Source organism: Acinetobacter sp. CIP 64.2 (assembly GCF_000369645.1).
Taxonomy (GTDB): domain Bacteria; phylum Pseudomonadota; class Gammaproteobacteria; order Pseudomonadales; family Moraxellaceae; genus Acinetobacter.
Genome location: NZ_KB850121.1, coordinates 368201 through 460090 on the forward strand (window position 1 = coordinate 368201; position 91890 = coordinate 460090).

The following is a 91890-nucleotide window of genomic DNA, read 5'->3' on the forward strand; positions in this document are numbered from 1 at the left end:
CATGGTTTGCATGCTTAGTGTCCAAATTGACGCTCACAAGGTATACCGTCACCATCTCCATCCATCTTGGTATTCGGACAATGTCTTAAGAAGAAGACAGCCTCTTCATAAGATCGCATTTGCGAACAATATTCACGCCCATCACAGCTAAACTGAGTAGCTACAGCAGTTGTTGCTGGTGCTACTTGGGTCGGCTGTCTCTGATCATGTTGCAAAGCTCTCTCTGTTTTTGCTGACAGCTTTACTTCAGGTAGGTCACCAACTGCTTTGCGTTGTTCTGCAATAATCTGCTTTTGTTCCTCGATCAGTTGTGCTGCTCTTAATTTTTTTGATTGCTGATAAGACTGATATTTCTGAAATACCAAAGCCGCTAAAATCACAATGACAATTAAGCCAACAACCGTAAATAGCTTTCCAGCTTTGGTCGCTGACTGAGTACGATCTAACTTAACGGTTTTCATCAAAATACTGCTAGATGGAGAAGCATACTTGACTGGTGCTGGTTTTAAATCCAAACGAACAATATTGGCTGCTTTAAATTTTCCCCTGTCCTCCACCATAATAAATTTAAGTTTTTCTCCCAGTCGAGGCTCACCCGCTGCTTGTGGAAAATCACCAATATGGAAGAATAGATCCTTTTGATCCCCGTCTAATTCAATAAAACCAAAACCTCTCTCTGCATTATATTTTTTAATTTTTCCCTCAAGAAACATCATCAACACTCTATTTTTATATTGCACCCTATTCTAATCAAAAAGAGGCTAGAAAGCCCCTTTTATCATGTACCTAAACCAAATTCTAAGATTGAAAAATATCAATCATCACAATTAGCGTCGAAAATTTGACAGCAACTCTGTGGTAATCGACTTATTGTGATTGGCAATTTTGGTCTTCTTGGTTTTCGCTGGATTAGGATCAATACGCTCAATTTGTGTTGCTTTAAACTTTCCATCATTTTCCAGCGCGACAAATTTCACTTTTTCATTTCTTTTCGGCTCGCCTTCTTCTGCAGGAAAATCTGAGATATGAAAAAAGATATCTCCTTCAGAAGTTGCAATAAAACCAAATCCTTTATCAGGATTATATTGTTTGACTTTTCCTTGATAGAACTCTTGTGCCATGACCTTTATCCTACGTTCTCAATGCAATCATTACAGTATATAGAAATAAAAAAGAGACTTTCAATCCATCCTGAAATGCTCTACGGTTGGACTCAGTCTCTTTTTCTCAATATGACAAAAATTAGTCTTTTTGCACGCTACCAAAAATTTTGTCACCAGCATCGCCCAAACCAGGAACAATATAACCTTCTTCATTCAGACCTTGGTCAACCGAAGCGGTATAAATACGGACATCTGGATGCGCAGCTTCAACTTTGGCAATGCCCTCTGGTGCAGCGACCAAAATCATGACACGGATATCTTTACAGCCACTTGCTTTCAAGACATCAATTGCTGCAATTAAAGAATTTCCTGTTGCCAGCATTGGATCAATGATCATGGCTAAACGATTAGCAACATCAGGCACTAACTTTTTGTAGTAGGTGCGCACTTCTAAAGTCGCTTCATCACGTTCCAACCCCAAGACACTGACCTTAGCACTTGGAATCAAGCTTAGTACACCTTCGAGCATACCAATACCTGCACGTAGAATCGGTACAATGGTGATTTTTTTCCCTGCGATACGTTGAGTTGAGACTTTCCCTGCCCACCCATCAATTTCATGATCAACAACAGGAAGATCCTTTGTTGCTTCATAAGTCAGTAACATCGTGACTTCTTGCGCTAATTCACGAAAATTCTTGGTACTGATGTCAGAGCGACGTAGTAAACCAAGTTTATGGCGAATAAGCGGATGACGAATTTCTTGAATCGACACGAGTGAGTACCTAGGTAATGTTAATCTCGTTCTATTATAAAGTGTTTTTTTACTCATCAATAAAAAAGCCCCCAACTTTGGAGGCTTTTTTGTACAAATCCGACGATTACTGTTGTTGAGACATCATAAAGTGCAATGGAGAAAGAATCTCTGACTTCAATGCCAAGTTAATCATTGGGTCTGGATAGACACCGAGTACGAATACCAATAACGCAGCAGCAAGTACCATCAGACCACCGACTTTGGTTCCCCAATGCGCATCAGCATCAATACGAGGTACGTCTGGTGGGGTCATATACATCACCACCATCACACGCAAGTAATAGTACAAACCGATACCACTACCCACCACGATCATCGCAGCCAAGAACCAGTGTTGTGTTGTTACTGCAGCCATCACCACAAGGAACTTACCAATAAAGCCCGCTGTTAATGGGATACCCGCTAAAGACAACATCATCACGGTTAAAGTTGCAGTCAAGATCGGACGGCGCCAGAACAAACCACGATAGTCTGCAAGACTTTGTGCTTCATCTACGTTGTTATATGGGCTCGACATTAATGCCACAGCACCAAACGCACCGATTGTGGTGAGCACATAAGTAATCACATAAACTGTTACACTGCCTAAGCTTGCATAAGTCATGCTGATTAAAGCAATCAACAAGTAACCAAAGTGCGCAATTGATGAATAACCCAAGATACGCTTCAAATTCACTTGACGTACTGCAAGTAAGTTACCTACCACAATCGACAATACCGCGATAATGGTTAACACAGTTACTAATGATTCAACCAGAATTGCACCAGAAGTCAGTAGGTAGCGTACAAATAGACCAATCGTTGCCACTTTCGCAGCTGTTGCCAAAAAGGTTGCCATTGGTGCTGGTGCACCCGCATACACATCTGGCGTCCATTTATGGAATGGCGCAAGTGAAAGTTTGAATGCAACTGCAAAGATGATTAAACCTAAGCCCAACAACACCATGGGTTGCTGGATTGCCGTAAACAAGGCTTGTACCGAATCATAGAATGACAAGGAACCTGTGTAAGCATAGATGTATGCCATACCCATCAACAACATTGCAGATGCAGTTGCTGAAAGCACTAGGTATTTAATCCCTGCTTCCAAAGACTGACCACGTTGATAGGTATAGGCCAACATGCCGTATACAGGAATCGACATCAACTCCAAGCTGATGAAGAAAGCTGCATAATGCGAACTTGCCACCAATAACATTGCACCTGTCACTGAACACAGTAACAAGATATACAGTTCTTCGCGGTTTTCCTTATAAGTCTCAATATAAGCATGAGACAAGGTGCAGCACGCCAAAGCAGCAATCAAAATCAGGAATTGATAGAGCATGGTAAATGGATCAACCATAAACATGCCCATCACGTTAACTGGCACAAAGTGTCCGCTAAATACGGTATAGCCGATATAAATCGCAGCAAGGTTTAAACCGACAACCGAAGTTGTCGCAATAAGGTTGTGATTGCGTTTAATCGCAGTCAACAACATCACTACGATTGCAGTCAAAGCCACAATCATCACTGGCGCTAGCGGCATAAGCTCAGAAAAAGAAATTGTGAAGTTCATGATTTATTGCATCTCCACATGTTCTAGTTGGGTTGTAGCCTGTTGAACAGTTTCAACAACTTCTTGTACTGGCAAATAACTATTGACCAACCACTGCATGCTTGAATGAGACATATCCAAGAAGGTTTGTGGATAAAGACCTAACCAAAGCAAACCGATCGCACAGACCATCAAAATGCTGACTTCACGTGCAGATAAATCTTTCAATGGTGTCGTGTAGTGCTGCTTTTGTTCTGAATTTGGTTCACCAAATAACGCTTTGTGAATCAGAATCAGACCATAAAGACCTGCAAACACTAAGCTTACTGCTGCAATAATGGTAAAGGCCGGATAAGTTTTGAATGAACCCATCAGGATCAGGAATTCACCAATAAAGTTACCTAAACCTGGTACACCCACGAGTGCTGCAACAAAGAACATCAAGAAGAATGGCAGGTATTGCAGTTGACCACGAAGACCGCCCATCAAGCGCAAGTCACGGGTATGTACACGCTCATACACTTGACCAGACATAATGAACAATGCCGCAGATGACAAGCCATGTGCCAACATCATGATCATTAAGCCTTGGAAGGTCAGGATATTACCTGCATAAATTGCAAGTAAGATGAAACCCATGTGTGAAATCGACGTGTACGCAAGTAAACGTTTCATGTCTGTTTGCTGGTACGCAAGGAATGCACCGTAGAAAATACCAATCAAGCCCAAAATAATGGCAATGTCAGCGAACTGCGCTGAAGCTGCCGGGAAGAATGGAATCACGAAACGAAGCAAACCGTATGCTGCTGTCTTAATCAAAATACCCGCTAAATCCACAGAACCCGCTGTTGGTGCTTGCGCATGCGCATCAGGCAACCAACCGTGTAATGGGAAGACAGGTAATTTCACAGCAAAACCAATGAAGAAACACAACATGAATGCGTAAGCAACTTCAGGTGGTAAGTGGTTCGCAACGGCCAAGAGGTAGTTGTAATCGAAGCCGATCATACCTGTCATCATGTATCCATAGACCACTAAGCCCAAGATACCGATCAACATGATCAAACCCGCGATTTGTGTATACAAGAAGAACTTGGTTGCAGCGTAAACACGTGAACGACCATTCGAACCTTTATGACCCCATAACGCAATCAGGAAATAGATTGGTACCAGCATCATCTCCCAGAAGAAGAAGAATAGGAATAAGTCAATCGCCAAGAATACACCGATGACCCCACCTAAACTCCACAGGAGGTTTAAATGGAAGAAACCTACGTTCTTTTGGATCTCGCCCCATGAACAGCCTACTGCAAGTACACCCAGTAATGCAGTCAGCAACACCATAAGCAGAGATAAACCATCCACTGCTAAGTGAATGCTGATGCCTAAAGTCTGAATCCAAGGAAGATGGAATTCAGCCGCCCAAGTCGGAACTTTACTGCCCAACTCGTAGCTAAATGTACCACTTTGCCAAAGTGCAATGCCCAAACCAAAGGTAATGAGCATACCAATCAAGGCAATCCAACGCGGTAAATGTTGGTCGTATTTATCAACCAACCAACAAATAAAACCAGCAATGAAAGGAACTAAAATCAGTGCGGGTAAAATTAAATTGTTTTCCATTTTATTTCCCCACAACCTGAATCACGATCAAGATCATCAATAACACCACTACACCGAGTGACATGCTTGATGCGTATTCACGTAATGAACCAGTTTGACGCGAACTGGTAAAGCTATTCCCACCCTTCACAATGGCAGGGAGTAACAACCATAACCCGTCAACAGGATCACGACCTAAAATTTTCGCAATCAATAAATAAGGTTTTACAAATACGATGTTATACAAAGCATCGAAACCAAATGCAGTACGGCAAATATGTGCTAAACCTGAACCCAGAGAGGTCTGAGCAAATGATTTAACTGCACCATACGCAAAGGCAAATAAGAAGATACCGACAGCTAAACCAACAAGGGCAACACCACTTGCTAAATGTTCAGCATGTGCAACAGCCGCTTCTAAGCTTTCAGGAATCACAAAACTTGGAATGCTTGCAGCAGTCAACAATTTTGCAACTGGCGCTTGCAGGAAGTAACCAATACCTGTTGACAACGCAGCAAGGATTGCAAGCGGCGCCCAGTAAGTCACACCATGAATCGCATGTGCATGGGTTTTCTCTTCACCAAAGAACACCACCCAGATTAAACGGAAGGTATAAATAGAGGTTAAGAATGCACCTGCAACACCCACCCAGTACAAGGTATGGTAAAGCGGAAGGTTGGCAATAGCCGATTGAGCATATACCGCGCCCAAGATCGCATCTTTAGAGAAGAAGCCAACCGTCACGATTGGAAGTGCTGCCAATGCGCCACCACCGATCACGAAACACCAGAATACAAATGGAATCTTATGACGTAATCCACCCATTTTGAAAATGTTTTGTTCATGATGACATGCAAGAATTACGGCACCTGAAGAAAGGAACAATAACGCTTTGAAGAATGCGTGAGCCAACATGTGGAATAAGCCCGCTTGGTATGCTTCCGCACCCACCGCCATAAACATATAACCGAGCTGACTCATGGTTGAGTAAGCCAAGATACGTTTGATATCGGTTTGAACCAAGGCCGCAAAGCCAGCAACCAGCAAAGTCACAGCACCAGTAATCGAAATGAACTGCATCACTGCTGGCGCCATTTCCATCACAGAGAACATACGGCAGCATAAGTACACACCTGCTGTGACCATGGTCGCAGCGTGGATCAATGCAGATACTGGTGTAGGACCAGCCATCGCATCGGCTAACCAAGTTTGTAATGGAATTTGCGCTGATTTACCTGCCGCACCCAAGAACAACATCAATGCTGTCCAGATCGACAATGATGAACTTTGTGTCATCACAGTCGCTGCATTTTCAACAATGTACTGGGTATTCAACGTACCAAACTGTTGATAGAGCAAGAACAGTGCGATGAGTAAGAAAACGTCACCCACACGTGTTACGGTAAATGCCTTGATTGCTGCCCAACCATTTGCAGGGTTTGAGTAGTAGAAACCAATCAACAGGTATGAACACAGACCTACGCCTTCCCAACCTAGGAACAATAACGCCAAGTTATCGCCGAGTACCAACAACAACATGCTGGCAACGAACAGGTTGAAATAAGAGAAGAAACGTGCGTAATCTTCTTCACCACGCATATACCAAGATGCGAAGATGTGAATCAGGAAACCAACACCCGTGATCATGCCTGTCATCAGTAATGACAAACCATCAAGGTGCAAGCTGATACCTGGCTCAAAACCGCCAACACTGAACCATGTCCATAGGTGTTGAACAAAAACAGTTTGGCCGCTGCTGGTAAATGCAAGACCCGCAATTAAAGCGAATAACGCAGACAAACCGACTGAACCAACACCAATAATAGCTGCCAGGTTTTCAGACAGTTTATTACGCCCTGCCGCCAAGAGGATAAAACCAATGAGCGGAAATAAAATGGTTAAATATAATGTACTCATCCGCGCATCTCACTAGCAGCATCCACATCCAGATGATGGAAGCGATGATAAAACTGAAGGACGATCGCAAGACCGATACATGCCTCTGCTGCAGCAAGCGTCAAAATCAGAATGAACATGATCTGTCCATCTGGCTGCGCCCAAACGCTACCCGCTAAAACGAATGCCAGCGCAGCGGCATTCATCATCACTTCAAGGCTCATTAGCATAAATAAAAGGTTACGTCGCACCATTACACCGTAAAAACCCAGTGCAAAAAGGATGGTTGCAACGATCAAACCATGTTCTAAAGGGATGTGTCCCATTATTCTTTATCCTCTTCTGCACCTGGTTCACGTTTGCCTAAGTGGAATGCTGCAACCAGTGCTGCAAGCAATAACATCGCGGCAACTTCTACCAATAATAGATAGTGAGTAAATAGCGCTTGACCGACAGCTTTCGGACCTACAATTTCTGTCCCCATAGGTGCAGAAATTGTGGTGTATTCACCACCCAGCATCCACACCAAGATCAAAGCCAATAAAAAGCTCATCAGTGCAGGAAAAGCCCAAGCGTCTGAACTCAACCATTTACGCTCTTGTTCAATGGTTTCTTGTCCAAGATTCAGCATCATTACAACAAAAACGAACAAGACCATGATGGCACCAGCATAAACGATGATCTCAAGGGCAGCCGCGAACGGCGCACCCACGATCATGAAAATACCAGCAACCGCTAGAAGAGAAACGATCAAACTTAACAGTGCATGCACTGGATTCGTATTGGTTACAACACGAATCGTCGAAACGATGGCCACAAGTGCCATCAAATAAAATGGCCACATCATGGTAATAAGCTCCGTACATCTACTGGTGCACTTTCTTTCTGTGCTTGACCTTTTTCTTTGCCACTTACCGCCATACCGGTAACACGGTAGAAGTTGTAGTCAGGATATTTACCCGGTCCAGAAATGAGTAAGTTTTCTTTTTCATAAACCAAGTCTTGACGTACATATTCACCCAGTTCGAAATCCGGGGTCAACTGAATGGCAGTCGTTGGACATGCTTCTTCACACATCCCGCAGAAAATACAGCGTGAGAAGTTGATACGGAAAAATTCTGGATACCAACGTCCATCTTCTTTTTCCGCTTTCTGTAATGAAATACAGCCAACAGGACAAGCAACCGCACACAGGTTACATGCCACACAACGCTCTTCACCATCCGGGTCACGTGTTAATACGATACGACCACGATAGCGTGGAGGTGCAATTTGTTCACCTGGTACTTCTGGATATAAGATCGTGTCACGTTTACGTGTGACATGGCTGAACACCATCCATAACGAACGTACAATCGATCCAAAGCCAGCTAGAATTTTATACATTTTGTACTCCCTGCTGTCCTAGGCCTGATTCATCAGAATCACAGCACCAGTCACTAACAAGTTGACCAACGCCAATGGCAAACAAACTTTCCAACCAAAGTTCATCACTTGGTCATAACGAGGACGCATTAACGAACCACGTGCCAAGACAAACATCATTACAAAGAATGCTGTTTTAATCACGAACCAGAATAATGGTGGAACAAATGGAATTTCCAAGTTGAATGGTGCAAGCCATCCGCCGAAGAATAAGGTGACGATCAAGGCAGAGATCAATACCACGTTGACATATTCCGCAACGAAGAACATCCCCCACTTCATACCACCATATTCGACATGGTAACCTTCGGCCAATTCTTGCTCAGCTTCTGGTTGGTCAAATGGATGACGATGCGTAACGGCAACACCCGCAACCACAAAGATCAAGAAACCTAAGAATTGAGGAATGATGAACCACATATCACGTTGTGCTTCAACGATTTCACGAAGGTTGAATGAGCCTGCAATTGCAACCACACCCATCAACGAGATACCCAAGAACACTTCATAAGAAATAGTTTGCGCAGCAGAACGAAGACCACCGAGTAATGAGTATTTGTTGTTCGATGCCCAACCACCAAATAACACTGCATAAACCGCAATACCTGCCATTGCCATAAAGAACAATAGACCGATACTCATATCCGCAACGCCCAATGTAGGACTTACTGGAATGACCATAAACGAAAGTACCGCAGTTGCCATCGCAACGGCTGGTGCTAAACGGAACGTGAGCTTATCAGCAAACTTTGGTGTCCAGTCTTCTTTGAACATGATCTTGAGCATGTCGGCAACAATCTGGAACATACCGCCAGGACCAACACGGTTTGGACCGTAACGATCTTGCCATAATGCCAAGAGACGACGCTCAATAAATGACATTAACGCAGCAACCAAAACCACCACCAGCAAGATCACCACGGCTTGAATCACCGAATAAGCGATTGGCCAGTTCTCAGCCCAAAGTGGCGTTTGACGTATAATTTCTTGATTCATGAATTACACTCCTACCGCCACAGACACAGGCTCTGCCAATGAAACTGTTGGTGCTAAACCAATTGGATAACCGATATAGCCTGTTGGTAAATATTCGATCACTTGTACAGGTAAGCTGATGCTGGTTTCACCCGCTTGCACGGTAATACGCTGACCATCCTGAACATTCAAGCGAGTCGCATCTTGCTCACCCACCGCAAACATCGCTTCAGGAATACGAGATTCCATTGCAGGTGTTTTAATGGTGAATTCACCAGAACCAAAGATATGGTGCATTGGCACAAGACGGAAACTTTCAGGGTTCACCACCACAGCGGTTGGTGCAACATAGCTACGTGCAGGACGTTTAGCTAAACGATCGAATAGACGGATACCTGAATCACCACCTTTTAAGTGACCACCCACTTCATCTTGGTATTTGTTCCAAGCTTGTGGTGAGTTCCAGCCCGCAGACCATGCGAAAGGTACCAATGAAGATGCAGTCTGAGTTCCGACATAACCTTCCATCGAGAACGTTAATGCTGAATCTGGATCAGTCGGCTGTTTAGGTTCGTGAATCGATAACGGCGCACGAATTGCAGTACGACCTGAATAACGACGTGGTTCACGTGCAATCTTCAAGCCATGGATACGGTAACCCGCATCTGGTGCAACATCTTCGATTGCTGCAAGTACTGGTACATTCTTCACGATGTCTTCAATCACATCATCCAGCAATGTCCAGTCTACTGCTTTGCCTTTGAGACCTGTCTCAATGGCATGTAACCAGCGCCAAGATTCTTTGATCGCATATTCTGGCGTGTAGTAGCTTGGGTCATACACTTGGTAGAAACGTTGTGCACGGCCTTCTTGACTCACGACAGTACCATCACCTTCGGCAAAACTCGCTGCTGAAAGTACGATATCTGCAAGTTTCAAGGTTTCAGTTTCGCTATGATCCAATACAATCACAGTTTCAGCTTTATCCAGTGCAGCTTTGACTTGTGCCACTGGTAAACGACGGGTTAAGTCATTTTCAACCACAACCACAGTATCAAAGTCTTGTGCAAATGCTTGTTCTAGACTTAAGCCACCGAACAATGCCAAGCCCATTGAGTTCACTTCTGGAACAGTCAATGACAAGCCTGCATTTGCACCGAGGTTCTGCGCAACTTGTGCCGCAGCTTCCATGATGGCAGGATCTTGTAAGCTGGTGCCCGAAATAATCAATGGCTTTTTCGCAGCTTTCAAGGTGTCCGCAATGGTTTGCGCAAATGCTTTGGCATCATCCGCTAAACCAGAGAGTGCTTCACCTTTCACCGCAGCAGCAACTGCAAAACCTAAACGTGCGATATCATTTGGCGATGCAACCACTTCACCTGTTGCCACATCCGCTAAACGCGTTTGCGTTGCAGCAAGGATATAGATTGGTGATTTTGCATCTTGACCGATACGTTGTACCGGTTCAGCCAACCAGTCTGGCGTACGTGTTGCAGCAGCCATTTCTTTGGCTTTATTTTTCGCAGCTTGGCGCACAGACAAGGCCATACGTGGTGCAGTTTGAGTTAAGTCTTCACCCAAGATCAATACTGCATCATAGCTTTCAATTTCACGCATGTTCGGGTTATAGATACCCTGTGTTTGCATGATTGATGCGGCTAACTCAACCAAGTTCTGCTCTTTTTGAGACATCCCTGTTGAGTAGTTGTCTTGTCCAACCAATTCACGCAGTGCGTAGTTTGATTCCAAGCTTGCGCGTGGAGAACCAATTCCTAACACTTTTTTGCCTTTCAGCTGTGCAATCACTTGATCAAGCGCCTGATCAACGCTTACGGTTGCAACAGTTTCACCATTGCGGAACTGTGGTTGACGTGGACGATCTTCACGATTGACATAGCCTGTACCGAAACGACCTTTATCACACAGGAAGTATTGGTTCACAGAACCATTGAAACGGTTTTCAACACGACGGATTTCGCCATAACGCTCACCCGGAGAGATGTTACAACCTGAAGAACAGCCGAAACATACGCTTGGCGCATATTGCATGTCCCATTTACGGTTATAGCGTGCTGAATGGGTCTTGTCGGTAAATACACCTGTTGGACACACTTCAGTCAAGTTACCCGAAAATTCAGATTCTAAAGTACCTGATTCTGGACGACCGAAATAAACACGTGACGCATTGGCATAGACACCAAAGTCGGTACCACCAGCATAGTCTTTGTAATAACGCACACAACGATAGCACGCGATACAACGGTTCATCTCATGCGCAATAAACGAACCCAACTCTTGGTTATAGTGAGTCCGTTTAGTAAAGCGATAACGACGACGATCGTGTTGCGTCATCACCGTCATATCTTGTAAATGACAGTGACCACCTTCTTCACAGACTGGACAGTCGTGTGGGTGGTTGGTCATCAAGAATTCAACGATCGACGCACGGAAATCCGTTGCTTCTTTGTCTTCAATCGAAATATAGGTATTGTCGGCAGCAGGTGTCATACATGACATCACCAAGCGTCCACGTGTGTCCTCAGGATTTGCATACTGGGTCACCGCACATTGACGACAAGAACCAACAGAACCTAAGGATGGGTGCCAACAAAAATACGGGATGTCGATGCCAAGGCTGAGACATGCTTGAAGCAAGTTTTCTGAGCCGTTAACTTCATACGATTTTCCATCGACATGAATTGTAGCCATAGTCGAATTCCTTAAGCTTGTTCTACGTCTAGAGCTGGAGCATGGGTTTTAACCTTAGCTTCGAACTCGTTACGGAAATATTTAAGTGCGCCCATAAGCGGCTCCATCGCACCTGGTGCGTGAGCACAGAAAGTTTTACCGATCCATAATTTACGCGTCAGTTCTTGTAAATGATCGATATCTTCTTTCTTACCTTCGCCTGCTTCCAGTGCTTTAAGCGCTTTCACTGCCCAAGGTAAACCATCACGGCATGGTGTACAGAAACCACATGATTCACGCGCAAAGAATTCTTCTAAATTACGTGTTGCAGAAACCATACATTGGGTTTCATCCACCACCATGAGTAAACACGTTCCCAAACGAGAACCTGCTTTCATGATCGTTTCTGAATCCATTGGCAAATCAATGTGTTCGGCAGCCAAGAAGTCGGTTGATGCACCACCTGGTAACCATGCTTTCAGGGTTAGACCGTCGCGCATACCACCCGCATGCTCTTCAATCACTTCACGCGCAGTTGTACCAAATGGTAGTTCCCAAAGGCCTGGGAATTTAACTTTGCCTGATGCACCATAAATTTTGGTGCCTGGATCTTTTGATTTACCCGCAGACAGGTTGATATACCACTCTGGGCCACGCAACATGATCGCTGGCAAGTTATTGTAGGTTTCAACGTTGTTGACAATCGTTGGACGACCCCATGCCCCTGCTACCTGCGGGAATGGCGGTTTGGTACGCGGATTGGCGCGGCGACCTTCAAGCGAGTTGATCAATGCAGTTTCTTCACCACAGATATAACGACCTGCGCCTGTGTGAACGTGCATATCAAAGTTCCAGCCTGTTCCAAGGATGTTGTCACCCAAGTAACCTTTGGCACGGATTTGCTCTAATGCTTCATTTAAGTATTGAGCCGCTTCAACATATTCACCACGGATGAAGATATAACCTTGAGTTGCTTCTAAGGTGTAACCTGCAATCAACATGCCTTCGATCAATTGATGAGGAAGTTTTTCCATCAACAAACGGTCTTTAAAGGTACCTGGTTCCATTTCATCGGCATTACAGATCAAATAGCGTGGCCCGCCATCATTTGGGGCCATCAATGACCATTTAATCCCTGCTGGGAAACCTGCACCACCACGACCTTTAACAGTCGCAGCTTTAATGACTTCAAGTACATCTTTTGGTGGCATGCTCAAGGCTTTTTTAAAGCCAGCATAGCCTTCTAGTGCTTCGTACTCATCTGCCGCACGAACAAATTCTTGTTTGCTCAAACGCCAAGTCAATGGATGCGTTTCTGGGTTACCGTCGCCATAGATTGGTTTTGGTTCAGTATTCATACATACTTCTCCAATAACTGTTTAACCGATGAAACGTCCACGAGACCGTGAGTATCTTCATCAATCATTAAAGTTGGACCTTTATCGCAGTTGCCTAAACAGCAAATTGGGAGCAAGGTAAAACGACCATCTGCGGTGGTTTGTCCATACTGGATACCCAACTCGCGCTGGAACGCTTCTGCCAAAGTTTCTGCACCCATCAAGAAGCATGCAATTGAGTCACACAATAGAATCACATGACGGCCAACAGGTTGACGGTAGATACGGTTATAGAAAGTTGCAACACCTTCCAGATCCGCTACGCTCATGGTCAACAGCTGTGCAATCGCATTCATCTGTGCATCATCTACCCAGCCATTACGGCGTTGTACACACTTCAAGGCATCCAAAGATGCTGCACGTGGGTACGGGTAATGACCAATGTGATGTTCGATGTCATGGATTTCGTCCGCAGTCAAAATCCCTTCAACATTCACACGTGGTTTTTTATCAGTCAAAATCATCATAATCGTTTACCCCTAGCGATCCACGTCAGCCATAACCACGTCAATGGTTGCCAAATAAATGATCAGGTCAGAAACCAAACTGCCATTAATCACTGAAGGCATTTGCTGTAAATGCGTGAACGTTGGTGTACGAATACGGGTACGGTAACTCATGGTTGACTTGTCAGAAGTGAGGTAATAGGTACTCGCACCCTTCACGACTTCAGTCATAAATGAAGACTCGCCCGCTGGCATTACAGGACCCCAAGATACGCTTAAGAAGTGCGTAATCAAGGTTTCAATATCTTGTAATGTCTTATCTTTCGGTGGTGGAACAGCCAATGGATGATCCGCTTTATATGGACCAGATGGCATGTTGTCCAAGCACTGCTGAATGATTTTCAATGATTCAGTGATTTCACGGAAGTGAACCAGTACACGTGCATAGGCATCGCCTTCGTATTCCACTGGAATATCAAAGTCGAAGTTTTCATAACCACTGTATGGACGATATTTACGCACGTCGAAATCAATACCCGTCGCACGTAAACCTGTCCCTGTCACACCCCAAGCCAATGCAGATTTAGCATCGTATTGCGCAACGTTGCGGGTACGACCAATAAAGACTGAGTTTTTAAGCGCAGCAGTGTAGTACTCGTTCAAACGCTTCGGCATCCACTCTAGCAATTCTTTAACAAGTTTTTGCCAGTTGTTTGGAAGGTCGTGTGCTGTTCCGCCGATACGGAACCATGCCGGATGCATACGGTAACCGGTAATCGCTTCAACGATGTCATAGACTTTCTGACGGTCTGCGAACATATAGAATACAGGGGTCATACCGCCCGCATCCTGAATCGCGGTACCACAGAATAATAAGTGGTTATTGATACGGAATAACTCGTTCAACATCACACGAATCACTTGTGCACGCTCAGGGACTTGAATCCCTGCCATTTGCTCAACAGCCATCACATATGGCATGTTTTGCGCACAACCACCCAAGTAATCGACACGATCGGTATACGGAATGAATGAATGCCAAGTTTGACGTTCAGCCATCTTTTCCACACCACGGTGGTGATAACCGATATCAGGCACACAGTCTTTGACTTCTTCACCGTCCAACTGTAAAACCACACGGAACGCACCGTGTGCAGATGGATGGTTCGGACCCAAGTTCAGGAACATGAAGTCTTCGTCATCATTACCGCGTTTTAGACCCCAGTCTTCTGGCACAAAGCGTAAGTGTTCTTGTTCGAAATCTTGCTTCGCTTGATCTTGCATGTACGGGGTATATTCTGTCGCACGGGCAGAATATTCTTTACGCAATGGATGACCTTCCCAATACGTCGGCAACAAGATACGACGGAGCATTGGGTGCCCTGCGAAATCGATACCAAACATATCGTAAGCTTCACGCTCGTACCAGTTGGCATTTGGCCAGATATTGGTTGCGGTTGGGATGCTTAAATCATTTTCATTCAATGCAACTTTAATACGAATATCACTATTACGCTCAAGCGATAACAAGTGATAGAACACAGTAAAGTCAGATGCTGGCAAACCGTCACGGTGAACACGTAAACGCTCATCGACCGCAGACAAGTCAAACAACATTACATAAGGACGTTCCACTTTACGGAGGAACATAAGGACTTCTTGCACGCGTGCGCGCTCAACCCAGACTGTTGGAAACTCTTCAAAAGTCGCCTGCACATAGAAGTTCTCACCAAATTTGGTTTTGAGCTCTTCTACGATTGCAAATGCTGGGCGTGAATCAACTGGAGTTGATTCTGGCATAGCAATGTCAGTTTCAGCCATTGGCTTGGCTTCCTATTTAATACAAATTTTGTCAATTTTCCCGACGACCATATTCATCATGGAATATGTCAAAAACTCATCGTTAAAATTATTTAATGTCATCCATAGAGCGTAGGTTTTTCACCGCAATACGTTCCGCATTTTTACGGTCACGTTCTGGCATCATCTTTGGCTTATACACAGGCTGAAGATCATCACCAATAACCGCTGAAAGTGGACGGCGCTCAAGCTGAATTTGGTCTTGCAATAACATCAATGCTTGGATCAATGCTTCTGGACGTGGCGGACAACCTGGGATGTACACATCAACAGGAATAATTTTGTCTACACCTTGAACCACTGAATAGATGTCGTACATACCACCTGAGTTAGCACAAGCACCCATCGAGATGACCCATTTAGGCTCAAGCATTTGTTCATACAAACGTTGGATTACAGGCGCCATTTTGACAAAGCAAGTCCCTGCAACAATCATCAAATCCGCTTGACGTGGTGAAGCTCGAATCACCTCGGCACCAAAACGTGACAAGTCATGCACACCTGTTAATGTGGTTGCATATTCAACGTAGCAGCATGACGTACCAAAGTTAAATGGCCACAAAGAGTTTTTACGCCCCCAGTTCACGGCTGTATGCAACACATCCTCAAGACGTGTCATCATCACACTTTTATTCACTTCTTCCTCAAGTGGATCAGTGACGATTTGACGATCTTGTAATGGATATTGATCGGCATCCGGATTCGCACGGGTTAAAGTATATTTCATCCCGACTTACTCCTGTTCAAATGATGATGTAGTCGGTGTTTTTGATTTAACACGACCAGAAGACTGTGCTGGAATATGACCAGTAGGATCGACAACTAACTCTTCAATGTTATTGAATCGCGTAATGTCAGCAATATTCATATTTGGCGAACCAATTTTGGTTTTAACACCCGCTGCTTTACGACGATCCGAAGGAGCCCAGTTAAGTGCGCCAGTCGAAAGCTCATAAATCAAACCGATCAATAAAACTAAAATAAACACGGCAGCCGTTGCAAAACCCACCCAGCCGACTTCACGAACCGAAGTTGCCCAAGCGTAGAGATAGAGGGCTTCCAGATCGAAAACCACAAAGAAAATTGCAACTAAATAGAATTTGGCTGACAGGCGGATACGAGCACCGCCCGCACCTACGACACCTGACTCAAACTGCTCTTGCTTTGCACGTCCCCATGCTTTACCCCCGAGGAGTAAGGGAACTGTCAGCATAAAAACGCAAAGAAATGTAACGCCGATCACGAAGGCAATTATTGCCCAATCGTATGGAGTAATGGCACTCATGCGGGGATAACTCCTGGCAGGCCTATTTTTAACAAAGAATGTATGTATTGGCCTTCAAATACACCAAACACAAAATTAATCCCGCCAATTGTACCTGATTTCTAATTTCTCATGCTAGTTGAAGCGCTTTAGTCTTTCGGATGATTTTGTCCTCAAATTTACGGATATATCCAAGATCACGGTTAATTCACCCCTAAAAATCGAATTATCTAATCAAGAAGAGCATATTGATCATTTTTTTCTTTATGGATGAATCAAAAACATTCGTATTTTAATCAACATGCCCCAATATATTGCTGCACAAACTAAACCATTGCATTGGCGTAGTTTTATGATGAAAATTTAAACAGAATTTATATAATAGCGCGACCTCATCTCGCCATAGAAACACGTCTCTATGCCTCAAGCCCATGCAGTACTCAAACCACGCTCGCTTTTACAATTATTCGCATTCTTTACTGGGGTAATTCTGCTGTGCTGCCTCATTGGCATCGCCACCAGACACCTGACTTTTCTCGCCTCTTTCTGGCCTGCCAATTCGGTTCTGCTCGGGCTGCTGATTCGCTTTCCGCACACCCGCCACCCGATCAGTTTTATTGGTGCAATCGTAGGATATTTGCTGGCGGACACCTTACAGGGCACCCCGTTCTTACTCAATATCTGCCTGAACTCTGCCAATCTATTCTATGTTTTAACCACATTGACTTTATATATCAGATTTAATGCCTTTATCCGTTCCATGCATCAGGGCTATTTCTATCTATTTCTGTTTAGCTTTTGCTGTATTGGTGCTTTGGCCAGCTCTTTATTTGCGGCACTGACCCTCCCCTTATTCAATACCAAATTTGCTCTGGGCTCTTTCTGGACAGATTTTGGCTACTGGTTTACCGCAGAGATTCAAAATGCGCTGTTACTGCTCCCTGCGATCATCAGCGCGCCGCATTTCTCTGAGTTTAAACAACAACTCAAAGAATTTAAAACCCAGACCGTGCAACAAAGCCTGCCCTTGTTTGCAGTTATTTTTTCAATTGCGATTGGCTATTACGATGCAGGCCCTGGTTCACTGCTGTATCCGATTGCAGCACTCATCTGGTGCGCCCTGAGCTATCGCCATTTCTCAGTCGCCATCATCACCTCAATCAGTTGCGCCTTTGTGATCTATCATGTTTCACAAAACTACCTACTACTTTATCCAGAACACTTTTTAAACAACGCCATTTCGATCCGCCTTGGATTGATTATGATGACCATTGCACCGCTCACTGTTTCCAGCATCAATATCTTGAGATCCAAACTGATTCAAGAACTACAGCACACCATTGCCCACGACGAACTCACCTCAAGCCTGACCCGACGTCAATTTCTGCAGTCCGTACAATTATTACAGCAGCAAGCCACCAGTTCAGGACAAACCACGGCTTTCCTGATGCTTGATATTGATCATTTCAAACAGGTGAATGACAGCTATGGACACCAAATGGGTGATCGTGCCTTGCAAAGCTGTGTACATACCATTCAAAGCCTGCTCAGACCCCAAGACCTGCTCGGGCGTTTAGGCGGTGAAGAGTTTGCTATTTTTATGTCCAATACCGATGCCGATGCAGCTTATCTCTGTGCAGAAAAAATTCGCTTACAAATCAGTAAAACTCCGATTGAATATGCAACACAACAGAGCTTTTCGATCCAAATCAGTATCGGTATTTGTATTTGTGAGCCTGAAAATCAGCACTCCATCGAGCAATTATTCAAACAGGCCGATGATGTACTGTATCAAGCCAAACGTCAGGGCCGCAATCAAGTTGTCATTTCGACATAATATGTTGCAATTCAGCTAAATACTTTAATTATCTTTATACACAGTTCGCGTAATAGATGAGTATTCTAGAATGAGCACAAAAGGAGAAAAACATGCATCTAGAATATACACACGACTCAGATTACTTCTTTTTTTCACAACTTCTGATGCGTCATATCGAAAGTTATGTTCGAAAACATCCAGATGCTGATAATGCAATTTTTGATTTAAGAGACATCTACGAAGTATTTAGAGAAGATTTTGCCGCAACCACGACCAACCTAGAAAGTATTCTGAATATTGCGGACAGCTATAAAGTTGAAACCTTAAATGGCGATCAAGCACTCATCAAAGGCTATAAAATCGATATTAAAAATAATGCCCTGCTGATTGACTTCAATGCTGATGCATTGCAAGGTCTGCGCTCAGGTAAACCCCTGATTGAACCTGATCCCTCTCTGCATGAGTAAAAATCATTCAGCTCATACCAAGCGGTGCCCAACACTTTAGATTACGATTCTTTTTCACTCTATTTATAAAAAGCAGCAACCTTGCTGCTTTTTTCTTGTCAGCAACGATATGCAGAACAACAGACAATCTAACAATAACACTCTCATTCAGAGGATAAATAATGCAAATCAAACAGCAAACCCAAAGTATCATCATCACGATGTCACTCACATTGACGACGGCAGCCTCAGCCAACACCGTAGAGCAAGCCTTTACAACTGGACACTAAGGCCACACTCCCCAACCGGCAGACACGATGAACTAGAACTGATTAAAATCCATGTTAAAACTCTACCATTTAAGTAACTCTCGCTCACAGCGCATCGTGTGGCTGCTTGAAGTCTTACAACTCGATTATGCGCTTATTTTTTGTGAGCGTACCCCCAATGGCGAGGCACCTGAGTGGCTCAAAGACATTCATCCTTTGGGTAAAGTTCCAATTTTGGTGGATGATATGTATAGCCCGCCCCAAGTGTTAGCAGAGACTTCCGCCATATTAGATAGCCTGCTGGCGAATGGATTGCCTCATCAGCTCCAACCAACAAACTCAGTAAATAAACAGCAATATTTTTATTGGAAAAATTTTGCAGATGCAACGCTGATGCCGAATTTAACACTCAAGCAGATTTTTTCTCGAATGGTAGATCGGTCACCTTTTTTTGCACGACCTTTAATCAGAATAATAAAGCGATCCTTTGACCGACAGTTTCTCAATCCAACCCTTTATCAGCAGATGACATTGATAGAACAGCATCTTGCAACACACACATGGTTTGCAGGAGAAGCTTTCTCAGCTGCCGACATCATGATGGTCTTTTTAGTAGAAGCCCTGTTAAATTTAATTACAGACAAGCAAAGATTTCCTGCCACTTTAAATTACATGCAGCGTGTTCAGGCATTAGACTCTTTTCAGGCTGCCCAAATTAAAGGTCAGTGGAACAGTACAGAACATCAGGCTTATTGGTCAAAAACATGGGCATAATTGCCCCATGCACCCCCTCCGTTCCTGCCAATGCATCTCGCTATGCAAAAGCAAGTGAATGGGCTTAAAATTTTGCTATAAAAAAAGCCAAGGCAATATCCCTTGGCTTTTTATTACATCAAAAAGAGCAACCGTCTTTTCATTCTATTTTTTAATCACTTGTTTATAACGCTTGGCAGGCCAAGTCATGATAAAGCGCGCACCGCCCAAGTTTGGACTTTGATCGACTTGAATGGTGCCACCGAACCAGTACGCAATCCGGCTGACAATTGACAAGCCCAGACCATAACCACCCGAAGCACGGGTACGACTGTCATCTAAACGCGCAAAGGCTTCAAAAATACGACTGCGCTCTTGCTCTGGAATCCCCGGTCCGTCATCTTCTACACAAACATAGGCATTGCCATCAGCATGAATCCCACCGCTGATACGCACCTTATGATCACAGTAACGTACCGCATTGCCGACCAGATTTTGTACCACACGATGCAGGTAACGACGCTCTGCATCTACCTTTAAAGACAACGCTGGTGCAATCAGTTCAATTTCTTTTTGCGTCTTCAGTGCCTCGGTTTCCATCGCCACCTGATCCAGCACCTCGACCAGAACAATGTCTTCAAAATCTAAAGACGGCGTGCCCTGTTCCAGTTTGGCATAGGTCATGATCTCGTCAATCAAGGTATTCAATGCCTCAATATCCTTATCAATCATATCGACCTGTTGAATACGATAATTATAATCATCTTCTTCTGCCAGCATTTCCATACCAAAGCGGATTCGCGCTACAGGTGTTCTCAACTCATGTGACACCGCACGCATCAACTCACGCTGCGCTTCAATCAAACGCTGAATATGATCCGACATGTTGTTATAGCTGGAAGCCAAGTTGGCCATTTCATCGCTCCCTTCAATCGGGACACGTAAGGACAAATCACCTGATTTCATCTTGTTCAGAGCATAACGAACCTGGCGGATTTTTCGCTCCAATGGTAAAATCAGACCGTATACCCCCAAGCTCAACAGGAACAAGCTAAATAAAGTAATGCCTGCAGACAGTTGGAACGGCATCCAGTTAAACATCGGCACAGGCCCTAAAATCAGCACTTGCGCAGGATGGTTCGGCATAGGAGAAACAATCGAAATGGTGGTTCCACGCACCGTTGCACTGTCTTTATACAACAATACACTCTGATCTTGGCGCAAACGACCAATTTGCTCTGAATCCAGATTGATATCTTTAATATCTGCAATTTCAATCGGATAATAAAAATGCTTTTTGATTTTATCTAAGTACTCACGCTCCTGCCCTGGATAGAAAATCAAATAATCCAGTACAAAAATCGGTAGCGCTTTCATCTGGCGTTCGCCAATTTTATCGACTTTGATATACAGGTAATGCTTAGAATCGTCTTTTAAACCGATAATGATATAACCTATACCATTATTGGCATCATAACGAACCACTGATTTTTGTTCTGCGATGCGCTTTTTTTCGGTGCGAGACAGTTCTACCCGTTCTGCATCGACATAGTAGATCGGCAATTCCAGCAAATCAGAAGCATCGGAAATCCAATCTAACTTCTGCTGTTTTTCTGGCTGACGAGATACACCTTCACTAATGACATAGGAAATACCATCAGTAAGAGATTCACGATATTCTTGCGCACGTTGATAGTTAATGATCTGCACCAGCAAATAACAAAATGCGGCAACCACAACGACCAAAACGACCAAACCAGCATAAATACGCAAAAATATGCTGTTTTTCAGTACTCGACTTACCATAGGGTAAATAATTCCAAGCTAGTGAACATCTCCCCTGAACAGCTACGCTGCACAAGGCCCCTTCTATCAAGGGAAAAGCCCCCTGAGATCAGGAGGCTTTAGAGTATTTAGATTCCGTTGGTTTCTTTAACGAATAAATAACCTTTACTACGTACAGTTTTAATACGTTTTGGATTTTCCGGATCATCACCAATTTTTGGACGAATACGAGAAATCCGTACATCGATTGAACGATCTTGACCATCATATTCAATACCGCGTAGGCGCTCGAAAATATCTTCACGAGACAGGATACGACCTGCATTCGAAGCCAATAACCACAACAAATCATATTCAGCGCTAGTGAAGTCAACCAACTCACCATTTAAAGTCACTGAACGACCGCCATTATCAATCACCAGATCATCAAACTCGATACGTTGTGCCACTTCGTCTTCTACGGTTTTGTCAGTGCGACGTAATAAAGCACGAATACGTGCTAGTAACACACGTGGCTGAACAGGTTTAGCCACATAGTCATCGGCACCCATTTCCAAACCAAGCACCTGATCCATATCTTCTGTACGCGCAGTCAGCATCAAGATTGGTTGGTGATAATGTGGACGTACTTCACGACAAACGGTTAAACCATCTGCGCCTGGTAACATGACATCGAGGACAACCAGATCTGGCTGCTCGCTGATAATACGACGAATTGCACGATTACCGTCTGTTTCAACCCCAACTTCCAAACCGTTACGGATCAAATACTCTTGTGTTAAACGTGCTAAGCGCTCATCATCTTCTACGATCAAAATCTTCGGTAACTTTTCTTCTTGGCTCATTTGTTTGCCCCTAAAATCTGAGTGAATCCGCCTATCAAAAACCTGACAGATACATTGGTTTATGTTTTGCAATATACACACGTTTACATTGTAAACAAGTAGGCGTTCACCAAACTGATACACGCCTAGCCCCTTTTGTTATCTTTTTATTAAAATTATGAATTTTAATATATTTTTCAGTTTTGCATGCTTTTTCCGACAGGATGAACATTTAGTATAGATTTTGTGCCAATGTTAAACAATTTGTTTCTTTATTCACCCAAAGCCGTTTAAGTGTCTGTTTTTTGAGTTATCCACAGAGTTATCTATAAGCCTTTTTTCATGGCTTTGTTATGCTATGTCCCTGTGAATTCAGCAGTTAAGACATGAAAAAAAAATTAGTAAAATGTCAAGGATTGATCTGCTGGAAAAAATCCCGTATCTTGTGTTGAAAATAAACTTTAACCACTAAGTATTGTGTTTATCCCTCAAACATCGTGGCATACTTTTTGCTCGATTCAAACGGTCCATGAACATAAAAATAGATGATAATGGAGCTATGCTGACATGAGCATCATCACTTCTACTCCTGGCCAACTTCAGGTCATTAAGCGCACTGGTGAGATTGCGACATTTAATGCCGAGAAAATTTCTGTTGCGATTGGGAAAGCATTTTTAGCTGTTGAAGGTCAACAAGGTACTGACTCTAGTCGTATCCATGACCGTATTACACAACTCACAGAAATGGTAATGAACACGTTTAACCGTCGTTTACCATCTGGTGGTACGATTCATATCGAAGAAATCCAAGACCAAGTTGAATTGGCACTGATGCGTACGGGCGAACAGAAAGTTGCCCGTGCCTATGTGATTTATCGCGACCAACGCGCAAGCGCTCGTCAGCAAACTGGTGCGAACCATCATCCTACCCTGCAAATTACAGATACCAATGGTCAGCTCCAGCCATTGGATTTGGACGCATTAACAGCCACGATTGCAACTGCAAGTGAAGGCTTAGAAGGGATTGATGTTCAAGCGATCGTGGATGAAACCGTTAAGAACCTCTACAACGGCGTAAAAGAAAGCGATATTGCAACCACCATGATGATGGCAACGCGTACCCGTATTGAACAAGAGCCAAACTACACCTATGTGACTGCTCGTTTACTTCGTAACGAATTGGTTAGCACAGGTTTAGAGTTCTTGGGTCTGCCAACAGACACTTTAGAAGGCGATGCTTTAGAAACCTTCTTGAAGAAAGGTATTGAGCTTGATCTGCTTTCTAAAGACCTGCTTGACTTCGACCTTGCGAAATTGGCTGCGGCGATCAAACCAGAACGCTCAAACCAGTTTACTTACTTAGGTCTACAAACTTTATTTGACCGTTACTTCATCCATTCAAATGGCGTGCGTTTTGAATTACCACAATTATTCTTTATGCGTGTATCAATGGGTCTTTCGCTCAATGAAGAAAACAGAGAAGATCGTGCGATCGAGTTCTATGACTTATTGTCTAGCTTCGACTACATGGCATCTACACCTACCCTGTTTAACTCAGGTACTTTGCGTCCGCAATTATCAAGCTGTTACTTGACCACCATTGGTGATGACCTGTACGACATTTATGGCGCAATGCGTGATAACGCAATGTTGTCTAAATGGGCAGGCGGTCTCGGTAATGACTGGACACCAGTACGTGCCTTGAACTCTTATATCAAAGGCACCAACGGTAAATCACAAGGTGTGGTTCCATTCCTTAAAGTTGCCAACGATACTGCCGTTGCGGTGAACCAAGGTGGTAAGCGTAAAGGTGCAGTTTGTGCATACCTGGAAACTTGGCACTTGGATGTTGAAGAATTCCTAGAGCTACGTAAGAACACCGGTGATGACCGTCGTCGTACCCATGACATGAACACAGCGAACTGGGTGCCTGACCTGTTCATGCAACGTGTATTTGAAGATGCTGAGTGGACATTGTTCACGCCTTCTGAAACACCAGACCTGCATGATTTAACGGGTGCTGAATTTGCTGAGCGTTATGCACACTACGAAGCGGTCGCAAAACAAGAAAACATGTTGCACAAGAAAGTCCGTGCGAAAGATTTATGGCGCAAAATGCTTTCGATGTTGTTCGAAACAGGCCATCCGTGGATCACATTCAAAGACGTATGTAACTTACGTTCACCACAACAACACGTGGGTGTGGTTCACTCATCTAACTTGTGTACAGAAATTACCTTAAATACCAACCAAGACGAAATCGCGGTCTGTAACTTAGGTTCGATCAACCTTGTACAACACGTTCAAGGTGGTGTGTTAGATCGTGAGAAGCTTGCCCGTACTGTAAAAACAGCAGTTCGCATGCTCGATAACGTGATCGACATTAACTACTATGCCGTGCCACAAGCGAAGAACTCAAACTTGAAACACCGCCCTGTGGGTATGGGGATCATGGGCTTCCAAGATGCATTGTATGAAATGAATCTTGCTTATGGTTCAGATGCAGCGGTTGATTTCGCTGATGAATCAATGGAAGTGATCAGCTACTACGCAATCGAAACGTCAAGCAACCTTGCAATCGAACGTGGTGCTTACTCAACATTCAAAGGTTCATTGTGGGATCAAGGGATCTTGCCAATCGACTCTTTAGAAATCGTTGCGAAATCACGTCCAGAGCGTATGTTCGAAGTTGATCGTACACAACGTTTAGACTGGGATTCATTACGTACCAAAGTTCAAAAAGACGGTATGCGTAACTCAAATGTGATGGCGATTGCACCGACTGCAACCATCTCTAACATTTGTGGCGTATCTCAATCGATTGAGCCGACGTTCCAGAACTTGTATGTGAAATCAAACCTTTCTGGTGAATTCACCGTGATCAACCCTTACCTCGTTCGTGCATTAAAACAACGTGGTCTATGGGATACCGTGATGGTCAATGACCTGAAACACTTCGAAGGCTCAGTACAAAAGATTGCGCGTATTCCTGATGAATTAAAAGCAATCTTCGCAACTGCGTTTGAAGTGGATACTCGCTGGATCGTGGATGCTGCATCACGTCGTCAAAAGTGGATCGACCAAGCACAGTCATTGAACCTTTACATCGCTGGCGCGAACGGTAAGAAACTGGACATCACCTATAAGATGGCATGGTTACGTGGTCTTAAAACCACCTATTACCTCCGAGCTTTAGGTGCAACTTCAGCAGAGAAATCAACGATCAATACTGGCGCACTCAATGCAGTTAAACCAGCATCGGTTGAAGCACCTGTAGTTGCAGCACCAGCAGCAGTGGTTGCAGAGAAGAAACCTGAAACTGCGGTTGAAGAAGATGGTTTTACCACTGCGGCTCCAGTGCCAATGGCGTGTTCAATTGACAACCCAGACTGCGAAGCTTGTCAGTAATTTTATTCCTCTCTTAACAAACTCCCTCTCCGTTTAGGAGAGGTGAGGAGCAACTAAAGCTCCGCAAGAGAGGTTCCTATAGAGGCATCGATCATGTTCCATCTCAGTCATAATTATCAATTTGGTGTGATTGTTCTGATTTGTGCCTTTCTAGTGTTTTATATCCCCCTCGTTTACGCGTTTTTTAAAATACGTAGACAACAGCGTAATCAAAATAAGTCTTAGGGATTGTCGGTGCCATTGGTCACTTTTTAAAACTCAATCAATAAAACTTAATTTTGCTTACACAAATTGAGCGTATAGTAGGACATCTCCTTGCTTGAGATGTCTAAATAAAAGATATAAAGCAACGAAGAGAGAATTGATATGTCTATCCTTAGTTGGGACGATTTTGAAGATGATTCGCAAAAACCGACTACACCTGAACACAAGTCTGCGACCATCGACTCGCAAAAAACGACTAATACGCAAGTGGTATCTGATTCAGAGCAATCATCGCCGCGCATGGCAACTGCACAACCCGCTGGAACCAATACCGTGCGATCAACAGATCCCACCGATTCGTTGGCACGAGCATCTGCTGCCTTAGAACACCTCGATGTTGCACCGGGCTTGGAAGAGCTTGAAATGGGTGCACAGCGTGTTCAGGTGGATGATAAAGCAATGATCAACTGCCGCGCAGACTTGAACCAGCTTGTTCCATTTAAATACGAGTGGGCTTGGCAGAAGTATCTTGACGGGTGTGCAAACCACTGGATGCCGCAAGAAGTCAACATGAACCATGATATCGCGCTTTGGAAGTCTGAAAATGGCTTAACTGAAGATGAGCGTACCATCATCATGCGTTCTTTGGGTTTCTTCTCGACTGCAGACTCATTGGTTGCAAACAACTTGGTGTTGGCGATCTACCGTCACATTACCAACCCAGAATGCCGTCAGTACATCTTGCGTCAAGCATTTGAAGAAGCAATTCACACCCATGCTTATCAATACTGTATCGAATCTTTGGGTATGGACGAAGGCGAAGTCTTCAACATGTACCGCGAGATTCCAAGTGTTGCGCGTAAAGCATCATGGGGCTTGAAGTACACTCAATCGTTAAGTGACCCTACTTTCCATACAGGCACACCTGAAAACGACCAACGTTTATTGCGTAACTTGATTGCATTCTATTGTGTTCTTGAAGGGATCTTCTTCTACTGTGGCTTTACTCAAATCTTGAGTATGGGTCGTCGTAACAAGATGAATGGTGTTGCTGAGCAGTTCCAGTATATCTTGCGTGATGAGTCGATGCACTTGAACTTCGGTATCGACATGATCAACCAAATCAAGATCGAGAACCCGCACTTGTGGACGGCTGAGTTCCAAGAAGAAGTGATTCAAATGATTCTTGAAGGTACCATGCTTGAGATCGAATATGCGCGTGACACCATGCCACGTGGTGTATTGGGTATGAATGCAAGCATGATGGAAGAATACTTGAAGTTCATCTGTAACCGTCGTTTAGCGCAACTTGGTTTACCTGAGCAGTTTGCTGGTGTAACTAACCCGTTTGCGTGGATGTCTGAGATGATGGACTTGCGTAAAGAGAAGAACTTCTTTGAAACGCGTGTAACAGATTACCAAACTGGTGGTGCGTTAAGCTGGTAGAATTTAACGTTATCCATTGAAATAAAATAAGTAGACATTTGATTGAACTACTTAATCATGGATACCAATATTTCCATTATTGGTATCCATGATCTCTCAGCTAGTTTTCTAACAAAACTGTTTTTAAAGCAGTGCTTTACCTAGATCAAGCAAGAAAAACTTTTTTCAGTTCTAGCATTGTTTTAGATATGACCTATGCATGAACATCCAAAATAACTACCACAAAATGCAAGATAACAATCTTATCATCGGCAGTGTTACATCTACTGCACAGACTACAAGCCCGAGAAAACTCATCAATTTACCCTTCTCCAAACGATCTATTGCTGGCTGAATAAACTAATCAGCATTACAGGTTTACCCATAAGCATTGCTCAAAAATATATATTGAGAAAACAATGGGTTCTCCAAAGAATCTAGTTTTAATTCAACTACAGGACACCTAGGAAACAGTTAAGACGGTTAAGGCCTGATATCAAATCAGGGCTGACTAATACCGTCCCGATTTAAAATGCTTCTCCGTATCACGCTTGAAACTATCAAACAAAAATAGCTTGTTCGGAAGCTCAACCAGATCAAACAGCATTTTTAAACCTTTGCGCGGCTCAAATGCAAAGCGCCAGATGAACTCACAACCTTCTTCAGTTGGTGTGACCCGATAATCTTCGGCAAACATCGCCAAAAATGGAGTGTTCATTTGTTCCACGTAAAACGCATGACGACGATTGACCTCATCCCAAATAAAAAAACGCTCCCGTAATTTCACGGCGTTGAACACCACACCAACTGCCCTCGTAGTGCCGACTGCAAAGGGACGTTCTGACGTATATTGACCATTCAGCATTTTGCACCACGCCAGAGGACGGTCGGCCGTCAGCCCAGCCCAGACCTGATCAGCATCTACAGGAAGCCTCATCACGTAGCTATAGTGATACGTCGCTGTTTCAAATATTGAATCGTCTTGCGGTTTGTTTAAATTAAACCAAAAAGCCATGTCTGCTCCAAAAGGATAAGGGTGATACATTGATAGTGGAGATTCTGCTGCTTCCTCTCTAGCGAGAAAAGCCCATGTATGCCGTTTGTCTTTAGCATGCAGTGCAACTTATAAATCTGGTGCAACTAAATTTGGCAAGTCATGTGACTCTAATGCTTGCCATGGAAAACAGCCCAGTCTGTGACGCAGTTGGTACGCCAAGGTGCCATGAAGATTAGCCGCGTGCCAGCCTAAATGAGTCATCGGCGTGACATCAAAAATCCAGTATTGATCTGGGATTGGATCGATCGGTTTGGGTGTATTCAGCGTGACGTCTGCAGCTACATGCCCCTCACCATCCTCAAAACTGAGTCGTGCGAGAATATGTCCCTCACGATCGCAGATTTGCGATTCACCAATCATTTCGGTTTCCCAGCGGATACCAGGCAGCATCGGAGTGTTACATCGTATCTTGCCAACATGCGCAGCATGAGCAATCGGCACTCCTGTCAATCTTGCAACCTGCCCAGGCAATTCATATTGCTGCCTTTGATAAAGGGCATGTTCACGTCGCATGAGCCAACCTACAGGACCGTGCCAATTAAGAGGCAATGACCACCAGCACATTCCTCCCAGTATCAACTGTACATTTTCGGCACGCACACGTGCCGCAGTGCCGGTACGAGCCCACTCCCAGCCAGACATAAGGCCGACTTTACACCCAAGACTTTGACATGTAACAACGCCATGATCATTGCCACCCACATAAAAATTCTGCTCCCACGCCGTGGGAATATCCTTGTCATGCAAATGCACCAGACCTGTAGGCTCTGCCAGCAGATAAGTCCCGTAGCTATGCTTACCTCGTATAGATAGAAAGCCACCAGCCAAGACAATGCCAAGTTCTCTGGCTAGACGTCGCATGAGTTGAAATGGTCTGCCATCAATAGGCTCAGGCGTTGTACGTAAAATCGGTGAATAGACATTCGGTGAAGTAAATGCTTCAGGTAAGACAATGATTTCAGGGGCGTGCTCACGATAAGCATCACGAATCAGCGCTTCGACACGGAGCAGATTGGCATCCACGTCACCGAGCGTTAAGGTAGGCTGTACAACGGCGATCTTGGTCATGACATGCTCTTCACATTAGATGGGATTTGGGGTGGCAGGCGGAACTCTGAAGGCGTTTTTCCAGTAAGACGTTTGAACGTACGTGCAAAGTTTGCCGAACTACTGAATCCGAGATGCTGCGCAATCTCCGCGATCGGTTTTTGTGAGTGCTCAAGCAATTCTTTTGCATAGGCTATGCACACCTCATCCAACAGTTGCCGGAATGTTGTACCTTCCTGTGACAATCTACGCACCAATGTCCGATATGACATCTTCAGGCTTTGAGCCACAGATTCAGTATTGATGATTCGCTGTTCATCCAGATTAAGGTGCAGCAATCGCCTGACTTGCAAACTCACAGATTTATTATGATTTCTTTGGAACCGTATACGGAGTTCCTCCACCATCTGACGTTGCAAAGTTTGGTTTTGCGTCAAAAGTGGAGTTTCTAGCAGCGCCCGCGGGATCACAATACTATTTTTATCGGCCTCATGCTGTACGTATAGATGGAAGAACTCTTCATATAAAGCATCTGGATAGACTGAGACATGCGCAAACTTGACATACACGCCATCCAAGGGTGTGAGTATGAATGGTAAGAAGCTATGCAGAGCACCCATTACCATTTCTGTGAAAAATGCATTCTGCTCGCCAAAATCAGTCACCCGCTCAAAGTTCACATGAACCTGATTGCCAAAATTCTGACGACTGACTTCAAACGCTGGCATCACTAGCGGGAAGAACTCAATTGCAGCATTCAGCGCATCTTCAAGCGTACGTGATGCAAGTGCCAACAAGCCCAGCTTACCATGTGCCGTGACAGGGAAAGCATCAAGGATCTGGAATAAAGCCGGACGATCAGACATGCAGTATTGCTGAGTCAGGGTATAAGCTCGCATAAATTGCTCCCCATCAATCATTCCGCCGTGATTGCGTCGCTCTTCATACCGAACACCGCATTGCCGATGAAAATCCTTTAGATCCTCTTCGTGCGGACAAATGAGTGCCTCGCATACATCCAGATACTGTATAGGAAACTGTAAGGACTTTAACGGTACCATCATGGCATCAACCTATGGATACAGATCATCTAAAATTTAACTTAACCCATGCTAGATAGGCTAATCAATGCCCGTATTACTGGCTTTCCAGCGCCAAACTATCTTTCTTGCCAAACTTGGCAAAAATTCGTGCACGAGCCTTGGGGTAAATATTGGCTTTGCTCAGATCACCCTGATAATGATCAACTACACGCTGATCCATGAGTTTAAACCACCAAACCGGAATAATCGTAGGTAAAAGCAGCCCGGCATAGCCACCAGGAAGCTCTGGGATATTGTTATAATGACGTAAGGTCTGAAAAGGACGTGTGGGATACGCATGGTGATCGGAGTGACGCTGGATCTGATACAGCAATAGGTTCGTTATCAAGCTATTATTGTTCCAGCTATGCTGTGGCATAGTGCGCTCATACTGGCCGTTTGGCAGTTTCTGCCGCAACAAGCCATAGTGCTCTACATAGTTGATGGCCTCAAATAAAGTCACACTATATGCCGCCTGAGTAATCTGGAATGGAATGACACGACGACCAAACAAGGCAATTAAGCTGGCGTGGAAGGCTGTGGACATGGCCCAACCCTGTAATAGTTCATTCTCCATAGACCACCAGCCTTTGCCTTTTCTTGCCAACCTTGCACTCTCAATCTGGATAGCCGACTTAACACTACCAATCACTGAGCGCGGCAGAAAGCGCCAGAAAGACTCACCAAGCTGGGCCGAGGCCGCATCTTCTGGGGTCGCAACATGCTTATGGTGTCCAAATGGATGCTCTACCCGAAAATGGGTATAGCACGAAGGGGCTAATGCCATGTGAGATAGATGGTGGTATTTTTTCTGCGGCTTATGACATAGCTCATGTGCCGTACCCACTGCAGTACCGTTCACAGCACCTAACGTAGCACCCATCATGATTTGGTCAATCAGCGGAGTACCTTTACGACTGACGGCATAAGCCGCGACCAGTGTAGTCAAATATTGTAATGGAATAAACGCCGCAACAAGCTGCATATAATAAGGGTCTTGCTCCAACGCTTTAATTGCCTCATCGGGAACATTACCGCCATCCTCTCCGATGATTTTTTCCAAAACAGGAATCAGTCCATGAATAATTGCTGGCCCAGCCGCGGCCAGAAATCTTAATTTCTTGGGTGCGAGCACATATCCTGTTACAGCAGTAAGACCAATGACAGGCAAACCAGGACTAAATAGCCATAGATAGCGTTTAGGGTCTTGATAGGGATCTTTTGCCGATTTCTGCTCAATGGGTAGTGGAACCTTGCCATTCATATCCTGACTCCTGTCATACTTTGTGCATGTAATGAAGTGAACTTTGGCTAGTCTGATACGCGCTTCTGGAGCATGGAAATCACGACTATGCAAAAGAGTTTTCTTCATTAAATCAGGCTTTGAAATTCCGTTGCTGCCACATACATTCAATTCATGCCATTTATGGTGATAGCAAGTCGATATCCATCAGTAAACTCTTTGACAGATACATCTACTGGATAAACGAGATACTTAAAGAGTTCAAGAACAGGACAACAAACAAAACAGGAGCCATTTAAGCAAACGCAATCTGATGCACTTGATAATGTCTGATCAAAATCAATCAAGGTGATCACAAGAGTTTGTCTTGCAGGGCTGTATTGCTTTGGGTTTTCCATTCCCAAGTAAAAACAGATGTTCTCCTAAAGCTGGTCATTGATACCTCCGTTTCACAGGAACAGTAGGATGCCATTTTATAATCATGCCAATATGATTGGGCAACATTCAAATTTTGGAAAATTAAAAATGACCGCTGTTCTATCATTCAACACCATCAATGTGTTTCTATAAGGCTTCAACTAAGCAACCCTTATCCTATCCCCACCATCCACCCTTCCAGCAACTTGTCTTTATCCTCTGTATGACCACTCAACAACCGCACCATTGCCCCATCCACCATAAACAAGAACATCTGCGCATCTACTTTTGCAGCATTAATATCCACTCTTACCAACAACATATAAATTTCACGAATCAGCCAGTTTCGGTACTCCACCACGATCTCATATGCCTTTGGATAACGTGTTTTAATTTCAAAAACCGCCCGAAACAATAAATGGTACAGCCCTTCCAGATCGGTATGTAGACAGAAAATCTGTTTTAGTTTTTCGCGTTCTGATAAGTTTTTATCGGCATAAATAATTGAACGCACTTCTTTTTTGAGTGCCGTTCTCTGTACATTCAGCACCATTTCGATCAACTGTTCTTTGGAGTGAAAATATTTATAAAATGTGCCTTTGGCAACTTGTGACGCCTCAATAATCAGGTCGACCCCAACATAATGGAAACCATCTTGGCTAAACAATGCTCGGGAGGTATCGAGCACCCTTGATGTACGATTAGACAAAGCAAAAGGTGGCATAGTATTTCCCTTTTAAAATCATTTTTATTCCATCGAAATTGAGATAAAACGCTCTGCAATGCTGTAATTTGCCAAAAAAAGACATGCAAAAAGCCGAATAAGACAGCCTGAGCACATCTCATGTTTTAAAGTTGATCTGATGTTTTAGTCGTGACGAATGAGCGTTTGGAAACCTACAGCTCATCAAACGGTATCTAAGACTAATGAAGAAGAATATAAAGATGATACATGGCCAACTCCTAAATCATTCGGAATTCTGCCAAGACATAAAGATTATGGTGGCAGGGAGAAAGAGGGTTGACAGACTGAACCTAAGAATCAGCACGCCCGAAGGCGTCCCCCTTTCGCCCTACCGCTACAAAAGGGGGACGAACGAGTCTACATCAAAAAAACAAGGTTTTTCAATGCACTTAGGAAACGGTCTGTCAAAACCGGCTGGCGATGTAGGCCAGCGCTTAAAGAATAATCGGTGGGTTTAAGGGTGTCAATGTTACACTTCAGGCCAAAGAAATTTTATTGTTATTTTTCAAATATCTATATTATTTATTAATTTTAAATTATGATATAAGTGTATTTTTACAATCAAATAATAGACTTTAAAACTCAAATTTAAACCATTTAGGCCAATCCAACATATTCATGAATATGAGTAAAATAAGCCTATCGTAGCCATCTTATCGGGTATATGCATTGGATCGCGGTAGCTAGGAATAAATCAGGCAGTGTTGTGAAAATTTTTACACCATTATGCATAGCTGAGCCAATTTTTTATTGTGCACATCATCGTATCTGGTCAAAATGTGACTCATCTCTCTAAACTATAAACCTCAGATTTACTAGAACTTTACACAATAAAAATACAATATTTAATCTAAAGCGACTTGATTTGTACATTTTGAAACACTAGTTCAACCAAAACACCATCTAAATTAAAGTAAAATTCATGAACTAACCTCTCTGACATCAGTGTAAAGGCCAACCCTTTGCTGATGTACCTTTATTGCGTCTGTATCATCATTTAAATTCTTTCTCTCTATATCGCTTGTCATATAGAGCGTCATTTAATTTTTAAGGTAAATTGAATGAAAAAATTTTGGAAATATTTATTAGTACTGATCGTGGTACTGATTATTATTGCAATTGCCTTTCTTTTTAGACCAGTTGCGTCTAAGGCAATTAAAACCACCAACAACGAACCTACTGTCGATGTTGTACTGATCGGTGGCGGGATCATGAGTGCCACTTTAGGTACTTACCTCAACGAATTACAACCAGACTGGAACATCCGCATGTATGAACGTCTTGATGCTGTTGCACAAGAAAGTTCAAACGGTTTTAACAATGCGGGTACAGGCCACTCTGGCTTTATGGAAATGAACTATACCGAAGAAAAAGACGGTAAAATGGACATTTCTAAAGCCATCAACGTGGCTGGCCAGTTTGAAATTGCCAAGCAATTCTGGGCTTACCAAGTGAAACAAGGTGTGTTAGAAACACCAAATACGTTCATTAACCCAGTACCACATATTGCATTTGTGTGGGGCGATAACGTGAACTTCATGGAAAAGCGTTATGCTGCCATGGTTCAAAACCCGTTATTCGCGGGCATGAAAATGAGCGAAGATAAAGCTGAAATTCAGAAATGGGCACCTTTGGTGATGGATGGTCGTGATCCTCAACAAAAAGTGGCAGCAACCCGTATGGACGTTGGTTCTGACGTGAACTACGGTGCAATCACCACTCAGTTGATCAACCACCTCGAAAAGAGTCCAAACTTCAAACTCAGCACTTCAACTGAAGTAACTGGTATCAGCAAGAATGACGACAACACGTGGTCTGTTGCATTCAAAGATTTGAAATCTGGCAAAGTTGATCATGTTAAAACACGTTTCGTATTTATTGGTGCGGGCGGTGCTGCAATTAAATTATTGCAAATGACTGGCTTACCAGAAGCACAACAATATGCAGGCTTCCCTGTAGGTGGTGAGTTCCTTGTGACTGACAACCCTGCGGTCACTGCAAAGCACACAGCCAAAGTCTATGGCCGTGCTGATCTTGGTGCGCCTCCAATGTCTGTTCCACATATTGATACCCGTTATATCGACGGTAAAAAATATGTGTTGTTTGGCCCATTCGCAACCTATTCAAACAAGTTCCTGAAAAATGGTTCACAACTTGATTTGCTTGCATCAACCAACAAAAACAACGTCTTGCCGATGGCTGCAATTGGTCTACAAAATGCTGACCTTGTTCAGTACCTCGTCAGCCAAGTGTTGATGTCTGATGCTGATCGTTTCAACGAGTTGAAAAAATACTACCCTGAAGCTGATCCAAAAGACTGGCATTTACAACGAGGTGGTCAACGCGTTCAGATCATCAAAAAAGAGCCGGGTAAACCTGCGAAATTGCAATTCGGTACAGAAATCTTTGCATCTAAAGACAAGTCTGTAACGGCGTTATTAGGTGCTTCTCCGGGTGCATCAACCTCTCCTTACATCATGCTCAACTTGCTTGAAAAAGCATTCCCAGAGCAAACCAAAGGTGTTTGGAATGAGAAATTGCATGAGATCGTTCGTTCTTATGGCAAAGACCTTTCAACTGATCCTGCGTTGTTAGATCAAATCCGTCATTATTCAAGTTCAACGTTGGGCTTGAACTATACGACACCTGCAAACTTGGTTCCTGCCAAGAAAGTCGAAAAAGCGGAAGCTGTTGCACAATAAGCAAGGCCAAGCCTAAATCAAAAGGGAGGAGTTTCGGCTCTTCCCTTTTCTCATTCTGCCGTTTATATTTTTCACCCTATGCCTTCTGCTGTACCCGATTCTGCTTTTGCTGCATTTGCCAGTCGTGACTTTAGGTTATTGACCCTCAATCAATGCTGTCTGACCTTTGCGGTACTGATTCAAGAAGTGCTGGTGGCGTTTCATCTGTATCAAATCACCAAAAACCCGCTGATTCTCGGCTTGGTCGGAATCATGGATTTTTTGCCTTTTCTCGCCCTGTCTTTATGGGGAGGGTATATTGCTGACCGCTTTAACCGTCAGCGTATTTTGCAAATCAGTTTTAGTTTAGCCATTCCCCTGTCGCTTGGCTTATGGATCTGCTTTGATCTGTTTCAGGCGGATAAAATCAGTTCCAACCTCTTACTGATTGCAACCTTCAGTATCCTGTTTTTATTTGGCTGTATTCGCGGTATTTATAGCCCCTGCTTTAACTCCTTACGCCCCTTTGTGATTCCCGAACATCTGTATGCCAATGCGGCAACATGGACCAGTATGTGCTGGCAGGCCTGCGGCATTCTTGCCCCTGTAATCGGCGGCTTTTTGCTGGCTCATCTCGATTTAGAGATTACCTTTGCCGTGATCGTGGCACTTTTTCTGATCGGTTGTATCGCGCTGTGGTGTTTACAAAAACGAGCGTTTCCGCAACTGCAAACCGAGTCGATCACACAAAGCCTGAAAGAAGCACTACAATTTATTTTTAAAACCAAAATTATTTTCTGGGCCATATTTCTCGATCTTGGTTCCGTTTTCTTTGGTGGAATTATCGCGCTGCTCCCCATTTTTGCCCAAGATATTTTGCATGTCGGTGCCGATGGTTTTGGTTTATTACGCGCTGCACCTGCGTTTGGCGGCTTGCTGATGATGGTGGTTTTAGTCCGCTATCCACCCAAGTCCAGACCATGGCAAATCATGTTGATTGCCGTGGCAGGCTTTGCACTATGCACTCTGTTATTTGCTGTTACCAGACAGCTCTATTTTTCTGTCGCAGTTCTCATTATTATGGGTGCCTGTGACAGCATCAACATTGTTATTCGTCAAACCCTACTGCAACTGATTCCCCCCAAGGACATGCTTGGACGCATTGCTGCCATTAATGGCATCTTTGTCACCTCAAGTAATGAACTGGGCGCCTTGCAGTCTAGTGTGATGACACGCTTTTTCAGCGTGGTGCCTGCAATGTTGATTGGTGGATCACTTTCTTTGCTCTGTGTTGTATTAACAAAGATCAAAACCAAAGATTTATTGAATTTTCGCTTTTAGTTTCCCAAACAAACTGCTATTTAAAAAACCAATGTAATATGAAACATACTTTGCCGCCCACTTCTGGCCTATCTAAATTTATCATTTTTTCCGTTTTTGTATGGCTCGTACTCTTGTGGCTACAGTCCACCTATATTGTGGTGATTGGTGGGCAAGCCTATCTGTTCTGGACCTCTTTGGGTCTGTTGATCCTGAATGTACTCAGCTTGCGCCCCAATATTTTAAAAAATCGAATTGCCTTGGCCATCACCGCCGTATTACTGGTCTATCTGCTGTTTAACTCGCTGTTTTGTACTTATCTGATGATTGCCTTCTATTGTATTTTCTACCTGTATTCTGGCGAATATAAACATAAACGCGCGATCAAACTGATCAGTTTATTTTTAATCATGATTATCTTCGCCATCTATCAAAGCCAGTCCTTGCATGAACTAAAAAGCCATTACGCACCTTATGAAACCGGTGAAACATGGCAAAAATACGGCGCCTTATAATTCAGCCCATAAAAAAAACCTCACAAGCAGTGAGGTTTTTTTATGGAAGGTTTAGTCTTGTGAATCTGGATACAAAGGACGGTTACCAGGACTAATCCGATTGATATGCAAGAAGGTCATATGACGTTCATACTTATCCAGAATGTCATTAATCACCTGTTCTTTGGTGTATCCCACCAAGTCATTGTCCTGAGAACCTTCATACAAGAAAGTCTCTAAACGGTAGTAGAACTGCTTACCACGTTTACCACGCTCACTAAAGGTCGGTGCGATATAACGTACCGGCCAGATCTGGTACACGAAGTTATGCTCTTCTTCGATGTAGATGGTGAGATCCAGATGGTACAGGCTGTCGCTTTCATCGACCTCGCCCTGCGTCACTTCCACATTCATGCCACGCTTGATCAACTCATCCGCCACGGTCTGTACCGCTGGCTTACATACACTGTCGAGCATACGTTGAGTTTCACTACTGCCCGGATGATGCATGACACGGGATAAGCGCTGCTTCCAGTTCAGAATGTCCACGTTTCCGACCACAGGTGCCGCATTTAAGCTGCGACTGGCTTTACGATAATCCTCTAAACGCAAGGATTTATATAAGCCCGCCATCACCAATAACATCACAAAACTAAACGGCAAGCCCATGATCACCGTGGCGCTTTGCAGGGCTGTAATCCCGTTCGCCATCAACATCGCGATCGTGAGTAAACCAATTGCCGTTGCCCAGAAAATTCTCAGCCAACGCGGTGCGTCATTGTCAACATTGGAGAACTTGGTGGTAAAGTTACCGAGTACCAAAGCACCTGAATCCGCAGATGTCACATAGAACAGCAAGCCGGTAATCGTGGCCACACCTGCAATAAAGGCAAAGCCCGGATATTGCGCCAACAGGTCATAAAAACCATGTGCAGGATCAGTCAAAACCGTTTGTGCCAGTGCTGTATTGCCTTCAAAAATTACGTTATATAAGGCGCTATTTCCGAAAATAGACAACCACGTAATCGTGAACAATAAAGGAATGATCAAGGTGCCGCAGACAAATTCACGAATGGTACGGCCACGCGAAATACGTGCCAAGAATAGCCCTACAAAGGGCGACCATGCGACCCACCATGCCCAGAAGAACAAGGTCCAACTATTCATCCAGTCTTTTGGTCGGTCAAAGGCAAAGCTTTCCAAGGCCAAACTCGGGAAACGACTGATATAGTCACCAAAGTTTTGCACCAAGGCATTGAGCAAGAATTCGGTATTGCCGAGGAACAGGACGAACAACATCAAGCCAATCGCGGCATAAATATTGATTTCGGATAAAACCTTAATGCCTTTATTGACCCCTGCCGTCACCGAAATAATAGTCACAATCACAGCAAGACCAATCAGTGCGATCTGAATCCATAGGTTTTCAGGTACATCAAACAGCACATGCAAACCATAATTGATCTGCACCACCGCAATACCACAGGTGGTCGCGATACCAAAGATCGTACCAATAACCGCAGCGGTATCCACAGTATGCCCAATCGGCCCATCAATTTTATTACCAAAGATTGGATATAAAGCAGAACGAATGGTCAGAGGTAGGTTATAGCGATAACTAAAATAACCCAAGGCCATCCCGACCAGTGCATACATGCCCCAACCAGTTAAACCATAGTGGAACAGGGTCCAAACCATGCCCTGACGGGCCGCTTCATAGGTCTGGCCTTCGCCCACAGGAGGATTCATATAATGAGACAGCGGCTCTGCCACCGAGAAGAACATTAAGTCTGTGCCGATCCCTGCTGCGAACAGCATGGCCGACCAACTGAGTAGGCTAAACTCAGGTTTGGAGTGCTTTGGACCCAGTTTGATATCACCATAACGCGAGCAGGCAATAAAGATCACGAAGATCAAATACAGCGTTGCTGCCAGCAAGTAATACCAGCTAAATTTATCACTGACCCAAGCCAGCACCACATTGAGTAAGTGGTTGGCAAAGTCATTAAAAAAAATCGTAACCAGTGCAAATGTTAAAATAAGTAGAGCTGAAACATAAAAGACCACACGATTTAAATGGTCTTTATTCGCTAATGTAGAATCATCAACCGCTCTTGGATTATCTGTTGCCATACAATCCTCAGGGAGTTAGAGAACAAAAAGAAAATATTCATCGACGTCTTTCCACCTTTGATTCAATGAAAAGACATGTCTGAATAAAAAATGAAAAATAAAAGTCATTTACCCGAATTACAATGTTTCTGATTTTTCAGTTATAGCTTGTGATGACTGAGTGTCCTGCGTTATCACTTGCGGCGGTGTAGGACGAAACTGATCCTGTTTTAGTGCTTTGGCGAGGCCAAACATATACAGCAAAATAATAACGGAGAATGGTAAACCACACAGCACTACGGCACTTTGCATGGAGTGGAAACTCCCTGCCAACAGCAGACCAATACTGACGATGGTAATCACCACAGACCAGAAAATTCTTAACCAAATCGGCGAATCACTTTCATTGCTACCCCCTTTCGAGGACAGATTTGCGATCATGAGTGTACCAGAACCCACAGGGGTCAAAAACAATACGAAACAAATCACAACAACAATCCCAGCAATATAGGGATTGAACGGTAAAAATTCGAGAAGCTTAAATAAGGACAAAGCAGGGTCAGTCAGCACCAAGTCACCGAGGATTTTTTGCTTCTGTTCCAGAATAAAATAGATTGCGGTGTTGCCAAAAATCGAGATCCAAGCCAGCGTAAAACCAAGTGGAATCAGGCAGACACCCAACACCACCTCGCGAATGGTACGGCCTTTGGAAATCCGCGCAATGAACATGCCCACGAATGGCGCCCATGCAATCCACCATGCCCAATAAAACACCGTCCACGAACCTAACCACTCACCTGCCTTGCTGTTGTAGAGATACATGTCAAAGCTTTTTGCCAGAAAATGATCCAGATAATCACCCATATTCTGCACTAAACCATTGAGTAGATGATTGGTTGGACCTGTCAGGAACACGAATAGCAATAAGGCATAAAGTAAACGTAGATTGATCCGCGATAACCACGCCAAGCCCTTTTCAATCCCGACCACGGTGGTCATGGTCGCCACGGACATCATCAACAACACCACCGTAATCAGTGTGGCTTGGTTATTCGGAATCTCAGGGAGAAGATAATGTAGACCCGAAACCAGTACCAAGGCCCCGATGCCCAAGTTAGTGACCAGAGAAATGACCGTGGCTAAAATCCCGAAGCCATCGACAAAATCTCCAATCAAACCATGAATCCGTTCACCAAAGATCGGATACAGTGCGGACCGCAAGGCCAACGGTAAATCTCGACGGAAGGCAAAATAACCGAGTGTCACACCCAGCAAGGCATACAGCACCCAACCATGAATGCCCCAGTGCAGAAAGCTATACATCATCGCATCACGTGCAGCTTGTATGGTGCCACCCTGACCTTCTGGTGGTCGAATAAAATGGTCAACGGGTTCAGCTACACCGTAATACAGCAGCGCAATCCCGATTCCTGCCGAGAACAACATCGAGACCCAAGCCAGATAACCAAATTCTGGTTTATCGTCATCTTTACCTAAAGGAATCTGCCCAACCCGTGAAAAAGCCAGCCAAGCAACAAAAGCTAAACAAACCACGATCACCAGCATGTAGTACCAACCAAACAATTGATTGGCCTGCCCTTGGATATAGGTTAACCAGAATTGGCTGCGCTGTGGAAACAACACAAACAATAGGCCAAAAATGCCAATACTGATTGCAGAGCTCCAAAAAACAAACAAATTTAAACGTACGGGTTGGGATGAGGATCCTTCATGACTGTTTGACACCATGTTCTTGCTCCTTGCAATTGGTGCATTTTTCTTAAAAAATAATGTGATAAGTGCAGTTTAGCCCTTACCTTCTTATCCTTAAGAAGCTTTGACTTATTAATTAGATCTGATCTTTCCAATCAAAAATTCATTGATTTTTACAGATTATACTTTTTATTGATTGAACGTTCAATCAATAAAAAGTATGATAAAAAAATGTTATGATGCTCTACATTGAGAAATGTTGAATAAAAAGCACCTTGGCAGGGCTTTAAATGGATAAGCATGACAAAGCGTAGAGTTAAACCAGAGCATGTGCGACGTGAAGAGATTATTAACGCCGCATTTTATGTAATTTCTGAAGTGGGGTTATCCAATACCACCATTGCACAAATTGCAAAAAAGGCCGAACTATCGACCGGTATCGTGAGTCACTATTTTGGTGACAAACAGGGCTTAATCAATACCTGTATGCAGGAAATGCTCAACGTTTTGCGTCAAAAAACCGACCAATACAAAGCTGAAGCAGATGCGCATCCTGAAAGCCAGATCAAGGCCATTATTGATTCCAACTTCGATATCAGTCAGGTCAACAAACAAGCCATGCGGGTCTGGTTAGACTTCTGGTCAGCCAGTATGCACTTGCCCGAACTTGGACGTTTACAACGAATTAATGATCAACGCCTGTACTCCAACCTGAAACATTATTTTCTGATGTTGGTTGAGGATAAACAACAGGCCAGCATTGCCGCTCGCGGATTGGCGGCTTTGATTGACGGATTATGGTTACGTGGCAGTTTGAGCAGTCATGATGAGTTTGACAGCCAGTTGGCACGTTCCATTGCTTACGATTATGTAAAAACGCAATTGCAATTTGCGAACAAACCTTTGCAGGAGAAACAGAATGAGTGATGCACAAGTTCACCAGTTATATATCCACGGACGTTATGTCGCAGCAACCAGTGGTCAAACATTTAACAGCATTAACCCTGCCAACGGTGAAGTGATCGCAACACTTCAACAAGCCTCACAACAAGACATTGAAGCGGCTGTTCAAAGCGCACAACAAGGCCAGAAAGTCTGGGCAGCCATGACCGCAATGGAGCGTTCTCGCATCCTGCGCCGTGCAGTGGATATCTTACGTGAACGTAATGATGAACTTGCCCGACTCGAAACCCTCGATACCGGGAAGGCCTACAGCGAAACCTCAACCGTGGATATCGTGACAGGTGCCGATGTCATCGAATACTACGCAGGTCTTGCCACGGCCATTCAAGGCGAGCAAGTGCCACTTCGTGAATCAAGCTTCTTCTATACCCGTCGTGAACCGCTTGGTGTCGTTGCTGGGATCGGTGCGTGGAACTACCCAATTCAAATCGCAATGTGGAAATCTGCCCCTGCCCTTGCTGCGGGTAATGCCATGATTTTCAAACCAAGCGAAACCACGCCGCTGACCGCATTCAAACTGGCTGAAATCTATACTGAAGCGGGCGTTCCAGACGGCGTCTTCAACGTCGTTCAAGGTGCTGGTCGTGACATCGGTCAATGGCTGACTGAACATCCTGTGATTGAAAAAATCTCGTTCACCGGTGGTGTTGAAACTGGCAAGAAAGTCATGGCCAGTGCTGCGGGTTCGACCTTGAAAGAAGTCACCATGGAGCTGGGTGGTAAATCGCCATTGATTATCTGTGATGATGCCAACCTTGACCGCGCTGCGGATATTGCCGTCATGGCCAACTTCTTTAGCTCAGGCCAAGTTTGTACCAACGGTACTCGCGTGTTTGTACCGAAAGCCCTACTTGCGGATTTTGAAGCAGCGGTAGTAGAACGAGTCAAACGGATTCGTATTGGCGATCCGATGGCGGAGCAAACCAATTTCGGTCCACTCACCAGCTTCCCGCATATGGAAAAAGTATTGTCTTTCATTGAGTCAGGCAAACAGCAAGGCGCAAAACTGTTGATTGGTGGTGGACGTGCCACAGAAGGTGATCTTACCAAAGGAGCTTATGTGCTCCCGACGGTATTCAGTAACTGCCAAGATAATATGGCGATTGTGCAAGAAGAAATCTTCGGTCCTGTGATGAGTATTCTCAGCTATGAAACTGAGGAAGAAGTGATTCGTCGTGCCAATGACACCACCTTTGGCTTGGCGGCAGGTGTGGTGACTCAAGACATCAGCAAAGCGCATCGCATGATTCACCAACTTGAAGCCGGTATCTGCTGGATCAATACCTGGGGTGAATCACCTGCGGAAATGCCAGTCGGTGGCTACAAGCAATCTGGTGTTGGCCGTGAAAATGGCTTAACCACTTTGGGTCATTACACCCGTATCAAATCCGTTCAAGTTGAGTTAGGTGAGTATCACAGCATTTTCTAATGCGCTCAGCTGTCACCCTCAAAATTAATCCTCTATGCCGAGCAATCCCATGATTGCCTCGGCATCCTCAAGAATAGAAAAGGGATAACGATGAATACTCAAGCATATGACTACATTATCATTGGCGCAGGATCTGCCGGAAATGTGCTCGCAACACGTCTGACTGAAGACAAAGACGTGACTGTTTTACTCTTGGAAGCCGGTGGCCCAGACTACCGTTTAGATTTCCGTACTCAAATGCCAGCCGCTTTGGCTTTTCCTTTACAAGGTCGTCGCTATAACTGGGCCTATGAAACCGATCCTGAACCACACATGAACAATCGCCGTATGGAATGTGGTCGTGGTAAGGGCCTCGGTGGTTCTTCACTGATTAACGGCATGTGCTATATCCGTGGGAATGCCATGGATCTGGATCAGTGGGCAAGCATGAAAGGTCTGGAAGACTGGAGCTACGCCGACTGCTTACCTTATTACAAAAAAGCGGAAACCCGTGATATTGGCGGCAATGACTATCATGGTGACCAAGGCCCTGTATCGGTGGCAACCCCTAAAAATGGCAATAACGTGCTGTTCCATGCCATGGTTGAGGCAGGTGTACAGGCAGGTTACCCACGTACCGATGACTTAAATGGTTATCAACAGGAAGGTTTCGGTCCAATGGACCGTACCGTGACCCCAAAAGGTCGCCGTTCAAGTACCGCGCGTGGTTATTTGGATATGGCCAAAGGTCGTCCGAATTTAACCATCGTCACGCATGCCACCACCAATAAAATCCTGTTTAATCAAAAACAGGCGGTGGGTGTGGAATATATTATTGGCGCAGACCAAGCCAATATGAAACAGGCGCAAGCCAAGCGTGAAGTGTTGCTCTGCGCAGGTGCAATTGCCTCACCACAAATTTTACAACGTTCAGGCGTGGGTGAAAGTACCTTCCTGAAATCGATGGATATTGATGTGGTGCATGATTTGCCGGGTGTGGGTGAGAACCTGCAAGATCACTTGGAAATGTACTTGCAATATCAATGCAAGCAGCCTGTGTCACTTTACCCTGCGTTGCAATGGTATAACCAGCCTGCGATTGGTGCTGAATGGTTATTCAATGGCACAGGTGTGGGTGCAAGCAACCAGTTCGAAGCGGGTGGCTTTATCCGTAGTTCGGAAGAATTTGACTGGCCAAATATCCAGTACCACTTCTTGCCTGTAGCGATTAACTACAACGGCAGTAATGCAGTAAAAGAGCATGGCTTCCAAGCCCATGTTGGTTCAATGCGCTCGCCTTCACGTGGTCGCATCAAGCTCAAATCAAAAGATCCGTTTGAACATCCAAGTATCTTGTTTAACTACATGTCTACAGAACAAGACTGGCGTGAATTCCGTGATGCGATCCGTATCACCCGTGAAATCATGGCGCAGCCTGCGCTTGATCCGTATCGTGGTGAAGAAATCAGTCCGGGTAAACACATCCAGACCGATGCAGAACTGGATGAGTTCGTACGTAGCCATGCGGAAACAGCATTCCATCCTTCATGTAGCTGCAAGATGGGCGAAGATGATATGGCGGTGGTCGATGGACAAGGTCGCGTGCATGGCGTACAAGGCTTACGTGTGGTCGATGCTTCCATCATGCCATTGATCATTACGGGTAACTTGAATGCCACCACCATTATGATCGCAGAAAAAATTGCCGATCAAATCCGTGGTCAAAAACTCCCTCGTTCTGAGGCGGGCTATTACAAAGCAGGTACAGCACCTGTACGTCAAGCGCCGTTACGTCCAATACTATAAGGAAGAAATTCCTCAGGGGATACCCGAAGCTCAGCTTCGGGTTTCACTTCATTCAGGGAGAAATGATGAAAAAAACCTTATTTTTAATTGCCCCCTTCGCTTTTTCTTTTCAAAGCACCCATGCCACTGAACCTACCTCACCTTACTCTGCTAATATCACTGCAGCCAGCCAATACGTTTCACGTGGTTTTCAACAAACTTGGGGTAAACCTGCCTTGCAAGGGGGATTGGACTACAACCATAGTAGCGGCCTCTATGCAGGCACTTGGGCATCGACCGTAAGCGATCATTTTATTCGGGATGCCTCGGTCGAGTGGGATGTGTATACCGGCTATAGCCGCAGTTTTGGCGATGTCACCGTCGGTACCAAAGTTGCCTATTACTATTATCCCGGCGCGAAAACCACGGCCGAAACAGGCAATAGCCGCTTTGATTATGGTGAAATTATTCCTGAAATCAGCTATGGGCCGCTCAGCGTAAAATATGCCATCACTTATACCCAAGATTATTTTGGCAATAATTCGGATACTTTAGGCATCGGCAACAATAAACATTCACGTGGCTCAGGTTATCTCGATGTCAATTGGCATCAACCAATCACACAAGGTTGGTCAGTCAATGCGCATTATGGCAACCAGCGCATTAAAAACTTTTCTGCCGCCAACTTCCAAGATGCCAGCTTTGCCGTCAACAAAGAGCTACCTTATAACCTTTCCAGCAGTTTGACCTATAGCAAGGCATGGGACAAAGACGGTTTTTATCAGCAATACAGCAATGGCAATCCCAATGCCAAAGTCTCCAATCCGATTGATTCAACCGTGACTTTGTCACTGACCAAAAGCTTCTAATCCAAACTCGATCGCATGATCTGATATAAAAAAGCCGCTTCATTAAAAGCGGCTTTTTAAAATCTTGGATCTTAAGGCTTGATCAGTTCAATCGTTGCGCCTGCACGTTTTGGATCAATCAGAATCTTGGCATGTTGTTCTGGATCACGCAGCGCCTCGAAAGCATTACTCACCCCTTCCAAGCCGACTACACCCGTAATCAACGGCGAACAATCGACTTTACCTTCCGCAATCATATGTAGCGTGTCACGGAACTCAAGCGGTGTATAACCCAACACATATTGGATTTCCAACTCTTTATTAATCGCCAAGGCAGGTTCGATCTTGTCACTTTGCATACACACGCCCACTCCGACGATACGTGAGAACAGCGGTGCACCCTCCAAGATTTGCTGCATAATCCCAGCCACGCCCACGCACTCAAAAATTACTGGGCGCTTTGGCAATATGCTAAGCTTATCGCCCACGCGCATGGCATTGACCCACGGTAATGAGTAGGTTTGAACCTTATCAAAAAGTCCCATTCCCATATTAATTGCCTCAGAGACATTGCCCAATAAACCCAGTTCTTTCCAGCTGCTAAATGGCGATTGCTGTTTAGGGTCAATCAAGATATCTGCACCACATTGCTCAGCCAAGCGACGGCGGTTCGGTGAAAAATCACTGGCAACCACCGTTTTAACGCCTGCGGCCTTGAGCATAACAATCACGCCCAAACCAACTGGACCACAACCAATCACGATGGCTGGCTCATTTTTCTTGATTCGACTACGACGTACTGCATGCAGCGCAACAGCCATTGGCTCAGTCAGCGCTGCACTGTCCGCATCTAGACCATTCGGCACTTCAAACATCAGACTGGATTGCACCAAAACCTGCTCTGCATAACCACCTGAAGCACTCGGTGACAAGCCCGTAGGAACATAGCCTTGTGGATCAACATTTAACAAGGGCATGGCACAAACCAAGGTATCCGCTTTCAATTTTCGACGTGTTTTAGGACCATAATCCAAGACCTTGCCACAGAACTCATGCCCAAAAACCAGTTTATCTGAGGACTTTGCCACCCCATTAAAGCCGACGCGTGCTGCCAGATCATGCATATGGTCACAGTGATGTTGCATATGTAAATCAGAACCACAGATACCGCAACGCACCACTTCAAGCAGGACTTGCCCCTTTGCAGGAACCAATTGAACACTGTCTTCCAGTTTCAGCTCAGCGTTATGACAAATCAGAGATTTCATAGGATGCTTTCCTTTTTTGTTTTATTTCCATTGTTCACCTTCAGTACTTTGACCTGTTGCAGTATCAAGCAAACAACACATGACTTAATCCTGACAAGGATAATTGTCAAAAACTATGACCTAAACCTCAATATATCGCAGCAATAAAGTCAGCACATGAGGTCGTTTAGGATAATCCGATTGATTGAAAAAAAGATTAAAAATTATTCTGTTTTAACTTCAAATAGATGAGTCTATTTTTCTGAATTTTTGCCCTATTTTTATTAAAACGCTCAAATTTAACACTTGCATTTAATAGTGTCATTATGCCAATATATATTTACTGGCTTTAAGCCACTATAAAAGAGAAACTAAAAATGACGATTCAACTTATGACAGCTCAAGCGAATGTTCCCATCGAGTTTTTGCAGTTTTCAGGTGGTGAACGTCATATTCAACTACAACCTGAATTATTAAACCAATTAACAGCTGACACTCAGATCAAAGCTTCACTGCATAACAGTTCAGATGTGATGGATTATCTATTACTGGAAAATGTGTTACTGCAACAAGGCACTCGCCTTTCGGTGGAAATCCCTTATTTTCCCTATGCACGTCAAGACCGTATCTGTGCACAAGGTCAGGCCTTCTCACTGGATTTAATGACCAAGTTATTAAATAGTAATAGTGAAAAATTTGCAGGACAACGTCAGAAAATTGTGGTGTGGGATTGCCATAGTCCAGTGACGCTGGAGCTGTTGCGCAAAAATACCCGCTTTCAACAGGTGATCAATATCGAACCGATTGAGATTATCCAGCAAAGCCCAGCATTGATGCAGATTTTAAGTGCCGACAATACGATATTGATCTGCCCCGATGCCGGCGCAATACAACGCACTCAAGCGATTGCAAACGGTATCAATCCGCAACGCCAACAGGCCATAGAAGTGGTTCACTGTGAAAAGAAACGCGATCCAAGCACTGGCAAAATTAGAACAACCGCGGTGGATAGTCCTGATTTGACAGGAAAAACCGCCGTAATCACCGATGATATTTGCGATGGTGGTGCAACCTTTATTGGCATTGCCAAACAACTGCGCAGCCTAAACTGCCAAAACATTATTTTATATGTCACGCATGGCATTTTTAGCAAAGGTCTCGCGGTATTTGATGGCTTGGTCGATCAGGTCTTTAGCAGCAATAGCCTGCCTCAAACAGAAGCAAGCAAACTCAATATTATCAATTTTCAAAATTAAGATTTAAAGCACGAGGCCAATAAAAATGAGTATTAAAATTAACCCACTCAATGCAATTGATTTCTATAAAGCCGACCACCGTCGCCAGTATCCAGTGGGAACTGAATACGTCTATGCCAACTTTACCCCGCGTTCATCACGTTTAGCCAAAATGCTGCCGGATTTTGATGACAAGATTGTGTTCTTTGGCCTACAAGGCTTTATCAAACACTTTTTGATTGAAACCTGGAATGAAGGCTTCTTCAATCAACCTAAAGCCAAAGTGGTCGCAGCCTATAAACGCCGTATGGACAATTCTTTAGGTGAAGGTGCAGTACCTGTCGAGCACATCGAGGCCTTACACGATCTTGGCTATTTACCATTAAAAATTAAAGCCTTGCCAGAAGGTAGCCGCGTCAATATCAAAGTGCCGGTATTGACCATTATCAATACTGACCCGAATTTCTTTTGGCTAACCAACTATATTGAAACCGTGCTCAGTGCCGAGCTATGGAAAAGCTGTACCACTGCCAGCATTGCCTATGAATACAAACGCTTGTTGACCCAATATGCAGAAAAAACAGGTGCAGCTTTAGAGTTTGTTGCTGTTCAAGGCCATGATTTTAGTAGCCGAGGGATGAGCGGGATCTATGATGCTGCTCAATCGGGTGTGGGTCACTTAACCAGTTTTATTGGGACAGATTCAGTTGCTTCCATTGATTATGCCGAAGAATATTACAATGCAACTGGCGTGGTGGGCGTTTCAGTACCTGCAACAGAACACAGTGTAATGTGTATGGGCAGTGAAGAAAGTGAAATCGAGACCTTTAGACGTTTGATCTGTGAACTCTATCCTGCGGGCGTGGTCAGTATCGTTTCAGATACTTGGGATTTCTGGCGTGTGATTACCGAGTTTAGTGTGGAATTAAAAGCGGAGATTTTAAAACGCCAACCCAATGCCCTCGGACTCGCCAAAGTGGTGTTTCGTCCAGATTCAGGTGATCCCGTGAAAATTATCTGCGGTGATCCTGATGCTGAAATAGATAGCCCTGCTTATAAAGGTGCTGTGCAATGTTTATGGGAAATTTTTGGCGGTACCGAAACAGCGCAAGGCTATAAGGTCCTAAATGAACGGGTTGGCTTGATTTATGGTGACTCGATTACCCTAGAACGTGCCCAAAATATCTTAAAAGGTTTGGAGGCCAAAGGCTTTGCTTCCAATAATCTGGTCTTTGGAATCGGCAGCTATACTTATAACTATTTGACTCGTGATAGCTTTGGTTTTGCAGTCAAAGCCACTTGGGGTCAGGTTAACGGTGTCGGTCGTGAACTATTTAAAGACCCTGTAACAGATTCAGGTGTTAAAAAGTCAGCCAAAGGTTTGTTACGGGTTGAACAAACTGAAAATGGTTTTGAGCTCTTTGATCAACAAAGCTTTGAACAGGAGAAGATGGGGGCACTGCAAACAGTATTTGAAAATGGTCAATTGTTAAGAGAATGCTCACTTGATCAAATTCGGGAGAGATTGATCTAAGCAAAACTCTTTAAGATTAAACACATCCATTAATTAGATACTCGGAAAAGTCATCCGCAACCAGAACAAGCCAAAGCGACTAAAGCTTTGCATAGTGCAAGATCAATGAAATGAATAGTTAAGCACTTAAGCATAACTTTCGCCTTATGGTACGGCAAAGATTATCAATCTTTGCCGTACCTCAGGTTTTGCCTACTTTTGCCAAAACACTTGCGAAGCTTTAAACGCCTCTCAGGTCGAGCCTGAACAAACTCAAGCGATTAAAGTTTTAGTACAGTGCAAGACGTAGTGGCTTATCCTAAAATATGATGAGAACCCAATAAGACTCCGCTATGATATTACTTTATTCCGATTTCTTAATATTTCTATGAGTAAGGAAACTATCCATACCTCCGAACAGGAATACCTTGCCCACTATCAAAAAACAGACTATGACACGCCTCTGTTTACAGTCGATATGGCCATTTTTTCTGTAGCAAAAGGTCAATTACAAGTCTTAATGATTCAACGCTCCAACTTTCCCGAAAAAGGCAAATGGGCGCTACCGGGTGGCTTTGTCGATTTAAAAACCGATCCCGATTTAATCGCAACGGCGCACCGAAAACTGCTTGAAAAAACAGGGATTCACTCCCCTTACCTAGAACAAGTCGAAACCATTGGCAATCAACATCGTGATCCACGCGGTTGGTCCATCACCGCTTTATATTTTGCCCTGATTGATTTTGACCAATTTGAAACTCAAACAAGTCACACCACTGAGCATAGTCAATGGCTTCCGATCGAACAGGCATTACAGCTGGATCTAGCCTTTGATCACAAACAGCTACTCCAACTCGCTTATGATCGCCTTGCCAATAAAACCCGTTACACCGCTCTTCCAGCTAGCTTGATGCCAGAGCTTTTTACTCTGACCGAATTACAGACCATTTATGAAATTATTTTAGGTCATACATTAGAAAAAAAATCATTTAGACGGCGTATGCAGGAAGCAGGTGCCGTTGAGGAAACAGGGCAGCAAAAAATTGTCGGCAAGCGCCCTGCTCAATTATTCCGCTATGCACTGCAAGATTATAATTTTACTTTTCCACGTATGCTGGAAACGCCACGTAACAACACTGAAAATGAAAAGAGCTAAGGCGAATACCTTAGCTCCACAATAACTTAGAACTTACTTCCAAGCTTGACGAATCAAATCTACCGCTTTTTCAGCAATCATAATGGTCGGTGCATTAGTATTGCCATTGACCACGGTTGGCATAATTGAGGCATCAATCACGCGCAGTCCTGCAATGCCATACACTTTTAGCTCAGGATCGACCACCGCCATCTCATCCACACCCATTTTACAACTGCCAACGGGGTGATAGACCGTGTCGACACGTTGGCGCAAAATCTCACGAATTTCATCATCAGTCTGCACATTGGCTGTAAACATATCTTCTTTAATTTTTTCACTTAAAGCGGGTGCGTTCATTAACTTTTGGGTGACTTTAAAACCATCAACCATATCTTGCAGATCTTGTTCATCCTCAAGGAATTTAAAGTCGATTAATAGTGGATCATCGACATTTTTGCCACTGAGTTTGACTGAACCCCGCGCACGCGGATTCAGCAAGCAGACATGACATGAAATCCCATGCCCCATATGCATGGTTCGCGCATGGTTATCCACCACTGCAATCACAAAATGCAGTTGTAAGTTAGGTTTATCCAACTCAGGGCGACTTTTTAGGAATCCACCACATTCAGCAAAATTGGTCGTAATCAAACCACGACGTTCTTTACGATAACGCCCGATCTGTTTGACCAAATCAATACTGCCCCCAACTGACACCCCAAAGGTTCCTTCCATTTGCTTAGTCTTATAAGCAAAAATAAAGTCAGGATGATCGTGCAGATTTTCACCAACACCTGCTAAATCTTTAATTACAGGAATACCGTGTTTTTCCAGTTCTTGACGTGGACCAATCCCCGACAACATCAAGACTTGGGGCGACTGGAATGCCCCAGCAGACAACAGAACTTCTTTATTGGCACGAACAACCGTGCTTTGTCCGTTGTGTTTATATTCCACCCCGACTGCACGACCATTTTCAATCACGATACGGGCCACTTTAGCTTGAGTAATGACCTGTAAATTCGGGCGTTTACCTAAATAAGGAAACAGGTAACCGCGCGCTGCGCTCCAACGTTCGCCATTTTTTTGTGTGACCTGATAAACCCCTAGCCCTTCTTGTTCTGCGCCATTAAAGTCATCATTGAGTGGATAATTGACCTGCTTCGCAGCTTCAACAAAGGTCTTTTGATATGGATTGTCAGAATGTAATTCACTGACATTCAATGGCCCGTGTTGACCATGATATTCATTACGAATGCGCTCGTTATGCTCTGATTTTATAAAGTATGGCAATACATCCTGATAAGACCATCCTGTATTGCCTAAAGCAGCCCAATGGTCGTAGTCGCTATGATGACCACGGATGTAGACCATCGCATTGATCGCAGAACTACCCCCCAAGCATTTTCCACGAGGTTGATAACCTTTACGCCCATTTAAACCTTTTTGTGGAATGGTTTCTAAAGCCCAGTTATTAATTTTAGTTGGAATACTGATCACAGCTGCTGAAGGTGTATTTACCAACCAGCTATTTCCATCACCACCAGCTTCTAATAAACATACCGAAATATTTGGGTTCTCAGATAATCGCCCAGCCAATACCGAGCCTGCCGAACCACCACCTATAATTACAAAAGGCTTTGTTGCACAAACCTATCTGTAAAGGCTTTTTCAGCGATATAATTTTCAAATGAAGAAGCCTACACACAAAATCTACCGCACAACCAATTGGCCCGCATATAACCGAGCACTCATTAATCGCGGAAATATTGCCCTTTGGTTTGATCCTGCTACGCAATGGTATGCTCCATCAAAAGGCAAACAAGGGCGAAATCAAACCTACTCCGACGCAGCCATCCAATGCTGCTTAATGATTAAATCCTTATTCCGTCTATCTTTACGTATGGTCACTGGCTTTGTGCAAAGTCTGATTAAACTTTGCGGATTAAATTGGACCGCACCAGATTACAGTACGCTTTGTAGAAGACAAAAGCATATTGATATTGCAATCAGCTACCAAAAAAGTAGCGATGGGCTGCATCTACTCGTAGACTCTACAGGGATGAAGTTTCTAGGTGAGGGCGAATGGAAACGCAAGAAACATGGAGCTGAATATCGTCGCCAATGGCGTAAACTACATATTGGTATAGATGCCAAAACCCTACAAATACGCGCTATTCAGCTCACAACCAATAATGTCTGTGATTCACAGGTGCTTGGTGATTTACTTAATCAGATTCCACAAGATGAGCAGATTGACTCTGTTTATACCGATGGAGCTTATGACACCAAGCAATGCCGTCAGGTCATTGCAGATCGGCAAGCACATGCGGTGATTCCACCTAGAAAAAATGCGAAACCATGGAAAGATACAAAGAGTAGCTCGCTAGAGCGAAATGAATTACTTCGAACAATTAAACGTTTAGGTAGGACACTATGGAAAAAATGGTCAGGCTATCATCGCCGAAGTTTGGTTGAGACTAAAATGCACTGCATCAAATTATTAAGAGATAAACTCAGTGCAAGGAGCTTTGATAGCCAAGTCAATGAGGTTCATGCACGTGTAGCAGTCCTCAACAGATTTACGGAATTAGGTCGACCACTTACCCAAGTTACGCCTTAAATTTGGCTCAATTAGGGGCGCTTTGCCTTTCAAATCTTTGTGCAACAAAGCCGTTGCAATAATCATTTTTATTGTACCTCAGTTTTTTAGTTTAATTTATACAGGTCAATCGAGATGCCGAGAAGGATGTAGTACTGATTTTCTAATAATTGCAAGAACATTTACTTGGACAAGCCTCTTTTCAGGAGGAATCATCGGATACTTATTCTCATTAAGAAAAGTTGGTTATAAAACAATTTCTTCCTTTATTATTTTAATTATTTTTTTATTAGTTTTTCTTTCTTGGTATTCAACTGGTTATGGTTACGGACTGAATTTAAGCTATTAATTAATTGAGATCAAATGATAAAAAAGATTCTATACCCTATCTTAGGTCTAATTATTACCATTGTTTTGATGCAATTTTCACATGAAGCTTTTGTTAACTTAGTAAAGCATAAAAGGCCATGTATAGAAGGTTGTAGCGGTTCATTTAAGAACTTTTTAATGATCTATACTTGGTTTTGGTTCATCTTAAGCATGTTGGCTGGTTACCTTATAGCGGCAAGAAAAGCTAGCTATAAATTCATCATGATCTTAGTTCTTATATTTTTAATCTCTACATTTATCGTGAATTGGTACGCCTCGACCTATGGCTACGGACTCAATTTAAGCTATTAAATTCAAAAATCCAGACGTAAAAAAACCGCTAACTTAGCGGTATTTTATCTCATCTTTTAAGATGATGGTCGGAGCAGTAGGATTCGAACCTACGACCCCCTGGTCCCAAACCAGGTGCACTACCAGGCTGTGCTATGCTCCGAAATTGGGGTGAATGACGGGATTCGAACCCGCGACAACTGGAATCACAATCCAGGGCTCTACCAACTGAGCTACATCCACCATCAAACTTTGATTCTATATACCAAGCTGCCAAAATGGCGCGCCTGACAGGATTCGAACCTGTGACCATCCGCTTAGAAGGCGGATGCTCTATCCAACTGAGCTACAGGCGCATAACGATGATAATACTATCACTATACTTCGCCGATATTTAAAACTATGTTTTTCAACATATTTTAAATGGTCGGAGCAGTAGGATTCGAACCTACGACCCCCTGGTCCCAAACCAGGTGCACTACCAGGCTGTGCTATGCTCCGATTTCTTTTCAGCTTTTACTGTATCGCACATCGTGCGGTACGGTGTGCATTCTAGGCGTGACGCCTTAGAACGTCAACACCTATTTTTCAAAAAACTAATAAATCCTTATCAAATGTATATTTAACAAGCATTTTCAGACATTTTAGCGTTTCAAAGAAGCACTAAAGTTCAACATTCGATCTAAGGGTAATTTCGCGCGTTCAGCTAAGGCTGGATCGACGTGTATTTCTTGATCAGCATGTTGTAATACATGCAAAATACCATCCAGTTCATTCATTGCCATCCACGGGCAATGTGCACATGAACGACAAGTTGCCCCCTCACCTGCAGTTGGTGCTTCAAATAATTCCTTATCTGGCGCTGCTTGCTGCATTTTATAGAAAATGCCCCGATCTGTTGCCACAATCATTTGTTTATGCGGCAAGGTCTGTGCAGCTTTGATCAGTTGTGAAGTACTCCCCACTGCATCTGCAATATCCACCACCGATTCAGGTGACTCAGGATGAACCAATACCGCCGCATCAGGGTAAAGCGCTTTCATTTGCGCAATACCACGCGCACGGAATTCTTCATGCACGATACATGCGCCATCCCACAACAACATTTCAGCACCTGTTTTCTTTTGAATATAACGACCTAAATGCTGATCTGGTGCCCAAATAATTTTTTCACCCAAACTATCTAAATGCTCAATAATCTCAACCGCACAACTTGAAGTCACCACCCAATCGGCACGCGCTTTGACAGCCGCTGAGGTATTGGCATACACCACCACAGTATGATCAGGATGTTGATCGCAGAATGCTGTGAACTCATCCACAGGGCAACCCAAATCGAGTGAACAGGTTGCTTCTAAAGTTGGCATCAATACGGTTTTTTCTGGTGATAAAATTTTAGAGGTTTCCCCCATAAACTTCACCCCAGCAACCACCAAGGTAGTCGCAGGATGATCACGACCAAAACGCGCCATTTCCAATGAATCAGAAACACAACCACCTGTCAGTTCGGCAAGCTCTTGCACTTCAGGATCACAGTAATAGTGAGCCACAAGCACTGCATTACGTTTTTTCAACTCGGCTGCAATTTGGGCAAACTTTTCTTGTTTCACTTCTGGGCTAAGGCGATTGTCCTTTGGCTCGCCCAAACGATCTAAATGCGCCTGCACAATATTTTTGGCTTCGTTCGCAATTAAATTCGCATCATTCATAAAACGTCTTCTCTATCCTGCGTGCTTGCATCACTGCAAACTTTTAACGTGGGTAATGGCGTGATCATTTGGGAAAAATCACCTCATCCACAAACTAGCTTATAAAAAAAGCCCCACTGTGGAGGCTTTATTATAACGCAAATTTATGAGCGATAATCGGCATTAATTTTGACATAGTCATAAGAAAAGTCACAGGTATAAACCGTGTCTTTTGCTGTACCACGACCGAGGTCGATACGAATGCTAATTTCTTTCTCAGCCATGACTGCTGCGCCCGCTGCTTCTGTATAGTCCGGGTTTGCACCACCATCTAGGCAAATCTGTACATCACCCAGCCAGACTTGAACCTTGCTGGTATCTAAGTTCGGTACACCCGCTTTACCAATCGCCATCACAATACGACCCCAGTTTGGATCTGAAGCAAATAAAGCTGTTTTAATAAGTGGCGACTCGGCAACACTATAGGCAACATCACAACATTCTTGGGTATTGGCTCCGCCTTCCACCTGAACGGTAATGAACTTGGTTGCACCCTCACCATCACGCACGATCAATTGCGCCAAACGATTCATGATACGTGCAAGCACATCGAGCACTTGTTGATAACGTGCATCGTCTTGGCTCTGGATTTCAGCACCACCAGCCAGACCCGTTGCCACAAAGATACAAGAGTCATTGGTCGAAGTATCACCATCAATGGTAATGCGGTTAAAGGAATGCTCAACCGTAGTTTGCAATAAACGCTGTACCAGTTCAGCACGAATCGGGGCATCGGTTGCCACAAAACTCAGCATGGTCGCCATGTTTGGACGAATCATGCCTGCACCTTTACTAATACCCGTCATGGTATAGGTTACACCATCCAGTTCAAACTGTTCAGATGCACCTTTAGGTGTGGTATCTGTGGTCATGATGCCTGATGCAGCGTCCGCCCAACGATCGGCATTTAAATCATTTAATGCAGGTTGAATGCCTTGCAATAAGCGTTCAATTGGGAGTTGCTCACCAATCACACCAGTTGAAAAGGGTAAAATCTGATTGGCTTGAACACCAGCTAATTCAGCCAACTTGGCACAAGTGGCTTGTGCATTTTGATAACCGACGGTTCCTGTTGCGGCATTAGCATTACCCGTGTTGATGATCAGGTAACGTGGTGTGTTCTCGGCCAAATGCTTTTTACTCAATTGAACAGGTGCAGCAGCAAAGGCGCTTTGGGTAAATACCCCTGCAACGTTTGAGCCTTCGGCAAATTCAAAAATGACTAAATCTCGTCGATTTGGATAACGTACATACGCCTCAGTTGAGCCAATTTTTACACCCTGCACCACATGCATAAGTGGCATTGTTACGTCACCAACAGCCATTTTTAAACTTCCATTCAACTTGTTATGAAAGGCTTAAGCTTATTCCAAAAGGCGATTAAAATCGAGTATTAACGACATGGATAATTTATAAATTAAAAGTACTTTCATTGTCTGATTCTAACAAGATATTCATGCAGCAATCGCTATCGTGAGGCGGCATGGATGCCGCCCGTTGGACAGGGGCTACATGGATGTACCCTCTGTCCAACAAAAGATTTTTGTTACTTTTCATCTTTGAAAAGTAAAAGAATGCCTACACAAAATACATCTGATCCATTACAGATTTATGAGGCTATGCAGACTTTGGAATTAAAATTATTTAAGCTTTGTTTTGCTCTAAACTCAGTAAAATCTGCTTCTTATCTAGACCACCTGCAAAACCAACTAATGCGCCACTCGACCCAATCACCCGATGACAGGGCGCAATAATCGAAATCGGATTCTTACCATTGGCTGCCCCGACTGCACGCACGGCTTTTTCATTACCTAACTGCACGGCAATCTCTTTATAACTGCGTGTTTCCCCATAAGGAATGGTCAATAACGCCTGCCAAACCTGTTGCTGAAATGCGGTACCTTGAAAGTCCAAAGGCAAATCAAATTGCTGGCGTTGCCCTGCAAAATACTGTTCTAATTGTTGTTTAACCTTATGCAGCATTGGATGCTGACGATCTTCTATCAGTTCAGAAAGCCGTACCCGTTTATGGTCTTCATTGTCCCACATCACGGCGACCAACGCCTGATCATGTGCAACCAGTTTTAATGCACCTACAGGAGAATCCATGTACATATACACCAGTTGCATCACACGCTTCTTAGCTCATTAATTTGATGACAGTTTCATTAACATTAGACCCGATACGATCAATACCGCCGCGACCATCCGCATTGCGGTCATTGGTTCATTCAAGACCATGATTCCCACAATAAACGAACCAATCGCACCAATCCCTGTCCAAATGGTATATGCCGTACCAAGTGGAAGTGTCCGCATCGACATCGAAAGTAATACCACACTTAAAATCATGAAAACAATGGTCACAATACTTGGCGTTAACTTGGTAAACCCTTCAGACATCTTCATGGAATATGCCCAAATGACTTCAAAAATACCTGCCAAAATTAAAATTGCCCATGCCATTTTATTACGCTCAACTTTATCGAGTGTCGGGTCGTCCCAACGTGATTTTTTCGAGGGAGGTCGTCCTCCTAGGTGCAGCAGTGTACTGTAAAACATGAAAACTATGTGATTTGTTATGTATCTAAAACGACTAAGATATTGAAACAAAAAACTTTCTATGGAGATGAATCACTGCCAGACAATCTGATCGACCCGCATCAATTCACATGCGCCATTACCCGTATCCTCTCGAGATAAGGAGCTCTTCCAACGCCAGCCATCTTGGGTCTGAATCTCAATCAGAGCCCCTTTTAAATAGACCAAATCATCTTGTTTAATTTTTTTCATTTTTGAGGCAATCGCGGCATTGGCAGGCACCAAATGCATATTGGCACTATGGGTTGCGATCTGCCGAAGTGGGATTGGAGGTTCGTGATCAATGGACCAACGATACCAACGGTTACTTTGAGAAATATTAATCTGTTTGTAGACCTGAGGATTGGCCATATCACCCCAACCTACGGCAATATCCATCGGCGAAAACTCAGCTTCACGCCCCAAGTTATAGTCTTCTCTTGAAAGTACCCGAAATGAACCTTCATAATTTTCTAATGCCACAACTTGCACACCTTGCTGGGTACTAACCTGACTGATATCAGGTGTAGGCTTAATCCATTTTGTCCACAGCATCCAACCGAGTGCAATCACCAGCAAGCCATACATCCATCTTGGCATGTTATTGATCCTGTTTATTGCGTAAAGCTCTTATCCATTGCTTAAATCGCTCGATAGCAGCTGAAAAAAACTGCTGCATCAGACTGAAGACATTTTCATCTTGCTGCTCATATTTATTCTGAACTACATGTTGTTTAGAGGTCGCCAGTATCATCGGTTCATAATGCGGCATGGTTTGCTGTAATTCTGCCCCCAGATTCAAACCTTGCAGTGCTACTGTTACCTCAGGAATGGCATCTTGATGATAAAGCGCTAAATGACGCGCTTCTAAATCAATACTGTGTTCAATCAATTGATCTGAAAAAGGCAGTAATGCTTTTCTAACACGCAGTACTTCTACAGCACTGCTCATATGGGGAATATAGTAAAAACTGACATGCATACTGCCATCAGCAGGAATCAATTCAAGCTGAGAGGCCGACACACCTGTAACTTTTTCGCGTAAATTGGTCGACGGGTTTGCTTTATCTATTATTGGATTGTGTTGTTGTTCTAAAGCCATTTATGCACCATGAATGACTCAAAAAAGATACTGTCAGTATAAACCAACAGTATCTCGAAAAAATGACATTTTAAACAAAATATCAGAACTTTAGCGACAGACCGGCGCCATAGATCCAACCCGTTTTAGAGTCACTGGCCGTTTGCCAATTGGTCTGCTTACGCCCGTTACTATAAGCATAGCCAACATCAATAAAAGGCATGACGCGGTTCTTGACGATTTCATAGCGGGTTTTGACCCCCACTTCTGCATCGGCAAGACCGGTTTTAGCCGCATACTTGGATTCATCACGCAGTACCCATTCCATTTCCAGATAAGGCTGCATAATCAATTTTTGCGTCAACAACAGATCTCGTTCTGTTTCCAACACAAAGCGCCATTGTTGATTTTGTCCGATATACAGATGCGCATCGGTTTCAAAGAAATACTGGGCCATGCCATGTAAACCGACCACACCCTCAAATTGCTCCTTATCTACTTCACGGTCAGGGTTATATCGGTAATTCACCCCTGCTTGTACATCCCAGAAATCTGCAATGTTTCGACTATATAACGCCGCCAGACTTTGCTCCGATTTTTCTGACTCGGCTTTGGCATAATCGGCAAGGATGAATAATTTATTTTCATCGGTTCCCACCCAAGTTTTTAACTTGGATTTGAGTGTGCCCTGTCCATCTTCATCAAGTAGCCATTGCGTATCTAACTGTGTCGCCTGATAGATTTGCCCACCATGCTCCTTATAATGACCCGCATGCTCATCTTTATTTGGCATCTGTGGAGGAATAGTTGAGCTTTGATGTTGCAAATGATCCATCGCAGAGGAAGCGCTCATAGGCATATTCTGCTGCGCCGACATATCCATTTGCATCATTTGATCATGTCCTTCATGTGCAAAAGTGAATGCACTTAAAGAAGAGACCAATCCGCCCATCGCCAATAATTGTGTATATCGTTTCATCTTGGAAGATTGCTTAGTGATGTGCATGGCTCGCTCCTTGAGAAGATTGAACTGGGGTTGCTGGTGCAGCTGTGCTTCCATCTACATTGGCGACAATCAACTTACTCATCATGCCCGCACTCATGTGATACAACAAGTGGCAATGGATCGCCCACTCTCCAATTTCATCCGCTGTCAGTAAAGCCGTAACGGTCTTGCCTGGCGGCACAATCAAGGTATGTTTATTCGGCATATCCTGTGGTGCCTGACCATTTTCCAACTGCATAAACATGCCGTGTAAATGCATCGGATGCGCCATCATACTGTCATTGACAAATTTAAGACGGATACGTTCACCATAACGCACGGTTAAAGGCTTAAAGTCAGGATCACTAAACTTCTTACCATCAATGGTCCAGATATAACGCTCCATGGTTCCACCCAAACGAATCACCACTTCACGTTCTGCTGGACGACTATAGCTTTCAGGCTGCGGATTTAAGGATTGTAAATCTGCATAACTTAAGGCTTTATGACCCACAGGCGTTGCCGCATTGGCCCAGCCCTGTACGGTATCCGTATTTGATGTGTCCTTAGTTGTAGCTGCTTGATGCTGGCTATGATCCATATTGCTCATATCCATTTGAGCATGTGCGCTATGATCCATCGTTGGCTGCGAAGTTGTTGCGGTTTTCGCTTGGTCTTGTGGCGTCTGGTGCTGGCTATGATCCATCTTAGCCATATTCATTGGCTGATCTGAACCATGATTCATTTTGCTCATATCCATCTGACCATGTGCACCGTGATCCATGCCCATATCTTCCATGGTCAACAAGGCACGTGGTCGCGCTTTAGGGATTTGAACTGCTTGGGTGTTGGGTGTCATGTCATTGTGCAATGACGCAATAGCGAAGCCAGTACGGTCAATCGACTCCGCTTCGATTTGATAATGGGCTTGTTTTGGTTCCACCAGTACGTCATAGGTTTCAGCTGTACCGATACGGAATTCATCCACAGGAACAGGTTTCACGGGCTGGCCATCGGCACTGACCACAGTCATTTTTAAGTTGGGAATACGTACATCAAAGAAAGACATTGCAGAAGCATTGATAAAACGTAGGCGTACTTTTTCTCCTGCTTTAAAAGCACCGGTCCAGTTTTGCTGTGGGGTCTGACCATTGACCAAGAAGGTATAGCCGTCTACATCTCCTATGTCAGTTTTGGCCATACGCATCTGATTCCATGCGGAACGGTCTTGCCATGTAGCTTTTAAACCTTGCGTTTTAACCTGTTTCCAGACATCACCCAGTGTTTCTCGATGGTTTTGATAGTATTCAGCAGACTTTTTCAAATTCGCCATGATCTTGTCACTTTCCGTTTCATGGAAATCCGACAACATCACCACGTAGTCACGCTCTGCTTTTTCATGTGCAGCAACAGGTTGCTTGCCTTTTGGATAAATCACCAACGCGCCATACAAACCGTCTTGTTCCTGTCCTTTGCTATGTGCGTGATACCAATAGGTGCCGTTTTGACGTACTTTGAAACGGTATTCAAAACTGCCATTTGGCTTGATCCCTTGGAAACCATTAAAACCAGGCACACCATCCATCAAACCTGGGAGTAGCAGTCCATGCCAATGCAAAGAAGTATCTTGATTTTTAAGCTGGTTATGCACATGAATTACCGCTTCATCACCCTCTTCAAACTCTAATAGCGGGGCGATAAATTTACCGTTTACGGTAATGCGTTTGACGGGCTTACCCGTGACATTCACCATCCCTTGATTAATGTTCAGATGATATTCTTTAATTGCAGCCAGACTATAAGGCGCAAACAATAGACTTAAGCTAGCAACAACGCCAGCGTATAGTTTTGAAGACATGATAATTTCCTAATCTGTTAACTTTTCAAATTGCTCTTTTCATGGACAGAAAGAGCCTGTAAAGACAGATTAGGCTTTAGGAGGGCGTAGAATCTCTTGCCAGTAGCCAGCAAGATGTCGAGCTTGATAATCCGTATTGGTACGGGTATTCAGCTCTAAAAAGGGTATAGCCCTTAAACTTGGGCCATGCGGATCCAAAGCCAGATTAATGCTTTGACAATGCGAGATACTATTGCAGTCCTGACAATGTTGATCGCTATGCAGTTTCCCATCATGACACTGTGCTGAACGCAATGAATCTGTTTTCGATTGCATATGATGATGTTGATCCATCATTTGCTGATCATGACAAGCCATGCTTGGAATTGAAACTGAGCTGTTTTGATCGGATTGAATCGCTTGAACAGCAGCCACAGCCACGCCACTTCCCCCGATGAAAAATATCATCAGGAATACAAACCACAGACGTTTGTATCGCTTAAGAAGTTGCACTTCATGTTCCTTGTTTCAATGATCAAAAAAGAATTTAGCCTAGCTAGGATAAGTTTTTTTACAGTGATGCACAATCATCTTTGTATTTGAATTTCGATAATTGCAGCGACATCCCACCCTAAACTGCTGCTTTATCAAACGAACTGATCTACGAATAAGCACGAGTAAAAATAAAGCAAAATGAATAAGTTAATGCACAAAAAAAGGACAGAAAACTGTCCTTTTTTGATTGTTTTGCTGTGAATATAAACAACTGAAATCATTTTGTTTATTTTAACAACATCTTATCCACCTGCTTATCAACACGGTTATCCACCGAGTTATAAACAAAGTTATCCACAAGCTTATGTGAATAATAGAATGAAAATACTAAACTTCTGTTGCACCAACTTGAGCCAGTTCTGCACGCATTTTATCAATTACAGTCTTATAGTCAGGTTGACCAAAAATCGCTGAGCCTGCGACAAACATATCTGCACCCGCCTCTGCAATTTCACGAATATTGGCTGGCCCGACACCACCATCGACTTCTAAACGGATATCGCGACCACTGGCATCAATAATCTGACGTGCTTGGCGTAATTTTTCCAACGTCATTGGAATGAATTTTTGCCCGCCAAAACCAGGGTTAACACTCATCAATAAAATTTGATCGACTTTATCCAGCACATAATCAAGATAGTGCAACGGCGTTGCTGGATTGAAAACCAAACCGGCCTTGGCACCACCAGCCTTAATCAACTGCAAAGAACGGTCAATATGATCGGTTGCTTCAGGATGGAAGGTAATAATGTCTGCACCAGCATCCAAGAAATCGCCAATCATACGATCAACAGGAGATACCATCAGATGCACATCAATCGGCGCTTTGATACCATAGTTTTTCAGGGCCTTACATACCCCTGCACCAAAAGTCAGGTTAGGTACATAGTGGTTATCCATCACATCAAAATGTACAACGTCTGCACCTGCAGCTAGCACTTTTTCTACATCTTCACCTAAACGTGCAAAATCAGCAGATAAAATCGAAGGTGCAATTAAATAAGGCTTGGACATGGATGACCTGGCAAACTCTGAGAAAAATGATGCATGCATTATAGCAAACTTAGTCCGCTTAGGTCTGTTACAAAGTCATTATTGCAACCTTGCAACACCACGTTGCATCTAGACAGTTTTTATCTCCTGTTAGCTTTGCTATGTTATTCAATGAAATTTTAGGATAGAAGAGCAATATGAATAGCAGTACCAATATCACTACGACTGAAGGAAAACGGATCAGTAAACGTCTAGTCAATCATTGGAAACATAAGTTTGAAGTCTTGGAAACTGAAACAGATTCAAAAATTTTTATGCCAACCGCGACAGTTACGCTCACGCCACAGGAACAACACTTAACAGTACTGATTGAAAATCAACAAGAAGATGTAGCGCGTCTGGAACAGGTCGTGATTGACCATTTAAATCGTATGGCGCAACAGGAATTTGTAGCGGAATGGCAGCATAGTTAAACGCCGAAAAAGTGTTAAATCAGCTGGCAGATCATTTTCTAATTCGATCTGTCAGCTTAAATTATGTTAATTAAAAATCGTATTTTGTTTTGGATATCATGTATGCCTTAACTAGGGAAAACATATGAACAATAAAATTTCATCCGTGATTTTAATAACGACAATCATCAGCCTAACCATCATCGGTTGTAGTAAAAAACAAGAAAAAACTGAGGCAGCCGAGACAAGTGCCGCGACAACAGAACATCCATCAGCAAAAGCACAGACCAAAGCAGATAGCTTCAACATCAATCAAATTCCGATTTCAAATATTGAACTTGGAGATTTTCCATTTATTCAATTGCCTAAAGGCTATCATTTTGCTCATCAATCCACTGAAAACTTTGCTCAAATGGAGTTCTGGGTCGGGGATCGACTAGAGAAAGTTGAAGGTAAGCTTTTTAATGGACGAATCGATGCTGAAGAGAATAACAAACAGGCCTCCTTGTTAGAGTTACAGCGTAATTTAGAGGCCGTTATTACCCGCTTAGGTGGGAAGAAAATCACTGACCGTAAAATCCCGGCAGAACTCGCCACCCAACTTTCAGAGAAATATGGGGTATCGTATGTAGAGGGCTTAGGTGATATTTATAATAATCCAACACAAAGCTATGTGATTCATCAGAATGATCGAGATATCTGGTTTCAAATCACTCAAAGCGGAAATTCATCGGGTCTATTGGTCTTAGAAACTCGCCCCATAGACATAACGGCACGCCCCCTATCCGCAAGTCAGTTAAAAACAGCCTTGGATCAATATAATAAAGTGGATATACACATCAACTTCGAAACAGACAAAGCTACACTGTTAGCAAACTCAGATGAACAAATCACGCAAATACTGAACTTGTTGAAAAGTGATGACGCCCTCAAGCTTGCAATTAATGGCTATACCGATAACTCAGGTGAATCCGCACATAACTTAAAACTCTCTCAGGCAAGAGCACAAACGGTCGTCAAAGCATTGACGGATGCGGGGATTGATCCATCTCGTTTAAAGGCGCAAGGCTTTGGCGATAGCAAGCCCGTTTCCAAGAATGACTCAGAGGAAGGTAAAGCAAAAAATAGACGCGTCGAGTTAGTAAAATTATAATCTCTAAAAAATTAAGAACCTTTTGGTTCTTAATTTTTCTCTAACTGAATCGCATGAAACTGTAAATGATCGTCGATAAAACTTTGAATGAAATAATAGCCGTGATCATAGCCTTTGTGTTGGCGTAAAGTCAGATGTTGGCCTGCATCCAGACAGGCTTGCTTAAATTTTTCAGGGTTTAATTGCGCATAAAACTGATCATCCAAACCTTGATCAATTAAGATTTCATCGAACACACTGCCTTTTTGCTGCACCAAAGCCGTCGCATCATGGGCAAGCCATTGTTGTTGATCCACACCTAAATATTGTGTAAATGCCTTTTCCCCCCAAGGGCAAATGCTGGGCGCACAGATTGGGGCAAAGGCCGAAACCGATTTAAATTGCTCTGGATATTTAAAGGCCAAGGTCAGAGCGCCATGTCCACCCATCGAATGCCCGAAAATACCGATTTGGTTTTCGATCACAGGCAACTCTTGCAAGGCCTGTGCATAGAGTTCATCAACCAGATAGGACTCCATTTGATAATGCGCTGCCCAAGGCTGTTGCGTTGCATTGAGATAAAAGCCAGCACCCTGACCAATATCCCAGTGATCACCTTGAGCCACATCATCTCCACGCGGAGAAGTATCAGGCGTAATCAAAATCAGGCTGAGTCGAGCAGCCATCCGTTGTGCATGTGCCTTGATGGCAAAGGTTTCTTCGGTACAGGTCAGTCCCGCAAGATAAAACAAAGCGGAACAAGGCTTGCCTGCTAAAGCAGCGGGTGGTAAATATACCCCGACTTTAGTTGTTCCCTTAAGGTGCCGAGACTCAAGTTGATAAATGCGTTGCTCGCCCTCAAAACAACGGTTTTTTTGCAGTAGCTGCATGTTCATCACCCTGTGTTCTCGTTATATCTGTTGATGCGATATTCTGGGCTGGAAATAAATAGGGTTCAAGCTGTGGCAGCATCAACTCCATATTTTTCCCAATTGCCCACTGCGGCTCAGAAGGTTCCACCCCCTGCGCAACTTCCCATTTGGTCACTGTTTGTTTGGCCTGCTCAAATGCGGTTTTCATTGAATATTGTTCGCGCATTGCCAAGTCAAAAAATGCTCGACCGAAATAAGTATAATCCGCTTCGTTGTTACAGCCAAAAGAGGTTTTATCCGCCGCAGAGGCCGTAATAATTAAAGTATCAGGTGACTGTAATGCAGGAATAAAACTCCCTGAATAACAGGCTGAAATCACAATCACACGCCAGCGAATACCCGACTTATCCAGTGTTTCCCTCAACCATTTAGGATCAACTTGATCTAAATCCAAAGGCGCATTTTCAATTTCAAAATGATTCCGCTCACCATGTGAAGTCATGTAAAGAAACAAGACATCACTGTCGCGATTCATTTGTTGACCAATACGGCGTAAAGCCAATTCCATACTGGTTTTAGATGCAATCGGTACGTCCAAACGTGTTGCTGGATTATTAATCAGCATAATAGAACGTCCAAAGGTGCCAAAACGCGTATCGAACTGTTCTCTTATACGTTCGATTTCAGACTTAAATACATCCACATAACTATCGCCCGCGACTCCCATAAAGTACCAGTGACTTTTGGCAATATCGCCATATTGAATCTGATTCAATGCTTTATCAAGCAAATGACTTTGCGCATAAAATGCATTTTCGGCAAAGCTTGGTGGCGTTTCTTCAACTTTCCAGATTGGCTGATCTTTCACTGAAAGTTGCCAAACCACCATGGTGGCAATGGTGGCGACAAAGACCAAAGCACGTTCCCACCATGGCCAGTTTAAAGCGCGAGAAAACACCCAAATGACTGCCAGACTTTGCCAAACAAACAGCCCAACAAATAAAGGCGGTAAAAAACCGTTATAAATACTGTCAGGAATAAAATTGAGATAGCCGTTTGAGCCAAGATATTGAATGATGCATTGCAACAGCAGAATATTGGTATCCAGTACCAGCCATAACAAGGCTGGCACTAGCATTAAGCGTGGCTGATTCATGCGTTGCGACAGGAAAATCCCCACAATCAAGGCAATAAATGGCCAAAGGGCATAACCAATCAGGCCTTGTGTATTAAACTCCCCCATCTGTCCAGCAACCAGCCAGCTATAAAGCGAGTTAGTACAGCCACCTAAAATACCCCAGATAATGAGTTGGGTAATCGAGGGATGGACGACCTGCAAGGAACGACGTGACCCCAGAAACAACCACATGCCAGCAATTTGGTTACTTTTAAAATCATGCCAGATATTAATGGAGGGTTTGAGGTCTATCATAAAATTCTTCGGGAGTTTCTCTTTTCAAGCCTAAACTGAAAATATGCCATTCTAATGATTGAATGCGCAGTACTTTTCCTAAAAGACGCAATGCGTGACTGTAGTGTAAGCTCGACAAGAATTTTTTAGCAATCATGCTTTTGCACTATATCACAAATTTTTACCGAGCATTGACGCAAGCCAAACAATCATTCAATTCCGATTTAAATTTAATCTTTTGGAAAGTAAGCATCGAAACGACAGGCATCACCTAACCATTGATGATCTGGAATTTGATCTGCCAAATAGACTGCGTGACGTGGACGTTTCACTATGACACGCTTCGCAATCTGTGTTGCTAAATGTAGCAATTGATCACCTAAATCCATTTCCCCATCTTCAGGCAACAACATATGCAATAATTGCATTTGTTTTTTGACTTGTGCCTGTTTCTTGGCAGCCTGCTGATTCTGATCACGCTGTGGGAACATTGGATCTAGATATATCACATCCACTTGCTCACCATGCTGAACCAGTTGCTGTAAATACGTGTTGGAGTCCGCATAAATCAACGTTATCCGCTGCATAAAGCTTTGCAAAAAAGGATCTTGTTCAGCACTTGCTTTGCTATATTCCAATAGCACAAACAAGATTGGATGACGTTCAACCAAACGAACATCAGCACCTAAATAAGCCATGAGTAAACTGTCATGGCCTAAACCGGCAGTCGCATCAATCAACGTTGGTTTTTCCCCCAACTGGCATGCGCGTGCAATCATTTCAGATTTTAGGCTGGCTCTTTTCAGACGAGCAATTTCTGCACGCCAATCCGGCTGCATTTTCATCCCATTGGCGGCAAGGCTGAGACCATCCTCGTCAAGAACCAGTGCCATGTCAGGATTCAAGCGTAAAAAACGGGCATTGATTTTTTCAACCACTTGTCCATTGAGCTGCACATTCAGTGCAGCTAAACGGTTCTGTAGTTGTTGAAACGGCTCTTCATATTCCGCTGCATACCAACACCCCATCTGCATTACCAATGCACCCAACCTGTCCACCATGTCACGAGAATAAATAAACCAAAGATAATGCGATAATAAGCAAATGCAGTGAAGTCGTGTTTAGACACATAACGGATCAACGCACGGATCACTATCAATGCTGAAATAAAAGCAACGATAATTCCAACGCCTAATACCAGCATGTCATTGCTATGCAACTCATGACGCATCTTGTACATATCCAGTAAGCCTGCACCCATCAGTACTGGAATTCCTAAAAAGAAGGAAAACTCTGCAGCTGCTTTACGTGATACGCCTAAGAATAATGAGCCAATAATGGTCGAACCAGAACGAGACGTTCCTGGAAATAAAGCCAAGCACTGGATCAAACCAATTAAAGTAGCTTGTTTAAAACTCAGATCATCCACTTCTTGCGTAACAATCTGATGTGGACGGCGTTCCGCCCATAAAATAATAAAGCCACCCACAATCAAGGCAATCGCAACTGTAATCGCATTAAATAAATAAGCCTTGACCACATCACCGAAGGTCAGCCCAATAATCACAATCGGGATTGAAGCAATAATCAAGTTAAGACTTAAACGGCGTCCTTGTTCCTGCCCCGTCAGCGCACCAATGAGTGCACCCCACAATTTACCCCAATATTCATAAATTACGGCAGCAATCGCACCAATCTGTACTGCGACCGCGAACATATCTCGTTTTTCAACCGTCCAGAAATCTAGTAACTGGCCTGTTAAAATCAGGTGCCCTGTACTCGAAATGGGGAGGAATTCGGTAATCCCTTCCACCAATCCCATAATTGCTGCTTTAAATAGCAATAAAAGATCCATAATTAACCTTAATTCGATTTACCTTGTTCGGGAATTTTTTTCCAAGCATCATCACGTAAATACACTGGCAATGCCTGTTCAGCATCCACCCATTTTTGTTGTGCAGCATAAACTCGAGCAATTGCAGCAATATCTTGTGCCGTTGCCTTGATACTCACATTTGTGGATTGATGATCAGAAATCTCTTCTAAGTTTATTTCGGTGGGCTGAATTAATTCTGAACCCGAGCCAATGGCTATAAATTTACAATAGGCACTAGCCTGTTCATAATTCAACAATTTCTCATCATCAATAGCCTGCATGATGCCCTGTGCATCCAGACTAAAATTCGCAATATAAACTTCTTGCATACGTGCATCGAGTACCGCCGTTACTTGCGCTAAGCCCTTAAGACGATAAGCCGCCTGCGCCAATGCCTGTAAACTAGAAACAGGAATCACAGGTAAATCCTGAGACCATGCGAGGGCCTGTGCCACCGCTGCATTAATGCGTACTCCGCTAAATGAACCAGGACCCCGGCTAAATGCAATCGCAGTTAAATCGGCCAGCTCAGTTCCAGTTTGCAATAAGGCTTGTTCAGTTAAAGGCAAAATGGTTTGGGTTTGTGCTTTGGTTCGCTCATCCAATTGAAAATAGAGTTCTTCATTATCATGGATGAATGAAACAGAACACTGCTCATTTGCAGTTTCCAATGCCAGCAACTTCATGCAAAAACCTTAGAGAAAAAGAGATAAAAAACATCGCGTATCATACTCCACTCAAACGCGATAGGCGAGTTATTGTCTTTTTATCGCCATAAAAAAGCCAAGTATAAACTTGGCTTCTTCAACTGCAATGATTAGAACTGGAACGGCTCTAAATCTAAGAATTTTTTATAATGTTCTGCATAATGTAAGGCACTGAAACGTAATCGTGCAGCGCCCTGCTCATCTAAGGTTTTCACTACTTTACCAGGTGAACCCATGACCACCGAATTATCTGGAATAATTTTTCCTTCAGGAATTAATGCATTAGCGCCAATAATACAGTTTTTCCCAATCACGGCATGATTCAGAATTACTGCATTCATACCAATCAGTGAATTATCACCAATGCTACACCCATGCAGCATTACTTTATGGCCAATCGTGACATATTCACCCACATTCAATTCAATGCCCGCATCAGTATGTAACACTGCATTTTCCTGAATATTGGAAAAGTTACCAATACGAATCACACAATTATCAGCACGAACCACAGCACCAAACCAGATGCTGACCTGACGCCCTAATTCCGCTTGGCCAATCACAGTAGCCGTTGGTGCAACCCAACCATCCCAAGGTTCATGTAACGCTTTTGGACTCAGTCCCTGATAGGTATACAGCATGATAAATACTCTTAAAGATTAAAACTTAGATAAACCAAAATGTGGTGGATTCACCAAAAACGGCCAGTGTTTTTGATAGCCCAACCCGTATTGGAATAAAGAAATCAGCATGCGGGCCGTCAATCCCCAGACAATTTCACTTTCGACCTGCATACTCGGAAAATAAAGCGACTGTCGAGCTAAACGCACTTCATAAGGCAAAGGTGGAGCATCAATCAGCTCTTGCAAAGGTGCAAAGAAAATTCGGTCAATTTCGGTCGGCTGAGCAATTAAATCCACTTGAGCAGGTATTAATCCCACGATCGGTTTAACAGACAAACCACTGCGGGCACGCTGGATTGGCAAATCGCCCAATAGTTTGACATCAAACGGATTCAGTGCGGTTTCCTCTTGTGCCTCACGTAAGGCGACCACAATATTACTGGTGTCACTCGGGTCTCTTTTCCCACCAGGAAAAGAGACCTCACCCGCATGTTGAGATAATTGCATCGAACGGCGTGTCAGTAAAACCTTCGGCTGGGGCTCGTGGGTAATCGCAATCAAAACAGCGGCATCTGCCTGCTGGATTCGTTTGGAAAAACGCAACCGTTGTTGTAAAAGCTGTATTAACGATGGTTCTTCCATATGACTCATCTCTTTTTCTCTTATTCCTTAATTAGCATCATAGCCGAATTTTTAACTGCAATCATAGATCATGATGCGAAGTCATCAAAATTCAGTTATGCTGAGTCATCTCTACGGCTGATGATAATTATGAGCTTTTGCGTTGTATGTGGACATCAAACTGAAGCAAAAATTCCACTAGGTGATCATAAATCACGACTTGTCTGCACTCATTGTGGCAACATTCACTACGAAAACCCAAAAGTGATTTGCGGCGCATTGGCTCTTTGGGATGACAAAGTTTTACTTTGTCGCCGTGCAATTGAACCTCGCTATGGCCTTTGGACCTTGCCCGCAGGTTATATGGAATTATTTGAAACCATGGAACAAGGTGCCGCCCGTGAAACCCGTGAGGAGGCAGAAGCCGAAGTAGAGATCGAACAATTGTACTGTATGTACAATATCCCGCGTATTGGACAGATCTATGTATTATTTAAGGCTCATTTAAAACAAGGTTTATTTGGTGCAGGTGAAGAAAGCATTGAATGCCGTCTATTCGAAGAGCATGAAATCCCATGGACAGAACTGGCTTTCCCAAGTGTGGAGCAGACGCTTCGACATTATTTTGCTGACCGCAAGACCGGACTCTTTCCACCCCATTTAGAAACACTCGGAACCCGACTTGATCATACGGGTTAAAATAAAAAAGACCGCAGATGCGGTCTTTTTTATTGCCTCAATTAAGACTTAATCTTAATGGCATTACATGCTGGAATTTTTTGATCTGCAATACGGATACTGGCGGTTCCTTGATAACCTTTTGCAAATGCACGTTCTTGAGCTGTTGGTTCAACAAATTTGCTCTTATCTGTTCCCTCTTTATCATAAGCATTGATATAAGATGTCATATATAAAGCAGAATTATTCAACCAAGACACTGTATTGTTGGAGAAGTTGGTCAAGTTAATTCCTGTGGCCTGACCATTCAATAAATTATGCACATTGATTTTTGCACCACTAATATTATTTTGGCCATTTAAAGAGGTAAAATTCAAACCAAGTAATACCCCATCAATCGCACCAAATCTTGAATTTGCAAAAATCATCCGTACCGTAATCGATTTATCATTGGCTGAATAAAGTGCTCCACCTGTCGTACCTATCCGATACTGTGTTACACCATATTCATCAAGCAAGCTACCATCTGGTTGTGGCTCTGCTTTGGCGCAGTTTCCAGACATATCCGTTGCTGTTGCATCTTTTTTAATGTCAGTACGAATATCACCATGCTCATCAATCACAATACCTAAATCCACTGGTGCAATAGTCGTATCCTGAAATTTAAAGGTCAGCGTTGCATAGAGAGGGAAAGCATAACGTTGCCCAGACCGAACATTAGCTTCTGTGGTAAAGACATCTTTTGGTAAATAGCTGGCTGGGTTGACCTTAAATACATCCGTTACCCCTTTATAATTCACACCTGCAACATTTTGCTGCCACGCGCCTAGATCTTTTGCATTATTAAATGGATCTGTAGATTTAAATTTCATCAACTGTCGGTAGACCGCTTCGGTACTCGCAATATTGGTACCGTTAATCAATTTCCCTTGCGTCATTAACACATCTTCAGCTGCATTACTATTTAATGTGAAGCGTAACGGCTGATTTGGGTTAATTTCCTGATTAATCAAGTTAAACCATTGATTTTGCGCTTTGATTTGCAGCTTGTCAGGTTTAGTCGTACCAAGCAACACTATCGGTGGAGATACAATATTATTGTTAATCACTGGGCTACCACGCCACTGTTGGCCAGAACCAATGATATATCCCTGACGATCAGTCAATAGCTCAAACCGCCCCATCGAGTGTAATAAATTTGCACCTTTACCATCTTTAGTATTAAGACAGTCTGTATACAGGTCTCTATTACATCCAAACAGCCCATCAGGAAATACACCACTTCCCTCATTAGGAACCTCAACAACCGCTCCATTACTTCCTGCTTTAAAAATAGGTAATTCGGCATACCAAACTCCCATATTACTTAAATTCAGTAATTGAGTAACCACTGCAAATGCTTGTTCATCACTGATTTTACTGACATCCAGCCATGGTTTGAGAATCCCCGCATAAGCACCGTTCTTTAATTCTGTAGCACCAATATCGCCACTTATACTAGAAAGCGTATTTTTCTTTTCAGGCGTGAATTCAATCGGTTGTACGTCACCAATCGTATTCGTATCATCAGCAATACTTTGACTCTGGAAAATTTTCACCAAAGCCATCGCTACTCTTATGGTATCGTCGCTCATACTTAAACTAGCAGGTGTTTGGCCTGTCAGTCCCATCGCAAGATCAACAATCCGAATTCGTGCAGGTACTCCAGCCACTTTTGTTTTAGTGATTTTATCTAATTGAATGGTGCCCAAACTGATTTTTCTTGAACTCTCTGCACCCTGTAAATAAAAACTAACAGTATCACCTAATTTACAAGCCCCAGTAACGATGTTGCTATCCAGTTTCGTCGCAAAATGATTGACTTTATCACTGCTACAATCAAAATTTAGACCTGCTACTGGGTAATCCAATACAAATTGCAAGCAGTCTGTTGCACTAATACTGCAACTGGTATTTGAGGTAACGCCTATCGTGCCTTTTGTTGGATCTTCGTTGATCTTCGCGCTTTCACTACCACATCCATGTAAAAAAATAGCCAATGCTGAAAAAGCAAATGGTAATAATATCTTTTTGTTCATCATTGATTAATCCTATCCATGCTTACTGTAAAACAGAAATTTTTAACTGTCCTTGATTTGAGAGTTCAGGCTCAGAGACATCAACTGCAGATGCTAACGGTGTCATCATTATGTAATGAGCACCCTGAGGTACTTTTATCACACCTTGAATCGCAGAATGTTGTAATACCGTCGCAACCGTTTTCGTACTCTTAAATCCACTTACGCCTTCTTCAATACAGCCTTTTTCGTCCAAAAATACAACGAGTGGCCAATAATAGACTGGTTTTTCACTGTTTGAAGAATATGAGTCTATCTGCATATATTGAATAGCGGGGTCGATTTTGACCAACTCATATTCAAATTTTTCTTTCAGTGGTTTACGTGGCCAAAGCCCTACATCTTTATTCGGCTTAAGTGTTTTAATCGATTTTTTATAGCCATCAATAAAACAGCGGTCATTCTCAAATGCAGATTTTAAATCTTCACTGGATAAACGCACATAAGTTTCTGCCAATGCAATCGGTGCTGTTGACTGTTGTGAATGATTGAGCAATTTATCCAAAACCGAACGGCTCACGCCCTTTTTCCGTTCAATGGTTTCCAAACGCCCCGTACCATCAGGCATGGTATAGAAACGCTTTTTACCATCTAAATTAAACTCTTGGTTTTCTAAATATTCACTATTGACATACTTAACACCATCTACCTGACTAAACCCAGTAGATGAAATGACGTCATTGGAAGCGCCCTGAGTCAAAGCAGCTTTTTCTATAATCGCTGATTTCTTGTCGACTATTGGCTTTTCTACCGTCAACACATTTGAAGGTGTCCGATTAGCTTTTGATTTTTCGTCAGTCTTCGAAACAACTTTTTCTGAATCCTTGTTGATCACTTTAGCAGGAAGACTTGATTCTATTTTAGGCTCAGCTATTGTGATCACTGGCTCCGTAACGTCAATATTTTTAGTTATCTTGGATGGATTCTGTCCTAGATCAGATGAATGAGAAGATTCGGTTTTCTTCTGTTGAACTGGTTCGACAACAGGCTTGGTTTTATTTGAATGATCGATAACTGACGCTGGGGCTTTTTCAGTACGAAGTTCCTGCTTCTGCTTATTTGGCTCTAATTCTTTTTTCCCAATTTTCATCGGCACTACCATTGGACGACCATCGGGTCCAATAATCGTATAGAAGCCATCTGCATAAACGCCTGAGACACTTGCCATCATTAAGCAAAATAATGAAATTGCAAGTGTCTGATGTTGAGTACTTTTCTTTTTCATTACCATCTTGTTCTGTAATTAATCCCAAGTAAAGTGACTTTGGTATTTGTTTTCACATTTAAGCCCGCATACGGGTTTAGCAAGAGATTATCTACCCCTGTTTTATTGGATAAACTACTGGTATTTGCCGGAATATCATCACGACTACGCAAGAAACCAATTGATAAATCCAAGTCAGTATCTTGATCGAAACGATAACCGACACCTAAACCAAACAATTGCGCATTGTTAATTGGCACCATCGTATTTCGCTTATCATCTGGAATAGAGCTCGTACGTGGCTCATAGCCCATCCGTAATTTCAGACGGTCTGTTGCCGAGTACTCAAACCCAATTCCCCAACGCCAAGAAGATTGGAATTTTAATGGCAAGGACAATGAACGATCTGTCACATCGGCAGAAAGTAATTTGGCAACTTTTAATAAGGAAATCTGCCGATCAAATTCAAATTTGAATTTATCCCAAGCCGAGAAGTCAGTCCAACCCAAATCAAAGTTCATTTGTAAGTCAGGTAATATTTTATATTTGATCCCTGCTTTGAAATGCTGTGGATACTTAAAATCCATTGCTAATAAGCCAGACTCAACAGCAGGTGCATAACCAGGAAAACCTAAAATTGCAGCGAGAATTTGTCCTGTTGCAGATGAGTTGAGACCTGCAATTAACTCTCGTGGCGCATTCGCGACATTGATGAGATATTTGCCATGCAGACGCATTTTAGCTTCACTTTGATAAACCATACCAAAACTAAAATCATCCGTTGGTTCCCACAGTAAACCCAAGTTATAACTTGGACTTAGAGACTGCTCTAAAGAGACATCTAAAGCACCAACTTTATTGAATGGGTTCATTCCCTCCTTCGCATTACACATACCGAACAGTAAAAGATCGGTAATAATGTCCCCGTTTTGTTTAAATGGCCCACAAACGACTTCATCAACCATACGAAGAACGCCAATTAATTCATTAGGGAAACGTAAATCTGTTTTCAGCGCAATAGCTTGGTAAGACATCCCGAAAGATGCGCCTAGATATAGATTATCATTCACCTGATAACCAAAAGATGGTGATAAATAAGTAATCCGTTCTAATGCAACCTGTTGTCCCATATAGTTACTCGGGTTACCATCTTCTGCTCCGAATCCAGCGACAAGCGGGGCATATACAGCTGTCGCATACGTCACTTTTGAGCCTGGCGGCTTATAAGAAATACCAGCGGTTGGAGCAACCAAAGGAGAGTTAGGACCTAAATCAACAATTTTCTTTAGAATAGGCACATAAATACTGGCATATTCGACATCACCACTTACAGTACCTTTAAAATTGGTACAAATATTTGAATCAACTTCAGGTCCGTCATTACAAACAAGTGGATCATCAGAATAACCAAAAACGTTATAACCTGCTGGCGCTGAATAATCCCGCTTAATTGCAAAATTAGCGAGAATCCCTTGTACATCTGTTTGTAGTCCATCCAGCTTGGCAAGTGCTGCTGGGTTAAAGTGAACAGCACTAATACCAGGTGGGTCAGCAGTTACGGCATTCCCCAATGCCAAAGAACGTAAATCTACGGATAAATCTTGTCCAAGTTGTGCATGTGTCGCACTTGATAGTCCCGCAAAAAAAATTGCTATCGTTAATGGACATAATCTAAGGCTTTTCACCATTATTATATCTCCTTAACGGACTTTTTTACCAAAACCGATAATATCAACCGGGAAAGACAAGCCCAGTGATACATCTGGTGCATCTTCAGTTAAACCAATACCAACCGTACCATTGACAATAGTTTCAGGTGAAACACGTACCCCCAAAGCAAATGACAACATGGCACTACTTTGGTCTGCTGATTTATAGCTTTCTCCCTCACTGAAATAGAACTTTGCACCAGTATTAAAGCTTTGTTGATATGACATAGTTAAAGACACGTCATAGTTAAAGGAGTATGCAAATCCGAAAGAAAATCCACCACTAAGCCCAGGATCAAAACTTTCGAGAATACGAGGGCTACCAGTATTTATGTTAGCACCGCGCTGTTGATTTAAACCAGACTCTTTAAAACCATAACTTGTTGAAACTGAAGCAAATAATACAACTGGGTCAATATATTTACGTGTACTTGCCCCAGCACCAACTGAGTAATATCCCTTACCTGTAGATAGTTCATCCATTCCAACATCGTAAGGACTATCCCCCGTTTTGGTCGAAAGGCTACCAAATAAGACCAATGGCAAGCGGCCTTGCTTTAATGGAAATGGTTCCCAACGCGCACCAAAATTAATATCCCCAAGACCTGCGGTTGTCTGATCTTTTAATAAGTCTTTTTTTGCAACAAAAGGCAATGATGCAGATAAAGTAACATTGTCTAATAAACCATATTGAACCGTAAAGGTATTGGTCAAGGTATGGTTGGCATCTTCTTCTACCCGTAATCTTGATAATGAACTATTACTATCATTCATTGCCAGATCAAGGCGGCTATCGCGATAATAGGTATAATCCAAGTCATAATAAGATGAAAAAACACCTTTTTTAATTAACGAGTACTGACGTTCATTTGAGGTAAAGACTTCTTGTAAATTTGTTTCTTGGGTTGCATCACTTTCTTTTTTCTGTAATGCATTCGCTGCCTGATCTGCTTGACTATTCCCCGTAACAGCAGCCGTCGCCCCCACTTGAGCTGTTGAGTTTTCAGCAGCAGTATTTTTAGCCTCTGTTGCTGATTCAGACTGCTCAATTTGAGCATCCACAGAGGGCTGTTGCTCTGCTGCATAAAGTGTTGATGTGATTGCACTTAAACTTAAGGCCAACACACTCATATTCATCCATGTACCATTCATTTTACTTTTACATCCTATTACATTAATTTTACTGATTTTTCTAAACTTACTTCCGCTTGTAATATAAGCGCATATAGGTGGTTATCGGCTGATTATAAGTTGCAGATTTTGGATCAGAATCCAACACTCGACGCATGGTTGAAGCTTTATCCGCAATTCGTTCAAATTTCTGTGTAGGAAATTGAATCTCAGCAAGTGCATATCGGTTTACTGTGGCATCCTCAACATGACGCATATCCGCATCTTGTAAAGCCAATAAACTCTTTTGGTATTGCTGAGGAATATCTACAATAAATAAAGTATTGTTATCCCATATTTCTTTAAATCGAGTTTCATCAAAGCTGATATTGCCTAAGGCAGGATCAGCCACATAAACCCTTCCATCTTTATATGCTTTATATACTACAAAATGTTTAAATCCAGCATAAGTAATAGGAACAATCGCTGGCTGTTTTAATGAAATAAGATCAGAAAACTCCCCCCGATATCCACCACTATTAATTCCTAAAGCTGAGACAAAACGTTTCATATCTAACAAGGAGAAACTACGGCGCTCAATAATTCGTTGATATTCCCCATATTGCAGCAGACCACTCATGGTTTGTTGTTCAGTCAGTCGCAAACCACCATAGCCATTTAATAAGGTCGTCAATGCAGCAGATCCACAGCTATAATCATAGGCTTGGCGTACAATCCCACGAAATTGCTCTTCTATTGCTGGTTTAATGACAACCGATTCACGGTGATTACGAGTGAAAGAAGGATAACGAGAGTCCAAGGTTTCTGTGTAATACACAGTCCCCTCTGGTTTTTTTTCTATTTCAAAGGCTTGCGTTGTAAAGTAATACATCAATGCCGAGCCTAAAGCGATCTCTAACATAAGTCTCTTTTTCTAACAATGGCAACACTTGCCTTATTCATTTTATTTTCAGTGTCTACTGACACTACATCCCTGCAAATTGAAGATACCTTTTTTTCTAAAAACATACATCTTTTTTTTGGTTTTTTTTGACGAAATGTTATTTTTTTTATAATTAGCTCTACGATTAAACAGTTTAACGTTTCAAGCAAACAATTCTATAACAAAGAATTCTTTTCTTCTCTCTTTTTAAACACGAGATAAGCATGATATTCTCAGGCAAAAATGATTGAACTATAGGCATAAAATAACAACTGTGGCAGTTAGGTCGATACAGTCTTTATTGGATATATTTTCCTGTATTTTTGAAAAAAACTAAGGTATTAAAAACAAAAAAAGCGCAAAAGCGCTTTTTTTGTTTGAGAACTGATTAGTGACCAGAAATCGTAATTGCTGCACCGTTACCACCAGAATATGTAGTTTTCAAACCTTGAATTTCTACATCACCAATTGAACCTGCATTAGCACTACCTAAATGAACACCTTTAATATAAATATCTGAACCATTTGCTGGAGATTGGCTAACGATTCTTAAGTATCCGTCTTTAGCACCAGCAGTACTTTCACCAACAACACTAACATTCGCTTTAACAGTCATGTCAGTACCACCATTATCAGCAACCTTAATGCTGTCTAAGTGGATTTCACCAGCAAGTGTACTTGCAACACCAGATAAAGTAGTTTGACCAATTGTTGATTTATCTTTGATACCGAGGTTAGTAATTTCCAAACCGCCAGTCATGGTCGTATTCAACATGATCATTGCACCTTGAGGAGCAGCACCTAACTGAATATTTGCATCCATCGTACCGGTTTTTAAAGTCAAACCAGATAAGATTTCATTTGCCGTACCAGTCGTACCACGTTGAATATTAGTTGTACCTGCTGTGCCTGAAGCCGCCACTTCAATTTTACCAACATTGATATTCAAACCAGATACTTTCGCTGCCACATTAAGGAACGCACCACCTGTTGCTGTAGTGCCCGCATCTGTATCAATTTTTAAATCAGCCAAATTATGAGAAGGCAATAATGCATCCATATTTGGTGTAATTGCCACGTTGTTTACAACAATCGCACCCGCTGTACCTGTACCACCAGAACCAATAGTACCTGCTGCTGCACCGTTGTTCGCATAACCATCATTATCATGAATTAATAATTTATCGATCGTTACAGATGTAACACCTAGACCAATGTTAATACCATCTTGACCTGTTGCAGCGCTTAGTGCAGCATCATCCATTGACTGCATAGCCATTGCATTTGCGCTAATCGCCATTGAAGAAACTAAAGCTAGTTTAGCAAACATTTTCATTGAGCACTCTCCCAAGAGCATTTATTTTTTGACTTACACTACTCTAAACTGTCCACGGTCGTTTTATTATTAAATGACAACTAGAACTTCCAATCCTTGAGTAGTTCGCTTAGCAATTACTAAATTACCCGTTTGTTATTTTATGTTCAACTCCTGTTAATTGCTTTTTAACTACTACCCGATAAACGGCATATAAAACGCTCAATTCGGCAATTTTCTTTTTTTAATCTATAAGCACATGTATAAATTGATAATTTATACATGATCCACATTAACAACAAACATGATGTGTCTTATAACTTCAGTCATCCAGTTCTGATCTTGAGCACAAAACTGTTAACAAAATGGGTTACTACGCTCGGGTTCAATCCACAGCCCATCAACTTTAATCCAAGTATGAATACAATCCCCTAACTCTATTGAAACACCATTCACTTTGCACCGAATGACTTGATAAAAGCCAGTCACATTTTTTTGAATGTAGTACAATTCTTCTTTCCAAATGTATATGCAAGTATTTCCGTTTTTATGTCTTATTTTCAACAAAAGCTTAACACGCAACTCACTTCTGCATTTGATCTTCTGTCCCGACTATATGATTTAACCGGATTGGTTTACTTACATGACCAAAATATGCCTGTTATTGCATTTTTACCCAAAGAGTTTTTAGTTTTTCAGCACGCTAGGCTTCAACAATTTCAACAAACACAGATCAATCAATATCAAACCACCTCAATAACTACGTCCCTTTCAGAATTTTCTAAATTTCACCACACCTCATCTTCTGGGAATACTTCTGGATTTCAGGGTGGCTATATTGGTTTCTTTAGTTATGACTATAGCGCAGACCAGTTTGTCAACATTGATATGCATTCACAGCCAAGTTTTTTCTTAGGTCAATATTCTAGCTTTCTAAAATACGAAAATGAGGCTTGGTATTTTTACAGTGATGAAAATCAGGCTAAAAGCATCTACCAATACCTTATTAATTTGATAAACACCTCCAAACAACTGCCCCTGCTTTCTTTAAATAAACTATGTCAGCCGCGCTGGACCAAACAACAATATCGCAGTGCATTTGATCAAGTTCAAGAGTACATCAAGGCAGGAGATTGCTATCAAATTAACTTAACCCAAGAGTTTGTCGCTCAGACACAAGGCTCACTTTTAAGCCGTGCACAAGATTTATGGGATCTGACCCATGCACCTTATGCAGGTTATCTCAAAATAAATGATTTCGAATTACTCAGCTGCTCGCCTGAACTGTTTATTGAGTTTCAAACGAATCGAAAAATAAAAACACGCCCAATTAAGGGAACCATGCCCCGTTTTGCTGATCCTGAGCAAGACAAAATTTCCAAAGATAAACTCAGCCATTCTAAAAAAGACCAAGCTGAAAATGTCATGATTGTAGATCTTCTACGTAATGATTTGAGTGTCTATGCAGAAACAGGATCGGTCAATACCACCAAACTCTTTGAAATTGAGAGTTTTAATCAAGTCCATCACATGGTCAGTGAAATTACCGCGACTTTAAAACCCGAGATTAACCCGATGCAAATGTTGTTATCGGCACTTCCGGGTGGCTCGATTACAGGTGCACCCAAAATCCGGGCGATGCAGATTATCGAAGAACTTGAAGGCGCACCACGTGGTGCCTATTGTGGTAGTTTGGGTTATTTTAATTTTGATGGAACGGGTTGTTGGAATATTTTGATTCGCAGTATTCAGCAATACCAAAATCAATTATCGATGTGGGCTGGTGGTGGGATTACCATCGCCTCTGATGCAGAAGCCGAATATCAAGAATGCTTTGATAAAATTTCTGCCATGCTTGATTTACTCAATACATGGCAGAGTTCTGAACAATAAGGCTCAATACAGATTTACAGAATTTTTGTTTTCAGTGTATCCACCAAACGTTGGTTTTGTTCATCGGTGCCAATCGTAATACGTAAGAATTGATTGATGCGTGGTTTGTTGAAGTAACGAACAATTATGCCCTGTTCACGCAGTTGTTGGGCAAGTTGTGCCGCATCATGTTGTGGATGCGTCGCAAAGATAAAATTGGCTTTGGATGGCAAAACCTCGAAGCCTAAATCTGCAAGACTACTTACCAATTGTTCTCGACTCGCAATTACTTTTTGACATTGCGCTTCAAAATAAGCTTGGTCCTCAAATGATGCGACAGCTGCTGCAATCGCGAAACGATCCATTGGGTAAGAGTTAAAACTATTCTTCACTGCTTCAAGTGCAGCAATCAAATGTGCTTGCGCAATCGCAAAACCAACCCGTAAACCCGCCAATGAACGAGATTTCGATGTCGTTTGACAAACCACCAAGTTTTCGTATCGATTGACCAATTGTACTGCTGATTCTGCACCAAAATCGACGTAGGCTTCATCAATCACTACCACGCGATCAGGATTAGCTTTAAGCACCTGCTCAATCTGCGCTAATCCTAATGCAATACTGGTTGGCGCATTCGGATTAGTAATGATGATCCCACCATTTTCCTGTGCATAATCCGATACATCAATTTCGAACTTGTCATTCAATGGAATCTGCTTGGTTTGCGTTGCAAAAAACTGGCTATAAACAGGATAAAAACTATAGGTAATATCTGGATAAAGAATCGGCTCTTTTTGAATAAAAAAGGCTTTAAAAATATGCGCCAACACCTCATCAGAACCATTGCCCACAAAGACTTGGCTGATATCCACCTGTTGCTGTACTGCAATCGCCTGCTTGAGTGCCGTTGCATCAGGATCTGGATAAAGACGTAGCGCATCTGCTTGATTAGCCAAAACCGCTTCAACCGCTGCCACAACTTTTGGCGATGGTGGATATGGATTTTCGTTGGTATTTAGTTTGAGCAAGTTCTGAATTTTAGGTTGCTCACCCGGCACATAAGGCTCTAATTCACGAACTTCAGGACTCCAAAAACGCATTTGTTCTGTTGTAAACGTCATTGTTCTACTCTCATGTATCCTAAAAAAGGGGCTAACCAGCCCCTATCAATCTTTGAATCAGTTATTGGTAACGATAACGGGCTGAACGTGCATGAGCATCAAGATTTTCTTGTACCGCAAGAACATCCGCTGCCTTTGCCAAGCTCTTCACGCCCTCTTCAGAGCACATAATCAGGCTTGAACGCTTCTGGAAATCATAAACACCAAGTGGTGAAGAAAATCGTGCTGTACCCGATGTCGGCAAAACATGGTTGGGGCCTGCACAATAATCACCAATGGCTTCTGGTGTATAACGTCCCATAAAGATTGCGCCCGCATGACGAATCTCTTGGCTCATTAATTCAGCTTCATCAATGCAAAGTTCTAAGTGCTCTGGTGCAACCTGATTAATCAACTCAATCGCTTCTGCGCGATCTTTGACCAATACCAATGCACCACGATTTTGAATCGACGTTCGTGCAATTTCTGCTTTTGGCAATTCACTTAAATGCTTTTCAATTGCAGCTTCAACTGCATTTAACAGCGTTTCATCTGGGGTAATGAAAATGGCTTGCGCAACGGTGTCATGCTCTGCTTGAGACAAGACATCCATGGCTAACCATTCAGCATTATTTTCACCTTCGGCATAGACTAAAATTTCCGAAGGCCCTGCAATCATATCAATCCCGACCTGTCCAAAAACAGAACGCTTCGCAGCTGCTACAAAGCGGTTACCTGGTCCTGTGATTTTATCGACCGCAGGAATGGTTTCTGTTCCATAAGCCAATGCTGCAACGGCTTGTGCTCCACCAATAGTAAATACACGGCTTACCCCTGCCAAATAGGCAGCAGCTAACACCAATGGATTCAACTCACCATTCGGGGCTGGAACCACCATAATGATTTCAGGAACACCCGCTACATGTGCTGGCAAAGCATTCATTAACACCGATGATGGATATGACGCTAAGCCACCGGGCACATAAATCCCCACGCGATCAAGCGGTGTAACTTTCTGACCTAAGGTATTACCGAGTTCATCCACATATGTCCAGCCTTCTTGCTTTTGTGCTTGGTGGAAAGATCGAATGCGTTTTGCAGCTAATTCCAAAGCTTCACGAATTTCAGTGCTTAAGCCTTCAAATGCAGTTTTCAGTTGGGCTTGGGTCAGTTCTAAATCAGAGAATTGATGCGCTGGATGTCGATCGAACTGCTGCGTTAATTTAAGTACATGTTTATCACCATGCTGACGAACATCAGCAATGATCTGGTCCACAGTTTGTACTAATTGAGGATCATTCACAGTTTCAAATGCTAAGAGTTCAGCAAAAATCTGTTTAAAGTTCTGATCCTGAGTCGATAAACGTCGCATCAATTTACCCACAAGGCGAATAAGAGAGCGCTAAGTTTACTCTTTTTCATCCAATTTGTGGACAAGATAACACCAGCATTTCTAACTGCTTTAATAGGAAAAATCATTTTTAGGCTGAAATATTTTAATTTTTATGTATTTAATTAGGATGATCCCAGTCTCCATCGCGTTGTATCAGCCAATTTAAAGCGCCATGGCGCTCGACAACAACCGAAGCATTTAAATTTTCAGGCGCGTTCTGTTGTTTTAAGCGGGCATCTACACATGCACAATCATAGCGATAGATCAGATCCGCCTGATCTAAAATTTCATCGATACTTCTTAATTCAATTTGCTGCATAAACTCATCAAATGAGCCACACACAGAGACCACTTGCACTGCAAAATCACAATCGGCAATTGTATCTGGATAATGTAGTTCTTTAACAATGCCTAATGCCCAAAGTAACACCCAGTAAGGCTCATATTTCCAAATCATGTTCACAATCTCTTGTTGAGAAGCCTCTTGATTTAAAATATTCCGTTCTTTAGAGGTAAGTTGATCAAATACTTCAAATTTATGTAGTAAATCAACCATAAAGTTTTTAGCTTCCTCATCAAATTGCTGATGATTTAAATCACACGCAATCTGAATCATGATCAGACATGCAATCGCCCGTTTAGCAATAGTTTCAGCGGAACGAGTGATCACTTCATCAACCGATTCAATATGCGGCGACCATTCGATGCAAGGAATAGATTGTGCTTGTAGTTTAAAATAGATTCTTGTTTAGGTTGTAAGGGATTTTTCATGGTTATTACTCGTCTCCAAACCATCAACCCTTCCAATATAAACCCAAATCTTAAAGGCTGGTATTTCCACCTCTCCATAAACTCAAGCGATAAAAAAACCGCTCAGAAGAACGGTTTTTTTATCATCATACAAAATCATGCTGAACGTGATTTCACAGCCTCTTCAAGCTGAGTTAAAATCGGATTTAACACGGCTTGCTTACGCTTAAAGCTGGCTTTATTCACAATCAGGCGTGAAGAAACTTTGCAAATTTCTTCTAATGGCTCTAAACCATTGGCACGTAAAGTATTACCTGTATCGACCACATCGACAATGTAATCACCTAACCCAACCAAAGGGGCAAGCTCCATTGAACCATAAAGCTTAATCACATCCACTTGCTCGCCTAAGCTTGCATAGTATTGGCGCGTTAGATTCACGTACTTGGTTGCAATTTTTAAACGACCTTTCGGACGCTCCATTCCAACTTTACCCGCTGTCATCAACTTACAATTGGCAATTTTTAGGTCAAGCAATTCATAAACATGTTGTGCGCCATGTTCCATCAACACATCTTTACCTGCCACACCAAAATCTGCTGCACCATTTTCGACGTAAGTCGGCACATCAGAAGCACGTAAAATCAAGATACGTACTTTCTTATGTGTGGTCGGAAAAATTAATTTACGTGATTTATCAGGATCTTCCAGTAGGTTGATACCTGCATTTTCAAGTAAGGGTAATGTTTCCTTTAAGATACGACCTTTACTGAGTGCTAAAGTTAAACCATGATCAAAATTGCCCATTACGTCAAAATTTGGATCATCGTTTCTTAAGTCATTCATCCTTTTACTCGCTTAATCTGAGCACCTAAACTTTGCAATTTTTCTTCAATCTGTTCATAGCCACGGTCAATATGGTAGATACGATCAACCAGAGTTTCACCTTCTGCTACTAATGCCGCGAGAACCAATGAGAATGATGCACGTAAATCAGTGGCCATCACAGGTGCTGCCTGAAGCTTTTCAACGCCAGTTACGACCGCATCATGACCTTCCACTTGAATATTTGCACCCATACGTGAAAGTTCTGGGACATGCATAAAACGATTTTCAAAGATTGTTTCTGAAATTGTTGCAAAACCACGACCAATCGCATTGACTGCCATGATTTGCGCTTGCATATCAGTTGGAAATTCAGGATGTGGCAATGTTCTAAAGCTCACTGCTTTTGGACGCTTACCTTGCATATCCAATTCAATCCAGTCATCCCCACGGGTCACTTCTGCACCCATTTCTTCAAACTTATCCAAGACTGCTTCTAGCAATGCTGGGTCCGTATGCGTGGTCTTCACTCGTCCACCAGTAATAGCAGCGGCAGCTAAATATGAACCTGTTTCAATACGATCGGCAACCACCGCATATTCACAGCCATGTAAGCTTTCAACACCAGTAACAACCAGAGTATCCGTATCAATCCCTTCAATCTTGGCGCCCATTTTAATCAACATTTGCGCAAGATCAGTGATCTCTGGTTCACGTGCTGCATTACGAATCGTGGTTACACCATCCGCTAGTGCCGCAGCCATCAGGATGTTTTCAGTACCGCCAACAGTGACCATATCAAAAACAACTTCGCCACCCTTTAAACGACCATCTACTGAAGCATGCACATAACCATTTTCAACTTCAATCTGTGCACCCAAAGCTTCTAAAGCTTTTAAGTGTTGATCCACTGGACGTGAGCCAATCGCACAACCACCAGGTAATGATACTTTGGCATTACCATAACGTGCCAATAATGGACCAAGCACTAAAATAGATGCGCGCATGGTCTTCACCAGTTCATAAGGCGCAAACTGATTATCTAAGGTAGAAACATCAGCACAAACCGTTTCACCTTCATAACTTATCGTCACACCAAGACCAGCAATCAATTTCACTAATGTGTTTACATCTTTTAGATTTGGAACATTGGTCAGCGTAATCGGAGAGTCAGCCAAAATCATTGCTGCAAGTAAAGGTAGAGCTGCATTTTTTGCACCAGAAATGCGTACTTCACCCTCGAGCTTAACACCGCCCGTAATTAAAAACTTATCCATTAATATTTAAGCTCCGAAAAGGCTTGCTTTACGCCATTCGTCTTTTGTCATTGCACGAATGGTAACAGCGTGAACTGCGCCACTCGCGATATAAGAATTTAGAGGTGCATAAACCGCTTGTTGACGAGCAACGGTACGTTTACCTTCAAACTGATCATCAACAATACGAAGGTCAAATTTTCCAGCTTGTCCGCTCACTACGACTTCTGCTTCAGGGAAAGCTTCTTTTAAAATTTGCGTGAGCTGCTCACTATTCATTTCAAGACCTCTTATACAACCATTGGTGTAAAACGAGCTATTTTACTATAACTCTTTCACATAATTCAGTAAGCAGTTTCTTTTTTTATCAATAAAAAAAGAGGCTCGATTAAAAGCCTCTTTTAAAATGAAAAACTAACTTAAAAGTGCCAGTTCATGCTGATAAGAACATTGAATTTTTCGATGTTTCGCAAGCTGACGTTTTAATTTATCTGTGAGTTTTCTAATCGAAGTATACATATCATCGGCTGTCGCCTGTGCAAACAGTTCTACCCCCGGCAAACGAATAATTGCTTCTGCAATATGGTTTGCACTTCCCTTGTGTGAACGTTTATCAATTTGATGATCTTTAGCCAGTTTGATTTGCATGCTATTGACCTGATCAAGATGCTTGGTCATTTGACTAAACTTTTCTTTTATATTTTCTTCAATAGCTGGTGTAATAGTTAAGTGGTGTCCACGAATCGTTATTTGCATAATTCTATCCCTCACCTTTTTTCTCAGGATACAAGACAATCGCTCAAGCAAATTTAATGCATATCAGTGGTTTAACATCCATTAAATCATTTCAGCGATTCCTCTAGTGACTATAAAAAAATTCATTATTCCGTAATAATGAACCAATAGAATAGTCACACCTTAAAATTTAGATCAAGACTTTTCTTTCAGATGATGAAGGAATATGTAACGATTCACGATATTTCGCCACGGTGCGTCGAGCCACCTCAATGCCTTCATTCTTCAGCATTTCTGCAATTGCATTATCTGACAAAGGCTTACGTGGATTTTCATTGGAAACCAGTTTCTTGATCATGGCGCGGATCGCAGTCGATGAAGCTTCACCACCGGTTGTCGTTCCAACATGACTTGAAAAGAAATATTTCAATTCAAACAAACCACGTGGCGTCAGCATATATTTATTGGTCGTTACTCGTGAGACAGTCGACTCGTGTAACTCAACTTCTTCTGCTACATCACGAAGCACCAAAGGCTTCATCGCTTCAGGTCCCTGCTCTAAAAAAGCACGCTGATGCTCAACAATACAGGTTGCCACTTTTAACAATGTTTTATGGCGTTCATCAATACTCTTGATAAAGTTCTTTGCTTCCAGCATTTGATTGCGCAAATACACGTTATCATCGCTTTGATCTGCACGACGGATCATTCCAGAATAAAACGAATTAATCCGCAATTTAGGCAGAATATCTGGATTGAGTTGAACCTGCCAATGCAAGTCTTTCTTTGAAACAACAACATCAGGAACCTGATACTCAGAATCTTGCTGATTAAACTCTAGACCAGGATATGGCTTTAATGTTTTAAGTAAATCAACTGCACTTTTCAATTGCTCTTTAGATAAACCCGTTTGTTTTAATAACTTATTCAGGTCATTTGAAATCAATAACTCATAATATTTCAATAAATTTTTCGCCTCAGCGAGATAAGATGTTTTTTCATCAAAAGCTTCAAGTTGAATTTTTAAGCATTCTGCTAAGCTTCTTGATCCAACACCAATCGGATCTAAACGTTGAATATGCTTTAAAACAACAATAATTTCATCTTCTTCAACCTCTTCATCACTCTCCATTTCTTGTAATAACCGAGACACAGCCAGCAGAATATCCTCTAATTCTGCATCCAAAAATCCTTTATCATCCAAGGAATCGACAATGCAATATGCAATCAATTTATCAACTGTCGAAAAATGCAAGAGATTGACTTGATCTAGGATATGCTCTTTCAGACTCATTTGTGCTTGGCGATTGTCTTCTCTTTCTTCATATTCTGGTGAGGCCAAAGCAGTTGATTGATGAGTATAAATATCATCCCATTCAGTATCTACGGGTAAATCATTCGGAAGATGATCGGCATTAAGTTCTGTCGTTAAGTCCCCAGTTTCTTTTGTTTCTAGTGAGGAAAGACTTTCTGTTGTGCCCATGTCTTCTATTTTTTCTAGCAATGGGTTACTGTCTAATTGGATTTGAATTTCTTGTTCAAGTTCCAAACTTGAAAGCTGTAAAAGACGTATGGCCTGTTGCAATTGAGGAGTCAACGATAAACTGTTCGCAACTTTCAATCCAACAGATAATTTCATAGTCTTTCCTTTTATTTAAATAAGCAAAAAACATGCCTATAAAATTATTTATAACATAAAGCAATGTTTACGCATATAAGGAAAAAGCCTTTCATCTGACTTATCTGTTCAAAAAACTAGCAAAAGTAGAAATATTTATTGTAATGGAGCGCTTAGCCCTCATTTAGCAAACATGCGAACAACATAGAATTATTTTAGATTTTGCTGCTTAAGGCATTCCATCATTTCATCTAATTAGCTCACCTTCAGGGTCATCCGATATCCATTCGCGAATAATTCTAGATATTTGATCTTGCTTTTCTGTATTTTTTAAAGCTATTCAACATTAGAAGCAATAGCAGATTACTAGGACAATAACATAACTCTTATGCAAGGATGTTAGCTTAAGACAATAAAAAAACACCCCCACTCTTTCGAATGGGGGTGTTTATTATTTAAAAGCTGGCGATGACTTACTCTCACATGGCAAGTGCCACACTACCATCAGCGCTAAGAGGTTTCACTTCTGAGTTCG

The 91890-nt window shown here is 42.9% G+C and carries 78 protein-coding genes, 4 tRNA genes and 1 pseudogene; 21 read left to right on the forward strand and 62 right to left on the reverse strand.

The annotated features are described in order from the left end of the window. Nucleotides 1-14: 14 nt before the first annotated feature. The 16 genes from F895_RS14625 to ndhC all read right to left on the reverse strand — a co-directional run bounded on the left by F895_RS14625 (nucleotide 15) and on the right by ndhC (nucleotide 17035). Nucleotides 15-713 (reverse strand): cold shock domain-containing protein, encoded by a 699-nt coding sequence (locus F895_RS14625; protein WP_005239453.1) that lies wholly within the window; start codon nucleotides 711-713, stop codon nucleotides 15-17. A gap of 114 nt (nucleotides 714-827) precedes the next feature. Then, on the reverse strand, nucleotides 828-1121 hold the full coding sequence (locus F895_RS14620) for a cold shock domain-containing protein (RefSeq protein WP_005239454.1): 294 nt from the start codon (nucleotides 1119-1121) through the stop codon (nucleotides 828-830). Between the two features lie 121 nt (nucleotides 1122-1242). Continuing rightward, nucleotides 1243-1878 carry a uracil phosphoribosyltransferase gene (gene upp, locus F895_RS14615; RefSeq protein WP_005239456.1) on the reverse strand — a complete coding sequence of 212 codons (636 nt, stop codon included), beginning with the start codon at nucleotides 1876-1878 and terminating at the stop codon, nucleotides 1243-1245. Between the two features lie 106 nt (nucleotides 1879-1984). Next, nucleotides 1985-3481, reverse strand: a complete 1497-nt coding sequence (gene nuoN / locus F895_RS14610) for an NADH-quinone oxidoreductase subunit NuoN (protein WP_005239458.1) — start codon at nucleotides 3479-3481, stop codon at nucleotides 1985-1987. Nucleotides 3482-3484: 3 nt separating this feature from the next. Further along, nucleotides 3485-5083 (reverse strand): NADH-quinone oxidoreductase subunit M, encoded by a 1599-nt coding sequence (gene nuoM / locus F895_RS14605; protein ID WP_005239460.1) that lies wholly within the window; start codon nucleotides 5081-5083, stop codon nucleotides 3485-3487. A 1-nt stretch (nucleotide 5084) separates the two neighbouring features. Continuing rightward, the gene (gene nuoL, locus F895_RS14600; protein ID WP_005239461.1) at nucleotides 5085-6980 is read right to left on the reverse strand and encodes an NADH-quinone oxidoreductase subunit L; all 1896 of its coding nucleotides are present in this window, start codon (nucleotides 6978-6980) and stop codon (nucleotides 5085-5087) included. Continuing rightward, entirely contained in the window at nucleotides 6977-7285 is a 309-nt protein-coding gene (gene nuoK / locus F895_RS14595) for an NADH-quinone oxidoreductase subunit NuoK (RefSeq protein ID WP_004655436.1), read from the reverse strand. The genes nuoL and nuoK overlap by 4 nt, the downstream gene beginning before the upstream one ends. Further along, nucleotides 7285-7803: an NADH-quinone oxidoreductase subunit J gene (gene nuoJ / locus F895_RS14590; protein WP_171057844.1), complete on the reverse strand. Its 519-nt coding sequence runs from the start codon at nucleotides 7801-7803 to the stop codon at nucleotides 7285-7287. The genes nuoK and nuoJ overlap by 1 nt, the downstream gene beginning before the upstream one ends. Continuing rightward, nucleotides 7803-8345 (reverse strand): NADH-quinone oxidoreductase subunit NuoI, encoded by a 543-nt coding sequence (gene nuoI / locus F895_RS14585; RefSeq protein ID WP_005239465.1) that lies wholly within the window; start codon nucleotides 8343-8345, stop codon nucleotides 7803-7805. Before nuoI ends, nuoJ begins: the two co-directional genes overlap by 1 nt. An 18-nt stretch (nucleotides 8346-8363) precedes the next feature. Continuing rightward, nucleotides 8364-9380 carry an NADH-quinone oxidoreductase subunit NuoH gene (gene nuoH, locus F895_RS14580; protein ID WP_005151242.1) on the reverse strand — a complete coding sequence of 339 codons (1017 nt, stop codon included), beginning with the start codon at nucleotides 9378-9380 and terminating at the stop codon, nucleotides 8364-8366. A 3-nt stretch (nucleotides 9381-9383) separates the two neighbouring features. Then, nucleotides 9384-12068, reverse strand: coding sequence for an NADH-quinone oxidoreductase subunit NuoG (nuoG, locus tag F895_RS14575; protein ID WP_005239467.1), 2685 nt, complete (start codon nucleotides 12066-12068; stop codon nucleotides 9384-9386). Between the two features lie 11 nt (nucleotides 12069-12079). Continuing rightward, nucleotides 12080-13405, reverse strand: coding sequence for an NADH-quinone oxidoreductase subunit NuoF (nuoF, locus tag F895_RS14570; protein ID WP_005239469.1), 1326 nt, complete (start codon nucleotides 13403-13405; stop codon nucleotides 12080-12082). Beyond that, the gene (gene nuoE, locus F895_RS14565) at nucleotides 13402-13911 is read right to left on the reverse strand and encodes an NADH-quinone oxidoreductase subunit NuoE (RefSeq protein ID WP_004804770.1); all 510 of its coding nucleotides are present in this window, start codon (nucleotides 13909-13911) and stop codon (nucleotides 13402-13404) included. The genes nuoF and nuoE overlap by 4 nt, the downstream gene beginning before the upstream one ends. A gap of 12 nt (nucleotides 13912-13923) precedes the next feature. Next, nucleotides 13924-15711, reverse strand: coding sequence for an NADH-quinone oxidoreductase subunit C/D (gene nuoC / locus F895_RS14560; RefSeq protein WP_005239472.1), 1788 nt, complete (start codon nucleotides 15709-15711; stop codon nucleotides 13924-13926). A gap of 88 nt (nucleotides 15712-15799) precedes the next feature. Then, entirely contained in the window at nucleotides 15800-16477 is a 678-nt protein-coding gene (locus F895_RS14555; RefSeq protein ID WP_004655450.1) for a NuoB/complex I 20 kDa subunit family protein, read from the reverse strand. A 6-nt stretch (nucleotides 16478-16483) separates the two neighbouring features. Then, nucleotides 16484-17035, reverse strand: a complete 552-nt coding sequence (gene ndhC / locus F895_RS14550) for an NADH-quinone oxidoreductase subunit A (protein ID WP_005239474.1) — start codon at nucleotides 17033-17035, stop codon at nucleotides 16484-16486. A 397-nt stretch (nucleotides 17036-17432) separates the two neighbouring features. On the opposite strand from ndhC, the gene F895_RS14545 reads away from it, so the two are divergent. The 3 genes from F895_RS14545 to F895_RS14535 all read left to right on the forward strand — a co-directional run bounded on the left by F895_RS14545 (nucleotide 17433) and on the right by F895_RS14535 (nucleotide 20322). Next, complete coding sequence (locus tag F895_RS14545; protein ID WP_005239476.1) at nucleotides 17433-18851, forward strand: GGDEF domain-containing protein; 1419 nt, start codon at nucleotides 17433-17435, stop codon at nucleotides 18849-18851. A gap of 92 nt (nucleotides 18852-18943) precedes the next feature. After that, entirely contained in the window at nucleotides 18944-19300 is a 357-nt protein-coding gene (locus F895_RS14540; RefSeq protein ID WP_005239477.1) for a hypothetical protein, read from the forward strand. A 320-nt stretch (nucleotides 19301-19620) separates the two neighbouring features. Next, a complete protein-coding gene (locus F895_RS14535; RefSeq protein ID WP_005239481.1) occupies nucleotides 19621-20322 on the forward strand; it encodes a glutathione S-transferase family protein in 702 nt (233 codons plus the stop codon). Between the two features lie 144 nt (nucleotides 20323-20466). Here F895_RS14535 and bfmS read toward each other — a convergent pair whose 3' ends face one another. Beyond that, nucleotides 20467-22107 (reverse strand): sensor histidine kinase BfmS, encoded by a 1641-nt coding sequence (gene bfmS, locus F895_RS14530; protein ID WP_005239483.1) that lies wholly within the window; start codon nucleotides 22105-22107, stop codon nucleotides 20467-20469. A 107-nt stretch (nucleotides 22108-22214) separates the two neighbouring features. Then, the gene (bfmR, locus tag F895_RS14525) at nucleotides 22215-22931 is read right to left on the reverse strand and encodes a response regulator transcription factor BfmR (RefSeq protein ID WP_004655457.1); all 717 of its coding nucleotides are present in this window, start codon (nucleotides 22929-22931) and stop codon (nucleotides 22215-22217) included. Between the two features lie 546 nt (nucleotides 22932-23477). On the opposite strand from bfmR, the gene F895_RS14520 reads away from it, so the two are divergent. The 3 genes from F895_RS14520 (at nucleotide 23478) to F895_RS14515 (ending at nucleotide 27968) form a co-directional block, all read left to right on the forward strand. After that, nucleotides 23478-26318: a ribonucleoside-diphosphate reductase subunit alpha gene (locus tag F895_RS14520; protein WP_005239485.1), complete on the forward strand. Its 2841-nt coding sequence runs from the start codon at nucleotides 23478-23480 to the stop codon at nucleotides 26316-26318. Between the two features lie 93 nt (nucleotides 26319-26411). Next, nucleotides 26412-26543 (forward strand): hypothetical protein, encoded by a 132-nt coding sequence (locus F895_RS19345; RefSeq protein WP_004655460.1) that lies wholly within the window; start codon nucleotides 26412-26414, stop codon nucleotides 26541-26543. A 141-nt stretch (nucleotides 26544-26684) separates the two neighbouring features. Then, nucleotides 26685-27968 (forward strand): ribonucleotide-diphosphate reductase subunit beta, encoded by a 1284-nt coding sequence (locus F895_RS14515; protein ID WP_005239487.1) that lies wholly within the window; start codon nucleotides 26685-26687, stop codon nucleotides 27966-27968. A gap of 490 nt (nucleotides 27969-28458) precedes the next feature. Here the strand turns inward: F895_RS14515 and F895_RS14510 are convergent, their stop codons facing one another. From F895_RS14510 to F895_RS14490, 5 genes are all read right to left on the reverse strand, one after another. Next, nucleotides 28459-28962 (reverse strand): SRPBCC family protein, encoded by a 504-nt coding sequence (locus F895_RS14510; protein ID WP_005239488.1) that lies wholly within the window; start codon nucleotides 28960-28962, stop codon nucleotides 28459-28461. A 108-nt stretch (nucleotides 28963-29070) separates the two neighbouring features. Further along, the gene (locus F895_RS14505) at nucleotides 29071-30072 is read right to left on the reverse strand and encodes a carbon-nitrogen hydrolase family protein (protein WP_005239489.1); all 1002 of its coding nucleotides are present in this window, start codon (nucleotides 30070-30072) and stop codon (nucleotides 29071-29073) included. Continuing rightward, entirely contained in the window at nucleotides 30069-31115 is a 1047-nt protein-coding gene (locus F895_RS14500; protein ID WP_005239490.1) for a helix-turn-helix transcriptional regulator, read from the reverse strand. The genes F895_RS14505 and F895_RS14500 overlap by 4 nt, the downstream gene beginning before the upstream one ends. Nucleotides 31116-31188: 73 nt before the next feature. Beyond that, nucleotides 31189-32397 (reverse strand): alkane 1-monooxygenase, encoded by a 1209-nt coding sequence (locus F895_RS14495; RefSeq protein ID WP_005239493.1) that lies wholly within the window; start codon nucleotides 32395-32397, stop codon nucleotides 31189-31191. A gap of 568 nt (nucleotides 32398-32965) precedes the next feature. Continuing rightward, entirely contained in the window at nucleotides 32966-33517 is a 552-nt protein-coding gene (locus F895_RS14490; protein WP_005239494.1) for a TetR/AcrR family transcriptional regulator, read from the reverse strand. Between the two features lie 1082 nt (nucleotides 33518-34599). Here F895_RS14490 and mqo point away from each other — a divergent pair. The 3 genes from mqo to F895_RS14475 all read left to right on the forward strand — a co-directional run bounded on the left by mqo (nucleotide 34600) and on the right by F895_RS14475 (nucleotide 38054). Beyond that, complete coding sequence (gene mqo / locus F895_RS14485; protein WP_005239496.1) at nucleotides 34600-36240, forward strand: malate dehydrogenase (quinone); 1641 nt, start codon at nucleotides 34600-34602, stop codon at nucleotides 36238-36240. A gap of 78 nt (nucleotides 36241-36318) precedes the next feature. Then, the gene (locus F895_RS14480; protein ID WP_005239498.1) at nucleotides 36319-37560 is read left to right on the forward strand and encodes an MFS transporter; all 1242 of its coding nucleotides are present in this window, start codon (nucleotides 36319-36321) and stop codon (nucleotides 37558-37560) included. Nucleotides 37561-37598: 38 nt separating this feature from the next. Beyond that, a complete protein-coding gene (locus tag F895_RS14475) occupies nucleotides 37599-38054 on the forward strand; it encodes a hypothetical protein (protein WP_005239510.1) in 456 nt (151 codons plus the stop codon). A gap of 51 nt (nucleotides 38055-38105) precedes the next feature. Here the strand turns inward: F895_RS14475 and F895_RS14470 are convergent, their stop codons facing one another. Together F895_RS14470 and F895_RS14465 are read right to left on the reverse strand one after the other, a co-directional pair. Further along, on the reverse strand, nucleotides 38106-40166 hold the full coding sequence (locus tag F895_RS14470) for a choline transporter (RefSeq protein WP_005239512.1): 2061 nt from the start codon (nucleotides 40164-40166) through the stop codon (nucleotides 38106-38108). 117 nt (nucleotides 40167-40283) lie between these two features. Then, complete coding sequence (locus F895_RS14465; RefSeq protein WP_005239514.1) at nucleotides 40284-41894, reverse strand: BCCT family transporter; 1611 nt, start codon at nucleotides 41892-41894, stop codon at nucleotides 40284-40286. 264 nt (nucleotides 41895-42158) lie between these two features. Here F895_RS14465 and betI point away from each other — a divergent pair, with 264 nt between their 5' ends. The 4 genes from betI (at nucleotide 42159) to F895_RS14445 (ending at nucleotide 46883) form a co-directional block, all read left to right on the forward strand. Continuing rightward, nucleotides 42159-42785, forward strand: coding sequence for a transcriptional regulator BetI (gene betI, locus F895_RS14460; protein ID WP_005239515.1), 627 nt, complete (start codon nucleotides 42159-42161; stop codon nucleotides 42783-42785). After that, on the forward strand, nucleotides 42778-44250 hold the full coding sequence (gene betB / locus F895_RS14455) for a betaine-aldehyde dehydrogenase (protein ID WP_005239516.1): 1473 nt from the start codon (nucleotides 42778-42780) through the stop codon (nucleotides 44248-44250). The genes betI and betB overlap by 8 nt, the downstream gene beginning before the upstream one ends. Before the next feature lie 90 nt (nucleotides 44251-44340). After that, entirely contained in the window at nucleotides 44341-46035 is a 1695-nt protein-coding gene (betA, locus tag F895_RS14450; protein ID WP_005239517.1) for a choline dehydrogenase, read from the forward strand. A gap of 65 nt (nucleotides 46036-46100) precedes the next feature. Beyond that, a complete protein-coding gene (locus F895_RS14445; RefSeq protein WP_005239518.1) occupies nucleotides 46101-46883 on the forward strand; it encodes a TorF family putative porin in 783 nt (260 codons plus the stop codon). 71 nt (nucleotides 46884-46954) lie between these two features. Here the strand turns inward: F895_RS14445 and F895_RS14440 are convergent, their stop codons facing one another. Continuing rightward, nucleotides 46955-48130: a zinc-binding dehydrogenase gene (locus F895_RS14440; protein WP_005239519.1), complete on the reverse strand. Its 1176-nt coding sequence runs from the start codon at nucleotides 48128-48130 to the stop codon at nucleotides 46955-46957. Between the two features lie 356 nt (nucleotides 48131-48486). Here F895_RS14440 and prs point away from each other — a divergent pair, with 356 nt between their 5' ends. The 3 genes from prs to F895_RS14425 all read left to right on the forward strand — a co-directional run bounded on the left by prs (nucleotide 48487) and on the right by F895_RS14425 (nucleotide 52013). Beyond that, nucleotides 48487-49365: a ribose-phosphate diphosphokinase gene (prs, locus tag F895_RS14435; RefSeq protein WP_005239520.1), complete on the forward strand. Its 879-nt coding sequence runs from the start codon at nucleotides 48487-48489 to the stop codon at nucleotides 49363-49365. Nucleotides 49366-49390: 25 nt separating this feature from the next. Further along, nucleotides 49391-50878, forward strand: coding sequence for a nicotinate phosphoribosyltransferase (locus F895_RS14430; protein ID WP_005239521.1), 1488 nt, complete (start codon nucleotides 49391-49393; stop codon nucleotides 50876-50878). A 367-nt stretch (nucleotides 50879-51245) separates the two neighbouring features. Further along, nucleotides 51246-52013 carry an ADPR responsive transcriptional repressor NtrR gene (locus tag F895_RS14425; protein WP_005239522.1) on the forward strand — a complete coding sequence of 256 codons (768 nt, stop codon included), beginning with the start codon at nucleotides 51246-51248 and terminating at the stop codon, nucleotides 52011-52013. A gap of 33 nt (nucleotides 52014-52046) precedes the next feature. On the opposite strand, the gene F895_RS14420 is transcribed toward F895_RS14425, so the two are convergent. Continuing rightward, nucleotides 52047-53594: a GMC family oxidoreductase gene (locus tag F895_RS14420; RefSeq protein ID WP_005239523.1), complete on the reverse strand. Its 1548-nt coding sequence runs from the start codon at nucleotides 53592-53594 to the stop codon at nucleotides 52047-52049. A 91-nt stretch (nucleotides 53595-53685) separates the two neighbouring features. Here F895_RS14420 and F895_RS14415 point away from each other — a divergent pair, with 91 nt between their 5' ends. After that, the gene (locus F895_RS14415) at nucleotides 53686-54618 is read left to right on the forward strand and encodes an IS5 family transposase (protein ID WP_000743262.1); all 933 of its coding nucleotides are present in this window, start codon (nucleotides 53686-53688) and stop codon (nucleotides 54616-54618) included. 725 nt (nucleotides 54619-55343) lie between these two features. Here F895_RS14415 and F895_RS14405 read toward each other — a convergent pair. From F895_RS14405 to rpe, 14 genes are all read right to left on the reverse strand, one after another. Continuing rightward, nucleotides 55344-55420, reverse strand: a tRNA-Pro gene (locus F895_RS14405). A gap of 4 nt (nucleotides 55421-55424) precedes the next feature. After that, nucleotides 55425-55500 (reverse strand) — tRNA-His (locus F895_RS14400). Nucleotides 55501-55536: 36 nt separating this feature from the next. Continuing rightward, a tRNA-Arg gene (locus tag F895_RS14395) sits at nucleotides 55537-55613 on the reverse strand. 68 nt (nucleotides 55614-55681) lie between these two features. Continuing rightward, nucleotides 55682-55758 (reverse strand) — tRNA-Pro (locus F895_RS14390). Between the two features lie 143 nt (nucleotides 55759-55901). Next, complete coding sequence (gene nadA, locus F895_RS14385) at nucleotides 55902-56966, reverse strand: quinolinate synthase NadA (RefSeq protein WP_005239526.1); 1065 nt, start codon at nucleotides 56964-56966, stop codon at nucleotides 55902-55904. Between the two features lie 143 nt (nucleotides 56967-57109). Next, nucleotides 57110-58330, reverse strand: a complete 1221-nt coding sequence (argJ, locus tag F895_RS14380) for a bifunctional glutamate N-acetyltransferase/amino-acid acetyltransferase ArgJ (RefSeq protein WP_005239527.1) — start codon at nucleotides 58328-58330, stop codon at nucleotides 57110-57112. 319 nt (nucleotides 58331-58649) lie between these two features. Continuing rightward, nucleotides 58650-59135 carry a methylated-DNA--[protein]-cysteine S-methyltransferase gene (locus F895_RS14375; RefSeq protein WP_005239530.1) on the reverse strand — a complete coding sequence of 162 codons (486 nt, stop codon included), beginning with the start codon at nucleotides 59133-59135 and terminating at the stop codon, nucleotides 58650-58652. Between the two features lie 18 nt (nucleotides 59136-59153). Further along, nucleotides 59154-59471, reverse strand: a complete 318-nt coding sequence (locus tag F895_RS0118830; protein ID WP_005272952.1) for a DMT family transporter — start codon at nucleotides 59469-59471, stop codon at nucleotides 59154-59156. Nucleotides 59472-59639: 168 nt separating this feature from the next. Continuing rightward, the gene (locus F895_RS14370; RefSeq protein WP_005239532.1) at nucleotides 59640-60185 is read right to left on the reverse strand and encodes a hypothetical protein; all 546 of its coding nucleotides are present in this window, start codon (nucleotides 60183-60185) and stop codon (nucleotides 59640-59642) included. Between the two features lies 1 nt (nucleotide 60186). Further along, nucleotides 60187-60687, reverse strand: coding sequence for a hypothetical protein (locus F895_RS14365; RefSeq protein ID WP_005239533.1), 501 nt, complete (start codon nucleotides 60685-60687; stop codon nucleotides 60187-60189). Between the two features lie 82 nt (nucleotides 60688-60769). Next, nucleotides 60770-61672 (reverse strand): copper resistance protein B, encoded by a 903-nt coding sequence (locus F895_RS14360; RefSeq protein WP_005239534.1) that lies wholly within the window; start codon nucleotides 61670-61672, stop codon nucleotides 60770-60772. After that, complete coding sequence (locus F895_RS14355; RefSeq protein WP_005239535.1) at nucleotides 61659-63509, reverse strand: copper resistance system multicopper oxidase; 1851 nt, start codon at nucleotides 63507-63509, stop codon at nucleotides 61659-61661. Before F895_RS14355 ends, F895_RS14360 begins: the two co-directional genes overlap by 14 nt. A gap of 69 nt (nucleotides 63510-63578) precedes the next feature. Next, nucleotides 63579-64001: a hypothetical protein gene (locus F895_RS14350; protein ID WP_005239536.1), complete on the reverse strand. Its 423-nt coding sequence runs from the start codon at nucleotides 63999-64001 to the stop codon at nucleotides 63579-63581. 369 nt (nucleotides 64002-64370) lie between these two features. Further along, nucleotides 64371-65057 (reverse strand): ribulose-phosphate 3-epimerase, encoded by a 687-nt coding sequence (rpe, locus tag F895_RS14345; protein ID WP_005239537.1) that lies wholly within the window; start codon nucleotides 65055-65057, stop codon nucleotides 64371-64373. A gap of 176 nt (nucleotides 65058-65233) precedes the next feature. On the opposite strand from rpe, the gene F895_RS14340 reads away from it, so the two are divergent. Together F895_RS14340 and F895_RS14335 are read left to right on the forward strand one after the other, a co-directional pair. Further along, complete coding sequence (locus F895_RS14340) at nucleotides 65234-65509, forward strand: DUF2218 domain-containing protein (protein WP_005239538.1); 276 nt, start codon at nucleotides 65234-65236, stop codon at nucleotides 65507-65509. 124 nt (nucleotides 65510-65633) lie between these two features. Further along, on the forward strand, nucleotides 65634-66641 hold the full coding sequence (locus tag F895_RS14335) for an OmpA family protein (protein WP_005239539.1): 1008 nt from the start codon (nucleotides 65634-65636) through the stop codon (nucleotides 66639-66641). A gap of 29 nt (nucleotides 66642-66670) precedes the next feature. On the opposite strand, the gene fghA is transcribed toward F895_RS14335, so the two are convergent. The 7 genes from fghA to F895_RS14300 all read right to left on the reverse strand — a co-directional run bounded on the left by fghA (nucleotide 66671) and on the right by F895_RS14300 (nucleotide 72760). Further along, a complete protein-coding gene (fghA, locus tag F895_RS14330) occupies nucleotides 66671-67510 on the reverse strand; it encodes an S-formylglutathione hydrolase (RefSeq protein WP_005239540.1) in 840 nt (279 codons plus the stop codon). Beyond that, nucleotides 67479-68924, reverse strand: coding sequence for a C13 family peptidase (locus F895_RS14325; protein ID WP_005239541.1), 1446 nt, complete (start codon nucleotides 68922-68924; stop codon nucleotides 67479-67481). The genes fghA and F895_RS14325 overlap by 32 nt, the downstream gene beginning before the upstream one ends. Nucleotides 68925-69133: 209 nt before the next feature. Continuing rightward, on the reverse strand, nucleotides 69134-69937 hold the full coding sequence (locus F895_RS14320; protein WP_005239542.1) for a class I SAM-dependent methyltransferase: 804 nt from the start codon (nucleotides 69935-69937) through the stop codon (nucleotides 69134-69136). Continuing rightward, nucleotides 69937-70758 (reverse strand): undecaprenyl-diphosphate phosphatase, encoded by an 822-nt coding sequence (locus F895_RS14315; RefSeq protein ID WP_005239543.1) that lies wholly within the window; start codon nucleotides 70756-70758, stop codon nucleotides 69937-69939. The genes F895_RS14320 and F895_RS14315 overlap by 1 nt, the downstream gene beginning before the upstream one ends. An 8-nt stretch (nucleotides 70759-70766) precedes the next feature. Further along, entirely contained in the window at nucleotides 70767-71465 is a 699-nt protein-coding gene (tsaB, locus tag F895_RS14310; RefSeq protein WP_005239545.1) for a tRNA (adenosine(37)-N6)-threonylcarbamoyltransferase complex dimerization subunit type 1 TsaB, read from the reverse strand. 131 nt (nucleotides 71466-71596) lie between these two features. After that, complete coding sequence (locus tag F895_RS14305; protein ID WP_168926850.1) at nucleotides 71597-72124, reverse strand: gamma carbonic anhydrase family protein; 528 nt, start codon at nucleotides 72122-72124, stop codon at nucleotides 71597-71599. A 21-nt stretch (nucleotides 72125-72145) separates the two neighbouring features. After that, a complete protein-coding gene (locus F895_RS14300) occupies nucleotides 72146-72760 on the reverse strand; it encodes a CoA pyrophosphatase (protein ID WP_010590104.1) in 615 nt (204 codons plus the stop codon). Between the two features lie 120 nt (nucleotides 72761-72880). Between F895_RS14300 and F895_RS14295 the strand changes: the two genes are divergently transcribed. Further along, on the forward strand, nucleotides 72881-73429 hold the full coding sequence (locus F895_RS14295; RefSeq protein ID WP_010590103.1) for an NUDIX hydrolase: 549 nt from the start codon (nucleotides 72881-72883) through the stop codon (nucleotides 73427-73429). 41 nt (nucleotides 73430-73470) lie between these two features. Here F895_RS14295 and F895_RS14290 read toward each other — a convergent pair whose 3' ends face one another. From F895_RS14290 to F895_RS14265, 6 genes are all read right to left on the reverse strand, one after another. Continuing rightward, nucleotides 73471-75489: a putative pilus system protein FilF gene (locus tag F895_RS14290; protein ID WP_005239551.1), complete on the reverse strand. Its 2019-nt coding sequence runs from the start codon at nucleotides 75487-75489 to the stop codon at nucleotides 73471-73473. Nucleotides 75490-75508: 19 nt separating this feature from the next. Then, the gene (filE, locus tag F895_RS14285) at nucleotides 75509-76750 is read right to left on the reverse strand and encodes a putative pilus assembly protein FilE (RefSeq protein ID WP_005239552.1); all 1242 of its coding nucleotides are present in this window, start codon (nucleotides 76748-76750) and stop codon (nucleotides 75509-75511) included. After that, nucleotides 76750-78414, reverse strand: coding sequence for a putative pilus system OmpP1/FadL family transporter FilD (locus F895_RS14280; RefSeq protein WP_010590100.1), 1665 nt, complete (start codon nucleotides 78412-78414; stop codon nucleotides 76750-76752). The genes filE and F895_RS14280 overlap by 1 nt, the downstream gene beginning before the upstream one ends. 15 nt (nucleotides 78415-78429) lie before the next feature. Further along, nucleotides 78430-79590 carry a putative pilus system protein FilC gene (locus F895_RS14275; protein ID WP_005239554.1) on the reverse strand — a complete coding sequence of 387 codons (1161 nt, stop codon included), beginning with the start codon at nucleotides 79588-79590 and terminating at the stop codon, nucleotides 78430-78432. 46 nt (nucleotides 79591-79636) lie between these two features. Continuing rightward, nucleotides 79637-80470 carry a putative pilus system C39 family peptidase FilB gene (locus tag F895_RS14270; RefSeq protein WP_005239555.1) on the reverse strand — a complete coding sequence of 278 codons (834 nt, stop codon included), beginning with the start codon at nucleotides 80468-80470 and terminating at the stop codon, nucleotides 79637-79639. Nucleotides 80471-80879: 409 nt separating this feature from the next. Continuing rightward, nucleotides 80880-81827, reverse strand: a complete 948-nt coding sequence (locus tag F895_RS14265) for a putative pilus system protein FilA (RefSeq protein ID WP_005239556.1) — start codon at nucleotides 81825-81827, stop codon at nucleotides 80880-80882. A 528-nt stretch (nucleotides 81828-82355) separates the two neighbouring features. Here F895_RS14265 and F895_RS14260 point away from each other — a divergent pair. Continuing rightward, nucleotides 82356-83699 (forward strand): anthranilate synthase component I family protein, encoded by a 1344-nt coding sequence (locus F895_RS14260; RefSeq protein ID WP_005239557.1) that lies wholly within the window; start codon nucleotides 82356-82358, stop codon nucleotides 83697-83699. A 14-nt stretch (nucleotides 83700-83713) separates the two neighbouring features. On the opposite strand, the gene hisC is transcribed toward F895_RS14260, so the two are convergent. The 8 genes and pseudogenes from hisC to F895_RS14220 form a co-directional block, all read right to left on the reverse strand. Continuing rightward, nucleotides 83714-84799, reverse strand: a complete 1086-nt coding sequence (gene hisC / locus F895_RS14255; protein ID WP_005239558.1) for a histidinol-phosphate transaminase — start codon at nucleotides 84797-84799, stop codon at nucleotides 83714-83716. A 61-nt stretch (nucleotides 84800-84860) separates the two neighbouring features. Beyond that, nucleotides 84861-86150: a histidinol dehydrogenase gene (gene hisD / locus F895_RS14250; RefSeq protein WP_005239559.1), complete on the reverse strand. Its 1290-nt coding sequence runs from the start codon at nucleotides 86148-86150 to the stop codon at nucleotides 84861-84863. Nucleotides 86151-86289: 139 nt separating this feature from the next. Then, nucleotides 86290-86942: pseudogene (locus F895_RS14245) on the reverse strand (DUF4272 domain-containing protein). Between the two features lie 135 nt (nucleotides 86943-87077). Beyond that, nucleotides 87078-87767: an ATP phosphoribosyltransferase gene (hisG, locus tag F895_RS14240; protein ID WP_005239568.1), complete on the reverse strand. Its 690-nt coding sequence runs from the start codon at nucleotides 87765-87767 to the stop codon at nucleotides 87078-87080. Beyond that, entirely contained in the window at nucleotides 87764-89023 is a 1260-nt protein-coding gene (gene murA / locus F895_RS14235; protein WP_005239569.1) for a UDP-N-acetylglucosamine 1-carboxyvinyltransferase, read from the reverse strand. Before murA ends, hisG begins: the two co-directional genes overlap by 4 nt. A gap of 6 nt (nucleotides 89024-89029) precedes the next feature. Further along, nucleotides 89030-89281, reverse strand: a complete 252-nt coding sequence (gene ibaG / locus F895_RS14230) for a BolA family iron metabolism protein IbaG (protein ID WP_005239571.1) — start codon at nucleotides 89279-89281, stop codon at nucleotides 89030-89032. Between the two features lie 135 nt (nucleotides 89282-89416). Continuing rightward, the gene (gene hpf / locus F895_RS14225) at nucleotides 89417-89758 is read right to left on the reverse strand and encodes a ribosome hibernation-promoting factor, HPF/YfiA family (protein WP_004655596.1); all 342 of its coding nucleotides are present in this window, start codon (nucleotides 89756-89758) and stop codon (nucleotides 89417-89419) included. 169 nt (nucleotides 89759-89927) lie between these two features. Next, nucleotides 89928-91376: an RNA polymerase factor sigma-54 gene (locus tag F895_RS14220; protein WP_005239574.1), complete on the reverse strand. Its 1449-nt coding sequence runs from the start codon at nucleotides 91374-91376 to the stop codon at nucleotides 89928-89930. Nucleotides 91377-91890: the final 514 nt, after the last annotated feature.

Coding starts and splice junctions, on each gene's coding strand:
- F895_RS14620 (WP_005239454.1), bottom strand. CDS start 1,121: ATGGCACAAGAGTTCTATCAAGGAAAAGTCAAACAATATAATCCTGAT.
- hpf (WP_004655596.1), bottom strand. CDS start 89,758: ATGCAAATAACGATTCGTGGACACCACTTAACTATTACACCAGCTATT.
- F895_RS14470 (WP_005239512.1), bottom strand. CDS start 40,166: ATGGCAACAGATAATCCAAGAGCGGTTGATGATTCTACATTAGCGAAT.
- F895_RS14270 (WP_005239555.1), bottom strand. CDS start 80,470: ATGTTAGAGATCGCTTTAGGCTCGGCATTGATGTATTACTTTACAACG.
- mqo (WP_005239496.1), top strand. CDS start 34,600: ATGAAAAAATTTTGGAAATATTTATTAGTACTGATCGTGGTACTGATT.
- bfmR (WP_004655457.1), bottom strand. CDS start 22,931: ATGAGCCAAGAAGAAAAGTTACCGAAGATTTTGATCGTAGAAGATGAT.
- nuoF (WP_005239469.1), bottom strand. CDS start 13,405: ATGAATACTGAACCAAAACCAATCTATGGCGACGGTAACCCAGAAACG.
- F895_RS14520 (WP_005239485.1), top strand. CDS start 23,478: ATGAGCATCATCACTTCTACTCCTGGCCAACTTCAGGTCATTAAGCGC.
- F895_RS14555 (WP_004655450.1), bottom strand. CDS start 16,477: ATGAAATATACTTTAACCCGTGCGAATCCGGATGCCGATCAATATCCA.
- prs (WP_005239520.1), top strand. CDS start 48,487: ATGACGATTCAACTTATGACAGCTCAAGCGAATGTTCCCATCGAGTTT.
- F895_RS14315 (WP_005239543.1), bottom strand. CDS start 70,758: ATGGATCTTTTATTGCTATTTAAAGCAGCAATTATGGGATTGGTGGAA.
- F895_RS14540 (WP_005239477.1), top strand. CDS start 18,944: ATGCATCTAGAATATACACACGACTCAGATTACTTCTTTTTTTCACAA.
- F895_RS14325 (WP_005239541.1), bottom strand. CDS start 68,924: ATGATAGACCTCAAACCCTCCATTAATATCTGGCATGATTTTAAAAGT.
- F895_RS14320 (WP_005239542.1), bottom strand. CDS start 69,937: ATGCAGATGGGGTGTTGGTATGCAGCGGAATATGAAGAGCCGTTTCAA.
- F895_RS14375 (WP_005239530.1), bottom strand. CDS start 59,135: ATGCAACTGGTGTATATGTACATGGATTCTCCTGTAGGTGCATTAAAA.
- F895_RS14365 (WP_005239533.1), bottom strand. CDS start 60,687: ATGGCTTTAGAACAACAACACAATCCAATAATAGATAAAGCAAACCCG.
- F895_RS14295 (WP_010590103.1), top strand. CDS start 72,881: ATGAGCTTTTGCGTTGTATGTGGACATCAAACTGAAGCAAAAATTCCA.
- rpe (WP_005239537.1), bottom strand. CDS start 65,057: ATGTCCAAGCCTTATTTAATTGCACCTTCGATTTTATCTGCTGATTTT.
- tsaB (WP_005239545.1), bottom strand. CDS start 71,465: ATGAAGTTGCTGGCATTGGAAACTGCAAATGAGCAGTGTTCTGTTTCA.
- F895_RS14430 (WP_005239521.1), top strand. CDS start 49,391: ATGAGTATTAAAATTAACCCACTCAATGCAATTGATTTCTATAAAGCC.
- F895_RS19345 (WP_004655460.1), top strand. CDS start 26,412: ATGTTCCATCTCAGTCATAATTATCAATTTGGTGTGATTGTTCTGATT.
- F895_RS14480 (WP_005239498.1), top strand. CDS start 36,319: ATGCCTTCTGCTGTACCCGATTCTGCTTTTGCTGCATTTGCCAGTCGT.
- hisD (WP_005239559.1), bottom strand. CDS start 86,150: ATGCGACGTTTATCGACTCAGGATCAGAACTTTAAACAGATTTTTGCT.
- nuoJ (WP_171057844.1), bottom strand. CDS start 7,803: ATGTGGCCATTTTATTTGATGGCACTTGTGGCCATCGTTTCGACGATT.
- F895_RS14445 (WP_005239518.1), top strand. CDS start 46,101: ATGAAAAAAACCTTATTTTTAATTGCCCCCTTCGCTTTTTCTTTTCAA.
- filE (WP_005239552.1), bottom strand. CDS start 76,750: ATGAAAAAGAAAAGTACTCAACATCAGACACTTGCAATTTCATTATTT.
- nadA (WP_005239526.1), bottom strand. CDS start 56,966: ATGAATGATGCGAATTTAATTGCGAACGAAGCCAAAAATATTGTGCAG.
- nuoM (WP_005239460.1), bottom strand. CDS start 5,083: ATGGAAAACAATTTAATTTTACCCGCACTGATTTTAGTTCCTTTCATT.
- nuoE (WP_004804770.1), bottom strand. CDS start 13,911: ATGATGATTTTGACTGATAAAAAACCACGTGTGAATGTTGAAGGGATT.
- murA (WP_005239569.1), bottom strand. CDS start 89,023: ATGGATAAGTTTTTAATTACGGGCGGTGTTAAGCTCGAGGGTGAAGTA.
- ibaG (WP_005239571.1), bottom strand. CDS start 89,281: ATGAATAGTGAGCAGCTCACGCAAATTTTAAAAGAAGCTTTCCCTGAA.
- F895_RS14535 (WP_005239481.1), top strand. CDS start 19,621: ATGTTAAAACTCTACCATTTAAGTAACTCTCGCTCACAGCGCATCGTG.
- nuoG (WP_005239467.1), bottom strand. CDS start 12,068: ATGGCTACAATTCATGTCGATGGAAAATCGTATGAAGTTAACGGCTCA.
- F895_RS14475 (WP_005239510.1), top strand. CDS start 37,599: ATGAAACATACTTTGCCGCCCACTTCTGGCCTATCTAAATTTATCATT.
- F895_RS14340 (WP_005239538.1), top strand. CDS start 65,234: ATGAATAGCAGTACCAATATCACTACGACTGAAGGAAAACGGATCAGT.
- bfmS (WP_005239483.1), bottom strand. CDS start 22,107: ATGGTAAGTCGAGTACTGAAAAACAGCATATTTTTGCGTATTTATGCT.
- F895_RS14260 (WP_005239557.1), top strand. CDS start 82,356: ATGTCTTATTTTCAACAAAAGCTTAACACGCAACTCACTTCTGCATTT.
- nuoK (WP_004655436.1), bottom strand. CDS start 7,285: ATGGGACACATCCCTTTAGAACATGGTTTGATCGTTGCAACCATCCTT.
- F895_RS14415 (WP_000743262.1), top strand. CDS start 53,686: ATGAAGAAGCCTACACACAAAATCTACCGCACAACCAATTGGCCCGCA.
- F895_RS14545 (WP_005239476.1), top strand. CDS start 17,433: ATGCCTCAAGCCCATGCAGTACTCAAACCACGCTCGCTTTTACAATTA.
- F895_RS14465 (WP_005239514.1), bottom strand. CDS start 41,894: ATGGTGTCAAACAGTCATGAAGGATCCTCATCCCAACCCGTACGTTTA.
- hisG (WP_005239568.1), bottom strand. CDS start 87,767: ATGAATGACTTAAGAAACGATGATCCAAATTTTGACGTAATGGGCAAT.
- F895_RS14625 (WP_005239453.1), bottom strand. CDS start 713: ATGTTTCTTGAGGGAAAAATTAAAAAATATAATGCAGAGAGAGGTTTT.
- F895_RS0118830 (WP_005272952.1), bottom strand. CDS start 59,471: ATGGCATGGGCAATTTTAATTTTGGCAGGTATTTTTGAAGTCATTTGG.
- F895_RS14300 (WP_010590104.1), bottom strand. CDS start 72,760: ATGAGTCATATGGAAGAACCATCGTTAATACAGCTTTTACAACAACGG.
- betB (WP_005239516.1), top strand. CDS start 42,778: ATGAGTGATGCACAAGTTCACCAGTTATATATCCACGGACGTTATGTC.
- F895_RS14495 (WP_005239493.1), bottom strand. CDS start 32,397: ATGAATGGCAAGGTTCCACTACCCATTGAGCAGAAATCGGCAAAAGAT.
- F895_RS14370 (WP_005239532.1), bottom strand. CDS start 60,185: ATGCCAAGATGGATGTATGGCTTGCTGGTGATTGCACTCGGTTGGATG.
- F895_RS14290 (WP_005239551.1), bottom strand. CDS start 75,489: ATGATGAACAAAAAGATATTATTACCATTTGCTTTTTCAGCATTGGCT.
- nuoN (WP_005239458.1), bottom strand. CDS start 3,481: ATGAACTTCACAATTTCTTTTTCTGAGCTTATGCCGCTAGCGCCAGTG.
- F895_RS14220 (WP_005239574.1), bottom strand. CDS start 91,376: ATGAAATTATCTGTTGGATTGAAAGTTGCGAACAGTTTATCGTTGACT.
- fghA (WP_005239540.1), bottom strand. CDS start 67,510: ATGCAGCTACTGCAAAAAAACCGTTGTTTTGAGGGCGAGCAACGCATT.
- nuoL (WP_005239461.1), bottom strand. CDS start 6,980: ATGAGTACATTATATTTAACCATTTTATTTCCGCTCATTGGTTTTATC.
- F895_RS14500 (WP_005239490.1), bottom strand. CDS start 31,115: ATGATGGTACCGTTAAAGTCCTTACAGTTTCCTATACAGTATCTGGAT.
- F895_RS14265 (WP_005239556.1), bottom strand. CDS start 81,827: ATGAAAATGTTTGCTAAACTAGCTTTAGTTTCTTCAATGGCGATTAGC.
- F895_RS14360 (WP_005239534.1), bottom strand. CDS start 61,672: ATGCACATCACTAAGCAATCTTCCAAGATGAAACGATATACACAATTA.
- betI (WP_005239515.1), top strand. CDS start 42,159: ATGACAAAGCGTAGAGTTAAACCAGAGCATGTGCGACGTGAAGAGATT.
- nuoC (WP_005239472.1), bottom strand. CDS start 15,711: ATGGCTGAAACTGACATTGCTATGCCAGAATCAACTCCAGTTGATTCA.
- F895_RS14505 (WP_005239489.1), bottom strand. CDS start 30,072: ATGACCAAGATCGCCGTTGTACAGCCTACCTTAACGCTCGGTGACGTG.
- F895_RS14440 (WP_005239519.1), bottom strand. CDS start 48,130: ATGAAATCTCTGATTTGTCATAACGCTGAGCTGAAACTGGAAGACAGT.
- ndhC (WP_005239474.1), bottom strand. CDS start 17,035: ATGAGTGCCATTACTCCATACGATTGGGCAATAATTGCCTTCGTGATC.
- argJ (WP_005239527.1), bottom strand. CDS start 58,330: ATGGCTGTTGGTGACGTAACAATGCCACTTATGCATGTGGTGCAGGGT.
- nuoI (WP_005239465.1), bottom strand. CDS start 8,345: ATGTATAAAATTCTAGCTGGCTTTGGATCGATTGTACGTTCGTTATGG.
- F895_RS14510 (WP_005239488.1), bottom strand. CDS start 28,962: ATGGCTTTTTGGTTTAATTTAAACAAACCGCAAGACGATTCAATATTT.
- F895_RS14425 (WP_005239522.1), top strand. CDS start 51,246: ATGAGTAAGGAAACTATCCATACCTCCGAACAGGAATACCTTGCCCAC.
- nuoH (WP_005151242.1), bottom strand. CDS start 9,380: ATGAATCAAGAAATTATACGTCAAACGCCACTTTGGGCTGAGAACTGG.
- betA (WP_005239517.1), top strand. CDS start 44,341: ATGAATACTCAAGCATATGACTACATTATCATTGGCGCAGGATCTGCC.
- F895_RS14335 (WP_005239539.1), top strand. CDS start 65,634: ATGAACAATAAAATTTCATCCGTGATTTTAATAACGACAATCATCAGC.
- hisC (WP_005239558.1), bottom strand. CDS start 84,799: ATGACGTTTACAACAGAACAAATGCGTTTTTGGAGTCCTGAAGTTCGT.
- F895_RS14515 (WP_005239487.1), top strand. CDS start 26,685: ATGTCTATCCTTAGTTGGGACGATTTTGAAGATGATTCGCAAAAACCG.
- F895_RS14355 (WP_005239535.1), bottom strand. CDS start 63,509: ATGTCTTCAAAACTATACGCTGGCGTTGTTGCTAGCTTAAGTCTATTG.
- F895_RS14490 (WP_005239494.1), bottom strand. CDS start 33,517: ATGCCACCTTTTGCTTTGTCTAATCGTACATCAAGGGTGCTCGATACC.
- F895_RS14275 (WP_005239554.1), bottom strand. CDS start 79,590: ATGAATGGTACATGGATGAATATGAGTGTGTTGGCCTTAAGTTTAAGT.